Origin of the sequence: Oryzibacter oryziterrae, from assembly GCF_021864535.1 — a bacterium.
Taxonomy (GTDB): domain Bacteria; phylum Pseudomonadota; class Alphaproteobacteria; order Rhizobiales; family Pleomorphomonadaceae; genus Pleomorphomonas; species Pleomorphomonas oryziterrae.
In genome coordinates, this window is the sequence record NZ_JAKJIC010000005.1 from 56,996 (window position 1) to 172,338 (window position 115,343).

General features: G+C 65.7%; 89 protein-coding genes and 1 tRNA gene (2 of these 90 running past the window's edge). 64 read left to right on the forward strand and 26 right to left on the reverse strand.

Annotated features, from left to right (window positions below; genetic code table 11):
* Window positions 1-1,163 carry the 5' portion of a primosomal protein N' gene (locus L2I41_RS07220; protein ID WP_237152856.1) on the reverse strand. The gene continues 1,078 nt to the left of window position 1, outside the view, so 1,163 of the gene's 2,241 nt are visible here — the first part of the coding sequence; it begins with the start codon at window positions 1,161-1,163; its stop codon lies beyond the left edge, outside the window.
* A gap of 116 nt (window positions 1,164-1,279) precedes the next feature.
* Here L2I41_RS07220 and pdxY point away from each other — a divergent pair, with 116 nt between their 5' ends.
* The 3 genes from pdxY (at window position 1,280) to L2I41_RS07235 (ending at window position 4,067) form a co-directional block, all read left to right on the forward strand.
* Window positions 1,280-2,140, forward strand: coding sequence for a pyridoxal kinase (gene pdxY, locus L2I41_RS07225; protein ID WP_237152857.1), 861 nt, complete (start codon window positions 1,280-1,282; stop codon window positions 2,138-2,140).
* 43 nt (window positions 2,141-2,183) lie between these two features.
* Entirely contained in the window at window positions 2,184-2,528 is a 345-nt protein-coding gene (locus L2I41_RS07230; RefSeq protein WP_237152858.1) for a hypothetical protein, read from the forward strand.
* Window positions 2,529-2,591: 63 nt separating this feature from the next.
* Window positions 2,592-4,067: a multicopper oxidase family protein gene (locus L2I41_RS07235; protein ID WP_237152859.1), complete on the forward strand. Its 1,476-nt coding sequence runs from the start codon at window positions 2,592-2,594 to the stop codon at window positions 4,065-4,067.
* Window positions 4,068-4,107: 40 nt separating this feature from the next.
* Here the strand turns inward: L2I41_RS07235 and L2I41_RS07240 are convergent, their stop codons facing one another.
* From L2I41_RS07240 to L2I41_RS07265, 6 genes are all read right to left on the reverse strand, one after another.
* Entirely contained in the window at window positions 4,108-5,484 is a 1,377-nt protein-coding gene (locus tag L2I41_RS07240) for an FGGY-family carbohydrate kinase (protein WP_237152860.1), read from the reverse strand.
* Window positions 5,485-5,499: 15 nt separating this feature from the next.
* Window positions 5,500-6,504: an ABC transporter permease gene (locus L2I41_RS07245; RefSeq protein WP_237152861.1), complete on the reverse strand. Its 1,005-nt coding sequence runs from the start codon at window positions 6,502-6,504 to the stop codon at window positions 5,500-5,502.
* A complete protein-coding gene (locus L2I41_RS07250; RefSeq protein ID WP_237152862.1) occupies window positions 6,501-7,490 on the reverse strand; it encodes an ABC transporter permease in 990 nt (329 codons plus the stop codon). The genes L2I41_RS07245 and L2I41_RS07250 overlap by 4 nt, the downstream gene beginning before the upstream one ends.
* Window positions 7,487-9,028, reverse strand: a complete 1,542-nt coding sequence (locus tag L2I41_RS07255) for a sugar ABC transporter ATP-binding protein (protein ID WP_237152863.1) — start codon at window positions 9,026-9,028, stop codon at window positions 7,487-7,489. The genes L2I41_RS07250 and L2I41_RS07255 overlap by 4 nt, the downstream gene beginning before the upstream one ends.
* A 168-nt stretch (window positions 9,029-9,196) precedes the next feature.
* The gene (gene rhaS, locus L2I41_RS07260) at window positions 9,197-10,192 is read right to left on the reverse strand and encodes a rhamnose ABC transporter substrate-binding protein (RefSeq protein ID WP_237152864.1); all 996 of its coding nucleotides are present in this window, start codon (window positions 10,190-10,192) and stop codon (window positions 9,197-9,199) included.
* Between the two features lie 66 nt (window positions 10,193-10,258).
* A complete protein-coding gene (locus tag L2I41_RS07265; RefSeq protein ID WP_237152865.1) occupies window positions 10,259-11,071 on the reverse strand; it encodes a DeoR/GlpR family DNA-binding transcription regulator in 813 nt (270 codons plus the stop codon).
* 232 nt (window positions 11,072-11,303) lie between these two features.
* On the opposite strand from L2I41_RS07265, the gene L2I41_RS07270 reads away from it, so the two are divergent.
* The 11 genes from L2I41_RS07270 (at window position 11,304) to L2I41_RS07320 (ending at window position 27,704) form a co-directional block, all read left to right on the forward strand.
* Window positions 11,304-13,406 (forward strand): bifunctional rhamnulose-1-phosphate aldolase/short-chain dehydrogenase, encoded by a 2,103-nt coding sequence (locus L2I41_RS07270; protein WP_237152866.1) that lies wholly within the window; start codon window positions 11,304-11,306, stop codon window positions 13,404-13,406.
* Window positions 13,407-13,529: 123 nt separating this feature from the next.
* Complete coding sequence (locus L2I41_RS07275; RefSeq protein ID WP_237152867.1) at window positions 13,530-14,798, forward strand: L-rhamnose isomerase; 1,269 nt, start codon at window positions 13,530-13,532, stop codon at window positions 14,796-14,798.
* A gap of 3 nt (window positions 14,799-14,801) precedes the next feature.
* Window positions 14,802-15,653 (forward strand): rhamnulose-1-phosphate aldolase, encoded by an 852-nt coding sequence (gene rhaD, locus L2I41_RS07280; protein WP_237152868.1) that lies wholly within the window; start codon window positions 14,802-14,804, stop codon window positions 15,651-15,653.
* A gap of 2 nt (window positions 15,654-15,655) precedes the next feature.
* Window positions 15,656-15,970: an L-rhamnose mutarotase gene (gene rhaM, locus L2I41_RS07285; protein WP_237152870.1), complete on the forward strand. Its 315-nt coding sequence runs from the start codon at window positions 15,656-15,658 to the stop codon at window positions 15,968-15,970.
* A gap of 210 nt (window positions 15,971-16,180) precedes the next feature.
* Complete coding sequence (locus L2I41_RS07290; protein ID WP_237152871.1) at window positions 16,181-16,867, forward strand: carbonic anhydrase; 687 nt, start codon at window positions 16,181-16,183, stop codon at window positions 16,865-16,867.
* A 215-nt stretch (window positions 16,868-17,082) separates the two neighbouring features.
* On the forward strand, window positions 17,083-18,195 hold the full coding sequence (gene leuB / locus L2I41_RS07295; protein WP_237152872.1) for a 3-isopropylmalate dehydrogenase: 1,113 nt from the start codon (window positions 17,083-17,085) through the stop codon (window positions 18,193-18,195).
* 548 nt (window positions 18,196-18,743) lie between these two features.
* Window positions 18,744-20,153, forward strand: a complete 1,410-nt coding sequence (leuC, locus tag L2I41_RS07300; RefSeq protein ID WP_237152873.1) for a 3-isopropylmalate dehydratase large subunit — start codon at window positions 18,744-18,746, stop codon at window positions 20,151-20,153.
* Window positions 20,154-20,274: 121 nt separating this feature from the next.
* Entirely contained in the window at window positions 20,275-20,754 is a 480-nt protein-coding gene (locus tag L2I41_RS07305; protein ID WP_237152874.1) for a GNAT family N-acetyltransferase, read from the forward strand.
* A gap of 108 nt (window positions 20,755-20,862) precedes the next feature.
* On the forward strand, window positions 20,863-24,177 hold the full coding sequence (locus tag L2I41_RS07310) for a transglutaminase family protein (protein WP_237152875.1): 3,315 nt from the start codon (window positions 20,863-20,865) through the stop codon (window positions 24,175-24,177).
* A 78-nt stretch (window positions 24,178-24,255) separates the two neighbouring features.
* Window positions 24,256-26,775, forward strand: a complete 2,520-nt coding sequence (locus L2I41_RS07315) for a circularly permuted type 2 ATP-grasp protein (protein ID WP_237152876.1) — start codon at window positions 24,256-24,258, stop codon at window positions 26,773-26,775.
* Window positions 26,772-27,704 carry a transglutaminase family protein gene (locus L2I41_RS07320; RefSeq protein ID WP_237152877.1) on the forward strand — a complete coding sequence of 311 codons (933 nt, stop codon included), beginning with the start codon at window positions 26,772-26,774 and terminating at the stop codon, window positions 27,702-27,704. Before L2I41_RS07315 ends, L2I41_RS07320 begins: the two co-directional genes overlap by 4 nt.
* On the opposite strand, the gene L2I41_RS07325 is transcribed toward L2I41_RS07320, so the two are convergent.
* On the reverse strand, window positions 27,682-28,698 hold the full coding sequence (locus tag L2I41_RS07325) for an NAD(P)H-dependent glycerol-3-phosphate dehydrogenase (RefSeq protein WP_237152878.1): 1,017 nt from the start codon (window positions 28,696-28,698) through the stop codon (window positions 27,682-27,684). The two genes, L2I41_RS07320 and L2I41_RS07325, sit on opposite strands and share 23 nt — an antisense overlap.
* Window positions 28,695-29,777: a tRNA (adenosine(37)-N6)-threonylcarbamoyltransferase complex transferase subunit TsaD gene (gene tsaD / locus L2I41_RS07330; RefSeq protein WP_237152879.1), complete on the reverse strand. Its 1,083-nt coding sequence runs from the start codon at window positions 29,775-29,777 to the stop codon at window positions 28,695-28,697. The genes L2I41_RS07325 and tsaD overlap by 4 nt, the downstream gene beginning before the upstream one ends.
* A 170-nt stretch (window positions 29,778-29,947) precedes the next feature.
* Here tsaD and hemC point away from each other — a divergent pair, with 170 nt between their 5' ends.
* The 11 genes from hemC (at window position 29,948) to gtfA (ending at window position 43,753) form a co-directional block, all read left to right on the forward strand.
* A complete protein-coding gene (hemC, locus tag L2I41_RS07335; protein ID WP_237152880.1) occupies window positions 29,948-30,868 on the forward strand; it encodes a hydroxymethylbilane synthase in 921 nt (306 codons plus the stop codon).
* Between the two features lie 6 nt (window positions 30,869-30,874).
* Window positions 30,875-31,600, forward strand: a complete 726-nt coding sequence (locus tag L2I41_RS07340; RefSeq protein WP_237152881.1) for a uroporphyrinogen-III synthase — start codon at window positions 30,875-30,877, stop codon at window positions 31,598-31,600.
* Window positions 31,601-31,657: 57 nt separating this feature from the next.
* Window positions 31,658-33,139, forward strand: a complete 1,482-nt coding sequence (locus L2I41_RS07345; RefSeq protein ID WP_237152882.1) for a hypothetical protein — start codon at window positions 31,658-31,660, stop codon at window positions 33,137-33,139.
* A 49-nt stretch (window positions 33,140-33,188) separates the two neighbouring features.
* The gene (locus tag L2I41_RS07350) at window positions 33,189-34,778 is read left to right on the forward strand and encodes a heme biosynthesis protein HemY (RefSeq protein ID WP_237152883.1); all 1,590 of its coding nucleotides are present in this window, start codon (window positions 33,189-33,191) and stop codon (window positions 34,776-34,778) included.
* 113 nt (window positions 34,779-34,891) lie between these two features.
* Window positions 34,892-34,967: transfer RNA gene (locus L2I41_RS07355), tRNA-Thr, on the forward strand.
* Window positions 34,968-35,990: 1,023 nt separating this feature from the next.
* Window positions 35,991-37,019 carry a LacI family DNA-binding transcriptional regulator gene (locus tag L2I41_RS07360; protein ID WP_237152884.1) on the forward strand — a complete coding sequence of 343 codons (1,029 nt, stop codon included), beginning with the start codon at window positions 35,991-35,993 and terminating at the stop codon, window positions 37,017-37,019.
* A gap of 89 nt (window positions 37,020-37,108) precedes the next feature.
* Window positions 37,109-38,434, forward strand: a complete 1,326-nt coding sequence (locus L2I41_RS07365; protein WP_237152885.1) for an ABC transporter substrate-binding protein — start codon at window positions 37,109-37,111, stop codon at window positions 38,432-38,434.
* A gap of 121 nt (window positions 38,435-38,555) precedes the next feature.
* Window positions 38,556-39,674: a carbohydrate ABC transporter permease gene (locus tag L2I41_RS07370; protein WP_237152886.1), complete on the forward strand. Its 1,119-nt coding sequence runs from the start codon at window positions 38,556-38,558 to the stop codon at window positions 39,672-39,674.
* Window positions 39,674-40,768, forward strand: a complete 1,095-nt coding sequence (locus L2I41_RS07375) for a carbohydrate ABC transporter permease (RefSeq protein ID WP_237152887.1) — start codon at window positions 39,674-39,676, stop codon at window positions 40,766-40,768. Before L2I41_RS07370 ends, L2I41_RS07375 begins: the two co-directional genes overlap by 1 nt.
* Before the next feature lie 88 nt (window positions 40,769-40,856).
* Window positions 40,857-41,954 carry an ABC transporter ATP-binding protein gene (locus L2I41_RS07380; RefSeq protein WP_237152888.1) on the forward strand — a complete coding sequence of 366 codons (1,098 nt, stop codon included), beginning with the start codon at window positions 40,857-40,859 and terminating at the stop codon, window positions 41,952-41,954.
* 332 nt (window positions 41,955-42,286) lie between these two features.
* Entirely contained in the window at window positions 42,287-43,753 is a 1,467-nt protein-coding gene (gtfA, locus tag L2I41_RS07385) for a sucrose phosphorylase (protein ID WP_237152889.1), read from the forward strand.
* 117 nt (window positions 43,754-43,870) lie between these two features.
* Here the strand turns inward: gtfA and L2I41_RS07390 are convergent, their stop codons facing one another.
* The 3 genes from L2I41_RS07390 to acnA form a co-directional block, all read right to left on the reverse strand.
* The gene (locus L2I41_RS07390; protein ID WP_237152890.1) at window positions 43,871-44,641 is read right to left on the reverse strand and encodes an enoyl-CoA hydratase; all 771 of its coding nucleotides are present in this window, start codon (window positions 44,639-44,641) and stop codon (window positions 43,871-43,873) included.
* A 324-nt stretch (window positions 44,642-44,965) separates the two neighbouring features.
* A complete protein-coding gene (locus L2I41_RS07395; protein ID WP_237153006.1) occupies window positions 44,966-45,415 on the reverse strand; it encodes a GlcG/HbpS family heme-binding protein in 450 nt (149 codons plus the stop codon).
* Between the two features lie 504 nt (window positions 45,416-45,919).
* The gene (acnA, locus tag L2I41_RS07400) at window positions 45,920-48,616 is read right to left on the reverse strand and encodes an aconitate hydratase AcnA (RefSeq protein ID WP_237152891.1); all 2,697 of its coding nucleotides are present in this window, start codon (window positions 48,614-48,616) and stop codon (window positions 45,920-45,922) included.
* Between the two features lie 349 nt (window positions 48,617-48,965).
* Between acnA and ccmA the strand changes: the two genes are divergently transcribed.
* Window positions 48,966-49,652, forward strand: a complete 687-nt coding sequence (gene ccmA / locus L2I41_RS07405; protein ID WP_237152892.1) for a heme ABC exporter ATP-binding protein CcmA — start codon at window positions 48,966-48,968, stop codon at window positions 49,650-49,652.
* On the forward strand, window positions 49,646-50,314 hold the full coding sequence (gene ccmB / locus L2I41_RS07410) for a heme exporter protein CcmB (protein ID WP_237152893.1): 669 nt from the start codon (window positions 49,646-49,648) through the stop codon (window positions 50,312-50,314). The genes ccmA and ccmB overlap by 7 nt, the downstream gene beginning before the upstream one ends.
* An 81-nt stretch (window positions 50,315-50,395) precedes the next feature.
* Here the strand turns inward: ccmB and L2I41_RS07415 are convergent, their stop codons facing one another.
* On the reverse strand, window positions 50,396-52,285 hold the full coding sequence (locus L2I41_RS07415) for a methyl-accepting chemotaxis protein (RefSeq protein ID WP_237152894.1): 1,890 nt from the start codon (window positions 52,283-52,285) through the stop codon (window positions 50,396-50,398).
* A gap of 564 nt (window positions 52,286-52,849) precedes the next feature.
* Between L2I41_RS07415 and L2I41_RS07420 the strand changes: the two genes are divergently transcribed.
* The gene (locus L2I41_RS07420; protein WP_237152895.1) at window positions 52,850-54,178 is read left to right on the forward strand and encodes an ammonium transporter; all 1,329 of its coding nucleotides are present in this window, start codon (window positions 52,850-52,852) and stop codon (window positions 54,176-54,178) included.
* Window positions 54,179-54,354: 176 nt separating this feature from the next.
* Window positions 54,355-55,353: a LacI family DNA-binding transcriptional regulator gene (locus L2I41_RS07425; RefSeq protein WP_237153007.1), complete on the forward strand. Its 999-nt coding sequence runs from the start codon at window positions 54,355-54,357 to the stop codon at window positions 55,351-55,353.
* Between the two features lie 180 nt (window positions 55,354-55,533).
* On the opposite strand, the gene L2I41_RS07430 is transcribed toward L2I41_RS07425, so the two are convergent.
* Together L2I41_RS07430 and L2I41_RS07435 are read right to left on the reverse strand one after the other, a co-directional pair.
* Entirely contained in the window at window positions 55,534-56,568 is a 1,035-nt protein-coding gene (locus tag L2I41_RS07430) for an L-idonate 5-dehydrogenase (RefSeq protein WP_237152896.1), read from the reverse strand.
* Window positions 56,569-56,576: 8 nt separating this feature from the next.
* Window positions 56,577-57,527, reverse strand: a complete 951-nt coding sequence (locus tag L2I41_RS07435; protein WP_237152897.1) for a 2-hydroxyacid dehydrogenase — start codon at window positions 57,525-57,527, stop codon at window positions 56,577-56,579.
* A 390-nt stretch (window positions 57,528-57,917) separates the two neighbouring features.
* Here L2I41_RS07435 and L2I41_RS07440 point away from each other — a divergent pair, with 390 nt between their 5' ends.
* The 10 genes from L2I41_RS07440 to L2I41_RS07485 all read left to right on the forward strand — a co-directional run bounded on the left by L2I41_RS07440 (window position 57,918) and on the right by L2I41_RS07485 (window position 69,255).
* Window positions 57,918-58,679 (forward strand): SDR family oxidoreductase, encoded by a 762-nt coding sequence (locus tag L2I41_RS07440; protein ID WP_237152899.1) that lies wholly within the window; start codon window positions 57,918-57,920, stop codon window positions 58,677-58,679.
* A gap of 22 nt (window positions 58,680-58,701) precedes the next feature.
* Entirely contained in the window at window positions 58,702-59,178 is a 477-nt protein-coding gene (locus tag L2I41_RS07445; RefSeq protein WP_237152900.1) for a gluconokinase, read from the forward strand.
* A 31-nt stretch (window positions 59,179-59,209) separates the two neighbouring features.
* A complete protein-coding gene (locus L2I41_RS07450) occupies window positions 59,210-60,103 on the forward strand; it encodes an NAD(P)-dependent oxidoreductase (protein ID WP_237152901.1) in 894 nt (297 codons plus the stop codon).
* A 131-nt stretch (window positions 60,104-60,234) separates the two neighbouring features.
* A complete protein-coding gene (locus tag L2I41_RS07455) occupies window positions 60,235-61,746 on the forward strand; it encodes a sugar ABC transporter ATP-binding protein (protein WP_237152902.1) in 1,512 nt (503 codons plus the stop codon).
* Between the two features lie 50 nt (window positions 61,747-61,796).
* On the forward strand, window positions 61,797-62,852 hold the full coding sequence (locus L2I41_RS07460; RefSeq protein WP_237152903.1) for an ABC transporter permease: 1,056 nt from the start codon (window positions 61,797-61,799) through the stop codon (window positions 62,850-62,852).
* 90 nt (window positions 62,853-62,942) lie between these two features.
* The gene (locus tag L2I41_RS07465) at window positions 62,943-64,001 is read left to right on the forward strand and encodes an ABC transporter substrate-binding protein (RefSeq protein ID WP_390633982.1); all 1,059 of its coding nucleotides are present in this window, start codon (window positions 62,943-62,945) and stop codon (window positions 63,999-64,001) included.
* A 171-nt stretch (window positions 64,002-64,172) separates the two neighbouring features.
* Complete coding sequence (locus L2I41_RS07470; protein WP_237152905.1) at window positions 64,173-64,511, forward strand: hypothetical protein; 339 nt, start codon at window positions 64,173-64,175, stop codon at window positions 64,509-64,511.
* Between the two features lie 42 nt (window positions 64,512-64,553).
* Window positions 64,554-65,462 carry an SMP-30/gluconolactonase/LRE family protein gene (locus L2I41_RS07475; protein WP_237152906.1) on the forward strand — a complete coding sequence of 303 codons (909 nt, stop codon included), beginning with the start codon at window positions 64,554-64,556 and terminating at the stop codon, window positions 65,460-65,462.
* Between the two features lie 151 nt (window positions 65,463-65,613).
* Complete coding sequence (locus tag L2I41_RS07480) at window positions 65,614-66,624, forward strand: LacI family DNA-binding transcriptional regulator (protein ID WP_237152907.1); 1,011 nt, start codon at window positions 65,614-65,616, stop codon at window positions 66,622-66,624.
* Window positions 66,625-66,771: 147 nt separating this feature from the next.
* Entirely contained in the window at window positions 66,772-69,255 is a 2,484-nt protein-coding gene (locus tag L2I41_RS07485) for a beta-mannosidase (protein WP_237152908.1), read from the forward strand.
* Window positions 69,256-69,492: 237 nt separating this feature from the next.
* Here the strand turns inward: L2I41_RS07485 and L2I41_RS07490 are convergent, their stop codons facing one another.
* Window positions 69,493-69,792: a hypothetical protein gene (locus tag L2I41_RS07490; RefSeq protein ID WP_237152909.1), complete on the reverse strand. Its 300-nt coding sequence runs from the start codon at window positions 69,790-69,792 to the stop codon at window positions 69,493-69,495.
* On the opposite strand from L2I41_RS07490, the gene L2I41_RS07495 reads away from it, so the two are divergent.
* From L2I41_RS07495 to L2I41_RS07545, 11 genes are all read left to right on the forward strand, one after another.
* Window positions 69,791-70,684, forward strand: a complete 894-nt coding sequence (locus L2I41_RS07495) for an XdhC family protein (RefSeq protein WP_237152910.1) — start codon at window positions 69,791-69,793, stop codon at window positions 70,682-70,684. The genes L2I41_RS07490 and L2I41_RS07495 overlap by 2 nt on opposite strands.
* A gap of 54 nt (window positions 70,685-70,738) precedes the next feature.
* Window positions 70,739-73,498, forward strand: coding sequence for a molybdopterin-dependent aldehyde oxidoreductase (locus tag L2I41_RS07500; protein ID WP_237152911.1), 2,760 nt, complete (start codon window positions 70,739-70,741; stop codon window positions 73,496-73,498).
* 207 nt (window positions 73,499-73,705) lie between these two features.
* Window positions 73,706-76,060: a pyridine nucleotide-disulfide oxidoreductase/dicluster-binding protein gene (locus L2I41_RS07505; protein WP_237152912.1), complete on the forward strand. Its 2,355-nt coding sequence runs from the start codon at window positions 73,706-73,708 to the stop codon at window positions 76,058-76,060.
* Entirely contained in the window at window positions 76,057-76,275 is a 219-nt protein-coding gene (locus L2I41_RS07510) for a DVU_1557 family redox protein (protein ID WP_237152913.1), read from the forward strand. Before L2I41_RS07505 ends, L2I41_RS07510 begins: the two co-directional genes overlap by 4 nt.
* Window positions 76,275-76,988 (forward strand): DVU_1556 family methyltransferase, encoded by a 714-nt coding sequence (gene trsM, locus L2I41_RS07515; protein WP_237152914.1) that lies wholly within the window; start codon window positions 76,275-76,277, stop codon window positions 76,986-76,988. Before L2I41_RS07510 ends, trsM begins: the two co-directional genes overlap by 1 nt.
* 5 nt (window positions 76,989-76,993) lie before the next feature.
* Window positions 76,994-77,443, forward strand: a complete 450-nt coding sequence (locus L2I41_RS07520) for a DVU_1555 family C-GCAxxG-C-C protein (protein WP_237152915.1) — start codon at window positions 76,994-76,996, stop codon at window positions 77,441-77,443.
* Window positions 77,444-77,470: 27 nt separating this feature from the next.
* Window positions 77,471-78,631: a DVU_1551 family NTP transferase gene (locus L2I41_RS07525; protein ID WP_237152916.1), complete on the forward strand. Its 1,161-nt coding sequence runs from the start codon at window positions 77,471-77,473 to the stop codon at window positions 78,629-78,631.
* Window positions 78,628-79,977 (forward strand): radical SAM (seleno)protein TrsS, encoded by a 1,350-nt coding sequence (gene trsS, locus L2I41_RS07530; protein WP_237152917.1) that lies wholly within the window; start codon window positions 78,628-78,630, stop codon window positions 79,975-79,977. The genes L2I41_RS07525 and trsS overlap by 4 nt, the downstream gene beginning before the upstream one ends.
* 282 nt (window positions 79,978-80,259) lie before the next feature.
* Window positions 80,260-80,568: a type II toxin-antitoxin system MqsR family toxin gene (locus tag L2I41_RS07535; protein WP_237152918.1), complete on the forward strand. Its 309-nt coding sequence runs from the start codon at window positions 80,260-80,262 to the stop codon at window positions 80,566-80,568.
* Window positions 80,569-80,571: 3 nt separating this feature from the next.
* A complete protein-coding gene (locus L2I41_RS07540; protein ID WP_237152919.1) occupies window positions 80,572-80,979 on the forward strand; it encodes a type II toxin-antitoxin system MqsA family antitoxin in 408 nt (135 codons plus the stop codon).
* A gap of 4 nt (window positions 80,980-80,983) precedes the next feature.
* Window positions 80,984-82,264 (forward strand): DVU_1553 family AMP-dependent CoA ligase, encoded by a 1,281-nt coding sequence (locus tag L2I41_RS07545; RefSeq protein WP_237152920.1) that lies wholly within the window; start codon window positions 80,984-80,986, stop codon window positions 82,262-82,264.
* Between the two features lie 38 nt (window positions 82,265-82,302).
* On the opposite strand, the gene L2I41_RS07550 is transcribed toward L2I41_RS07545, so the two are convergent.
* Together L2I41_RS07550 and L2I41_RS07555 are read right to left on the reverse strand one after the other, a co-directional pair.
* Complete coding sequence (locus tag L2I41_RS07550) at window positions 82,303-83,973, reverse strand: putative bifunctional diguanylate cyclase/phosphodiesterase (protein WP_237152921.1); 1,671 nt, start codon at window positions 83,971-83,973, stop codon at window positions 82,303-82,305.
* A gap of 179 nt (window positions 83,974-84,152) precedes the next feature.
* Window positions 84,153-87,251, reverse strand: coding sequence for an alpha-mannosidase (locus L2I41_RS07555; protein WP_237152922.1), 3,099 nt, complete (start codon window positions 87,249-87,251; stop codon window positions 84,153-84,155).
* Window positions 87,252-87,691: 440 nt separating this feature from the next.
* Here L2I41_RS07555 and L2I41_RS07560 point away from each other — a divergent pair, with 440 nt between their 5' ends.
* The 4 genes from L2I41_RS07560 (at window position 87,692) to L2I41_RS07575 (ending at window position 91,817) form a co-directional block, all read left to right on the forward strand.
* A complete protein-coding gene (locus tag L2I41_RS07560) occupies window positions 87,692-88,855 on the forward strand; it encodes a substrate-binding domain-containing protein (protein ID WP_237152923.1) in 1,164 nt (387 codons plus the stop codon).
* Between the two features lie 197 nt (window positions 88,856-89,052).
* On the forward strand, window positions 89,053-89,931 hold the full coding sequence (locus L2I41_RS07565; RefSeq protein ID WP_237152924.1) for an ABC transporter permease: 879 nt from the start codon (window positions 89,053-89,055) through the stop codon (window positions 89,929-89,931).
* On the forward strand, window positions 89,928-90,734 hold the full coding sequence (locus L2I41_RS07570) for an ABC transporter permease (RefSeq protein ID WP_237152925.1): 807 nt from the start codon (window positions 89,928-89,930) through the stop codon (window positions 90,732-90,734). Before L2I41_RS07565 ends, L2I41_RS07570 begins: the two co-directional genes overlap by 4 nt.
* Window positions 90,735-90,785: 51 nt before the next feature.
* Window positions 90,786-91,817 carry an ABC transporter ATP-binding protein gene (locus L2I41_RS07575; RefSeq protein ID WP_237152926.1) on the forward strand — a complete coding sequence of 344 codons (1,032 nt, stop codon included), beginning with the start codon at window positions 90,786-90,788 and terminating at the stop codon, window positions 91,815-91,817.
* Window positions 91,818-92,086: 269 nt separating this feature from the next.
* On the opposite strand, the gene L2I41_RS07580 is transcribed toward L2I41_RS07575, so the two are convergent.
* Together L2I41_RS07580 and L2I41_RS07585 are read right to left on the reverse strand one after the other, a co-directional pair.
* Window positions 92,087-93,340 (reverse strand): ROK family protein, encoded by a 1,254-nt coding sequence (locus L2I41_RS07580; protein ID WP_237152927.1) that lies wholly within the window; start codon window positions 93,338-93,340, stop codon window positions 92,087-92,089.
* Between the two features lie 139 nt (window positions 93,341-93,479).
* Window positions 93,480-94,346, reverse strand: coding sequence for a sugar phosphate isomerase/epimerase family protein (locus tag L2I41_RS07585; protein ID WP_237152928.1), 867 nt, complete (start codon window positions 94,344-94,346; stop codon window positions 93,480-93,482).
* Window positions 94,347-94,690: 344 nt separating this feature from the next.
* Between L2I41_RS07585 and L2I41_RS07590 the strand changes: the two genes are divergently transcribed.
* Window positions 94,691-95,770: a Gfo/Idh/MocA family protein gene (locus L2I41_RS07590; RefSeq protein WP_237152929.1), complete on the forward strand. Its 1,080-nt coding sequence runs from the start codon at window positions 94,691-94,693 to the stop codon at window positions 95,768-95,770.
* Between the two features lie 91 nt (window positions 95,771-95,861).
* Here L2I41_RS07590 and L2I41_RS07595 read toward each other — a convergent pair whose 3' ends face one another.
* Entirely contained in the window at window positions 95,862-98,300 is a 2,439-nt protein-coding gene (locus tag L2I41_RS07595; RefSeq protein WP_237152930.1) for an autotransporter domain-containing protein, read from the reverse strand.
* Here L2I41_RS07595 and L2I41_RS07600 point away from each other — a divergent pair.
* Complete coding sequence (locus tag L2I41_RS07600; RefSeq protein ID WP_237152931.1) at window positions 98,289-98,501, forward strand: hypothetical protein; 213 nt, start codon at window positions 98,289-98,291, stop codon at window positions 98,499-98,501. The two genes, L2I41_RS07595 and L2I41_RS07600, sit on opposite strands and share 12 nt — an antisense overlap.
* A gap of 271 nt (window positions 98,502-98,772) precedes the next feature.
* On the forward strand, window positions 98,773-99,783 hold the full coding sequence (gene hydE, locus L2I41_RS07605; protein WP_237152932.1) for a [FeFe] hydrogenase H-cluster radical SAM maturase HydE: 1,011 nt from the start codon (window positions 98,773-98,775) through the stop codon (window positions 99,781-99,783).
* 132 nt (window positions 99,784-99,915) lie between these two features.
* Here hydE and hydF read toward each other — a convergent pair whose 3' ends face one another.
* The 5 genes from hydF to L2I41_RS07630 all read right to left on the reverse strand — a co-directional run bounded on the left by hydF (window position 99,916) and on the right by L2I41_RS07630 (window position 105,593).
* Complete coding sequence (gene hydF / locus L2I41_RS07610; protein WP_255720134.1) at window positions 99,916-101,148, reverse strand: [FeFe] hydrogenase H-cluster maturation GTPase HydF; 1,233 nt, start codon at window positions 101,146-101,148, stop codon at window positions 99,916-99,918.
* A 2-nt stretch (window positions 101,149-101,150) separates the two neighbouring features.
* The gene (locus L2I41_RS07615; RefSeq protein ID WP_237152933.1) at window positions 101,151-102,557 is read right to left on the reverse strand and encodes an aspartate ammonia-lyase; all 1,407 of its coding nucleotides are present in this window, start codon (window positions 102,555-102,557) and stop codon (window positions 101,151-101,153) included.
* Window positions 102,544-103,941 (reverse strand): [FeFe] hydrogenase H-cluster radical SAM maturase HydG, encoded by a 1,398-nt coding sequence (hydG, locus tag L2I41_RS07620; RefSeq protein WP_237152934.1) that lies wholly within the window; start codon window positions 103,939-103,941, stop codon window positions 102,544-102,546. Before hydG ends, L2I41_RS07615 begins: the two co-directional genes overlap by 14 nt.
* Window positions 103,942-104,646: 705 nt before the next feature.
* Window positions 104,647-105,105 carry a tellurite resistance TerB family protein gene (locus tag L2I41_RS07625; RefSeq protein WP_237152935.1) on the reverse strand — a complete coding sequence of 153 codons (459 nt, stop codon included), beginning with the start codon at window positions 105,103-105,105 and terminating at the stop codon, window positions 104,647-104,649.
* A gap of 203 nt (window positions 105,106-105,308) precedes the next feature.
* Window positions 105,309-105,593: a PepSY domain-containing protein gene (locus L2I41_RS07630; RefSeq protein WP_237152936.1), complete on the reverse strand. Its 285-nt coding sequence runs from the start codon at window positions 105,591-105,593 to the stop codon at window positions 105,309-105,311.
* A 238-nt stretch (window positions 105,594-105,831) separates the two neighbouring features.
* On the opposite strand from L2I41_RS07630, the gene L2I41_RS07635 reads away from it, so the two are divergent.
* From L2I41_RS07635 to leuS, 7 genes are all read left to right on the forward strand, one after another.
* Window positions 105,832-106,503 carry a response regulator transcription factor gene (locus tag L2I41_RS07635; RefSeq protein WP_237152937.1) on the forward strand — a complete coding sequence of 224 codons (672 nt, stop codon included), beginning with the start codon at window positions 105,832-105,834 and terminating at the stop codon, window positions 106,501-106,503.
* The gene (locus tag L2I41_RS07640) at window positions 106,500-107,882 is read left to right on the forward strand and encodes a sensor histidine kinase (protein WP_237152938.1); all 1,383 of its coding nucleotides are present in this window, start codon (window positions 106,500-106,502) and stop codon (window positions 107,880-107,882) included. Before L2I41_RS07635 ends, L2I41_RS07640 begins: the two co-directional genes overlap by 4 nt.
* A 118-nt stretch (window positions 107,883-108,000) precedes the next feature.
* Entirely contained in the window at window positions 108,001-108,471 is a 471-nt protein-coding gene (locus L2I41_RS07645; RefSeq protein ID WP_237152939.1) for a DUF2271 domain-containing protein, read from the forward strand.
* A 45-nt stretch (window positions 108,472-108,516) separates the two neighbouring features.
* Entirely contained in the window at window positions 108,517-110,733 is a 2,217-nt protein-coding gene (locus L2I41_RS07650; RefSeq protein ID WP_237152940.1) for a PepSY domain-containing protein, read from the forward strand.
* A gap of 1 nt (window position 110,734) precedes the next feature.
* Entirely contained in the window at window positions 110,735-111,655 is a 921-nt protein-coding gene (locus tag L2I41_RS07655; RefSeq protein WP_237152941.1) for an FAD:protein FMN transferase, read from the forward strand.
* Window positions 111,656-111,778: 123 nt separating this feature from the next.
* The gene (locus tag L2I41_RS07660; RefSeq protein ID WP_237152942.1) at window positions 111,779-113,311 is read left to right on the forward strand and encodes a sulfatase-like hydrolase/transferase; all 1,533 of its coding nucleotides are present in this window, start codon (window positions 111,779-111,781) and stop codon (window positions 113,309-113,311) included.
* Between the two features lie 141 nt (window positions 113,312-113,452).
* On the forward strand, window positions 113,453-115,343 hold the 5' portion of the coding sequence (gene leuS / locus L2I41_RS07665) for a leucine--tRNA ligase (protein ID WP_237152943.1). Its footprint extends 728 nt past the window's final position; 1,891 of the gene's 2,619 nt are visible here — the first part of the coding sequence; the start codon lies at window positions 113,453-113,455; its stop codon lies off the right edge, out of view.

Sequence of the window (115,343 nt, forward strand, 5' to 3'; positions counted from 1 at the left end):
TAGCGGCCGCGCTCCACATTGACCCGGCTTTCCAGCGACGGCGTCGCCGACGCGAGGATCACCGGGATCTTCTCGAGATGCCCGCGCACCACCGCCATGTCGCGCGCATGGTAATTAGCCCATTCTTCCTGCTTGTAGGCGCCGTCATGTTCCTCGTCGACCACGATCAGCCCGAGATCGCGGAACGGCAGGAACAGCGCCGAGCGTGCCCCCACCACCACGCGCGCTTCGCCGGTTGCCACCGCCCGCCAGGCCCGCGCCCGCATGCGCGGCGACACATCGGAATGCCATTCGGCGGGCAAAGCCCCGAAGCGCTCGGAGAAGCGTTCGAGAAAGGCCTTGGTCAGCGCGATCTCGGGGACGAGGATCAGCGCCTGCCGTCCGACCCGCAGGCAGTCGGCAACCGCCTCCAGATACACTTCCGTCTTGCCCGAGCCGGTGACGCCATCGATCAGCGTTACTCCGCCTTCAGGCGCCACCTCGCGAATGCGCGCCACCGCCGCCGCCTGTTCGTCCGTGAGCGGCAGGGGATTGAAGCCCGGCTCCGGCGGGCGGAACGGCCGGCCCGGCGGCAGGTCCACTTCCGCAAGCGTCCCGCTCTCCACTAGACCTTCCACCACCGACGCGCTGACACCCGCAGCGTTGGCAAGACCCGAGCGCGTCCAGGCCATGGCCCCATTGTCTTCAAGCAGTGCCAGCACCCGCCGCCGGGCATCGGTCAGGCGCTCGGGCGCCGGCCCCTGCCGCACCAGCCCGCGCAAGGGCGGTTCCGGCTCCAGCGCTTCAGGCGCGCGGATGGCCATGCGCATCACCATGCCACGCGGTGTCAATGTGTAGCGCGCCACCCAGTCGATGAAGTCCAGTTCCGCCCTGGGCAGCGGCGGCACATCGAAGGCCACCTCGATCGGCCGGAGACGGTTGGACGACGAGGAGAGCTGCGGCGCTTCCCCCGTGACCACGCCCACCACCTTGCGCGGCCCGAGCGGCACCTGCACGATGCTGCCCGGCTGCACCTGCATCCCCCTGGGCACCCGATAGGAATAGCTTTCATCCAGCGCGACCGGCGTGACCACCTGCACGACATCGCCCCCGACAAGCGGCTCGGCGCCTTCGGGTGTTGGGAAGAGATCGGAGACGGAGGAGATCGACTTGGGGCTGCGCATGGACCGATTCGCGATGACAAGGCTCAACTATACAGTATAAGGAAGCCCGCTGAGGCAATGGCAGGCCGATGAATCGGGACGCCCGTCCGGCAAAGCTGCTAACCCCGGAAAGCGCCATGGCCCTGCCCGCCGTCATCGTCGTCTCCTCCTTCGTCGCCCGCGGCTCGGTCGGTGCCCGCGCCGCCTTCGCGCTGGAGCGTCTCGGTCACCGGGTGTGGACGCTGCCGACAGTCCTTCTCCCCTGGCATCCCGGCCACGGCCGTGCCCATCGCCACAACATCCCCGACGACCATTTCGCCGATCTTGCCGGCGACCTCGCCGGTGCCAGGTGGCTGAAGGAAGTCGGCGCCATCATGACCGGCTATTTCGCCTCCCCCGCCCAGGTCGAGGCCGCCGCCCGTCTGGTCGCCGCCGTCAAGGCCGCCAATCCCGCCGCGCTGCACCTGTGCGATCCCGTGCTCGGCGACAACGGCAGTCTCTATGTGCCCGAGCCCGTCGCGATCGCCCAGCGCGATACGCTGCTGCCCATTGCCGACCTCGCAACGCCCAACCGTTTCGAACTCGGCTGGCTGACCGGCCGCACCGTCGAGGACATGACGTCGCTCATCGAGGCCGCGCGGGTGCTCGGCCCGGCCGAAGTCGTCGTCACCTCCGCCCCGGCGGTGATGCGCGGCAAGATCGCCACCGCCCTTGTCAACGCGCGCGACACCCTGGTGGCGGAAAATCTTCTGGTCACAGGTGCCACCTCTGGCAGCGGTGATCTGTTTGCCGCCCTGTTCGTCGCCCGCAAGCTCGCGGGCGCTACGGCGGAAGCCGCCCTCGCGTCGGCCGCCGCCACCACGTTCGAGATCATCGCCCGCACCGCCAAGGCCGGCGGCGACGAACTCGATCTTGCCGCCGAACAGTTGGCCATCGTCAATCCCGTCGCATCCGTCGATATCAGGCGTTTTGCCGCCGCAAGGGCAAGGCCCGCCTGATCCCGCCTTGCTGATGCCGTGATCTGGAGCTAGCATCTCCATCATGACGCGCTGGCTTGCGACCTTCTTTCTCGCTCTTGCCATGGCACTGACGCCGATCACGGCCTCCGTGGCCATGACGCATGATATGGCCGCACAGTCGGCGGTCGCCACCAAGGCAGCACTCAGCGTCCTCCACCACAAGGCCTCGGCCCCCTGCCACGGCAAGGCGGACAAGGTCGGCCATGATCACGCCACCGCCTGCTGCCCGGTCTGCACCGCCTGGCCCTCCTTCGCCCTCTCCTATCCCGAGCGGTCCACCGCCGGGGGATCCTTGCTGCAGTCTCGGCCCGGCCTCGCCCTCTCCGGCTTGACCGTAGCGCCACCCGACGACCCGCCGCGCGTCTGATTTTCCGTCCCTTGCATCGCCTCCCCACACCGGGAGCAAGCACACTCTCAACGGAAGATCATCATGAACCGCAGACATTTCCTGCTCGCCGCCGCGAGCAGCCTCGCCCTGCCGGCGCTGTCGCGCCCGGCCTTTGCCACCGCACGCAAGCTCACCGTCGCCTCGCGAACCCTCGACATCAACGGCAAGGCCGCCACCGTCTATGGCCTCACGGACGACGCCGGCCGTCCCGGCCTCACGCTCGCCCCCGGCGAACGCTTTGCCGTCGACCTCGCCAATCGCCTCGACGAGCCCACCATCGTCCACTGGCACGGCCTCACCCCGCCCTGGCCGCAGGATGGCGTGCCGGATAATCCCCTGCCGGCCCTCGCGCCTAGCGAAACCAGATCCTACGACTTTGCCGTCAGCCACCCCGGCACCTTCTGGATGCACGCCCACACGCTGCAGGAGCAGAACCTCCTGGCCGCACCGCTGATCGTCCATTCCGCCGAGGACCTGACCGCTGACCGGCAGGAGGTCGTTGTCCTGCTGCACGACTTCTCCTTCACGCCGGCAACCGAACTTCTCGCCCGCCTGACCAAGGGCAGCGGCCAGTCCATGCACGGCATGGCGCATGGCCCCATGCAGATGGGCGGGATGAAAATGGACGGCATGGGAGGTATGGACATGGGCTCCCAGAGCATGGGGTCCATGAAAATGGGGTCCATGGATCACGGTGCCATGCAGCAGGCCATGCCCGGCGGCATGGACCTCAACGACATCAGCTATGACGCCTATCTCGCCAACGACAGGACGCTCGACGATCCCGAGGTGATCACGGTCGAAAAGGGCGGCCGCGTCCTCGTTCGCCTGATCAACGGCGCCACCGCCACCCAGTTCACCATCGACTGCGGCAGCCTTGCCGCCAGTCTCGTCGCCGTTGACGGCTATCCGGTCGAGCCGCTGTCCGGCGCCCGCTTCCCCGTCACCATGGGCCAGCGCCTCGATCTGTTGCTGGAGATACCCGCTACGGGCGGCGCCTTCCCGATCCTGGCCCTGCGCGAGGGCGGCGTGGAGCGAACCGGTGTCATCCTTGCCACTGCCGGCGCGCCTGTCGGCCGCCTGGCCGTCGCCGGAGAGGACGCGGGTCCCGTCCTCGATCTCTCCGTCGAGTCCCGGCTGATCGCGCGCACCCAGCCGCCACAGGCGCCGATCGCGGCACGCCATGACGTCACCCTCGCCGGCGACATGATGAGCTACACCTGGGCCATGCAGGGCGCCGAGGCCATCGTGCTCACCCAAGGCCATCGCGTCGCCGTCACCATGGCCAATCGCAGCATGATGGCGCATCCCATGCACTTGCACGGCCATCGCTTCCAGGTGATCGCCATCGACGGCAAGCCGATCAGTGGTGCAGTGCGCGACACGGTCCTTGTGCCGCCGGGCCGCAGCGTCACCATCGCCTTCGACGCCGACAACCCCGGCACCTGGCCGTTCCACTGCCACCATCTCTATCACATGGCCTCGGGCATGATGGTGCACCTGCCCTACGCAAGCTGAGGACAAGGCCCCGCCGATCTACCAAGATCGGCGGGAGCCCCTAAAGCCGTCTGTGCCAGTCCTCGGCATAGTCGTATAGCAGCGCAGGATCGAACTCCGGTTCGGGGGCTGCAACAGCCTCCAACTTGACGATCTGGTCCCTGGGGCGGGCCAGCATGGCCGCGCCGGTCGAGGTGCCCGTCGTCCCGAGCGCAATCTCCACCGGTCGTTCGGTCAGCACCACCAGCGCGGCTGCGAACAACCCGTTGCGCCCGAACGGCCCCTCGATCACCGTCGGACCGTCGGCGCCGGCCACCGCCAGACATTGCCGGGCCACCAGCGCCAGATAGAGATCCACCGCTGCAACGCGCTCGCCGGGCGTGAGCGCTGCAGGATCGATCGTCCAGCCGCCCTTGCGGGCGCCATAGGGGCCGGAACCCGGCGTCAGCGTCGGCAGCACCATGGCCTTCGAGCGCAACACGGATCTAATATCCTCTGTCGTCGGGGGTGCCTTCACCCCTTCCGTCAGGAGCTCGAACTCGCGCCCGCCCATGAACCGCGCCGAGGGAACGGCACGGCCGAAGGCGTCCACGTTGGACAGACCGTCGCAACCGGGATCAAGCCCGTCGAGCGTCCCGCCCACGGCAAAGGCGATCACCCAGGTCCCCGTCGACAGCACCGCAAAGGGCGCCGGGCGCATCAGCAGATGCGGCAGCAGCGAGGCATTGGAATCGTGAAGGCCGCAATGAACCGGCGTATCCCCGGGCAATCCCGTCGCCGCCGCCACTGCCGGCGTGATGGGTCCCAGCACGTCGAAGGCGGACCGGAGTTCGGGGAAGAGCCCCGTCCAGCCGAGACGCGCCACCATGGTCGACAGGCGCCCCTCGCGCGGCGCCCACAGATCCGTATGGCAGCCCAGCGACGTTGCCTCGGATGCCTTGCGGCCCGAGAGCCGATAGGCCCAGTATTGCGGATAGGGCAATACGTCGGTGACTGTGGCAAAGCTCTCCGGAAAGGTCCGCTGCTGCCAGAAGAGTTGCGCTCCCGCATTGAGCCCGCCGGGCAGGCGCGGCGCGAAACTCTCCGCAAAGGGCGGGCGCACGGACGCATATTCAGCGGCAAGGCCATCCGGCCCCAGGAACTCATAGTCGAGCACCGGCATCGCCAGGCGGTCGCCCGCCATCAATGCGAGCGACGCGCCATGCGTCGTCACCGAGATGGCATCGATCCGATGCTGACGGCCGGCTTCCGCCAGCGCCTCCAGAAAGAAGGCCCAGATGCCCTCGGTATCATAATGCGGATAGGGCGCCGCCTGGACGACCGCGTTGGGCCGTGCGCGGACGAACAGGTCCGCGCCGGCGTCGAGGTCATGCACCACCAGCTTGACGTTGGTCTTGCCCACATCGAGCACGGCAACCAGTCGCGGCCTGTCGCTCATGGCGCGCGCCTCCGGTCAGCCGCGCCGCCGCAGCGCGGCAAGGCGACGGAACACGATCGGTACGGCGATGACGCCGATCAGCATCAGGCCGATGAAGATCGACATGATCACGCCGGGCACGTTGAGCAGGCCAAGGCCGAAGGTGATCAGCCCCATCACGAAGGCAGCGATCACCACGCCGAGGATCGAGCCCGACCCGCCGTTGATGTTGATGCCGCCGAGCACCACCATGGTCACCGCCTCGAGTTCCCAGCCCTGCGCGATCGACGGCCGCGTCGATCCGAGGCGCGAGGTGAGCATCACCGCGGCAATGCCCGAGGCGACGCCCGTCATCAGGAACAGGATGAACTTCACCCGTTCCACATGGACGCCCGAGAAAGTGGCGGCCAGCGCGTTGTTGCCGATGGCGAACACCTGCCGGCCGAAGATGGTCCGGTGCAGCACGATGCCGCCGACGAGAGCCAGGATGAGAAAGGCGACGAACTCGAAGGAGAACACCCACCACACATAGCCCTGGCCGAACCAGGCGAAATCGGCGGGATAGCCCTTGTAGACCTGGTCGCCCAGGATGACATAGGCGAGCCCGCGGAAGAGGCTCATGCTGCCGATGGTCACCACGATCGACGGCAGGCGCAGGCGCGTCACCAGCACGGCGTTGAAGGCGCCGCAGCCAAGGCCGACGCCAAGGCCCACCAGCACCAGCGTCCCCGTGCCCGCCCCGGTCTGCGCCACCGCGCCCATCAGGGTCGACGCCAGCGCGATGATGCCGGCCACCGACAAGTCGATCTCGCCCGACACCACCAGAAAGGCCATGGCCACGGCGATGATCGCCTTCTCGGTGAAGTTGAAGGTGGCGTCAGAGAGGTTCCAGGGATCGAGGAAATAGGGGGACGCCAGCGAGTTGGCGATGAAGATCGCCACCGCCACCAGAACCAGCAGCAGTTCCCAGCTGCGCAAGGCGGCCGACAGCGGACTGTCCAGGCGATCGGGAATATGCCGGGCGCTCGTGATCTCGCTCATAGCACGATCTCCTTGCGGCGCAGGATGTTGCGCCCCACCGAGCGTTCGGCCCGGGCGTTGATGGTCACCGCCGCGATGATCACGGCACCGGAGATCGCCATCTGCCAGAAGGGCGACACGCCGATCACCGGCAGCGCATTCATGATCAGGCCGAGGAACAGCGCCCCGAGCACCGTGCCGGCCACCGATCCGATGCCACCGGCAATGGAGACACCGCCGATGACGCAGGCGGCGATCACGTTGAGCTCGAAGCCGCCGGCCACGTCCACATAGGCCACCGCATAGCGCGACACCCACAGATAGCCCGATAGCCCCGCCAGCATGCCGGAGAGACAGAAGGCGTAAAACCGTGTCCGCCCCACGTCGATGCCGGTATAGACGGCCGCCACCGCATTGCCGCCGGTGGCAAAGAAGGCCCGCCCGATCGGCGTGCGATCGAACAGCAGCACGCTGAGGCCGATCGCCAGGATGGCGAGCCAGGAGAGCACAGGCAGCCCCGCCACCACCGCGCGCGGCAGTTCGAGGAAGGCCGGCGACATCTCGTGGGCATTCACCCAGGCACCGCCCGATTCCACGAAGGCAAGGCCGCGATAGATGGTCAGCGTGCCCAGCGTCACCACGATGGGCGGCATGTTGAGCCGCCAGACCATCAGCCCGTTGATGGCTCCAAGCGCCAGCCCCATCGTCAGGGCGAGCCCCATCAGCACCAGGATCGACAGGTCGGGAAAGGCGTGGTTCAGCATCGCCACGGTCATGCCGGTGAAGGCGAGATTGGCCGCCACCGACAGGTCGATCGACTTGGTGAGGATCACCGCCATCTGACCGAGGGCGAGGATGATCAGGATGGACGTGTCGTGGAACACGTTGGCGAGCGAGGCCGGCGTCGCAAATTCGGGAAAGCGCGCCGTCACGCCGATCAGCAGCGCCAGCATGGCGCAGAGCAGCAGCGTCTCGCGCCGCGCCAGAAGGGTTCGGATGAGGCTCATTGTCTGCCCTCGCTGTTGCCCGTTGCGGCGCGCACCAGGATTTCCGGCGTCAGTCCCTGCCGATCGAACAGGCCGGCCATGCGCCCTTCCCGCATCACCAGAACCCGGTCGCTCATGCCAAGGACCTCGGGGATTTCACTGGAAACCATGATGACGGCCAGCCCTTCGGCGGCAAGCTCGCTCATGAAGGCGTGCACCGCCGCCTTGGAACCGATGTCGATGCCCTTGGTCGGCTCGTCGAGGATGATGACCTTGGGCCGCGTCGCCAGCCACTTGCCGATCACCACCTTCTGCTGATTGCCGCCCGAAAGCGTGCCCACCGGCTGGCTGAGGGAGGCCGCGCGCAGGTCGAGCCGCTCGGCATAGGTGCGGGCAAGCGCAAACTCCTCGGCCATGCGCAGGAAGTTGCGCCGGCTGGTTTGCCGGAGCGACGGCAGCGACATGTTGGAGACGATCGGCATGGCGGTGATCGCCCCATGCCGCCCGCGCTCTTCCGGCACATAGACGATGCCGGCGCCGATGGCGTCCGACGGCGAACGGGTGACCAGCGGCTGCCCGTCGAGCAACACCTCGCCCGATCCCGGCCGGCTCACACCGAAGAGCGCCTGGCAGACTTCCGACCGACCGGCGCCGACGAGGCCATAGAGCCCGAGGATCTCGCCGCGCCGCAGGTCGAAGGAAATGTCGTCATATTCGGTGGGATGGCTGAGCTTGCGCACCGAGAAGACGGTGTCGCCGATCTTGGGCTCGCCCTTGGGGAACACATGCGCCACGTCGCGGCCGACCATCATCTTGACGAGGTCATGCTGATCGACGTCGGCGAGCAGACCAGCCCCCACCTGCCGACCATCACGGAACACGGCATAATACTCGGCGATGCGCCAGACTTCCTCGAACTTGTGGCTGATGAACAGGATGGCCTTGCCGGCCGCTTTCAACCGCGCGACGATGCGGAACAGATCTTCCACTTCCTTGTAGGACAAGGCCGCCGTCGGCTCGTCCATGATCACGATCCGCGCGTCCACCGACAGGGCACGGGCGATCGCCACCAGATGCCGCTGGGCGATGGACAGATCCTTGAGCCGCACCCGCGTCGAGATGGGCGCGTCGATGCCGTGCAGGATGGCGGCCGCGCGCGCATGCATGGCGGCCCAGTCGACGAACCCCAGGCGCGTCCGCGGCGCGTGGCCAAGGAAGATGTTCTCGGCCACCGTCAGCTCGTCGAACAGCACGGTTTCCTGGTGGATGGCCGTCACACCCGCCGCCTGCGCCGCGTCCGCCGTGGCAAAGCGCACCGGCTTGCCGTCGACGCGGATCTCGCCGCTGTCGGGCTGGTAGATGCCGGTCAGGCACTTCACCAGCGTCGACTTGCCGGCGCCGTTTTCACCGATGAGCGCCGTCACATGGCCAGCCCGGAGACTGAGCGCCACGTCCGACAGCGCCTTCACGCCGGGAAAGGACTTGGATATGCCGACCATCTCGAGGAGCGGCTGCGCCTCGGCGGTGTGGACCGACTGGGTGGGGGACATTGCATTCATGAGGGGGTACTCGAACGCCTGCGGGCGTGAGACGTCGGCAAGCGTCTGGATGGCTTGCAGAGGACCGTCTCTCCAGCACACCGGCTTCAAGCAGCGGTGCGCTGGAGAGACGTCTTGCGGAATGTCCGGACCCGGCTGCCCGGGTCCGGTTGTCAGTGCGGCAAGACCTCAGAAGATCTTGGCGAATTCCTCGACGTTCTTGGCGTCGTAGACGAAGGGATCGGCCATGGCGCCCGAGCTGGTGTCGTCGAGCTTGACCTTGCCCATGCGGCCCATCGGGATCTCGGCGCCGGGCTTGGCTTCCGCCTTGCCGGTGGCGAGCTCATAGGCGATCGTCGTGGCGGCATAGCCCAGGTCGATCGGGTTCCAGATGGCGAAGGACTTGGAAGAACCGGCCTTCACATGGCCGGCCATCTCGGAGGGCAGGCCGAGACCGGTGACGTTGATCTGGCCGGTCTTGCCGGCGTCTTCCACCGCCTGTGCGGCAGCGACGATGCCGACCGAGGTCGGGGCGATCACGGCCTTGAGGTCGGGATACTTGGCGATCAGGCCCTGCATCTCGCGGTAGGACTTGTCGGCGAGGTCGTCGCCATAGACGGTGTCCACCAGCTTGACGCCCGGATACTTGGGCAGAACCTTCTTCATCTCCTCGATCCAGGTATTCTGGTTCGTGGCGGTGGAGGCGGCCGAGAGAATGGCCACGTCGCCCTTGCCGTCCGGCAGATTGTCGGCGGCCATCTTCACGCACATGTTGCCGATCAGCTCGTTGGACGAGGGATTGAGGTGCATCAGGCGGCCTTCCGGCGCCACGCCCGAATCCCAGGAAATGACGGTGATGCCGCGTTCCATGGCCTTCTTGAGGGCCGGAACCAGCGCGTCCTTGTCATTGGCGGAGATGGCGATGGCATTGACCTTCTGGGCGATCAGCGAATTGATCACCTCGATCTGGCCTTCGGCCGTGGTGTTGGTCGGACCGGTGTAGATCACTTCCACGTCGCCCAGTTCCTTGGCGGCTTCCTGAGCCCCCTTGTTGGCGGCGTCGAAGAAGCCGATGCCGAGCGCCTTCACCACGAGGGCGATCTTGACGGTTTCGGCGCTGGCAGGCCCGGCCAGCATGGCCAGGGCGACGGCAGTCGTTGCGGCAAGCTTCTTGAACAAGGTCATTGGTCTATCCTCCCGTTATGCATGACCCCCGACGACGACCGCCCGCGCTCCTCCTCGAGCGCTTTGTCAGGCAACCGTCGCGGATTGCTGCTCCGCATCGCCCGCCTCGACCGAGGCGACGATGAGGGTGACGCCGGCGCTCTCCACGAGGCGCCGTGCCTCGTCGTCGATGCCGTCGTCGGTAATGATGGTCGCCGCCCGGTCGAGCGGGCACAGGATGTTGCTCGACCGGCTGCGGAACTTCGAACTGTCCACCAGCAGGATCATCTCGTCGGCCTGCTTCATCAGGCGCTGTTCCGACTGGATGATCAGCGAATCCGATTCCATGATCCCGAGTGCCGAAACGCCGCGCGCGCCGAGAAAGAAGCGCTTGGCATAGAAATGCGGCGTACCGTCATTCTCGAAGGGCGACAGGATGATGTTCTGTTCGCGATAGATGGCGCCTGCCGGCACCACCACCGTGCATTTGGAATGCTTCACCAGATGCTCGGCGATCGGGAACGAGTTGGTCAGCACCTGCAGCTTGAGCCCGCTCAGGAAATGCACCATCGGAAAGGTGGTGGTGCCACCGTTGATGATGATCGCCTCGCCGTCATGACACAGCTTTACCGCCTCACGCGCAATTGCGCGTTTCTGAGCGGTGTTGATCGCTTCGTCCACCCGGAACGACCGCGCCGCCAGCGTTCCCACCTGCATGGGATGCAGCGCTTCGGCCCCGCCGCGCACCTTCCTGAGCTTGCCTTGCAGTGCCAGCGCCGAAATGTCGCGACGAATGGTCGCTTCCGACGCCTCCGTCAGCTCGGCGATGTCCTGCACGGTCAGCACCGGCCGCTCCTGAACGGCGCTCAAGATGATCCGGTGACGCTCACGTTCGTGCATGGTTGCTCCTCTTGCCCATATCAAAACGGTTTAGATTCGGATTGTCAATCACAAACGATCATGATTTTTCATATTGCGATGCAACATGATCGATTATGATTATTCCTGTTGACAGGCTGACGCTCCCTGCGCGATATCAGAAACGACTGGGACGCGGCAGTCGGTGACGGGAAACCCGTCGCGGGGACCATACAGAAACGGCCGCGAGCCGCAATTGACCTGGGAGGGGAGAATGACTGCTGGCGCCATCACCGGGCTTCTGGAAAACCGATGGGACGAGGCCTATGCCGCCACGCTCGACGAACCTGGCCGTCTGCTTTATCGCTCAAATCTGCTCGGCTCCGACAAGCGGATCACCAATTACGGCGGCGGCAACACCTCCGCCAAGGTGACCCACAAGGACCCGCTGACCGGTGAGGACGTGACCGTTCTCTGGGTCAAGGGCTCGGGCGGCGACGTCGGCTCCATGAAGCTCGACGGTTTCTCCACCCTCTATCTCGACAAGCTCGAGCGGCTGAAAACCATCTATCGTGGCCCCGACCACGAGGACGAGATGGTCGGCTACCTGCCGCATTGCACCTTCAATCTCAACCCGCGCGCCGCCTCCATCGACACGCCGCTGCACGCCTATGTGCCGCGCAAGCACGTGGACCACATGCACCCGGACGCGGTGATCGCCATCGCCGCCACCGCCACGTCCAAGGCCTTGACCGCGGAGATCTATGGCGACGAAATCGGTTGGCTGCCCTGGCGTCGCCCCGGCTTCGAGCTGGGCCTGATGCTGTCGCAATTCGCCCATGACAACCCGAACGCCAAGGGCTGCGTGCTTGAAAGCCACGGCCTGTTCACCTGGGCCGACAGTGCGCGCGACTGCTACGAGACGACGCTCGCCATCATCAACAAGGCCATCGCCTATTTCGCCGAACAGGGAGCCGGCAAGGTCGCCTTCGGCGGTGCCGTCACGCCGACGCTCGCCCCCGACGCCCGCCGCGCCGTTGCCGTTCGCCTGATGCCGGAAATCCGCGCCCTGATCGGCGGCGACGAACGCAAGGCCGGCCATTTCGACGACAGCGCCGCCGTGCTGGAATTCGTCGGCTCGGCCAATCTGCGCCCGCTCGCGGCTCTCGGCACGTCCTGTCCCGACCATTTCCTGCGCACCAAGATCTGCCCGCTGGTGCTCGATTTCGATCCGGCCGGGGACAATCTCGACGCCGTCATCGCCGCCCTGCCCGAGGCGGTCGCGACCTATCGCGCCGGCTATGCCGCCTATTACGAGCGCTGCAAGCACGCCAACTCGCCTGCCATGCGTGACGCCAACGCCGTGATCTATCTGGTCCCCGGCGTCGGCATGATCTCCTTTGCCCGCGACAAGGCCACCGCGCGCATCGCCTCCGAGTTCTACGTCAACGCCATCAACGTCATGCGCGGCGCTTCCACCGTCGGCACCTACGTCGGCCTGCCCGAGCAGGAAGCCTTCGACATCGAATACTGGCTGCTCGAAGAGGCCAAGCTGCAGCGTATGCCCAAGCCGAAAGCACTGGCCGGCCGCATCGCGCTGATCACCGGCGGCGGCGGCGGCATCGGCAAGGCCTCGGCCATCCGCATGCTGATGGAAGGCGCGGCCGTCGTGCTCGCCGACATCGATCCCGCCGCCCTCGACGCCGCTGCAAGGGAGCTCGGCGGCAAGTTCGGCGCCGATCAGGTCCGCACCGTGGCCATGGACGTCACCTCGGAGGCCTCCGTCATCAAGGGCTTCGCCGACGCCACCGTCGAATATGGCGGGCTGGACATTCTCGTTTCCAATGCCGGCATCGCCTCCTCCGCCCCGGTCGACCAGACCGAGCTGTCCATGTGGGACCGCAACATGGACATCCTCGCCAAGGGCTACTTCCTGGTCAGCCGCGAGGGCTTCCGCCTGATGAAGCGCCAGCGCCTCGGCGGCTCCATCGTCTTCGTCGCCTCCAAGAACGGTCTTGCCGCCTCGGCAGGCGCCGCCGCCTATTGCACCGCCAAGGCTGCAGAGATCCATCTGTGCCGCTGCCTGGCGCTCGAAGGCGCCGATTTCGGCATCCGCGCCAACACCGTCAATCCCGACGCCGTGCTGCGCGGCTCGCGCATCTGGTCGGGCGAATGGCGCGAGCAGCGCGCCGCCGCCTCCAACCTGACGCCGGATTCGCTCGAGGAGCACTATCGCAAGCGCTCCATGCTGAAGCTGTCGGTCTTCCCCGAAGACGTCGCCGAGGCCATCTACTTCCTCGCCTCGGACCTTGCCGCCAAGTCGACCGGCAATATCATCAACGTCGATGCCGGCAATCAGGTGAGTTTCACGCGCTGAGCCGACGCCAGAGCGCGCCCGCTTCGACACCGTGCCGCCCCGTCACTCCCCTGACGGGGCGGCACCAAACAACAAGACAAGCCGCCAGGCCCTCGCCAGGGAGATGACGGCGGAGGAAAGCCGATGGAGACCAAGGGATCGACCCTCAAGGCCTATGAACTGGCCAGGGAGTATTTTGCCGCCACCGGCGTCGACGTCGACGCCGTCCTCGACAAGCTCGACGCCGTGCCCATTTCCATGCACTGCTGGCAGGGCGACGACGTCCGCGGCTTTGAAAACCCCGATCAGGAGCTGACCGGCGGTATCCAGGTCTCCGGCAACTATCCCGGCCGCGCCCGCAATGCCGGCGAGCTGCGCGCCGATCTCGATCTGGCCATGTCGCTGATCCCCGGCGCCAAGCGGCTCAACCTGCATGCCCTCTATCTGGAAGCCGACAAGCCGGTCGGCCGCGATGCCATCGAGCCGCGCCATTTCCAGAACTGGGTCGACTGGGCCAAGGCCAAGGGCATCGGCCTCGACTTCAACCCGTCCTGCTTCAGCCATCCCCTCAGCGCCGACGGCCGCACCCTCAGCCATCCCGACAAGGCGATCCGCCAGTTCTGGATCGACCATTGCAAGGCGAGCCGCCGCGTCTCCGAGCATTTCGGCAAATCGCTCGGCACGCCGTCGGTGATGAACATCTGGATCCCCGACGGCTCCAAGGATTTCCCCTTCGACCGCTTCGGCCCCCGCGCGCTGCTGCGCGACGCCCTCGACGCGGTGATCGCCGAGCCCATCTCTCAGGACTTCCACTTCGACGCCGTCGAAGGCAAGCTGTTCGGCATCGGTGCGGAAGCCTATACGGTCGGCTCCAACGAGTTCTACCTCGCCTATGCCGCCACGCGCAAAGTCATGCTCTGCCTCGACGCCGGTCACTTCCATCCGACCGAGGAGGTGGCCGACAAGCTGTCCGCCGCCCTCTCCATGATCGACCGCGTGCTCTTGCACGTCTCCCGCCCCATGCGCTGGGACAGCGATCACGTCGTCCTGCTCGACGACCCCACCCAGAACATCGCCAACGAACTGGTCCGCGGCGGCGTGCTGCCGCGCGTCGCCATCGGCCTCGATTTCTTCGACGCCTCCATTAACCGCATCGCCGCCTGGGTGGTGGGCACGCGCAACATGCGCAAGGCCCTGCTGCGCGCCATGCTGGAACCGGCCACCGCCTTGAAGGACGCCGAAGCCAAGGGGGACGGTGCCCTGCGCATGGCCCTGTTCGAGGAGCACAAGTCGAGCCCCTGGACGGCCGTCTGGGCGCAGTATTGCGAGAGCCGCAACACGCCTGCCGGCATGGGCTGGATGGACACTGTGAAGACTTACGAGCGCACCGTCCTCGCACAGCGTGAGGGCTGAACCATGGCAAGCGACATGCAATCGGCCTGGTTCGTTGACGCCATGGTCAAGGCCACCACGGACTGCTGGGAAAAGGGCTGGGACGAGCGCAACGGCGGCAACGTCTCCCTGCGCCTGCTCGACAGCGACATCGCGCCCTATGCCCCCTCCGTGCTGCGCCAGATCCCGCTGGCCGATCCGATCCCCGAACTGGCCGGACAGGTCTATATCGTCACCGGCACCGGCAAGTTCTTCCGCAACGTCCAGCTCGACCCGCGCAACACCCTCGGCGTCATCAGGCTGACCCACGACGGCGCGGCGCTCGACGTGCTCTGGGGCTTTGCAGACGGCGGCGGCCCCACCTCCGAGCTGCCCGCCCATCTCAAGTCGCATCTCGCCCGCCAGGCCCTGACCGGCGGCCGCGATCGGGTGATCATGCATTGCCATGCCACCAACCTGATCGCGCTGACCTATGTCCTCGAGCTCACCGACGCCAATGTGACGCGCGCGCTCTGGGAAGGCTCCACCGAATGCCTGGTCGTCTTCCCCGACGGCGTCGGCACCATGCCCTGGATGGTGCCGGGCACCGAAATCATCGGCGAGGCCACCGCCCGCTCGCTCGGCCGCCGCGCCCTGGTGCTCTGGCCCTTCCACGGCGTCTTCGGTGCGGGACCGACGCTCGACGATGCCTTCGGTCTGATCGACACCGCCGAAAAGGCCGCCGAGATCCTGGTCAAGGTGCTCTCCATGGGCGGTCCCCGCCAGACCATCACCACGTCAGACCTCACGGCCCTGGCCGCCCGCTTCAAGGTGGTGCCGCAGCCCGAAGCCATGGCGCTCACCGGCTGGCGTCTCGCCTCGCGTGGAGGAGAATGATCATGATCCGCAAGGCCTTCGTCATGTGGGTCAATCCCGAAGCCCATGCCGAATACAAGCGCCGCCACGACGAGATCTGGCCCGACCTTGCCGCGGCGCTGAAGGCCCATGGCGCCCACAACTACGGCATCTGGCTCGACGCCGATACCAGCATGCTCTTCGCCTCCGTCGAGATCGAGTCCGAAGAGCGCTGGAACGCCATCGCGAGCACCGAAGTCTGCCAGCGCTGGTGGGCCTACATGGCCGACATCATGCCCTCCAACCCGGACAACAGCCCAAAGTCCAGGGAGCTGCGCGACGTCTTCTTCCTCGGCTGAGGGGCCTGTGCCTCAAACCGGCGTGCGCCGGGGAGCGGCGTCTGGGTAAATCAAACCGGGCGCGCGCTTGTCGTCCCGCCCTTGAGCCTCATATGCGCAGAGAATATATTTGGTCCTGACAAAGACTCCGAATTGCCCGGTCGGCGGCAAGGCTGTAGAGGTCTTGCCGCCGACCTGTGCAGGGCCGGCTTTTGAAAGGGACCGCCGAACATGTCCGATCCGACGATCCGCCCGCCGCTTCCCGCCAGCTTTCCCAGCCGCCTCAATGACGGCTACCTGTCCTTCCGCGCGGGGCGCTATCCGACCGAGAACGACCGCTACAAGCGTCTCGGGGAAGAAGGCCAGAAGCCCCAGATCATGATCATCGGCTGCTGCGACAGCCGCGTATCGCCCGAAGTGATCTTCGACGCCGGCCCCGGCGAGATCTTCGTGGTGCGCAACGTGGCCAATCTCGTGCCGCCCTTCCATCCCGACGGCGAGTTTCATGGCACCTCCGCCGCGCTGGAATTTGCCGTGGTCGCCCTCAAGGTCAAGCATATCGTGGTGATGGGTCATGGCCGCTGCGGCGGTATCCGCGCCGCCATCGACGGCACCGACGAGCCGCTGACCCAGAGCGACTTCATCGGCCGCTGGATGAGCATCCTCTCCGGTACCGCCGACGAGGTCCGCTGCGACCATTCCGTGGCGCCCGGCCTGCGCTACAAGACCTTGGAACACGAGGGCATCAAGGCGTCCTTGCGCAACCTGATGACCTTCCCCTGCATCCAGACCCGCGTCGCCAAGGGATCGCTGCGCCTGCACGGAGCCTGGTTCGACGTCTCCGAAGGTGAGCTGCACATCCTCGACCCGGACAGCGGCAGCTTCGCCGTCATCGAAAGTCCTGACGCAGCGAACTGATCCGGCCGCTTTCGGCCTTGCGTGGAACCGCCGGTCTCGCTAGTGGTCTGCATCATTGAAAATGACATGAGCAGACCACCAGCAAATATCTGGTGCGACTGTATCGTCACTGATTTTGATCCTCAAGGTCGGTGACGCGCCGCACTGGAGCATTCGCCCGAAAAGACCGGCATTCCGGCCTTGCCCCTGCCATTGCAAGCCGAGGACTGAAGACGATGACTGAGACCAAGCTTTTCCTTCTGCCGGGTGACGGTATCGGCCCCGAGATCATGGCCGAGGTCGAGGCCATCATCGCCTTCCTCAACGCCAAGGGCCTGACCAACTTCGTCACCGATCGCGGCCTCGTGGGTGGCTGCGCCTATGACGCCCATGGCGCCGCCATCTCCGAAGCCGACATGCAGAAGGCGCTCGCCGCCGATGCCGTGCTGTTCGGCGCCGTCGGCGGTCCCAAGTGGGACAGCGTTCCCTACGAGGTGCGCCCGGAAGCCGGTCTCCTGCGCCTGCGCAAGGACCTCGGCCTGTTCGCCAACCTCAGGCCCGCCATCTGCTATCCGGCGCTCGCCGACGCCTCCTCGCTCAAGGCCGATCTGGTCGAAGGCCTCGATATCCTGATCGTGCGCGAGCTGACCGGCGGCGTCTATTTCGGTGAGCCCAAGGAAATCGTCACGCTGGAAAACGGCCAGAAGCGCGCCGTCGATACCCAGCTCTACACCACTTCCGAGATCGAGCGCATCGCTCGCGTCGCCTTCGACCTCGCCCGCACCCGCAACTCGCGCGTCGCCTCCGCCGAGAAGCGCAACGTCATGAAGTCGGGCGTGCTCTGGAACCAGGTGGTCACCCGCATTGGCAAGGACGAGTTCGCCGACGTCAAGCTCGAGCATGTGCTCGCCGACAACTGCGCCATGCAGCTCGTGCGCCGTCCCAAGCAGTATGACGTCATCGTCACCGACAACCTGTTCGGCGACATCCTCTCCGACGTGGCCGCCATGCTGACCGGCTCGCTCGGCATGCTGCCGTCCGCCTCGCTCGGCGCCCCCGATGCCGCCACCGGCAAGCGCAAGGCGCTCTACGAGCCCGTGCACGGTTCGGCCCCGGACATCGCCGGCACGGGCGCTGCCAACCCGATCGCCATGATCGCCTCCTTCGGCATGGCCCTGCGCTACTCCTTCGGCCTCGTGGACCTCGCCACCAAGCTCGATCAGGCCATTGCCGGCGTGCTCGGCAAGGGCCTGCGCACCAAGGACATCGCCAAGGCGGGCGAAGCCACCATCACCACCAAGGAAATGGGCGCCGCCATTCTGGCCGAGTTCAAGACGCTGGTCGGCTGATCCCGCCCCGTTCACAGACAGGTCACGCCATTGTTAACCGCCCCGGCCTTGTTTCAAGACCGGGGCGGTTCAATATGAAGGTCATGACGCCGCCGCCTTTTCGATCGGCACTGCCCCCCCGTCTAGCCGACTGCGGTGGAGCGTCTCCCGGCCCCCCTGCCGGGCTTGCGCTGAACCCATAGCGCCGCGCCCGACCGTTCCCCCGACGGTCGGGCGCCTTCGTTTGTAGGCTGAAGCCGTGCCATTCGGGCGGCCTCTTGCCGCTTTGCCCGAGGCCTCCCATCTTTCGGCCCATCCGCCGCCCACAACACAGATTGTGAAACCCCGGAAATTTCAGTATAGAACGCGCCATGCTGAAGAGAGCCGCCCATCCGCGCCACATGACCACGAGCGAATTCACGCCGGTGCATGATCACGCGCGCCTGCCCTGGCGGTTTCTGGCGCGACAGACCGGCGACGGCCGACTCTGACGGCCCAATCCGTCCGCTCCCATTTTCTCGACGATCAGCCCCCGATCGGGGTCACCGCCTTCAGGAAAGTCACATCAGATGACCGCCAAGCTCCGCACTCTCTATGACAAGATCTTCGACGACCACGTGGTCGACACTCAGGCCGACGGCACCTCGCTGCTCTACATCGACCGTCATCTTGTCCACGAAGTGACCAGCCCGCAGGCCTTCGAGGGTCTGCGCAACACCGGTCGCAAGGTCCGCGCGCCGCAGAAGACGCTCGCCGTGGTCGACCACAACGTGCCCACCACCGACCGCAGCAAGCCGATCGAAGATCCGGAATCGCGCGACCAGGTGAGCCAGCTGGCCATCAACGCCGCCGAGTTCAACGTCGAATATTACAACGAGCATGACAAGCGTCAGGGCGTCGTCCACGTGGTCGGCCCCGAGCAGGGCTTCACCCTGCCCGGCATGACCATCGTCTGCGGCGACAGCCACACTTCGACGCACGGCGCCTTCGGTGCGCTGGCCCATGGCATCGGCACCTCGGAAGTCGAGCATGTGCTGGCGACCCAGACCCTGATCCAGCGCCGCGCCAAGAACATGCTGGTGCGCGTCGACGGTCAGCTCTCCGACGGCGTCACCGCCAAGGACATCGTGCTTGCCATCATCGGCGAGATCGGTACCGCCGGCGGCACCGGCTATGTCATCGAATATGCAGGCGAAGCCATCCGCTCGCTGTCGATGGAAGGCCGCATGACCGTCTGCAACATGTCGATCGAAGGCGGTGCCCGCGCCGGCCTGATTGCGCCGGACGAGAAGACCTTCGAATACATCAAGGGCAAGCCCAAGGCTCCCAAGGGCGAACAGCTCGAAGCCGCGCTCGCCTACTGGAAGACGCTGTTCACTGACGAAGGCGCGCATTTCGACAAGGTCGTGGTGCTCGACGCCGCCAAGCTGGTTCCCACCGTCACCTGGGGCTCTTCGCCCGAGGACGTGGTGCCGGTGACCGGCGTTGTCCCGAACCCCGACGACATCGCCGACGAGACCAAGCGGACTTCCAAGTGGCGCGCCCTCGACTACATGGGCCTCAAGCCGGGCACCAAGATGACCGACGTCACCGTCGATCGCGTCTTCATCGGCTCCTGCACCAACGGTCGCATCGAGGACCTGCGCGCCGCTGCTGCCGTCGCCAAGGGCAAGAAGGTGGCCGCCACCGTCAACGCCATGGTCGTGCCGGGCTCGGGTCTGGTCAAGGAGCAGGCCGAAGCCGAAGGTCTCGACAAGATCTTCATCGAGGCCGGCTTCGAATGGCGCGAGCCGGGCTGCTCTATGTGCCTGGCCATGAACCCCGACAAGCTGAAGCCGGGTGAGCGCTGCGCGTCCACTTCGAACCGCAACTTCGAGGGCCGTCAGGGCTACATGGGTCGCACCCATCTCGTCTCGCCGGCCATGGCTGCGGCCGCCGCGATTGCGGGAAACTTCGTAGATGTTCGCACGTGGAAGTGACATTCAAGTCACCATCGCTCCATAACAATTAGTCCAAGGGCCGGGGATTCCCCGGCCTTTGTCTTGCCCGAACGGCTTCCATCGTGCATAGCGCAAGGGATAGCATTGCGGGGAAGATGCCATGACGATCACCATTGCTGCCCTCACCCAGAAAGACGCCCACAAGCTCGCGCCTCTGATCGCAGCCTATGCCCAGGCCATGAAGCGCGGCGCCCCGCGCCGGCCTGATGAATATTATGCCGAACTGCTGACCGAGGATAAGGCCGCCGAAGTTCTGGGCGCCTTCTTCGACGACGAACTCGTTGGTTTCGCCGTGTTCTTCGACCTGCCGGACACCATGTCCGGTCACCGCGTCGGTCACCTCGAGGACATCTACGTCCTCCCCAACTACCGCAATCGCGGCATCGGTCGGAAGTTCGTCGAGACCCTCAAGATCGAGGGGCAGAGCCGCGGCTGGGATCGCCTGCGCTGGGTCGTGCCGCGTCCGGTCGACGCCGCCGCCACGGGCCTGCCCACCGATTCCGCGCTTTACGACGAGATCGCCACGCTCTCGACCAGCAAGCTCTACGACATCGTCATCGATCCGCTGTCGGTAGCGTGATCGCATCAGCTTAAAACTTAGGCAGGCAAAGCCCAAGAGCCGGGCTTTGCCTGACAGCCCTTCTGTCATTACACTGCGCCACTTCAATTTACGCCGCAGGGAGACAGAATGGCCGTCCTGACGAAGCTGACCCACGTAACGCGCTATGTCTACGACCGGCCCGTCGTCCTCACCCCTCAGGTCATCCGGCTGCGTCCCGCGCCGCACAGCCGCACCGCCGTTCCCGCCTATTCGCTGAAGGTCACGCCGGAGCCGCACTTCGTCAACTGGCAGCAGGATCCGCACGGCAACTGGCTGGCCCGCTTCGTCTTTCCCGAACCGGCCACCGAATTCTCCGTCACGGTCGATCTTCTTGCCGAGATGGCGGTGATCAATCCCTTCGATTTCTTCATCGAAGACTATGCCGAGCATTTCCCCTTCACCTACAAGCCCGAGCTTGCCAAGGAGCTCGCGCCCTATCTCGAATGCGAGGGCGAGGGCGACCTGTTCGAGACCTATCTGGCCGCCATCCCGCGCGACAAGATGCAGACGACCAACTTCGTCGTCGCCGTCAATCAGGCGCTGCAGCAGCACATTTCCTACGAGATCCGCCTGGAACCGGGCGTGCAGACGCCCGAGGAGACGCTGGCCCGCAGGTCCGGTTCCTGCCGCGACACCGGCTGGCTGCTGGTCCAGCTGCTGCGCCGCCTCGGTCTCGCCGCCCGCTTCGTCTCCGGCTATCTCATCCAGCTCCGCCCCGACGTCAAATCGCTCGACGGCCCGTCCGGCACTGAGGTCGACTTCACCGACCTGCACGCCTGGTGCGAGGTCTATATCCCCGGCGCCGGCTGGATCGGCCTCGACCCCACCTCGGGCCTACTCACCGGCGAGGGCCACATTCCGCTGGCCGCCACGCCGCATTACGCCTCGGCCGCCCCCATCGTCGGCGCCTTCTCGGGGTCGCCCGAAACCAAGACCGAATTTGCCTTCGACATGCAGATTGCCCGTATCGACGAGCGGCCGCGCGTCACCTGGCCCTATTCGGATGAAGCCTGGCAGCGCCTGCTCGACCTCGGCGACAAGGTCGATGCCGATCTTGCCGCCGGTGACGTACGGCTCACCATGGGCGGCGAGCCCACCTTCGTCTCCATCGACGACTACCAGTCCGACGAATGGAACACCGCCGCCGTCGGCCCCACCAAGCGCGGCCTCGCCGACAGCCTGATCCGCAAGCTGTCCGACCGCTTCGCGCCCGGCGGCTTCCTGCATTACGGCCAGGGCAAGTGGTATCCCGGCGAGAGCCTGCCGCGCTGGACCTTCTCACTCTACTGGCGCAAGGACGGCAAGCCAATCTGGCGCAATCTCGATCTGGTCGCCCGCGAAAGCGCGCGGACGCCCGCCACCGCCGACAGTGCCGGCGATCTCCTGCGCGGCGTCGCCAAGCGTCTGGCCATTCCCGGCGACTTCGCAGTCCCCGCCTTTGAAGATCCGGCCCACTGGATCATGAAGGAAGCCGGCCTGCCGGAGAACGTCACCACCGAAGACAGCAAGCTCGAGAGCGCCGAGGAGCGGACGCGCATCGCCAAGGTGTTCAGCCACGGCCTCGGCACGCCCACCGGCTTCGTGCTGCCGATCCAGCGCTGGCAGACCAAGGCCGGCGTCGGCTGGGTGTCGGAACTGTGGCACTTCCGCCGCGGGCGTCTCTATCTCGTCCCCGGTGACTCGCCGGTTGGCTATCGCCTGCCGCTGAGTGCCCTGCCCTGGGTGCCGCCGTCGGCCTATCCCTTCCACGTGGATCGCGACACCTTCATGCAGCTGCAGGAGCTGCCGGATCCGGAGCACCTCAACAACGTCTACCAGCGCTCGCATGAAGTCTCGCCCGACGATCCGCGCGTCCAGCAGTGGATGACCGGGTCCGGTGCCGTGCGCACCGCCATGAGCGTCGAGCCGCGTGACGGGCGCCTGTGCGTCTTCATGCCGCCGGTCACCGGCATCGAGGACTATCTCGAACTTCTCGCCGCCATCGAGAACACCGCCGAAGAACTCGGCCTGCCCATTCACATCGAAGGCTACGCACCGCCCTTTGATCCACGCATCAACGTCATCCGCGTCGCCCCCGATCCCGGCGTCATCGAGGTGAACATCCATCCGGCCGCCAGCTGGAAGCAGTGTGTGGAGATCACCACCGGTGTCTACGAGGAGGCCCGCCTCACCCGGCTCGGCACCGACAAGTTCATGATCGACGGCCGCCACACCGGCACGGGCGGCGGCAACCACGTGGTGGTCGGCGGCTCCACGCCGGCCGACAGCCCCTTCCTGCGCCGGCCGGATCTGCTCAAGAGCCTCGTGCTCTACTGGCAGCGCCATCCGTCACTGAGCTACCTCTTCTCCGGCCTGTTCATCGGCCCCACCAGCCAGGCACCGCGCATCGACGAAGCCCGCCATGACGCGCTCTACGAGCTTGAGATCGCGCTGGCCCAGATCCCGCATCCGCAGTCCGGCTGGTTGCCGCCGCTGCCCTGGCTGACCGACCGCCTGTTCCGCAATCTCCTGACCGACGTCACCGGCAACACCCATCGCTCGGAGATCTGCATCGACAAGCTCTTCTCCCCCGACGGCCCCACCGGCCGCCTCGGGCTAGTGGAGTTCCGCTCCTTCGAGATGCCGCCGGACGCGCGCATGTCGCTCGCCCAGCAATTGCTGCTGCGCGCGCTGATCGCCTGGTTCTGGAAGGAGCCGCAAACCGGCGAGTTCGCCCGTCATGGCACCGATCTGCACGATCGCTTCATGCTCGAGCATTTCGTCTGGAAGGATTTCCTCGACGTGCTCGGCGACCTCACCCGCGCCGGCTATCCCATGGATCCGCTCTGGTACGACGCCCAGCGCGAGTTCCGCTTCCCCTATTTCGGCACCGTGGAGCGTCAGGGCGTGGCGCTCGAGATCCGCGGTGCGCTGGAACCCTGGCATGTCACCGGCGAAGAGGGCGCCGCAGGCGGCACCGTGCGCTACGTCGACAGCTCCGTCGAGCGCCTGCAGGCCAAGGTGCGCGGCTTCGATCCCGCCCGCCATATCCTCGCCTGCAACGGCCGGCATGTGCCCACCCTCTCCACCGGGACCAACGGCACCTATGTGGGCGGCGTCCGCTTCAAGGCCTGGCAGCCGGCCAGCGGCATCCACCCGGTCATTCCGGTCAACGCGCCGCTCACCTTCGAGATCATCGACCGGTGGTCGCAACGCTCCCTTGGCGGCTGCGTCTATCACGTCGCCCATCCCGGCGGCCGCAACTACGACACCTATCCGGTCAACTCCTACGAGGCCGAAGCGCGCCGCCTCACCCGCTTCCAGGATTTCGGCCACTCGGTCGGCGTCGCCCATGTTCCTCAGGAAGAACGCCCCGGCGCCTTCCCGGCAACACTCGATCTGCGCCGTCCAGCGCGGATTTGAGCTTTTCCGCCGTGCAAAGCCCGGGCAAGTGCGTACAAACCGCTTGCCCAACGCTTCGCGACCGGAAATATTTGACCAATGAGTCAGACGCAGAAGCAGAACTCCGGCGCGACCGAGCCGCGGCCGGGCAAAACCGGCTGGGTGAAGTCGGTCCTTGCCTCCTATGCGCCCCTGCCCGGCGCATGGGACGAGATGATGCAGCCCGACGGCGGCATCCGCGCGCCCTGGGATCGCTTCCTCGGCCTCGTCGCCTCGCAGACCAAGGCGCAGCTCTCCGAGGCCTTTTCCTCGGCCGAGCAGCACCTGCGCGATTCCGGCGTCTTCTTCCGCGCCTATGACGATCCGGCCGGCGGCGAACGCCCCTGGCCGCTCGCCCCGCTGCCGCTGCTCATTGCCCCCACCGAATGGGAGGCGCTGAAGACCGGTGTCATCCAGCGCGCGCGCCTCGCCGAAGCCGTCCTGTCCGACGTCTATGGCGAGGGGCGTCTCATCCGCGACGGCGTAATGCCCGCCGCCGTCGTCGCCGGCAGTCCGAATTTCCTCCGCCCCCTCGTCGGCATCAAGCCCAAGGGTGGCCGCCACCTGCGCTTCTATGCCGTGGATATCGGCCGCGGCCCGGACGGTCGCTGGTGGGTGCTGTCCGATCGCGCCCAGGCCCCCTCGGGCGCCGGCTATGCACTCGAAAACCGCATCGCCATTTCCCGCGCCCTGCCCGACATGACGCGCAACCTGAATGTCGACCGGCTCGCCTCCTTTTTCCAGGCCTTCCGCGACGAACTCTCAGCGCTCAATGCCGGCGCCGAAGCGCGCGTCGGCCTGCTGACCCCCGGCCCGCTCAACGAAACCTATTTCGAACACGCCTATCTCGCGCGCTATCTCGGTTTCCTGCTCGTCGAGGGCGCCGACCTCACGGTGCGCGACAATGCCGTCTACGTGCGCACCGTCTCCGGCCTGAAGCGTGTCGACGTGCTCTGGCGCCGCCTCGACGGCGACTTCACCGACCCGCTCGAACTGAAGAACACGTCCCAGATCGGCGTGCCCGGGCTCGTCCAGGCCATCCGCCGGCAGGAAGTCTCCGTCACCAATGCGCTCGGCTCCGGCGTCATCGAATCGCGCGCACTGATGGGCTTCTTCCCCGCGCTCGCCAAGCACATCCTCGGCGAGGACCTGCTCCTGCCCAACCTCGCCACCTGGTGGTGCGGTCAGGAGACCGAGCGCAACGCCGTGCTGGCGGGCTTTGACAAGATGGCCATCGCCTCCGCCTTCGAGGGACGGCTCGCCGGTTTCAAGACCGACAGCATGGTCGGCGCGGCCATGTCGCCGGAAACGCGCGCCGCCGTCACCGCCCAGATCCGCGCCCGCGGCATGGACGTGGTCGGCCAGGAGGACGTGCGCCTGTCCACCATGCCGGTCTGGGACGGCGAGAAGCTGATCCCGCGCCCCTTCGTGCTGCGTCTCTTCGTTGCCGCCACCGGCGACGGCGACTGGACCGTGATGCCCGGCGGCTTCTGCCGCATCTCCGGCAGCGAGGACCCGCGCTTCGTGTCGCTGCAGGCGGGTGCCCGCACTTCCGATGTCTGGGTGCTGTCCGAAGGCACGGTCACCGAGACCTCGCTGCTGCCCCAGCCCGATCGCGTGCCGATCCGCCGCACCACCGGCACGCTGCCGAGCCGCTCGGCCGACAATCTCTTCTGGCTCGCCCGCTATCTCGAGCGCTCCGAGGCCAGCCTGCGCCTCGTCCGCGCTCTTCTGGCGCGCCTCATCGAGGCCGGCGCCGACAATGACAACCCGCTGGTGCACCATCTGGTCGCCCATCTGAAGTTCATCGACGCCCTCGACGCCGGGTTCGAAGGCACGCCGGTAGCCGCGGCACTCGCCACCCTGTCGCAGGTCGGCCCCACCTCGGGCATGCCCTTCCTCACCAGTGCCGCCCGCAGTGCCAGCTCCGCCATCCGCGATCGCCTGGCACCCGACGCCTTCCAGTCGGTGATGGAAATCGCCCAGCTCTTCTCCGAACTGAAGCTGCGCCGCCTGAGCCCGGCCCAGGCGCTCGACGAAGTCAACAACGGCCTGCGCCGCATCTCCGCCTTCGCCGGGCTTGCCTCGGAGAACATGAACCGCGCCATGGGCTGGCGCTTTCTCGATCTCGGTCGCCGCATCGAACGCGCCATGACCACCACGCGCTTCGTCCGCCAGTTCGCCTATGACGATCCGAGCCCGGACGCGCTGGATCTGGCGCTGGAACTGGGCGACAGCCAGATCACCTATCGCTGGCGCTACGCCATGCGCGCCGCCGCCAATCCGGTGCGTGACTTGCTGGTGCTCGACCCGGCCAATCCCCGCTCGGTCGCCTTCCAGGTGGAGCGCATCGTCGAGCATCTGGAGACCCTGCCGGCCACCACCGTCGACGGCCGGCCCGTCGATCTGTTGCGCCACGCCCGCAAGCTGAATTCCAAGTTGGCCAACCAGCCGGTCGAAGGCCTGACCTCCGGCGGCATCGACAAGATTTCCGTCAAGCTGGCCCGCCTCTCCAACGGTATCGCCGAGCGCTTCTTCACCCAGCGGCCGACCGCCTATCTACCGGAAGAATTCGAATGATCTACGAGGTTCGCCAGCAGACGCTCTATCGCTATGGCGCGCCGGTGCCCTTCTCGCGCCAGGTTGCCCATCAGCTCCCGATCAGCCGGGCCGGCCAGATCGTGCTGGACGCCGATCTCGACATCTCCCCCGAGCCCGCCGAGCGCTTCGACCTCAGCGACTTCTTCGGCAACAGGATCACCCATTTCGCCTTCGATCGCGGCCATGACCATCTGACCGTGACCCTGACCGCCCGGGTCGAGGTGCTGCCGGCGCAATCCCTGCTCGAACGGCTGACCCTGCCCTGGGAGGCCGTGCGCGCCGCCGCCGTCGCCAGCACCGACCTTGGCCCGGACTCGCCGGCGCACATGCTGTTCGCCTCACCGAGCGTCGATCTCTCGGCCCCCATCACCGCCTATGCCGCCCTGAGCCTTGCGCCGGGCCGCACCATGCTCGACGCCGCCGTCGACCTCATGAAGCGCATCAAGGCCGATTTCCGCTATGTCCCCGGCGCCACCGACGCCCGCACCCGCCCGTCCGAGGCCTTTGCTGCCCGCAAGGGCGTGTGCCAGGATTTCGCCCATGTGATGATCGCCGGCCTGCGCGGCCAGTCGCTGCCCGCCCGCTATGTCAGCGGCTATCTGCGCACAGAACCGCCCAAGGGCCAGCCGCGTCTGGAAGGCGCCGACGCCACCCACGCCTGGGTCGAGGTCTGGTGCGGCCCGGAGGCTGGCTGGATCGGCTTCGACCCCACCAACGGCATCCTCGCCGGCGAGGATCACGTGGTGCTGGCCGTCGGCCGCGACTATTCCGACGTGTCGCCGCTGGAAGGCGTCATCGTCGCCTATGGCGATCACAGTCTCGAAGTGAAGGTCGACGTCATTCCGCACGGGCGGCGGCCGTCCGAGGACGTCGCCTCGCTCCCTGTTACGACGCGTCCTCGCGCTTGAGCGGTCGCGACATCAGCCGTTCGATCGCGCCGTTCACATCAATCCGCCCGGACAGCACATCGGCCACCGCCGACATGATCGGCACCTCGATGCCGAAGGAGCGCGCGCGCGTCACGGCAATCTCCGCCGTGGCCGCCCCTTCCGCCAGTTTGCCGAAGCTCGCAGGATCGACGCCCTGCCCGATCGACATGCCGAAGGCATAGTTGCGCGATTGGCCCGACCCGCAGGTCAGCATCAGGTCGCCAAGGCCGGAGAGCCCCATCAGCGTCTCCGACTTGGCCCCGAAAGCCGCCGCCAGCCGCCGCATTTCCACAAAGCCGCGCGTGATCACCGCCGCCTGCGCCGAGGCGCCGAGCCCCCGACCGATCACCACGCCGGCCGCGATTGCCAGCACATTCTTGATCGCCCCACCCAACTGCACGCCCACCATGTCGGACGCCGCATAGGGGCGAAATCCCGGACCGGCCAGCAGATAGGCGAGCACCTCGGCAAGCGCGATGTCGTCCGCCGCGATCGTCACCGCGGTGGGGAGCCCCCGCGCCAGATCCTCGGCAAATCCCGGTCCCGACAGCACCGCCACCGGACCGCTCTGGAAGCCGTAGGAGATCACCTCGGTCAGCAGGAAACCGCTCTCCCGCTCGATCCCCTTTGCGCAAGTCACCACCACCGTGCCGGGCCTCAGCACGTCGGCAATGTCGGCCACCGCCGCCCGCGTCGCCTGCGCCGGCACGGCCAGGAGCAGCACGTCGGCGGCTCTCAGCGCCGCCACATCGGTCGAGGCCAGCACCGTGTCCGGAAACTGCGCCATCGGCAGCACCGGCGAGCGCCGCGTCCGGTTGATCGCCTCGATCACCTCGCCATTGCGCCCCACCAGCAGCACCCGATGGCCGGCGCGCGCCGAGGTCAGCGCAAGGGCCGATCCCCAGGCCCCGGCCCCCAGCACCCCGATCACGGCCGGACGATCGTCCATCCCCTGGCTCTGGTCCTGCGTCATGCCTTGGCCCCCAGTCGTCCCTTGCCGATCAACGGTTCGGCCGCACTGTCGAGTGGCCAGCGCGGGCGGGCCGCCACGTCGAGCCCGTCGCGGAAGCCGAGTGCGAAGCGCTCGGCCCCGGTCCAGGCGATCATCGCGCCATTGTCGGTGCAGAGCTTGCCCGGCGGCACCACCAGCCGCCCGCCATGCGCCGTCAACACCGCTTCGAGGCGGGCCCGGATCGCCTTGTTGGCAGCGACACCGCCGGCCACCACCAGCGTCGGCGAACCGCCGGTTTCCGCCGAAAATGGCCCGAGCGCCACGCCGACCCGGTCGGCCACCACGTCGGCCACCGCCACCTGGAAGGCCGCACAGAGATCGGCCACGTCCTGTTGCGACATGGGGGCCGCCGCCGTCGCCTCGAGGCGCACGGCGGTCTTGAGGCCGGAGAAGGAGAAATTCGGTTCCTTGCGCCCCAGGAGAGGCCGCGGCAGGGTGAAGCGCTCGGCATTGCCGAGGGCGGCCATGCGCTCCACTTCGGGACCGCCGGGATAGCCGAGCTGCAAGAGTTTCGCCGTCTTGTCGAAGGCCTCGCCCAGCGCGTCGTCGATGGTCGTGCCGATGCGCCTGTATTGCCCGACGCCATCGACCCGCAGGATCTGGCTATGTCCGCCGGACACCAGCAGCAGCAGGTAGGGAAACGCGACGCTGTCGGTAAGCCGCGCCGTCAGCGCGTGCCCTTCCAGGTGATTGACGGCGATCAGCGGCTTGCCTGCGCCCAGGGCCAACGCCTTGGCCGTCATCAGCCCCACCAGAACGCCGCCGATCAGACCGGGGCCCGCCGTCGCGGCGATGGCGTCGATCTCGGCCAGCGTCACACCGGCGTCCTCAAGGGCGGCACGCACCACGCCGTCCATCACATCCACATGCGCCCGCGCCGCGATCTCCGGCACCACGCCGCCGAAGGCCGCATGTTCCTCGATCTGCGACAGCACCACGTTGGAGAGAATGCGCCCGCGCCCGTCGGCAGAGCGCGCCACCACCGCCGCGGCCGTCTCGTCGCAGCTGCTTTCCAATCCGAGGATCAGCGTCTCGCCCATCAGCATCCAACCAAAGTTCGCCAGCCAAACAACGCCTTCCGCCCGCGTCGGGGTTTTCTTGCGCGCCGGCCCGTCGTATAGGAGCGCCAGAGAGTTCAAGGTCCGCTGCAGAAATAGGGGCGATCCATCGCCGGCTCCTGCGGCAGGCTGTATCATCGAGGTCTGGCCCGGTGCAACCCAAACCCATCCGTATCGGTACGCGCGGCAGCCCGCTGGCGCTGGCCCAGGCCCACGAAGTCCGTCAGAAGCTCCTGGATGCCCTCGGCGCCGACGCACCGGACATCGAGATCGTCGTGCTCAGCACCGCCGGCGACCGCATCCAGGATCGGGCGCTGGCCGAGGTCGGCGGCAAGGGCCTTTTCACCGAGGAAATCGAAGCCGGGCTCCTCGACGGCTCGCTCGACCTCGCCGTGCACTCCTCCAAGGACATGCCGACCGTGCTGCCCGAAGGGCTGGTGCTCGATCATTTCCTGCCGCGCGAAGACGTGCGCGACGCCTTCATCTCGCTGAAATACCCCACGCTTGACGCCCTGCCGGCGGGCGCCGTGGTCGGCACCGCCTCGCTGAGGCGCCAGGCCATGGTGCGGCGCCTGCGCCCCGACCTTGAGGTCGTCACCTATCGCGGCAACGTGCAGACCCGCCTGCGCAAACTGTCCGAAGGCGTGGTCGATGCCACCCTGCTGGCCATGGCCGGCCTCAATCGCCTCGGCATGGCCCATGTCGCCACCGCCATCCTCGACCCCGAGACCTTTCCGCCCGCCGTCGGTCAGGGCGCCATCGGCATCGAGACCCGCGCGGGCGACCGCCGCATCGCCGAGCTTCTCGATCGCATCCACCACCCCGCCACCGGCCTGGCGCTTGCCACCGAACGCGCCTTCCTGCGCACTCTCGATGGTTCCTGCCGCACGCCGATCGCCGGCCATGCCACCATCTCCGGTGCGTCCATCCATCTGCGCGGCCTCATTCTGACGCCCGACGGCGTCACCGCGCATTCAGGAGAGGCCACCGGCACCGATCCGGAAGCCCTCGGCATCGCGCTGGGCGAACGGCTCAAGGCGCTCGGCGGTCCCGATTTCTTCCGGGGACACTGACCGATCATGCGGCTCCTCGTCCTGCGTCCCGAGCCGCAAGCCAGCGCCCTTGTGGCAACCCTCGCCGCCCATGGCATCGACGCGCTTGCCGATCCCATGCTGGACATCATCCCCGAGCCCGATCTGGTGAGGGCGATCGCCGCCCATCCCCGGCCCGACGCCCTCGCCTTCACTTCCGCCAACGCGTTGCGCGCCCTGCCTGGCGGCGCGCTGCCGGCCGCCTGGCTCGCCATCCCCGCCTTCTGCGTCGGGGAGGCCACGGCGCGTGCCGCCCGGGCCGCCGGCTTTGCCGATGTTCGCGCGTCGGCCGGCACCGCTGCCGACCTCGCCTTGAGCCTGCGCGCTTCGGGCCTCGGCCACGTCCTGCATCTGGTTGGTCGCGACCAGACCGGCGACCTCGCCGCCGGCCTTTGCGAGGCCGGACTTTCGGCGCAGTCGCTGATCGTCTACCGGGCCGAAATGCGCGACGACCTCGCCCCGGCCACCTGGGCTGGCCTTCAAATGCGCACATTTGCCGGTCTCATTGTTGCCTCTCAGCGCAGTGCGCAAGGATTTTTCAAGATTCTTCAGTCCAAGGATCGTCTCGACCTCCTGAACGATCTGGTGTTGATTGCCATTTCGGAGGCCGCCGCAGCGCCGCTGACGGACCGGTGCCATCGCACGGTGATCGCCACTGAGCCCAATGGCGATGCCTTGTTGCGGGCAGCGGTTGCGCTCGGCAGCGACAGTTGAAATAGTTGGTGGGACAAGCGGCGACAGGCCGGGAGCGAGCGGGAAGGAAATCGAGACATGCAGTCCGACAGCGATCGCAAGACCGACGAGACGCCCGAAGGGGCCCGCCGCCGCAAATCCAAGCCCCCGATCATCGATCTCACGGCCACCGAAGTGACCCCACCGCCCTCTGTGGAGGCGCCGGCCCAACCCGACGCACCGGTCGCCGCGGATACCCCGCCCGCCGAATCGGCCGAGGCCACCACTCCGTCACCGGTCGAACCGACCGAGCAAACCGCAGGAGCTGACACGGCGCCGTCGATGGAAGCCGCCGCCGGCCCCGATGGCACAGCCGCGCCAGACCAGGCCGATCCGCCGGCGCAAGACGCGGCGCCCACCGATGCTCCAATCGAAGGCCCGGTCCTGACCGACCCGTTGCCAAAGGCCGACCCCAAGCCCGCGACGTCCGATTCGCAGCCGGGCAGCGGATTTGCCGCCGCCCTTGTGGGCGCCCTCCTGGGTGGCGCCATCGCCCTTGGCGGGGCCTACGGCCTGATCGCGTCCGATCTTCTCACCCTGCCGAACCCGCAGCCGCCGCAGACCCAGGCGAGCGCCATCGACCTGACGCCGATCCAGGCCGAACTCGACAAGCTCGCAGGCCGCCTCGACGCCCTCAACGGCAGCGGTGCGGCGTCCCCGCTCGACCAGCGCGTGGCCAGCCTCGAAGAAGCCCTGAAGGCCGCGCCCGTCGGCCCCGGCAGCGATGTTGCCGCCCTGCGCAAGGCCGTCGACGATCTCACAGCCCGCGTCAGCAGCACGCAGGCCGGCGCCCCCGACGTCAAACCCGAGCTCGACGCGATCAAGACCGATCTCGCCGCGCTGAAGGCCGCTCCGCCCGCCGTGGCGCCCGAGCGGGTTGCAGCCCTCGAAGGCCGGCTCGCGTCCCTCTCCGACAAGCTCGACGCTGCCGCCGCGGCGAGCACCGCCCTGGCCGAGCGCGTCAGCACCATCGAGGCGCGCCTTGCGGCGGGACCGAAGGGCGGGGAGATCGCCGCCCTCTCGCTTGCCGTCACCAGCCTCTCATCCAAGATCGCCAGCGGCGCGTCCTTCGAGCCCGAGTTTGCCCTGGTCGCCGCCGCCGTGCCCGACCTGCCCGATCTCGACAGCCTGAAGCCGCTCGCCGCCATCGGCGTCCCAACCCAGGACCAGCTGCTCGCCAGCCTGCCCAAGGAAGCCATGGCCGCCGCCCGCCCTGTTGATGCCGGCAACGGCGTCATCGAAGGGCTGATGTCCAGCGCCAAGTCCCTGGTCAACTATCGCGAGACCGGCTCGGGCACCACCGATCCCCTGTCGCAGTCCATCGAAGCCATCGTGACGGCCCTCAAGGCCGGCGACTATCCGGCTGCCGCCGCGGCGGCCGACCAGTTGCCCGCCTGGGCCAAGCCTGCGGCGGCCGAGTGGCGCCAGAGCCTCGACGCCCGCGTCGCCGCCGATCGCACGGTCGCCGCCCTCACGGCGCGCGTGCTCAAGCGCCTCCAGTCGCCGGCGGAGGGCCAATGACCCGCACCCTCTTCATTTCGCGCCCGCCCATGACGGAAAGGACCGGCCCATGATCCGGATACTCATTTCAGTCGCGGTCCTGTTTGCCGCCGTCTTCGCCTTCGATCGCCTGGGTGCGGTCCCCGTCTCGGTCACCGTCGCCTGGCCCACCGGCACGGCCGCGCCGCCGCTGCGCGTCATCGTCGTCGGCGCGCTCGTCTTCGCCGCCCTTTCGGTGATCGGCTGGCGCCTCGTCAGCCTGGTCTGGCGCTCGCCGCAGAACCTGCGCGGCTTCTTTGCCGGCCGCCGCCGCGACCGCGGCTACCGCGCCCTGTCGCGCGGCATGATCGCCGTCGGCTCGGGCGATTTCCGTCTCGCCCAGCGCGAGGCGGTCGAAGCGGGCCGCTATCTCGACCGTGAACCGCTCGTCATGCTGCTCGACGCCCAGGCGGCCCAGCTCGAAGGCCGCAGCGACAGCGCCCGTTCCGCCTTCAACCGCATGCTGGCCGATCCGGGCACGCGCCTGCTCGGGCTGCGCGGCCTCTTCATCGAAGCCACCCGCGCCGGTGAGCTGGAAGCGGCCCGCCAATATGCCGCCGAAGCCCACAAGCTCAGCCCCGGCATTCCCTGGGCCGGCACGGCGATGATGGAATATCTCTCCGCCGACCGCGACTGGGCCGGCGCGCTGGCTGTTCTCGACACCTCGGCGGCCAGCCGCCTGGTGGGCAAGGCCGAAACGCGCCGCCTGCGCGCGGTACTGCTCACCGCCCGCGCCCTCGAGGCCGAGGACGGCGAGCCCGACAAGGCCCGCAGCTTCGCCCTCGAAGCCCATCGCATCGCCCCAGACTTCGTGCCGGCCACCGTTGTCGCCGCCCGCTGCCTCACCCGCCAGCTGGATGCGCGCAAGGCGGCCAAGGTCATCGAGACCACCTGGAAGCTCGCCCCGCATCCCGAGCTCGCCGAGGTCTACCTGCACGTCCGCACCGGTGATTCGGCCATCGACCGGCTGAAGCGCGCCCGCATGCTCTCTGCGGCCAAGCCCCACCATGTGGAAGGTGCGCTCGCCATCGCCCGCGCCGCCCTCGACGCCCGCGAGTTCACCGTCGCCCGCGACGAACTGTCCAAGGCGCTGCGTCAGGCGCCCACCCAGCGCGTCTGCCTGATGATGGCCGAGCTCGAGGAGACGGAAAGCGGCGATCCCGGCCGCGTGCGCGAATGGCTCGGTCGGGCCGTCCGCGCCCCGCGCGACGAAGCCTGGACCGCCGACGGCGTGGTGCTGGACAGCTGGCAGCCGTCCTCTCCGGTCACCGGTCGCCTCGACGCGGTGGAATGGAAGGTGCCGGTCGCCAGCGACAGCGGCGTCACCGAACTCGATGGCTCCGATCTGGCCGAGCTTGCCGTGCGCAAGGTCGCCCCGCCGGCGCCCCCTTCGGACACGCCCCCGCCAGATGACACCGCCATTGTCATCGACGCCGCGCCCGTCGACACCCCGGCCTCTGGCGGGACCGCCGCAGCCGCCACCCAGGCGGCAACGCAGCCGGCTGCCAGCACGGGCAACGACACCGACCGGGACTTTCCCCGCAAGCCGCCCGACGATCCCGGCCCGGCCAACGGCCGCGGTTTGACCCGCAGCCTGACCCCAGATCCGGCCTTCCATTGACGGCTTTCATTTTTCTCGGACGCGGCGCTTGAAATTCGGCGAGGATGCCGGTATCAACGCCGCGTTCGCACAGACCGCCGCGCGCCAAGGCTTCGGTTCGGTTTGCGCTAGATGCCGCAGTAGCTCAGCTGGTAGAGCACGTCATTCGTAATGATGGGGTCGGGGGTTCGAGTCCCTTCTGCGGCACCACTTTTCCAAAGATGATATCGAGTTTCAGAGGCCAGGCTTTGCCGGCCTTGTCCGCGTTTCGACGCGCGCATGACGCCTGCGGCCGATGACGCGAGCTGGACACTGGGGCAACCGGCGCAAAGAGTGCACACGCTCGAAAGCAAGGATCACGGCGAGCCGAACGGCAGTTCGTGCATGACGCCCCTGATGCCGTGATCTCGGCCGGCACGATCGGCGCCCGGCACAAGGCGGAACGCCACCGTCTGGCAGACGAGAGCATTGCGGCACTGGCCAGAGAAGCCCGAAGCCTTCCGAAGACGACCGGCCAGCCTCCGCGCCGGAAGCCCTGAGCGCCAGATTGGACTGCGCCTGTCCTCTATAGAGCTGTCACCATCAGATAAAGCCCGGTCGCCCACCCTTGCGATCACGGCCTTCGCCCCGAGTGGCTGTCTCGTTAATTCATGCAAATATTATTATTCACAATCGCTCGCAAATATTTCAAATCGCTTTGATTTTTGCCGCAGCGCCAGGGGTCCATTCAAACGTTTCGCGCGCCTGGCGCCATGATTGTCCAAGCGAAGCACAATCACGCATCCGGATATTTTCCGCAGTTCTCTGGGTATTTTTTACGGACGCTGCCTGCAAGCTTGGCTTGACTCCTCGGCAAAGTTGGGTCAATCATCCTTTCAAAGCGCTTAGAATTTCAAGATCTGCGCCATCGTTGAAGCTAATTTCAACGTCTGGCGAGGACAGGGAATCGCCAGAGCCGACTTCGGGGGGAGTTCGACAGATGCGGGAAGGGCCACGCCCTGATCAGTCGTACGGCATTGTCCGGCCACAGGGCGAAGCTGAGCCGCTTCCGGCGATGCGTTCTGGCACCACGCCACGCCCAAAGGCCATTGTCCGGACAGCGTGGGCCGCTCGCCAGGCGCGCAGATACGACGGCAAGGCCCCCATCAGCGGCCACCTAAGCATTCGCCACAGGCGCGCCCCTCTTGCACCCATGCCGACATGATGATACATCGTGGAACCGCTTCCACGCTCATGGCAGTCCCCTTCATGCGCCCGACCATCAAGGACATCGCGGAAAAGACTGGCGTCGGTCTCGGCACCGTATCCCGGGTGCTGAACGACAGCCCGCGCGTGTCCAAGGGAACCCGGGACAAGGTCCTGTCAGCCATTGCCGAACTGAATTACGTGCCGAGCCCTGCCGCTCGCGGCCTGTCGCTGGGCAAGACGCTGACGCTTGCGGTCATCGTGCCCTTCTTCACCCGTTCGGCCTTCGTCGAGCGCCTGCACGGTGTCGAGAACACCACCGCCGACAGCAAATACGACCTCGTCATCTACAACGTCGAATCGGCAGAGAAGCGCGACCGCTATTTCCGCACCGTGCCCGACCGCCGCCGCGTCGACGGGATGATCATCATCTCCCTGTCGCCGTCCGAGGCCGACCGTCGGCATCTTGGCAAGTCCGGCGTGCCCACCGTCTTTCTTGATGTGAACGGCGCGCCCTCGCTGGGCTTCGATCGCATCCTCATCGACGATGTCGAAGGCGGACGCCTCGCCACCGAGCATCTGATCTCGCTCGGCCACACCCATATCGGCTTCCTGGGCGACGTGCCGCAGGAAGGCTTCAACCACACCTCCAGCAGCGACCGCCATGCCGGCTATTGCCGCGCGCTCACCGCGGCCGGCCTGCCCATCGTCGAGGCCTATCGCACCGACGGCGTCTTCGGTCGCCACATTGCACGCGAACTGTCGAGCCGCATGCTGTCGCAGCCCGATCGTCCGACGGCCATTTTTGCCTCCAACGACACCCAGGCCATGGGCGTCCTGGAAGCGGCCCGCGACCTTGGCCTGCGCGTGCCCGAGGATCTCTCCGTCGTCGGCTATGACGACATCGAAATGGCCGAGTATCTCGGCCTCACCACCGTTCACCAACCGCTTTTCGAATCCGGCAAGCTCAGCGTCGACACCCTGCTCCAGCGGATCGAGGACCCGTCAAGGCAGCCCGTCACCTCCACGCTTGCCGTCGAGCTCATCGTGCGCAGGACAACCGCTCCGCCACGCTGACGGCGTCGCCGCTTCCCTCGGGAGGGGAGGCGTCAAACCGGCGCTTGTGCGCCAAATGTTGAAGAAACCCAGGAATGGGGGAGGATGAGATGAAAATGACTTCGCTGAAAGCTTGCCTTTTGGCTTCGGCTGTCGCCACCTTCGGCGTCGTCGGCGCTGCCTATGCCGCCGACAACGTGCCGGCCGAACTCTCCGACGCGCTCGCCGGCAAGCTCAAGGGCACCAAGATCACCGCCTTCGGCCCCTTCACGGCCGGCGATGAAGTTCGTTTCAACGACACGATGAAGGCCTTCGAGGAAGCCACCGGCATCGACATCCAGTATGAAGGCTCCAAGCAGTTCGAGGCGACCATTGCCACGCGCTCCGACGCCGGCAACCCGCCCGACATCGCCGACTTCCCGCAGCCCGGCCTGCTCGCCAACTTCGCCAAGGCCGGCAAGCTGGTCGATCTCAGCGCCAGCAAGGACTATTTCCTGCAGCAGTATATCCCGAGCTGGGTCGACATGGCCACAAAGGCCGGCAAGGACGGCAAGCCCGGCATCTACGGCGTGTGGGAACGCGTGAACGTCAAGAGCCTGGTGTGGTATCCCAAGAAGGCCTTCGACGACGCCGGCTACAAGGTCCCCACCACCTGGGACGAACTGCAGAAGCTGCAGGACCAGATCGTCTCCGACGGTGACACCCCCTGGTGCGTCGGCATCGAATCGGGCGCTGCCACCGGCTGGCCCGCCACCGACTGGCTCGAAGAGATGATGCTGCGCACCACCTCGCTCGAGAATTACGACGCCTGGACCGAAGGCAAGCTGCCCTTCGCCTCGCCGGAAGTGAAGAAGGCCGCCGAGACCTTCGGCAAGATCTGGCTTGACGACAAGAACGTCTACGGCGGCCGCAAGGGCATCGTGTCCACCAGCTTCGGCGACGCGCCCGGCCCGATGTTCGCCGAGCCGCCCAAGTGCTGGCTGCACAAGCAGGGCAACTTCATCGCCGCCTTCTTCCCGGAAAAGGCCAAGGCCGGCGTTGATTACTCCTTCTTCTACCTGCCGGGCATCGACCCCGCCTATGGCAAGCCGGTAGAAGTGGGTGGCGACATCTGGGGCGCCTTCAACGACCGTCCGGAAGTGCGCGCGCTCATGCAGTATTTCGCCAAGGCCGAGCATCTGAAGTCCTGGCTGGCCGTCGGTGGCGCCATCGCGCCGCAGAAGGACGTCGACCTCAAGTGGTACGTCAATGACGTCGACCGCGGCGTGGCCGAGGTTCTGGGCGGCGCCACCTCCGTCCGCTTCGACGGTTCGGACCTGATGCCGGGTGAAGTCGGCGCCGGCTCGTTCTGGAAGGAAATGACCGCCTGGATCTCCGGTACCGAGGATCTGGACACGGCCCTCAAGAACATCGACGCGTCCTGGCCGAAGAAGTAACCTCTGACGCCCAAGGAGTCCCCGCCTTCAGGGGCGGGGACTTCCAACAATCAAGATGATCGACACATCACCTTAGCGCGGTCGGACCACAGATCTGGCGCCGGGCTCCGGGGGGAATGAAATGAGTGACCGCACGACTGACGCGGACGCCCTGTCCGCCGAACTGGCGCGCTCTCGCCGACGGCGAAACCGCGCCCTCCTGACCTTGATCGGCGGCATCCTTGCGGCCGTGGCCCTGTTCGAAGGCTTCTTCCTGCTGCGCGACAGCCAGGCGCCCAAGCTGGTGACTGCGCTCTTCGCCATGGTCTGGGGTGGCGGCGGCATGGCCATTCTCTATCTGGTCGCCAACCAGCTGGCCGAATTCGCCCCCTCCGAATGGCAGAAGCGGCTGATCCCCATCGTCTTCGTCGCCCCCGCGATCGCCTTTGTGGTCTATTTCCTGGCGCTGCCCGCGGTGCGTACCTTCATCGCCAGCCTCTACGACCGCGATGGCACCAACTTCGTCGGTCTTGCCAATTACATCACGGTGTTCACCGAGCCCTTCATGCTCGTGACCTTCCGCAACAACGTGCTCTGGATCGTCTTCGGCGCCACCTTCACCATCATTTCAGGCCTCCTGGTCGCGACGCTGGCCGATCGCAGCCGCTTCGAAAGCCTCGCCAAGGCCATCATCTTCATGCCCATGGCGATCTCGCTGGTCGGCGCCGGCGTCATCTGGAAGTTCATCTACGCCGTGCGCGACCCCTCGGACGTGCAGATCGGCCTGCTCAACGCCATCGTCGTTGCCTTCGGCGGCGAGCCGCAGGCCTGGATCGCCCAGTTGCAGCCGTGGAACAACCTGTTCCTGATCGTCATCGTCATCTGGATGCAGACCGGCTACGCCATGGTGCTGTTCTCCGCCGCCATCAAGGCCGTGCCCTCGGACATCCTCGAGGCCGCCCGCGTCGACGGTGCCGGTGAATTCCGCATCTTCTTCTCGATCCTGATCCCCTCGATCATGGGCACCATCGTCACCGTCAGCGCCACCGTCATCATCTTCACGCTGAAGATCTTCGACGTGGTCCTCGTGATGACCGGCGGCCAGTATGGCACCGACGTGATCGCCACCCAGTTCTACAACCAGTATTTCACCAACCGGAACTTCGGCCTCGGCTCGGCGATCGCCATCGTCCTGCTGATCACCGTCATTCCGGTGATGGTCTACAACCTTCGCCAGTTCAACAAGAGGGAGACCCTGTGATGGCCATGTCCAAGGGCAATCCCTTCCCCCGCGCCTTCGTCAACGGCACGCTCGCGGTCATCTGCCTGATCTGGCTGATCCCGACGCTCGGCCTGTTCGTCTCCTCCTTCCGCCCGCGCGACGAGATCATGTCCTCGGGCTGGTGGACGGTGCTGCCGCACAAGCAATGGGTCACCGTCTCGGAAATGAAGCCGGACGCCACCATCGACCGCAATGCGCCGATGACCTTCGAGGGCGCCACCGCCACCTTCGAGCAGTTCCGCCAGGGCGTCGAAACCGCCGACGGCAAGCGCGTCGTCTGGATCGGCAACAAGCGCGCCGGCACCGTTCAGGTGCAGCAGCAGGAATGGAGCGGCTTGCCCTCCGTCACGCTGCAGAACTATCACGACGTGCTCGCCGGCAAGGACGTGACCATCCAGAGCGATACCGGCGAGGAGGCCGTCCGCAAGGGCGAGGACATGTCCGACGCCTTCATCAACTCGATCGCCGTCACCCTGCCTGCCGTGATCATCCCCATCCTGATGGCCGCCTTCGCCGCCTATGGCTTTGCCTGGATGCGCTTCCCCGGCCGCAAGCTGGTGTTCGCGCTGATGGTGGCGCTCCTGGTGGTGCCGCTGCAGATCGCCCTGGTGCCCGTGCTCACCGACTATGTGCACCTGCGCCTCAACGGCACCTATCTGTCGGTCTGGCTGGCGCACACCGGCTTCGGCCTGCCGCTCGCGGTCTTCCTGCTCTACAACTACATCTCCAGCCTGCCGCGCGAGATCATGGAAGCGGCCATCGTCGACGGTGCCTCGCATTTCAAGATCTTCTGGCGTCTGGTGCTGCCGCTGTCGACGCCGGCGCTCGCCTCCTTTGCCATCTTCCAGTTCCTGTGGGTCTGGAACGATTATCTGGTGGCGCTGATCTTCATCGGCAACGTGCCGGGCGTGCAGGTCCTGACCATGCGTCTCGCCGACATGGTGGGCTCGCGCGGCTCCGACTGGCACCTGCTCACCGCCGGCGGCTTCGTGTCGATGATCCTGCCGCTCGTCATCTTCTTCTCGCTCCAGCGCTATTTCGTCCGCGGCCTCACGGCCGGCTCGGTGAAGTAAGCCGGAACACCATCAACACCCCGGGTGCGCGGTCCCCAGGACACTTGGCGCGGGACCCGCCCGGACAGACTTCAAGGGGAGTTCACCCATGGCAAGCCTCATCATGCGCGACGTGCGCAAGAGCTTCGGTCAGGTGCATATCATCAAGGGCGTCGATCTCGACATCCGCCACGGCGAGTTTGTCGTCTTCGTCGGACCTTCCGGCTGCGGCAAGTCCACGCTGCTCAGGATGATCGCCGGCCTCGAGGAGATCACCTCGGGCGAGATGCTGATCGACGACAAGGTCTGCAACGACATCGCCCCCAAGGACCGCGGCATCGCCATGGTGTTCCAGTCCTATGCGCTCTATCCGCACAAGTCCGTCTACGCCAACATGGCCTTCGCGCTGGAAATCGCCGGCTTCTCCAAGGCCGAGATCGCCGACAAGGTGCAGAAGGCCGCCAAGATCCTGCATATCGAGCACCTGCTCGACCGCAAGCCCGGCCAGCTCTCCGGCGGCCAGCGCCAGCGTGTCGCCATCGGCCGCGCCATCGTGCGCGAACCGAAGATCTTCCTGTTCGACGAACCGCTGTCCAACCTCGACGCCGCCCTGCGCGTCTCCACCCGCGCCGAGATCGCCAAGCTGCACGAGGATCTCGGCTCCACCATGATCTACGTGACCCATGATCAGGTCGAGGCCATGACGCTGGCTGACCGGATCGTCGTGCTCGAAGCCGGCTTCGTCCGTCAGGTCGGTGCGCCGCTCGAACTCTACCACCGGCCGCAGAACCTCTTCGTGGCCGGCTTCATCGGTTCGCCCAAGATGAACTTCATGACGGTTCAGGCCAAGGTGATCGCCACCGGCGGCATCACCATCGAATCTGCCGACGTGCCGGCCATCACCATCCCGGTCGATTCCACCGGTGCCGTGGCCGGCGCCGAAGTCACCCTCGGCATCCGGCCCGAGCACATCCATCTCGACGACAGCACCGGCGTGCCCGTCACCGTCGATTTCGTCGAACGCCTCGGCCATCAGACCATCATCCAGGCCAAGCGCAGTTCCGACGACACCACGCTGATCGCCGTGCTCGACGGCGACGTGCCCGTCAAGGCCGGCCAGACCACCCGCTTTGCCTTCGCCGCCAGCGACTGCCATCTGTTCAACGGCGAGGGCAATGCCTTCATGCGCCCGCCCATGGCCATCTGACACCCCAGGCCCTTGAACAAGGCCTGGTGCATCGACCCGATCGGATGGTGCGGCCCGCAAGGGCCAGCCCGGTTGGACAAGTCGCGGCACAAACAAGAAAATCGAGTGCACGGATTACCGTTCAAGGTGAATCCTCTGGCGGAATCAGTGCACCAGGGTTTGCACTTTCGAATGTCGCATGCGTTCGATAGAGATGCGTCATTCGACACAAGAGATCCTCCGGAGGCCATCCTCCGGAGCGCGCGTTGCCCGCTCGGCGCGCCCATCCGCACGCCTCCCCTGGCGGCAAGCCGACTTTGGGCTGCCCCCTGCCAAGACTGAAGACGGACACCATGAAGAACCAGGTCCAGCTCATCACCTATGTCGATCGCCTGACCGCCGGCGGCTTCGCCGATCTCAAGGCCCTCGTCGATGGTCCGCTCGAGGGCGTGGTCGGCGGTGTGCATCCCCTGCCCTTCTTCGATCCCATCGACGGTGCCGACGCCGGCTTTGACCCCGTCGATCACACGCTGGTCGACCCGCGCCTCGGCACCTGGGCCGACGTCAAGGCGCTGTCGACATCCGTCGAGATCATGGCCGACATGATCGTCAACCACGTCTCGGCGGACAGCCCGGCCTTCAAGGACTATCTGGCGAAGGGCGAGGCCTCGGACTTTGCCGACATGTTCATGAGCTTCGGCAAGGTCTTCCCGCAGGGCGCCACCGAGGCCGACCTCAACGCCATCTACCGGCCGCGACCGGGCTTTCCCTTCACCAAGATGAGCTTCGGCGATGGCGTCAAGCGCCTGATCTGGACCACCTTCACGCCCAAGCAGATTGACATCGATGTCTTCTCTCAGAAGGGCACTGCCTATCTCGACGCCATCCTCGATCGCTTCGCAAGCTCGGGCGTCACCGCCATTCGTCTCGACGCCGCCGGCTATGCCATCAAGAAGCCCGGCACCAGCTGCTTCATGATCCCTGAGACCTATGCCTTCCTCGGCGAACTTGCCACCAAGGCCAAGGCCAAGGGCATGGAAGTGCTCGTCGAGATCCACAGCTACTATCGCGACCAGATCGAGATCGCCAAGCGCGTCGATCGCGTCTACGATTTCGCCCTGCCGCCGCTGGTGCTGCACGCCTTGTTCACCGGTGAGGCCGGCCCGCTTGCCGCCTGGCTGAAGATATCGCCGCGCAACGCCATCACCGTGCTCGATACCCATGACGGCATCGGCGTCATCGACGTCGGCGCCGCCACCGACGGACGCCCCGGCCTCCTGGAGCCTGCCGCCCTCGACGCCCTCGTCGAGACCATGCACGCGCGCACCGGCGGCGAGAGCCGTCAGGCCACCGGCGCGGCCGCCTCCAACCTCGACCTCTACCAGGTCAACTCGACCTATTACGACGCCCTCGGCAAGCGCGACGACGAATATCTGATCGCCCGTGCCCTGCAGTTCTTCGCGCCGGGCATCCCGCAGGTCTATTACGTCGGTCTCCTCGGCGGCGTGAACGACATGGACCTGCTCGCCCGCACCCATGTGGGCCGCGACATCAACCGCCACTATTACACGCCCGACGAAGTCGCCGCTTCGCTCGCCACGCCCATGGTCAAGGCCCTCTGCGACCTCGCCCGCTTCCGCAACACCCACCCGGCCTTCGCCGGCGCCTTCACCCTCGGCGAGCCAGCCCCGCACAGCCTCACCCTCACCTGGACCGCCGGCCCCGCCCGCGCCACGCTGGAGGTGGACTTCAAGGCCATGCAGGCCCGCATCCGCCATACCGATGGCGGCGCGGAGCAGGTGATCGAGGTGAAGTGCTGAGTTCCATCAAGGAATTAGCAGCGGAACCAATCGGCGCCCTCTCCCCCCTTGCGGGGGAGAGTTGGAGAGAGGGGTAAGTCGGCCTCCCCCCTCGAAGCCGAGAATTGCCACGCCCCCTCACCGCCCCTTGAACGCCGGCGGCCGCCGTTCCACGAAGGCCGCCATGCCTTCCTTCTGGTCTTCGGTGGCAAACAATGCATGGAAGGCGCGGCGTTCGGCCCGCAGGCCTTCCGTCAGGCCGATCTCCAGCGCCCGGTCGACCGCTTCCTTGGCCGCCAGCACCGCCGGCTTGCCGTAGGAGGCGATGGTCCTGGCCGTCGCCAGCGCCTCGTCGACGAGCTTGTCGAGCGGCAGGATGCGCGCCACAAGCCCCGCCCGCTCGGCCTCAGCCGCGTCCATCATCCGTCCCGTCAGGATCAGGTCCATGGCCTTGGAACGGCCGACGAGCCGGGTCAGCCGCTGCGTGCCGCCCATGCCCGGCATGATGCCGAGCTTGATTTCCGGCTGGCCGAACTGGGCATTCTCCGCCGCCAGAACGATGTCGCACATCATCGCCACCTCGCAGCCGCCACCGAGCGCATAGCCGGCCACTGCCGCGATCTTCGGAGTGCGCAGGTTGGCGAAGGCCGTCCAGGCCGACAGATAGTCGGTCGCCGCCACCTCGGCGTAGTTCTTGTCCTGCATCTCCTTGATGTCGGCGCCGGCGGCAAAGACCTTGTCCGATCCGGTGATGACGAAGCACCCCACCTCGGGATCGGCATCGAGCGGCGCCAGTTCCGCCACCAGTTCGGCCAGCACCTGCGAATTCAGCGCATTCAGCGCCTTGGGGCGATTGAGACGGACAAGCACCACGCGGTCATGGCGTTCGATCAGCAGCGTTTCGGGCATCGGAACTCTCGGATTGGGGGATAGGCCCCGACTATGGAGAGCCCGCCTGCCCAAATCAATCCGCCTTTGCGAGGGGCCCGAATGCAAGAAGGGCTGCCCTTCCGGACAGCCCTTCCATTGCCTGCCGCACGAGGCGGAGAAAAATCGCTTGGCTTCAACGCGTCCCGAAGGTGTGCGTCCGGCCAACGATGTCCAGCCCTCGCGGATCATGACAATGAGACACTGGATCACCTCCTTCCGAAATGTTGACGACAAGGGAAGGATAGCGGGATTTCTCGGTCGTGCAATGGCTATTATTTCATCCAGCCCAGAATTTCAGCTGCCTCATTGCAAACCGGCAACACCCGCCGCTGCCACAGCCATGTCATCCTCAACCGAGGAACCCGACACGCCGACGGCACCGATCACCACGCCCGATTTGTCGACGAGCAGGTCGCCACCACCGAAGCTGACCAGCCCGTTGTTGGTTTCTTCAATTCCGTAGAGCGGTTTGCCTGGCTGGGCGAGCTCACCGAGTGTCTTGGTCGGCATGTTGAACAGGCGAGCTGTCCGGGCCTTCTTGATCGAGATGTCGATACTGCCGAGAAAGGCGCCGTCCATGCGAATGAACGCCTTGAGATTGCCGCCGGCATCCACCACGGCAATATCCATCAACGTACCCTGCTCGATCGCCTTGGCGCGCGCGGCAGCAACGACCTTGTTGGCTTGCTCGAGGGTAATGTCGCCGGGCAGGGCCAGCTTGGTAGCATCAGCCGCCCATGCCGAACCTGCCATCACAAGACCGACGGCGAAAGACAAAAGCACTTTTCCAAACATCTGCATGGCCTTCCAGTTAACAAGCCTTCCCCCCAACGAAAGCCAGACATGATCTTGCAAGACAATCGGATCTGAAATCTGATCGATCACAACAACTTCGAGTATATGTGATTTGAATACTCGAAATTGGCTCCGACGCCCTGCAAGGAAAAGATCTATTCCTATTTTCGGATAAGACAATGATCAAAATAGTGCTTAGGTATTTGACGTATCGGCATAATTCATAAGTCGTTCTACTGTATTCTTGCGTGCTTGTTTTCCGGCGAGCAACGTTCTTCATGGGCCTGGACCAGCCGCCTGAATCTGGAGCGATCTCCCTTCGATCCGACGTTTTCGCCAGACGGACAAGCGCTCCAGGCCCCGCTCCATACTCGGAGGTCTGGCCGAACGGGATCGCCAAAAAGCCGAAGGCCGCCGGGTCACCCCGACGGCCTTCGTCATTTAAGCAGCCTGGCAAGCCGATCAGCCGGCCAGCGAACGCAGCACGTAGTGCAGGATGCCGCCGTTCTTGTAATAGTCGAGCTCGTCCAGCGTATCGATGCGGCAGAGCAGCGGCACCTTGACGGTCGAGCCGTCGGCCTTGGTGATCACCGCTTCCAGCGTCTGGCGCGGCTTCACGTCGGTGATGCCGGCGATCGACACCGTCTCGTCACCCTTGAGGCCGAGCGTCTGCCAGCTGGTGCCTTCGGCGAAGGTCAGCGGGACGATGCCCATGCCCACGAGGTTCGAGCGATGGATGCGCTCGAAGCTCTGCGCGATCACGGCCTTGACGCCGAGCAGGTTGGTGCCCTTGGCCGCCCAGTCGCGCGACGAGCCGTTGCCGTATTCCACGCCGGCGAAGACCACCAGCGGCACGCCCTCGTCCTTGTAACGCATGGCGGCGTCGTAGATATACAGCTTCTCGCCGGTGGGGTGATGGATGGTCCAGCCGCCCTCGACGGTGTTGCCGTCGGCATCCTTGACCATGTTGTTCTTGATGCGGATGTTGGCAAACGTGCCGCGCATCATCACTTCATGGTTGCCGCGGCGGGTGCCGAACTGGTTGAAGTCCTGCGGACGCACCTGATGGCTGGTCAGATACTGGCCGGCCGGGCTGGCGAGCTTGATGGAACCGGCCGGCGAGATGTGGTCGGTGGTGATCTTGTCGCCGAACAGGCCGAGGATGCGGGCACCGACGATGTCGGTGACCGGCTTCGGCGTCATGGTGATGCCGTCGAAATAGGGCGGGTTCTGCACATAGGTCGACGCCATGTTCCAGCCGTAGGTCTGGCCCGTGCCGGCCTCGACGCCGCGCCAGCGCTCGTCGCCCTTGAACACGTCGGCGTATTTTTCCTTGAACATCTCGGGGCTGATGAAGGCCTTCACCGCCTCGGCGACCTCTTCATTGGTCGGCCAGATGTCCTTGAGATAGACCGGTTGGCCGTCCGAACCCGTGCCGAGCGGCTGGGTCGCCAGATCGATCTGCACCGAACCGGCCAGCGCATAGGCCACCACCAGCGGCGGCGAGGCCAGGTAGTTGGCCTGCACGTCGGGGCTCACGCGGCCTTCGAAGTTGCGGTTGCCCGACAGCACGGCGGCGGCGACCACACCATTGTCGTTGATCGACTTGGAGATCTCCGCCGGCAGCGGACCGGAGTTGCCGATGCAGGTGGTGCAGCCGAAGCCGACCAGGTTGAAGCCGAGCTTGTCGAGATCGGCCTGCAGGCCCGACTTGGACAGATACTCGGCCACCACCTGGCTTCCGGGCGCCAGCGAGGTCTTCACCCACGGCTTGGCGGAAAGGCCCTTGGCCAGCGCCTTGCGGGCGACGAGGCCGGCGCCGATCAGCACGCTCGGGTTGGAGGTGTTGGTGCAGGAGGTGATGGCGGCGATCACCACGTCGCCATGGCCGATGTCGAAGCCCTTGCCGTCAACGGCATAGCGCTTGGAAAGATCGGCGGCCTTCTTGTACTCGGTCTCCATGGCGGCGGTGAAGCCGGCCTTGGCGTCGGTCAGCGACACGCGGCCCTCGGGGCGCTTCGGGCCGGCGAGCGAGGGCACCACGGTGGACAGATCGAGTTCCAGCACGTCGGTGAACACCGGGTCGGCCGTCTCGACGGTGCGATACATGCCCTGCGCCTTGGCATAGGCATCGACCAGCGCGATGCGATCGTCGCTGCGGCCGGAGAACTTGAGATAGTTGACCGTCTCGGCGTCCACGGGGAAGAAGCCGCAGGTGGCGCCATATTCGGGACCCATGTTGGCGATGGTCGAACGGTCGGCTAGCGACAGCGACTCAAGACCCGGGCCGAAATACTCGACGAACTTGCCGACCACGCCCTTCTTGCGCAGCATCTGGGTGACGGTCAGCACCACGTCGGTGGCGGTCACGCCTTCCTTGGCCTTGCCGGTCAGCTTGAAGCCGACCACTTCCGGGATCAGCATGGACACCGGCTGGCCGAGCATGGCGGCTTCGGCCTCGATGCCGCCCACGCCCCAGCCGAGCACGGCGAGACCGTTGACCATGGTGGTGTGGCTGTCGGTGCCGACGCAGGTGTCCGGATAGGCCACCGTCACGCCGTCCTCGTCACGGGTCCAGACGGTCTGGGCCAGATATTCCACGTTGACCTGATGGCAGATGCCGGTACCCGGCGGCACCACGCGGAAATTGTCGAAGGCGTTCTGGCCCCACTTGAGGAAGTTGTAGCGCTCGACATTCTGCTCGTACTCGCGCGCCACATTCTGGGCCAGCGAGGAGGACGAGCCGAAATAGTCCACGACCACCGAATGGTCGATGACGAGATCGACGGGAACCAGCGGGTTGATCTTCTCGGGGTCGCCACCCAGCGTCACCATGGCGTCGCGCATGGCGGCGAGGTCGACCACGGCGGGAACGCCGGTGAAGTCCTGCATCAGCACGCGGGCCGGACGATAGGCGATTTCCTTGTCCAGCTTGCCCTTGTTGTCGAGCCAGGCGGCCATGGCGCGGATGTCGTCGGCGGTCACGGAGCGACCGTCTTCAAAGCGCAGCAGGTTCTCGAGGATCACCTTGAGCGAGAAGGGCAGGCGCGACACGCCGGCAAGGCCGTTCGCTTCGGCGACCTTCAGGTCATAGTAGACATAGGTCTTCGAGCCGACCTTGAGTTCCTTTTTGCATTTGAAGCTGTCGAGCGACGCCATGGGCAACAATCCCTCCGGGTTGGAATGGCCGGCATCGAGATGTGTCAGCTCGAGAGCCGTCGCGGCGTCCGCCGCATGCCATCAGGCAAATGGTTTACGTTTACGTAAAGGGTACTTTCCGCAACCGTGATCTGTCGGCGCCTTATAGTGAATTTCCCTGCCTCTGCCTAGAAGGATCGACCAATTTATGATGCGCTGCACGGTGATTTTTTGCCAGACCTCTCCTTGTTCGATTGCGAGCGCCGTTGCGAATGGCTAGGACCGTATCAACAGCCGGGAACCGCAGCGGTCGAGCCGCCCGGGGCATCAATGTCGCAAGACGATCCGGCGGGCTTTCACGGGGCGCATTTTGGCAGACGAGCACATCCAGACATCAGCTTCTGCGCCGCCGCTCACCGGCTTGCGGCTTGAGGTGTCCGGCCTCACGGTCGACCGTGGCGGCCGCCGGGTGCTCGAGAACATCAGCTTCGCCCTCGAACCCGGCCAGGCCCTGCTGCTCACCGGACCCAATGGCGTCGGCAAGTCGACCCTGATTCGCAGCCTGATCGGCGCCGTTCACCGCAGCGAGGGGACCGTCACGCTGGCCGGCCCCGGCATCGAGGAGCCCGACGACGTCGCCCGCCACTGCCACTATCTCGGCCATCGCGACGCCATCAAGACCGCCCTCTCGGTGCGCGAGAACCTTGCCTTCTGGCAGGATTTCCTCGGCAGGGGCCACGGCACGAGCGTCGCCGAAGCCCTGGCCGCCGTCGATCTTGCCGATCTCGCCGACCTGCCGGCCGCCTATCTCTCCGCCGGCCAGCGTCGCCGCCTCGCCATCGCCCGGCTCGTTGCCGTGGGCAAGCCGATCTGGCTGCTGGACGAGCCCACCGCCGCCCTCGATCGGCAATCCGAAGCCCGTCTCGTCGCCTTGATCGCCGAGCACGTGGCACGCGGCGGCTCCATGCTGGCGGCAACCCATCTCGCCATCAACCTGCCGACGGCCCGCAGCCTGCGCTTGAGCCCGGTCGACCATCATCTGGAGGCCGAATGGTGAGTTGGCGCGCACTCTTCATCCGCGAAATGCGTCTGGCCGTTCGCGTGGGCGGCGGCGCCCTCATGGGCGTCCTGTTCTTCCTGATCGTGGTGACGGTCTTCCCCTTCGCCATCGGTCCCGACCTCAACCTGCTCTCGCGCATCGGCCCGGCCATCCTGTGGATCGGCGCGCTGCTGTCGACCCTGCTCGGCCTCGACCGCCTGTTCGAAGCCGACAAGGAAGACGGCGCCCTCGATCTCCTGGTGGCCAGCGGTCACCCGCTCGAACTCGTTGTCGTCATCAAGACCCTGGCCCACTGGACCACCACCGGCCTGCCGCTAGTACTGGCCGCGCCCTTCTTCTCGCTCTTCCTCGCCATGACGCCGGCGAGCATCGGTGCCACCATGCTGACGCTGCTGGTCGGCACCCCCGCCCTCACCTTCCTGGGCGTCATCGGCTCCGGCCTGACCGTGTCGCTGCGCCGCGGCGGCCTGCTGGTGCCGATCCTGATCCTGCCCTTTGCCGTCCCGGTCCTGATCTTCGGCGTCTCGGCCTCCAATGCCGTTGCCTTCGACCCGGCCGCCTTCCGCACGCCCTTCCTGCTGCTGGCCGCCGTCTCGCTGGTCGCCGCCGTCATCTCCCCCATCGCCACCGCCGCCGCCCTACGCAATGGCCTCGACTGAGCCCTAGGCCTGAAAAGCCAAGGGGGACCGGCCTTGCGACCGATCCCCCTTGTCGTTGTCTGCGCGTATTGATCTCGGCGCTTACGCGGCGCGAATCGTCTGCAGGAAGCCCTTGAGTTCGTCCTGCAGGCGACGGGCCTGATCGGACAGAGCCTCCGAGGCCGCCAGCACCTCGCGAGCCGCGGTCGACGAACGGTCCGCCGCCGAGTTGACCTCGGCGATATTGGCCGTCACCGCTCCCGTGCCGCCGGCGGCACGCTGCACCGAGTCGGCGATTTCCTGCGTCGCCGTACCCTGGTCGCGCACCGAGCCCGACACGGCATTCGAGACTTCCGAGATCCGGCCGATGGTCGCGGTGATGCGCATGATCGCGTCCGACGATTCGGCCGTCGACGACTGGATGGCAGAGATCTGCGCCCCGATTTCGTTGGTCGCCTTGGCCGTCTGGTCGGCGAGCTGTTTGACCTCGGCGGCCACCACCGCAAAGCCCTTGCCTGCTTCGCCGGCACGCGCCGCTTCGATCGTGGCATTGAGGGCGAGAAGGTTGGTCTGGCCGGCGATGTTGTTGATGAGATCCACCACGTTGCCGATCTTCTTGGCCGCTTCAGAGAGAGCCGCCACCTTGGACGCGGTGTCCGAGGCATCGACCACCGCCGTCGCGGCAATCTCGGTGGATTCCGTCACCTGACGCCCGATCTCGGTGATCGAGGACGCCAGCTCTTCCGCCGCAGCAGCAACGGTTCCGACGCTTGCCGACGCTTCCTCGGAGGCTTCCGCCACCACGGTCGCCTTATGCGACACATCCGCAGACGAGCGCGTCATCACCTGGGCGGCCCCGTTGAGCTGGGTCGCCGACGACGCGAGCGCGGCTGCGATACCGCCAACAGACTGCTCGAACAGATCCGCCAGTTGCTGCAGCTCCGCCCGGCGGCTGGCCGCCTGGCTCGCCGCATCGGCTTCACGCGCCGCACGGCCCGCCTCGGCTTCGGCCAGGCTGGTCTTGAACACTTCCAGCGTGTCGGCCATCACGCCCACTTCGTCACGGCGCCCGACACCGGGAACCTTGATCAGGAAGTCGCCCTCGGACACACGGCGCATGGTCGCGGCGATGGCGACAACCGGCTTGGAGATCGACCGGCCGATCAGCATGGACAGCACGATGGCCGCAAAGATCGACACACCGGCCACCACCAGAAGCACGAGGCGGATGCGGGCGGCGAGCGACATGGTGCTGGTGCTGATGGCATCAGACTCTTCGGTGGCCTGAGCCCGGATCTTCGACAGCGACGCGGCGATCGTGTCGTTGGCCTGCTTCATGTCATTGGCGACCAGCCCGTTGAGCTGCGCCGAAATCGCGGCGGCTTCCTGATAGGCGGCCTGATAGGCGGCCACAGACTTCAGCACCTTGCCGATCTGCGAGGACTCCTGGCCTTCGCCAACCGCCTTGGTGATCAGGTTCAGGCGCTGCACAAAGCCATTGAACCCGGCGTCCGCTGCCTTGAGTTCGGCATCCCCGCCACCGGCCATCAGCTTCAGCACAGCGAAGCGGCCGGCATTGAACTGTTCCGTACCCTTGGTGATGATCGGCAGGAGATCGGCGCGATTGAGCGTCATGATCTTGCCGGCGAGGAAGCCCGCGTCGTTCTTGAGCTTGTCGCCGACCGGCTCGACGGTCCCGGCGATCAGCTTGACCTGCTTCATCCGAAGGTCAGCCACCTGCTGCCAGACCGCACGATAGGCCTCGAAACGCGTGGACGCCTCGGCGATCATCGGACCATGATCGGCATCCTGGATTTCGGTCTTGGCAACGGCGATCGCCTTCGCCACACCATCGATCGCCACATTGGCATCGGCCAGCGTCGCGTCGGTGCCTGCATAGACGAAGGCCGCGATCTTTCGGGTTAAATCGATGTAGGCGTAATCCACGTCGCGGGTAATATCGACTTCCCGCGTCCGCTGCCGGGTCTCCATGAAGGACTGTCCCGCCGATTGCAGCGAAAAATAGGATATCCCGGCGACAAGAACGAGAAGAGAAATCACCAACCCGAAAGCTGTGAAAATCTTCGATCCGATGGACAAATTATTGAAGGTTCGAATCATGGTTCTGCGCTCTTCCCCTCTTCGCCCTGGCTACGCAACAACAAAACTTGCAGAGCAAAGCTTTACCTTCGATGTCAGCAGGCGGACATCCTTGAGGTAATCGAGCGTAGATTATCGCTGTTAAATTTTCACTAAGTCGCCCTTCGTGCTGGCAGATGCTGCGGATTTGCCGAGATGGGCAGGGGCAGCAAGGGCTTCAGCACAGGGCCCGATGAAATAGTGAGCACTCAGCCGGGTTTTTGATCAACGATGCGCCCATTTCGGCGCCAGACCTTGCAAGAATTGCAGCATTCGCTTCAACAAGCGACAACCCCGGTCACAATTTCCGGCACAGCCCTCGGTCGAGCAAAAAATGGGCGACTGATGAGATCAATGGCACATCACTTGCGTAGATTTTGCCCAACTTGCGCAATGAATGCCCCCTTGAGGTCACCGATGACATTCCCGATTGCCACCTTCAGGCCATTGACCTGCATTTCCGCCAGTGGCCTCCTGCTTGTGGCCAGCCTGAGCCCCGCCTGGGCTCAGACCTCCACGATCAACGCCGCCGACACCGGCTTCGTCTTCATGGCCACCGCCCTCGTGCTGATGATGACGCTGCCCGGCCTCGCACTCTTCTACTCAGGCATGGTGCGCGAGAAGAACATCCTCGCCACCATGGCGCAAAGCGCCGCCGCCACGGCCATCGTCTCGTTGCTCTGGTTCGCCGCCGCCTACTCCCTGTCCTTCACCGGCACGGGTGACTTTCTGGGCGCGTCCGATCGCATCGGCCTCGCCGGCATGGGCATCGACAGCGTCAACCCGTTGGCGCCCACCATCCCCGAAGTGCTGTTCATGGCCTATCAGATGACCTTCGCCGTCATCACCGTCGCCCTCGTCGGCGGCGCGGTGGCCGACCGCATGAGCTTCTCCGCCTTCGTCGTCTTTGGCGTCATCTGGCTGTTTCTGGTCTACGTGCCGAGTGCCCACATGGTCTGGGGCGGCGGCTGGCTGGCCAGGATGGGCGTGATCGATTTTGCCGGTGGCACCGTCGTTCACATCAACGCCGGCGTCGGCGGCCTGGTCGCCGCGCTGGTGATCGGCCCGCGTCTCGGCTTCGGCAAGGAGAACATGGCGCCGTCAAATCTGTCGCTCGCCGTTGTCGGAACGGGCCTGCTCTGGGTCGGCTGGTTCGGCTTCAACGGCGGCTCGGCGCTCGCCATCGGCCCGCGCGCCGTCTATGCCGTGCTTTCGACCCATCTCGCCGCCTGCGCCGGTGCCGTGGTCTGGAGCCTCATCGAATATCTCGAGCGCGGCAAGCCGTCCGTTCTCGGCATCATCTCCGGCGCCGTCGCCGGCCTTGGCACCATCACCCCCGCCTCGGGCTTCGTCGAACCCTGGCATGGCGTGGTGATCGGCGCCGTCGCCGGCGCGGTCTGCTACCTCGCCTGTACCCGCATCAAGACCCGCTTCGGCTATGACGACAGCCTCGACGTCTTCGGCGTGCACGGCGTCGGCGGCATTCTCGGTACGCTGGCCGCCGGTGTCTTTGCCAGCGCCGGTGTCAGCGCCTCCGCCGGTGGCCCCGGCATCTCCGGCCTGATCGAGGGCAACGGGCACCAACTGGCCGTCCAGTTCATCGGTGTCGGCGTCACCATCGCCTGGGCGGCCGTCGGCACCTGGGTGGCGTTGAAGCTCACCGGTCTGCTCACCTCGCTGCGGGTCTCCGCCGCCTCCGAACGCGAGGGCCTTGATCTCGCCCTGCACGGCGAAGCCATCAAGTGATCCCGGCTGATGCACCCCGGAAACGGTTGAAAAGCCGGCACAAGATCGCAAGAGGCTGGACAAACTCGGGCTCACCGTTATCGTTCACATGTGCAGTGCCGGCCTGAGCCGGCCTGCTCCTCCCGTTGACGAGATCAGGTACCATGTCTGCCCCGCCGCCCCGCAGCACCCCGACCATGGCCGATGTGGCCAAGCGGGCCGGCGTGTCCACCATGACAGTCTCGCGCGCCCTGCGCGACGGCGGCATGGTCTCCGGCGATACCCGCGCCCGCATCCTCGCCGCCATCGAGGAACTGGGCTACGTCCTCGATCAGACCGCCGGCACCCTGTCGTCCAAGCGCTCCGGCTTCATGGCGGCCATCGTCCCCTCGCTCAACAACTCCAATTTCGCCGACACCGCCCGCGGCATCACCGAGGCCATCGAGGAATCGGGCCTGCAGATGCTGCTCGGCTACACCGACTATCAGGTGGAGAAGGAAGAGAAACTCATCGAGGCCATGCTGCGCCGCCGCCCCGAAGGGCTGGTGCTCACCGGCGGCCGTCACACCCCGCGCGCCCGCAAGCTGCTGGAAGCCGCCGGCATTCCCGTGGTCGAGACCTGGGACATCCCGCCCGACCCCATCGGCCACGCCGTCGGCTTCTCCAACGCCGCCGCCTGCCGCGCCCTGGTCCATCGCCTCTACGAACGCGGCTATCGCAACATCGGCTTCGTCGGCGGTACCTCCAACCGCGACACCCGCGGCGCCGACCGGCGCCTGGGCTATTCGGAGGCGGTGGAGGAGCTCGGCCTGCCGCGCGGCCGCATCATCTCCTTCGGCAAGCCGCCCATCTCCATGGAACAGGGCGGCGAGGCCATCGTGCACATGGTCACGCAATGGCCTGACGTCGACGCCGTCGTCTGCGTCTCCGACTTGTCCGCCTTCGGCGCCATCGCCGAATGTCACCGCCGGGGCTGGGCTGTCCCCGGCCGCATCGCCGTCGCCGGCTTCGGCGATTTCGAGGTCGCCCGCTGCGCCTTCCCGCGCATCACCACCGTGGCCGTCGACAGCCTCGAGATCGGCCGTCAGGCCGGCGAACTCATCCTGCGCGCCATCGAAGGCGCCCGCGCCGGCCGCTCCATGCCGGCGGAGACCATGATCATCCCCTTCAAGGTGATCGAGCGCGAGAGCACCTGAGTTCAAGCCCATATACCCGGATTCCCTGGAAGTCCGGGTATGCCGTTCGGCGAAAAACAAGCGCGAACGCGCCTTTTTCGCCGAGAGTTTTTCGCTGGACCGGAGGAACACGGGCATAAAAAAGCGCCGGCCAGGAGGAGTGGCCGGCGCAAGAAGCGTCCATCGTCCCCGCTCGCTCCGTCAGGCGAAGTCGAGCTGCACCTTCATCTGGCTCTTGCGGTCGTTGGCCGCGTTGAAGGCACTTAGGGCATCTGCCACGGGAAAAGTCTGCGTGATCAACGGGGAGAGGTCGATCCGCCCGGTGGAGATGAGGTGGACAGCCAGCTTGAACTCCGCATAGAAGCGGAAGGAACCGATCACCTGCAGTTCCTTGGTCACCACGAGATTTTGCGGCAGGGACACGTCGCCGCCGAGGCCGAGCTGCACCACCGTGCCGCGCGGCCTGAGGGCCTCCAGACCGGCGCGCAAGGCCCGCTCGTTGCCCGAACATTCGAACATCACGTCGACAGTACCCTTGCCCGCCGCCAGCGCCGCAAGATCGGCCCCATTGGCCGCCACGTCGATGGTGCGATCGGCGCCCAGCTTGCGCGCGATCACCAGCGGCTCGGGCACCACGTCGGTGGCGATCACTTCCGCCGCGCCGTGGTAATGCGCAGCCGCCACCACCAGGGCCCCGATCGGGCCGCAGCCGGACACCAGCACGCGCTTGCCCAGCAGCGATCCGGCCCGGCTCACCGCATGCAGCGCCACCGAAAAGGGCTCCGACAGTGCCAGCAGGCCCGGCGCCACCGGCGCTTCCGCCGGCGCAATCTGCACCGCCTCGCAGATCAGCACGTCCCGGAAGGCGCCCTGAATATGCGGCACGCGCATGGCCGAACCATAGAAGCGCATGTCGGAACAATGGTTTGGCAGGCCTTCGAGGCAATACTGGCAGTGGCCGCAGGCAATGCCCGGATTGACCGCCACCAGCGCGCCAAGGGAGAGGCCGCTCACTCCGGCGCCCAGCGCCGTGATCACGCCGGACACCTCATGGCCGAGGATCATCGGTTCCTTGAGGCGTATGGTGCCGAAACCGCCATGGTTGAAATAATGCATGTCCGAGCCGCAGATGCCGCCGGTGCTGACGCGCACGGCCACCTGGCCAGGCCCCGGACCGCCAACGTCCCGCTCCTCGATCCGGAGATCCTTTTCCTTGTGGATGACAACGCTACGCATGGGTGACCTCAGACGACGGGAGTGAGAAGCGGTTTGCCGGCAAAGTGGGCGGCCAGGTTATCGCGCACCAGCTGGCCCATGGCCTTGCGCGTCTCCACCGTGCCGGAGGCGTGGTGCGGCTGCAGCACCACAGTGTCGAGGCCCATGAAGCGGGGATCGATGCGCGGTTCGTTCCAGAACACGTCGAGCCCGGCGCCGGCGATCGTGCGCCCTTCGAGCGCTTCGAGCAGCGCCGTCTCGTCCATGGTCGACCCGCGGGAGACGTTGACCACATAGCCCTCCGGTCCCAGGGCACCGAGCACTTCGGCATTGATCATCTTGTGCGTCGACGGGCCGCCAGCCAGCGTCACCACGAGAATGTCGCACCAGGCGGCAAGCTCGGTCGCATCCTGGAAGAAACGGTGCGGACTGTCGGCACGCGCTGCCACGTCGAAATAGCCGATCTCCACGTCAAAGCCCGAAAAGCGCTTGGCCACCGTCGTGCCGATGCGGCCGAAGCCGACGATGCCGATCTTCTTGCCATAGACGCGCGTCACTAGACCCATGTTGGCGCTGGCCCAGGCGCCGGAGCGCACATAGGCATCCGCCGCCGGAATCCTGCGCGCAATCGCCAGCGTCAGGCCGACGGCGATATCGGCCACGTCGCCGGTCAGCACGTCGGGCGTGTTGGTGACGCGAATGCCTCGCGCCTTCGCCGCCGCCAGATCCACCGCGTCGGTGCCGACGCCATAAATCGAGATCACCTCGAGCTTCGGCAGCTTGCCGATCAGGTCGGCATTGGCACCGAGTTCGCCGCGCGTGGCAATGCCGCGAATGTCCTGGGCATGCGCCTGGATGAAGGCCTCGCGATCGGTCGCTTCCCACACCTTGTGAAGCTGATAGGCGCGCTCCAGCGGTTCGAGGTCCCAGGCTGGATAGGGGCCCATCATCAGGACATGGGGACGAGCGTCGGACGACATGGATAACCTCCCAATTTCAATTGTTATCGATATCATAGCCCCGCTTCGCTTGATCCGCAATCCTCTTGACCGCATTTCCCTTGCCCGGACCGCCGGCCGCGTTCACTGCCCGAACGAGCCCCGGTTCACTCGAAAAGACCGTCAACCCAGCCTCAAACAGCAATCCAGGCACCACAGGACAGACTTTGCGAGGACGCAGCAGCCTCCCCGCAGCCCGACGCGCCCTTCGCAGGGAGCCAAATCCGCAAAATCATGATATCGATAACATTCCGACTTGACGCCGCCGGACCAACTGTTGAAGATGGCCGGCAAACAGGACGGTCATTCGGCTTGCAGGGCCGCAACACCGTCCACTGGGAGGACGGAGCGAAGTCTCCGGAAACGGACACCATGAAGATCTTCGACCTGAGCGGCCGCATTGCGCTCATCACCGGTTCCTCCAAGGGCATCGGCCTTGCCGTGGCGCGCGGTCTCGCCGAAGCCGGTGCCACCGTGGTGCTGAACGGCCGCGACCGCAGCGCCCTCGAAGCCGCCGGCGCCACGCTGAAGGCGGCCGGGCACACGGTCCACCTCTCGTCCTTCGACGTCACCGACATGGCAGCCGTCCAGGCCGGCGTCGCCGCCATCGAGGCCGACGTGGGGCCCATTGAAATCCTGATCAACAACGCCGGCATGCAGTTCCGCACGCCGCTCGCCGACTATCCGGTCGAGCGCTGGCACCAGCTTTTTGCCACCAACGTCAACTCGGTCTTCTTCGTCGGCCAGACGGTGGCCCGCCACATGATCGCCCGCGGCCATGGCAAGATCATCAACGTCTGCTCGGTGCAGAGCGAGCTGGCCCGGCCGGGCATCGCCCCCTATACCGCCACCAAGGGCGCGGTGAAGAATCTCACCAAGGGCATGGCCACCGACTGGGCTAAATTCGGCCTTCAGATCAACGGCCTGGCGCCAGGCTACTTCAAGACGGAACTCAACGCCGCCCTCGTCGCCGACAAGGATTTCTCCGCCTGGCTGGAGAAGCGGACGCCCGCCGGCCGCTGGGGCGATGTGGACGAACTGATCGGTGCGGCCATCTTCCTCGCCTCCGACGCTTCCAGCTTCATCAACGGACACATTCTCTATGTCGATGGCGGCATCACCTCCTCGCTCTGACGCACCGAGGCGCATCGTCGTCATGGGCGTCTCCGGCTGCGGCAAGTCCACGGTCGGCGCGGCGCTTGCCGACAGCCTGGGGCTCGTCTTCACCGACGGCGACCGGCTGCATCCCGAGGCCAACATCGCCAAGATGAGCCGCGGCGAAGCGCTCACCGACGGCGACCGCTGGCCCTGGCTCACCGCGGTCGGCGAAACGCTGGCCGGGCCTGAGGGCGGCGTCATCGCCTGTTCGGCCTTGCGGCGCGCCTATCGCGACCTGATCCGCCGCACCGCCGGCGGGCCTGTGCACTTCTTGCTCCTCGACGGCACGCCCGAGGAAATGACCCGCCGCCTCGGCAATCGCCCCGGCCATTTCATGCCGGCCAGCCTCGTCGCCAGCCAGTTCGCCACGCTCGAACGCCCCACCGGCGACGAGCCCGACGTGCTCGCCGTCGACGCCACGCGCCCGATCGCCGACCTCGTGGCCACCGCCACCGCCTTTGTCGCCCGTTCCTGACCGCTCCCTCACAGCCCCCGAGGCCTCCGCCATGACCGCATCGAACAAGCCTTCCGTCTCCGTCGTCGGCGTCGGCATCATGGGCAGCGCCATCGCCACCCGTCTGATCGAGGTCGGCCACGCGGTCACCGTCTTCGACCTCGACGCCGCCAAGGTCGCCGCGCTGGTCGCGAAGGGCGCCACTGCCGCAGAAAGCGCCGCAGCCGCCGCGCGCGCCTCCCGGTTCGTCATCACCAGTCTCAACTCGGCTGCGATCCTGCGCGCCGCCCTCTTCGGCCCAGCCGGCCTTGCCGAGGGCGCGGCAGCCGACAAGCTCCTCATCGACATGTCCTCGGTGGATCCCGTGGCCACACGCAGCCTCGCTGCCGAACTCCGCGACAGGACCGGCATGGCCATGGTGGACGCTCCCCTTTCCGGCGGTGCCCCGCGTGCCCTTGAAGGCAAGCTCACCGTCATGGCCGGCGGCGAGGAGGCGGACGTGTTGCGCGCCCGCGCCGTCATGGACAGTCTCTGCGCCAACTATACCCACATGGGCCCGTCCGGTGCCGGCCAGACCACCAAGCTCGTCAATCAGGTGCTCTGCGCCCTCGGCTTCCAGGCGGTCGCCGAAGCCGTTCGCCTGGCTGAAGCCGGCGGTGTCGACGCCTCCCGCGTCGCCGCGGCGCTTGCCGGCGGGCGGGCCGACAGCCGGATTCTCCAGGAGTTCGGCCCCAAGATGGCTGCCCGCGACTTCAGCCCCACCGGCCGCATCGACAACATGCTGAAGGATCTCGAGGCCGTTCAGGCCTTCGCCGGCGGCGCGCGCCTGCCGCTGCCGCTCACCGGCGCGGTCACCGACCTGCACCGGCTCTATGTCGCCGCCGGCATCGGCGCCGCCGACACGGCGGAAATGATGCGCTACTTCGACGGATTTCAGGAAAACTGAGGCCTCAGCATCGCCACGGACCTTGACAAACTCCTGAATGTTATCGATAACACAAGCAAGACAGCGCCAGCGGGTTGATCGGAGAGGACCGATCGCCGCTCAGGAAAAGCGCCGGAGGATTGGGGGGCATCATGACGGCAGGGAACTCCCTCCGCTTTGAGAATGTGGTGAAGACCTTCGGCGGCACCCAGGCGCTCAAGGGCGTCAGCTTCTCCGTCGGTCGTGGCGAGATCGTCGCCCTGCTCGGTGAAAACGGCGCCGGCAAATCCACCCTCATCAAGGTACTCGGCGGCATCCACAAGGCCGACGGCGGCCGCGTCGCCATCGGCGACCAGCCCTATCGCCACCGCCCCGGACAGGGCGGCGACCGCCAGCCCGTTGCCTTCATCCACCAGGATCTCGGCCTCATCGAATGGATGACGGTGGCCGAAAATGTCGGCATGGCACACGGCTTCCCGCGCCACCCGCTGTTCGGCGCCCTCGGGCTGATCGACTGGCACGGTGCCGAACTTGCCGCCGCTCATGCGCTGGAAAAGCTGGGCGTCGACATCGACCCCACCGCCCGCGTGCAGTCGTTGAGCCGCACCGAAAAATCGCTGGTCGCCATCGCCCGTGCGCTTGCGGTCAACTCCGACTTCCTGGTGCTCGACGAGCCCACCGCCTCGCTGCCCGCCGACGAAGTGGAACGCCTGTTCGGCGCCCTGCGCCGGCTGAAGGCCCAGGGCGTCGGCATGATCTACGTCTCCCATCGCCTCGACGAGATCTTCCACATCGCCGATCGCGTCGTCGTGCTGCGCGACGGCCAGATGGTCGGCGAGCGCGCCATTGCCGCCACCGACCCCGACGAACTCGTCCGCCTGATCGTCGGCAAGTCCAAGCTCGACAGTTTCGAAAAGCCCGAGGCCACCGCCGGCCGACCGCGCGTCATGGTGCGCGATCTGATCACCCCGCGCGCCGGTCCCGTCGATTTCGACATCCGCGAGGGCGAACTGCTCGGCCTTGTCGGCCTGCGCGGCGCCGGCCAGGAAGAAGTGGGGCGCGCGCTTTTCGGTGCCATGCCGCACAAGGGCGCGGTCACCATCGACGGCATCACGCCCGATCTCTCTTCGCCCACGGCCGCTCTCAACTCCGGAGTCGGCCTCGTCGCCCGCGACCGCACCGAAGAGTCCATCGCCGCCTCGCTCAGCATTCGCGAGAACACCTTCCTCAACCCGGGCGCCATTGGCCGGGGCCTCTTCTCGCTGCTGTCGCCGGCGCGCGAGGCCGATCTTGCGGTCGCCCTCGGCGCCGAGGTCGGCCTGCGCCCCAACGATCCGCATCTGGCCATCGAGGGCCTGTCGGGCGGCAATCAGCAGAAGGTGATCGTCGGTCGCTGGCTCGCCACCGGGCGCAAGCTCTTGGTGGCTGAAGATCCCACCGCCGGCGTCGACGTCGGCGCCAAGGCCGAGATCTATCGCCTGATCGCCGCCGCCGTCGCCCGCGGCCTCGCTGTCGTGGTCGTGTCCACCGATTTCGAGGAAATCGCCCATATCTGCAATCGCGCGCTGATCTTCAACCGCGGTCGCATCATCGCGGAACTCTCGGGTGAGGCGCTGACCACTGAAGCGGTGATCTCGGCTGCCTCGGCCTCCGAAGCGGCCTGATCGCCCTCCGCGGAACGGCAAAAAACTTAAGAAAAGCATGGGAGTATATCATGAGCGGGGTCGAATCGAATGCTCTGGAGCCCACGCGGGCCGAGCTCAAGGGGGCGACACTGACCGTGAAAGTCCAGCGCCTCCTGCCGGTCTACGGCCTGCCGATCATCACCTTCGTGCTGATCGTGCTGTTCTCGGTGCTGCTGCCGCGCACCTTCCCGACGCTGCTCAACTTGCGCTCGATCATCGCCGACAAGTCGGTCATCGCGCTGTTGTCGCTGGCCGCCATGATCCCCATGGCCTCCGGCAAGATCGACCTCACCGTCGGCTATGGCATCGTGCTGTGGCACATTCTCGCCATCAGCCTGCAGACCCTGTTCGGCCTGCCCTGGCCGGTCGCCGTGCTGATCGTGCTGGCCCTCGGTGCCATCGTCGGCCTGCTCAACGGCCTCCTCGTTGAGGTCGCCAAGATCGACAGCTTCATCGCCACGCTCGGCACCGGCACCATCCTCTACGCGCTCGCGCTCTGGCACACCGGCGGCCGCCAGGTGGTGGCGCCGCTGCCCGAGGGCTTCCTTGCCCTCAACGGCACCATGGTCTTCGGCCTGCCCATCACCGGCTATTATGTGCTGGCGCTGGCGCTCGTGCTGTGGATCGTGCTCGAATACCTGCCGGTCGGCCGCTACCTCTACGCCATCGGCGCCAACCCCAAGGCCGCCGCGCTCAACGGCATCCCCGTGCAGCGCTTCACCATGGCCGCCTTCGTCACTTCCGGCTTCCTGACCGCGCTCACCGGTGTGCTGCTCGCCTCCAAGCTGCGCATCGGCCAGGCGTCGGTCGGTCTTGAATATCTGCTGCCCGCCCTCGTCGGCGCCTTCCTGGGCTCCACCACCATCAAGCCGGGCCGCGTCAACGTCTGGGGCACCATCGTCGGCGTCGCCGTGCTCGCGGTGGGCATCGCCGGCATCCAGCAGTTCGGTGGCTCCTTCTGGGTCGAACCCCTTTTCAACGGCGTCACGCTGCTGGTGGCCATCGGCATCGCCGGCTACGCCCAGAGAAAACGCGGTGCGGCGGGGCGCGTTCCCGTCGGTGCCGCCACGAAATCCGGGAAATGAAGGTCCCGGCAAAGGAACAGGCAAACAAAGCTTAGGGAGAGAGAAATGATGTTGAGGACCATTGTTGCCGCCGGTGCGCTCGCCGGATCGATGCTGGCCGGTCTCACCGCCGCCCATGCCGACCCCATGGCCGACGCCAAGGCCTTCGTCGACAAATACGCCACCAAGGTCGAGGCCTGGGATGGCCCGACCACCGGCCCCAAGGCCCCCTCGGGCAAGACCATCGTCGTGCTCGCCTCGGACATGAAGAACGGCGGCGTGCTCGGCGTCTCCAAGGGCATCGAGGAAGCGGCCGCCACCATCGGCTGGACCGTGCGCACCATCGACGGAGCCGGCTCCATCTCCGGCCGCACCGCCGCCTTCGGCCAGGCGCTCGCCCTCAATCCCGACGGCCTCGTCATCGCCGGCTTTGACGCCGTCGAGCAGGCCCCGGGCATGGAGCAGGCCAAGGCCGCCGGCATTCCCATGGTGTCCTGGCACGCCGCTCCCGTGGTCGGTCCGGTGCCTGAAGCCGGCGTCTTCGCCAATGTCACCACCGATCCCATGGCCGTGTCGTCGGCCGCCGCCAACTGGGCCTTCGTCGACGCCAAGGGCAAGCCGGGCGTGATCATCTTCACCGACTCGACCTACGAGATTGCCATCGCCAAGGCCAAGAAGATGAAGGAGACCATCGAGGCCCTCGGTGGCACCGTGCTCGAATGGGTCGACACCCCCATCGCCGAAACCTCGACGCGCATGCCGCAGCTCACCACCTCGCTGCTGCAGAAGTATGGCGCGTCCTGGACCCACAGCCTCGCCATCAACGACCTCTACTATGACTTCATGGGTCCCTCGCTTGCCGCCGCCGGCATCGAAGGCACCGGCGCGCCGGTGAATGTCGCCGCCGGTGACGGCTCGGAAAGCGCCTACCAGCGCATCCGCTCGGGCCAGTATCAGGCCGTGACGGTCGCCGAGCCGCTGAACCTGCAGGGCTGGCAGCTGGTCGACGAACTCAACCGCGCCATGGCCGGTGAAAAGTGGTCGGGCTACGTCTCGCCGCTGCATGTGGTCACCAAGGACAATGTCGAGTTCGACGGCGGCCCGGCCAACAGCTTCGACCCCGGCAACGGCTACCGCGACGCCTACAAGGCCATCTGGGGCGCCAAGTAATCCCCGCCATTGGAACGCCGCTCCGTGCGGCGCGGCGTTCCCCTGCCGATCGCACGAGGGCGTCCGCTCGGATGGATCCCCTCTGAACTGGCCGGCGGTTCCGATCGCCGGCCTTTTGTCTGCCTGCCGGGCCGCTCTGCCCGAACCCGTTTCCCTTTGGAAAGTCCAACCATGTTCATCCGCTGCGCCTTCTTCCGCGGCCGGGCCAAGCCCGGTTTCGAGGATCAGTTCACCGCCTATGTGCGCAACAAGCTCGTCCCGCTCTGGACCCGCTTTCCCGGCGCCGAGGAAGTCCGCGTCTGGCGCCAGGAGGAAAGCGACACCAACGACCCGCATTTCGAGATGGTGCTGCAGGTCCGCTATCCCTCCAAGCAGGCCATCGAGGCCGCGCTGGCTTCGGACGTCCGTTACGAGAGCCGCGAAGTGACCAAGGGCTTGCTCGAGATGTTCGAAGGCAACATATTCCACACCGTCTTCCGGGCGGACGACTACGCGCTGCCCACGGACTGACACCATCGCGGACCGCAAGACAGACCGACCGGAGACGCCCCCGTGAGCGACTATGAAATCCTCGACCCGCGCTTCTCGGCGCTCATCATCAGCCACGCCAAGCTCGAAAGGCTGTGGACCGGGGCGCGTTGGGCCGAGGGGCCGGTCTATGTCCCCGCCGCCAAGTCGCTGCTCTGGTCGGACATCCCCAACGACCGCGTCCTCAGATATGACGAGACCGACGGCTCAGTGTCGGTCCTCGAGGCCTCCTGCGGCTATCACAATGGCCACACGCTGGACGGTCAGGGGCGCGTCGTCGCCTGCGAGCACGGCAACCGCCGCATCGCGCGCCTCGAGTTCGACGGCCGCTGGACCGGTCTGGTCGACCGTTTCGAGGGCAAGCGGCTCAACTCGCCCAATGATGTCGTGGTGAAGTCGGACGGAACCATCTGGTTCTCCGACCCCACCTACGGCATCGACAGCTCCTATGAGGGCCACGCCGCCACGAGCGAGATCGGCGCGTCCAACGTCTATCGCTTCGATCCGGCCACCGGCGAGATCACCGCCGTCGTCACCGACCTGATCAAGCCCAACGGCCTCGCCTTTTCCGTCGACGAGAGCCATCTCTATGTCGCCGACACCGGCGCCACCCACGTTTCCGGCCACCCGCGTGCCATCAAGGTCTACGACGTCAGCGCCGACGGGGGCAGTGTGAGCGGCGGCACCACCTTCGCCGTCTCCGACGCCGGCTTTTTCGACGGCTTCCGCGTAGACCGGCTCGGCAATGTCTGGACCTCCTCGGCCGATTCGGTCCGCGCCTACGCCCCCGATGGCACGCTCCTTGGCAAGATCCTGGTCCCCGAACTGGTCTCCAACCTCACCTTCGGCGGCCCCAAGCGCAACCGCCTCTACATCACCGCCCAGACGTCGCTCTATGCAGTCTACCTGAACGCCCACCCCGCCGGCTGGTGACTGACCTCTGGTCAGCCCAAAGTCGAAATCACCGCGCGAGATTTTCATTGACGAGGGCCGTTGAGGCTGCAAGCGTCGCACGCGCTTTTCAGCCAGACGGCCTGAAGGGCCCGCTCAAGGGAAGGCCTCGGACACGAGGCGGAGACAAGACGTGACTGAACTGCCCCAACGGGCCAATCTCAAGACCTTGGCGCGTCATCTTGGCCTCTCCGTGACGACCGTCAGCCGGGCCTTGCACAACGGACCTGAAGTCCGCAAGGAGACCGTCGAGCGCGTCCAGAAGGCCGCGCTCGAGCTCGGCTACGTCCGCGATCTCGGCGGCGTCAAGCTCCGCACCGGCCAGTCCTTCACCATTTCCCTGATGATGCGCACCATGGGCGATGGCGAATTCGGCAGCGCCGGGCTCCTGTCCCTGCTCGCGGGCATTTACGAGGTCGCCTCCCAGTCCGGCTATTCCGTGCAGGCCATTCCCGTCAACAGCAACGACAACATCCAGGACAAGCTGCGGAACCTCGTCGAGGGGCGCCAGACCGACGGCATCATTTTCGACCACACCTCGCCGGACGATCGCCGGGTCGATTATCTCATGCGCGTCGGCTTCCCGTTCGTCAGCTTTGGCCGCACATCCGACAATGTTTCGCATCCCTATTTCGACGTCGACTGCTGCGACTCGGCCTATCGCGGTGCCAAGGCTTTGCTGGAACAGGGCTATCGCCGCATTTTCCACGTGACCGCCCTCAACGTCTTCAGCTTCGGCCTTCACCGGTCCATCGGGTTCCAGCGCGCCCTGTCCGAAGCCGGCATCAGTTATACGCCTGAACTTGTTGCGGAAATCGAGCTGGTCTCCTCCGCAGCCCGGCGCGCCACAGACCGCCTGCTCGACCGCAACATCATGCCCGACGCCTTCCTCTGCGCCAATGACGCCGCCTTGATGGGTGTCTTCGCCAGCCTGAAGAGCCATGGCCTCAACCCGATGGACTTCGGCCTGTGCTGCTCGAGCGGCACGCCGCTCGGTGAAATCTTCCCCGTGACCCCGATCGCCTTGCACTACCCGCTGCGTCAGTCCGGACGCCGTCTCGCCGATCTCCTGATCCGGCGCATAGCCGGCGAACCTGCGGAGCAATTGCAGGAAATCGGCATTTCGGAACTGGTTCTGCCCTGAGCCTTGCCCTCCCGGCGCAGGCGTCGAGGCGCCCGCATTTTGGCTCGCTCTCGCGCATTGCCCTCTGCAGGCCGACCAGCTATTCTCACCGCGCTACTATTTTGCCGCCGCTCAGGAGGATGAGCGCGGCCAAACCATGAGACCCCCATGACAGACACCGGCATCGGGCCGTCTGCAATTGATCTTGCAGGCACGTGGACCCTGAAATCTCTCGATGAATCGATTTTATCGCCGTTGCCGCTCCCCGGCGATGCCTTGAGCGCCCTGCGCGACGCCGGCCGAATCCCCGACCCTTATGTCGGTGAAAACGAGCTGCAGGTGCGCTGGGTGGCCGAGAAGGACTGGCGCGCCCTGCGCAGTTTCTCGCTCACGGAGGCCGAAGCGGCCCTGCCCTGGACCTTCGCCGTCGATGCGCTCGACACCGTTGCCGACGTCTTCATCAACGGGGCCAAGGTGCTGAGCGCCGACACCATGTTTCGCGCGCACCGCGCGCCGGCCGGCACGCTCAAGGCCGGTGAGAACACCGTCGAGATCCTGTTCCGCTCCAACGTGGTCGAAGCCGCCCGCCGCAACGGCGAGCAGCCCTTCCCCGTGCCCTATGTCACCCAGAACCTGCCCATCCCCTATGGCAACCTGATCCGCAAGGTGCAGTGCCACGGCGGCTGGGACTGGAACCTCGCCGTCATGCCCTTCGGCGTCTATGGTGCCATCGGCCTCGAGCGGGCCGACCTGCCGTCCATCGCCTATCTGCAGCACCGCCAGGCCTTTGCCGCCGACGGTTCGGTCACCGTCACCTTCGAAATCCGCATCGAAGCGCCCGCAGCGGCCGAGGAGACCGTGAGCCTTCGCCTGGGGTCGGTCAGCACCAGCCAGGCCGTCCGCCTCGTGCCGGGTACCAATGTGGTCAGTCTCGCGGTCTCCGTCGACAAGCCGGACCTGTGGTGGCCGGCCGGCTCCGGGGCGCAGACGCTTTACGATGTGGAAGCCCGCGTCGGATCGATCGTCCGCCGGCAGCGCATTGGCCTGCGCGCCCTTGAGGTCAACACCCGCCGCGACGCCATCGGCGTGCCGCTGACGGTGCGCATCAACGGCCGCGACATCTTCTGCCGCGGCGCCAACTGGATCCCCGGCGACGCCCTGCCGTCGGCCATCACGCCCGAAAACGTGCGCCCGCTGCTGGAAGACGCCGTCGCCGTCGGCATGAACATGCTCCGCGTCTGGGGCGGCGGCCAGTATGAGACCGACTGGTTCTACGACCTGTGCGACGAGCTGGGCATTCTCATCTGGCAGGACATGATGTTCTCCTGCTCGCTCTACCCGGCCGACGACGCCTTCCTCACCGAGGTGGACCGCGAGATCGAGCACCAGGTTCGCCGCATTGCCCACCATGCCTCGCTGGCCCTGTGGTGCGGTGACAACGAGGTGATCGGCGCCCTGACCTGGTTCGAGGAATCGCGCAAGAACCGCGACCGCTATCTCGTCGCCTACGACAGGCTCAATCGCACCATCGACACCGCCGTGCGCCGCGCCGATCCCGATCGCCTGTTCTGGCCCTCCTCCCCCTCCAAGGGGCCGCTCGACTTCGGCGACGGCTGGAAGGCGGAAGGCTCCGGCGACATGCACATGTGGGACGTCTGGCACGCCGGCAAGAGCTTCGACGCCTATCGCGACGTCCGCCCGCGCTTTGCCTCCGAGTTCGGCTTCCAGTCCTTCACCTCGCTGCCGACCATGTCCAGGTATATCGCCGAGGAAGACTTCGACATCTCTTCGCCGGCCATGGAGCTGCACCAGAAGAACGCCGGCGGCAACGCTCGCATCGTCGAGACCATCTCGCGCTATTTCCGCTTCCCGAAGAATTTCGAGAACGTGGTCTACCTGAGCCAGGTCCAGCAGGGTTTGGCCATGCGCACCGGCATCGATTTCTGGCGTTCCATCAAGCCCGAATGCATGGGCACGCTCTACTGGCAGCTCAACGACACCTATCCGGTCGCCAGCTGGTCCTCGATCGAATACGGTGGCCGCTGGAAGCTGATGCACAACATGGCCCGGCATTTCTTCGCCCCGGTCAACGTCATCGCCATCCCCTCCAAGGATGGGGCCACGGTCGAGATCCTCGCCGTCAACGACACGCCCGACACCGTCGCCATCTCCGGCTCGGTCGCCTGGATGGGCCTCGACGGCTGGATGGACCCGATCGGCTCGCTGGACGCCGATATCCCCACCGACCGTGCCGTGTCCCTGCGGGTGTTTCCCACCGGCACCCTGCGCGATCGAGTCCTCGTCTGGACCTGGACCGATGCGGCCGGCACCCACACCGAGCACCTTTCCATCGCCCCCTACAAGGCCCTGAAGCTCAACGATCCCGCCCTCAAGGTCGAGGCGAGCAAGACCGCTCCCGGTGTCTGGACCTTCACGCTCTCGGCCGAAGCGCCGGCTTTCTACACCGCTCTGGAGACGCGCCCCTATGGCGTCTTCTCCGACAACGCGGTGCTGGTGCTGCCGGGCAAGCCCGTGACGATCACCTGGACCTCGCGCACGGGTGACGTCGACCCGCTGGACAGCCTCGTCGTCCGCGATCTGTGGTCGAGCTACCGCCCCTCGAAGATCGTCGTCAGCCGCACGGGCGCCTGAGTCCCGTCAGGCCCTGTCAAGGAACCTGCAAGGACGGCCGAACCGACCTCGTCGATTCGGCCGTTTTGCTTGGGCAAGACAGAGTACCGGCGCTTCCCGCCGCGCGCGCCTGCCTGTGCCGACCAAAGTCGATAAGCACTTGCACCAACTTGATGCGCCAAGGATCGCGTCGGAGCGCCCAAGCTATGCGCGACAGCATATGATCTTTTCAAAGCACTATACTATTTATTGCCCGTACTATTTCTTTACATGTCGAAATAAGCAACAAACATATTGAACCAAAGCCAGACTGTCGCATTTTGCATCACTTGAAATCCAAAGTAATTTGTCACGGATAATACGAATATCCGGACCGGATGCTTTTCCAATATTATGAGCGCCAGACAACGAGAACAGCAGTCGGCGTTCACGGAAGGCTCCTGACGACAATCTGGCATGCAGCACCGAAATCGCCCTGGGGCGATCGGATCGATGCAGGCCATCCGCCTCCCAAACGCCGCTCGCCGCCGCCTCACCCGAGGCAAGGAGGAAGCGCATGGACGTCTACGAGGCTCTCATCGAAGAGCGCAAGGCCGGCCGCGCCTCGGCGCTGGCCACCATCGTCAACGTCGTCGGCTCCATCCCCGGTTCGGCCACTGCCAAGATGCTGGTGCGCGAAGACGGCTCCATCGTCGGCACCGTCGGCGGCGGTCCCGCCGAGGCCGAGGTGATGCTGCGAGCCCGCGAAGTCATCGAAAGCGGCAAACCGCAGATGATCTCCTTCAAGCTGCGCGAGAATCCCGACTTCGACATGGGCATGGTCTGCGGCGGCAGCCTCGACATCTACGTGGAGGCCATCGTGCCCAAGCCGGTCGTCTATGTCTTCGGCGGCGGCCATGTGGGCTATGTCACCGAACGCGCCGCCCGCCTCGCCGGTTTCGACGTCGTCGTCGCCGACGATCGCCAGGCCTTCGCCAACCGCGAGCGCTTCCCCGATGCGGTCGACGTCCTGTCCAGCTCCTTCGCCTCCATCATGGAGCGCCTCACCCCCAACAGCCGCGCGCTCATCTTCATCGCCTCGCGCTGCCACGAGCTCGACGCCGAGATCCTGAAATGGGCCGTGCACACGCCGGCCGGCTACATCGGCATGATCGGCTCCAAGCGCAAGGTCGTCACCGTCTTCAACACCCTCACCGCCGATGGCGTCGCGCCGGATCGTTTCGATCGCGTCCGCGCCCCCGTCGGCCTCGATATCGGCGCCGACACGCCCGAGGAGATCGCCTTCTCCGTCGTGTCGGAAATGATCGCTCACATCCGCCGGGCCGATGCCGCCCTGCCCCTCAGCCGCTCCATGCGGGCGCTGGCCGAACGATCCGCCGCCAAGATCCGCAGCACAACCCAGAAGGATGAGGAGCAGACACCCGCGTCCAGAAAACTCGAACTTGCTTGAAGGAAACGCCCCTGCGCCGGGAACCGTACCCGCCGCAATGGAGGAGACAGGAAAATGAAAAGAATCTGCCTGAATGTGAACGGCGTTGACCGTTGGGTGCTGGCCGACCAGGCCACCAACCTCGCCGAAGTTCTGCGTGAACAGATGCTGCTGACCGGCTGCAAGGTCTGCTGCGAGGACGGCCAGTGCGGGTCCTGCACGGTCATCGTCGACGGCAAGCCGATCCGCGCCTGCATCACCTCGCTCGAGAAGATCGGCCCGGCCGCCAAGATCACCACGATCGAAGGCCTCGGCACGCCCGACAACCTGCACCCGCTGCAGGTGGCCTGGATGGCCCATGGCGGCGCCCAGTGCGGCGTCTGCACCCCCGGCTTCATCATGTCGGCCAAGGTGCTGCTCGACACCAACAAGAACCCCACCCGCGAGCAGGTGCGCGCCTGGTTCCATCGCAACCGCAACCTCTGCCGCTGCACCGGTTATCAGCCGCTGGTCGACGCGGTGATGGATGCCGCCGCCGTCTTGCGCGGTGAGAAGAAGGTCGAGGACCTCCTGGCCAAGCCGAAGGACGACGGCTCGATCCTCGGCACCAAGTTCGCCCGTCCGTCGGGTGTCGCCAAGGTCACCGGCACCTGGGACTTCGGCGCCGACGTCGCGCTGCGCATGCCCGCCGGCACGCTCCGCCTCGCCCTCGTGCAGGCCAATGTCAGCCACGCCAACATCAAGGGCATCGACACCACCGAAGCCGAGAAGATGCCGGGCGTCGCCAAGGTCATGACCTGGAAGGACGTCAAGGGCCGCAACGCCATCACCGGCCTCATTACCTTCCCCACCAACAAGGGTGACGGCTGGGATCGTCCGATCCTGTGCAAGGAGAAGGTCTTCCAGTTCGGTGACGCCATCGCCATCGTCGCCGCCGACACCGTCGAACATGCCCGCGCCGCTGCCGAGAAGGTCAAGGTCGACCTCGAAGTGCTGCCCGCCTACATGTCCGGCTTCGCCGCCCTGGCTCCGGACGCCATGGAAATCCATCCGGGCGTGCCCAATGCCTATTACGAGCAGGGCGTGGTCAAGGGCGCCGATACCAAGCCCTTCTTCGCCAAGGCCAAGGCCTCGGTGGACATCACCACCTACTGCTCACGCCAGCCGCACCTGCATCTCGAACCCGACTGCGGCGTGGCCTTCATCGATGATGACGGCGTCGTCACCATCCAGTCCAAGTCCATCGGCATCCATCTGCATCATGCCATGATCTGCCCGGGCCTCGGCATCGAGCCCGAGAAGCTGCGCATCATCCAGAACCCGACGGGCGGCACCTTCGGCTACAAGTTCTCGCCGACGATGGAAGCCCTGCTCGGCGTGGCCGCCATGGCCACCGGCAAGCCGGTCTCCCTGGTCTATGACCAGTTCCAGAACATCACCTACACCGGCAAGCGTTCGCCCGGTAACGTCAACATCAAGCTGGCCTGCGACGACAACGGCAAGCTGACGGCGATGGAAACCGACTGGTGGATCGACCACGGCCCCTATTCGGAATTCGGTGACCTGCTCACCGTCCGTCAGGCCCAGTTCACCGGCGCCGGCTATCATCTGGACAACATCCGCGGTCGTGGCCGTACCGTCGCCACCAACCACGGCTGGGGCTCGGCCTTCCGCGCCTATGGCTCGCCGCAGGCCTTCCTCGCCTCCGAAACGGCCATGGACATCTTGGCCGAGAAGATGGGCGAAGACCCCTTCGAGTTCCGTTACAAGAACCTCTACAACGAGACCTCGACCACGCCGACCGGCCAGAAGCCGGATGTGCTGGTGATGAAGCAGCTCTATGACATGATCCGGCCGAAGTATTACGAGGCCAAGAAGCGTGTGGAAGAGTTCAACGCCAATCCGGCCAATGCCGGCAAGAAGCGTGGCGTCGGCGTGGCCCATGGCATCTACGGCTGCGGCCTCGACGGTCCGGACAGCTCCAACGCCCGGATCGAACTGACCAAGAACGGCGTCACCATCTGGCACGCCTGGGAAGATCACGGCCAGGGTTCCGACCTTGGTGCGCTGACCATGTCCCATGAAGTGCTGCGCAAGGCTGGCTTCAAGCCCGAGCAGTTCACGCTCATGGCCAACTCCACCGACTATCCGAACTCCGGTCCGTCGGGCGGCTCGCGCCAGAACGTCTTCTCCGGCAACGCCATCCGCGTCGGCTCGGAGATGCTGCTCAACGCCATGAAGAAGGCGGACGGCACCTATCGCACCTATGACGAGATGGTCGCCGACAAGATCCCGCTTTCCTACGACGGCAAGTGGGCGGCCTCCGCCTGCACCGACTGCTCGTCGGAAACCGGTCAGGGCAACCCGTTCCCGGTCTACATGTACGAAGTGTTCCTGCCGGAAGTGGAAGTCGATCTGGAAACCGGTGAAGCCAAGGTGGTGAAGTTCACCACGTCGGTCGACGTCGGCACGATCATCAACCGCGCCACCGTCGACGGCCAGATCTACGGCGGTCTTGCCCAGGGCATCGGTCTCGCCCTGACCGAGGACTTCGACGATCTGGAACTGCACACCAACCTGAAGGATTGCGGCATCCCCTATCCCAGGGACGTGCCGGACCAGATGGAGATCATGTACCTCGAAACCCCGCGCCCCGATGGTCCGTTCGGCGCAGCCGGTGTGGGCGAAGCACCGCTGACCGCCCCGCATCCGGCCATTCTGAACGCGGTCTACAACGCCACCGGCGTGCGCATCTTCCGCGTGCCGGCGCTCGCCGAAGTGATCAAGGCCGGCCTTGAAGCCCTCGAAGGCAAGAAGCAAGTCGAGCCCGCTTGATCCACAGCATGGCAGTTCATTCTGGCCCCCACCAGAATGAACTGTGATCCACGGGGGCCGGAGCTCTGCCCCGGCCCCCGTCGGCTTTCTGAAGCATTTCCATGCGACGCCACCGCAGCCTTGCGTCCGGAAATACGGAAAAACAAAGCTTTAGAGCATTTTAAGTGGACCGGTGTTCACCCCGAAATGCCCTGGGAGTTGGTCACCATGCAAGGTATGGACGGCGATCAGGTCAAGGCCTGGGAAGCCAGATGCATCGAGGAGCAGCTGCCCGCCTGCGCGGCCGCCTGTCCGTTGCACCTCGACGCCCGCGCCATGCTGGAAAAGGTCAAGGCCGGCGATCTCGTCGCGGCCTTCGCCATCTATGCCCGCGTCATTCCCTTTCCCGCCATCGTCAGCCACATCTGCGACCATCCTTGCGAAACCGCCTGCCGCCGGGCTGAAGCGGGCGGCGCCCTGCGCATCGGCGCCATCGAGCGGGCCATCGTCGAAGACGCCTATCCGACGCTCAAGCGCTCCGCCCAGCGCAACCGCAAGCCCAAGCGCATCGCCGTGATCGGCGGCGGTCTGGCCGGTCTCACCGCCGCCTATGACCTCGCCGTCAAGGGCCATGCCGTCACGGTCTACGAGGGCGACGCCCGCCCACTCGAACGGCTCTATCACGACTATGACGCCGCCGTGCTGCCCCCCTCGGCCATCGACGCCGACCTCGGCCAGCTCTCGGCCCTCGGCATCGACATCCGCTGCCGCGCGCGCGTCACCTCCGGCCGCGGCCCGCTCGGCCTCGACGACCTGATCGACGCCCATGACGCCGTGCTGCTGGCCCCCGGTCGCGGCCCGGTCCCCAACCTCGCCGGCTCGATCCGCCTCACCATCGACAATCGCGTCTACATGGACGCCGACAGCTGCGCCACCAGCCATCCCAAGGTCTTCGCGTCCCCGCTGCACAAGATGCCGCCCGGCGTCGAAGTCGGCCCCTATTCGCCCGTCGGCGCCATGTATGACGGCCGCAAGGCCGCACTCTCGGTCGATCGCTTCCTGCAGGGCGCCTCGCTCACCGCCAATCGTGTCGACGACGGCTCGGGCGACTCCTGCCTCTATGTCAACGTCGCCCGTCACGATCCGGTCGCCATCGTCGAGCCGTCCGCGCCCGATCAGGGCTACAGCCGCACCGAGGCCATCGCCGAGGCCGCGCGCTGCTTCCCCTGCGAATGCAAGGAATGCGTCCGCGCCTGCGAATTCCTCAAATCCTACGGCCTCTATCCCAAGCGCTACATCCGCGAGATCTACAACAACGACGGCATCATCATGGGCAATCGCAAGTCCAACAAGATGATCGACAGTTGTAGCATGTGCGGTCTGTGCGCCGACATCTGCCCCAATGATCTCTCCATGGGCGACGTGGTGCTGGAAGCCCGCCGCAGCATGGTCCGCCGCGGACACATGCCGCCGTCGCACCACGATTTCGCCCTGCGCGACATGGCCTTCGCCCGCTCCGACGAGGTGGCTTTCGCCCGTCCTGCGCCGGGGGCCACCACCAGCGCCTATCTGTTCTTCCCCGGCTGCCAGCTCACGGCGTCCTCGCCGCAGCACAGCGCCGAGATCTACGCCTATCTGCGCGAGCGCCTGCCCGGCGGTGTCGCCTTCGTCCAGGACTGCTGCGGCGCGCCCGCCCATTGGGCCGGCCGCGAGGAACTGCACGGCGAGGTCAACGCCGCCCTCACCGCCAGATGGGAGGCCCTCGGCCGCCCCGAGGTGATCACCGCCTGCGCCTCCTGCCTCAAGATGCTCGGCGCGTTCCAGCCGGAGATGACCGTCCGCTCGCTCTGGACCGTCATGGAAGAGAAGGGCTGGCCGACCGGCGCCGCGCCGCTGCCTTCCGGGGCCCTCGCCATCCACGATCCCTGCACCGGTCGCTACGCGAAGGACGTGCAGTCCGCCGTCCGCACCTTCGCCGGCCATCTTGGCGCCGAGGTGCGCGAACTCTCCGGCGCCGAGCGCACCACCTGCTGCGGCTTCGGCGGGCTCGCCCAGTTCGCCAACGCCGAGGTCACCGACAAGATCGTCGACCGGCGCATCACCGAAGACAGCGCCGACTATCTCACCTATTGCGCCATGTGCCGCGACAATTTCGCCCGTCGGGGAAAACGCGCGCTGCACATCCTCGACCTCGCCTTCCCGGCCGGGGCCGATCCCGCTGCCCGACCCGATCCGGGCTTCTCGCGCCGGCGCGACAACCGCCTCGCCTTCCGCGCCCGCATGCTCACCGACCTCTGGGGGGAGACCGTGACAGAACCTGCGCCCGATCTCGCGCTCACCATTGCCGACGACGTCCGTGCCGACATGGAGCGCAAGCTGATCCTCGTCGAGGACGTCGCCCGCACCGTCGCCGCCGCCGAAGCCGGCAGTCCCCGCTTCCGCAATGTTGCCAAGGGCGTCACCGTCGCCAGCCACCGCCACGGCAGCCTGACCACCTGGGTGGAATATACCGCCGCAGGCGACGGCTTCGTGGTGCATCGCGCCTGGTCGCATCGCATGCAGGTGGAGGCCAGGCCGTCATGAGCAACACCATCCCCGAAGGCGCCGGCAACCCGGCCGATCTCCTCTGCTTTGCCTGCGACGTGCCGCTCGAAATGGGCAAGGTTGAAGCCACCTATCTCGGCCAGAAATTCCCCGTCGACCTGCCGCGCTGCCCCAAATGCGGCTTCGTCTACGTCTCCGAGGATCTGGCGCTCGGCAAGATGCTGCGCGTCGAACAGGCGCTGGAGGACAAGTGATGTCGACACTCGCCGCCTCCGGCCTGTTCGGTCAGAGCCTGCCGCCCTGCGGCAATGACGAAGCCTTCCGTCCCGGCGGCGCCGCGCTCACCGACGATCTCCTGGACGCCGCGAACTTCCGCCCCGGCGATCTCGTGCTCGACGTCGGCTGCGGCCGTGGCGCCTCCGTCCGCCGCCTGCTGCGCCGCGCGCTGGTCGCCGTCGGCGCCGATCCAGATCCCGACGCCCTCGGCGCCGCCCGGCGCGACACCTTCGGCGCCGCCTTCCTGCTGGCTTCCGGCGACGCCCTGCCGCTCGCCTCCGGCACCGTCGACGGCGTCCTCGCCGAATGCGTGCTCTCCGTCATGGCCGATCGCCGCCGCGCGCTTGCCGAATGGTATCGCCTCCTGCGTCGCGGCGGCCGCCTGCTGCTCAGCGACGTCTACCGCCGCGCCGCCAACCCCGTGCAGGAGGTCGCCGGCTCCGACACCACGCCGCTCATCACCCGCGCGGCCCTCCTCGAGGACCTCACCGCCGCCGGCTTCCGCCTCGCCCATTTCGACGATCGCTCCGACGTCCTGAAGCCCTGGGTCGCCCGCTTCATCTTCGAATATGGCTCGCTCGAGCCCCTGTGGGGCGGCGCCTGCGGCCTGACCGCCGAGGCCGTCCGCGCCTCAACCCCCGGCTATTACGCGCTCATTGCCATCAAGCCCAACGAATGGGACGAGGAGTAACGCCCATGACCGACGATTCCTTCCGCATCGCAGAGCTGTTGCTGTCGGGCTACAAGTGCGGCCACGTCATGATGAAGCTGGCGCTCGAAGCCCAGGGCCGCGACGATCCCGACCTCGTCCGCGCCATGTCCGGCCTGTCGCTCGGCATGGGCCAGGGCTTCAACTGCGGCGTGCTCACCGCCGGCTGCTGCGTCATCGGCCTCTGCGCCGGCAAGGCCGACGACGAGGCACCCGAGGATCCGCGCCTCGCCGCCGCCATCGATGATTTCTCCGGCTGGTTCTCCACCATGACCCACCGCCATGGCGGCATCGACTGCGCCCATATCATGCGCTTCGAGCACGAGCGCCTGCGCGAGGTCTGCCCCGGTCTGATCTCCGAGAGCTGGACACGCCTCGTCGAAATCCTCGACAGCCACGGCATCGACATCGCCAATCCCGGCACCGAGGCTGCTTGAGCGTCCCAGCGACATTCGAGGTCGATCATGCCCGACAGACACGCCGAACCGGTCGCCGCCGTGGTGCTCGCCGCCGGCCTGTCCTCGCGCATGGGCGCCTTCAAGCCGCTGCTGCCGCTCGGTCCCGGCACGACGCTGGCCCATGTGGTCGGGAACCTGAAACAGGCCGGCGTCCGCGACATCGTCGTGGTCACCGGCCATAATGCCGAGGCCACCGAAGCCGAGGCGGCCCGGCTCGGCGTCCGCGCCGTGCGCAATCCCGCCTATGCCAGCGGCATGTTCTCCTCGATCAAATCCGGCATTGCCGCCCTCGCCCCCGATATCGCCGGCTGCCTGCTGGCGCCGGTCGACATCCCCCTCGTCCGCCCTTCGACGCTCGCCCGTGTCCTGAAAGCCGCTCGCCTCACCCGCGCCCCGATCGTCCACCCGGTCTTCGCCGGCAAGGCCGGCCATCCGCCCTTCATCGGCCGCGCGCTCTTTCCTGAAATCCTCGCCGGCACCGACCGGCTCTGCGACATCCTGAAGGCGCAGGATCACGCGGCGCAGGACGTCGCCGTCTTCGACCGCGCCTGCCTCGCCGACATGGACTATCCCGAGGACCACGCCCGCCTCGCCGCCTGGCTGCCGACCCGCGATCATCCCGACGACGGCGAATGCGAAGCCATGCTCGACGTCGCCTCGGTCGCCGCCGAAGTGCGGGCCCACTGCCGAGCCGTCGCCGACCTTGCCACTGCCATTGCCACCCGCCTCGCCGGTGCCGGCCTGCCCATCGATCCGTCGCTTGCCCGCGCCGGCGCCCTCGTCCACGACATCGCCAAGGGCCATCCGCACCACGCCGAACTCGGCGGCCGTCTGGTCCATGACTTCGGCTTTCCCGCCGTCGCCGCCGTCGTCACCACCCACATGGCCTATCGCTTCACCGGCACGCTCGACGAAGGCGCCATCGTCTATCTCGCCGACAAGCTCATGCGCGGCACCCGCCGCGTCTCGCTCGCCGACCGCTTCAGCCCCGCCTTCGACCGCTTTGCCGGCGATGCCGACGCCCTCGCCTCCGCCGAGCGTCGCCTGGCCGAAGCCGACGCCATCCGCCGCGCCGTCGAAGCCCATGGCCCGCTGCCCGATCTCGACGCCCCCGCCCTCCCCGGCGCACCGGCTCCCATCACCCTTGGCGCGAGCCTGTCGCCATGACCCAGTCGCCCGCCCGCCTCACGCTCGCCCGCACGCGTAGCGTCTGCCCCGTCTGCCTCGAACAGATCGAGGCCGAGCGCTTCCTGCGCGGCGACACCGTCTATCTCGGCAAGACCTGCCCCACCCATGGCCGTTTCGAGGTGCCTGTCTGGCGCGGCGCCGCCGCCTATCTCGCCTGGGGCCGACAGCAGGCGCCGCGCTCGGCTCCCACCGGCCGCCTCACCGCCGTCGACAAGGGCTGCCCGCATGATTGCGGCCTCTGTCCCGACCATCGCCAGCAGAGCTGCTGCGTGCTCATCGAAGTCACCTCGCGCTGCGACATCGCCTGCCCGGTCTGCTTTGCTTCCGCCGGCCGCCAGGGCACGGACGCCGACTTCGCCACCATCGAAGGCTGGCTCGACACGCTCAACACCGCCGGCGGCCGCGTGCACATCCAGCTGTCGGGCGGCGAACCCACGGTGCGTGATGACTTGGCCGACATCATCAGGCTCACCCGCTCCAAGGGCTTCGATTTCGTCCAGCTCAACAGCAACGGCATCCGCCTCGCCCGCGATCCGGCCTATGTCGCCGCCCTCGCCGCCGCCGGCCTCGACTGCGTCTTCCTGCAGTTCGACGGCGTCACCGACGCGGTTTACCAGCGCACCCGCGGCGCCCGCCTGATGGCGCTCAAGGAAAAGGCCATCGACGCCTGCGCCGCCGTCGGCATCGGCGTGGTGCTGGTGCCCACCCTGGTGCCTGGCGTCAACACCCAGGAGATCGGCGCCATCGTCGATTTCGCCGTCGCCCGCCTGCCCGCCGTGCGCGCCGTCCACTTCCAGCCCGTCAGCTATTTCGGCCGCTGCCTGAAGGCCCCCGAGGATGCCGACCGCGTCACGCTCCCCGAGGTGATGAGCGCGCTGGCCCGCCATTGCCCCGGCGTCTCGCTCGCCGATTTCCGACCGGGTTCGGCGGAAAACGCCTATTGCTCCTTCTCCGGCCGCTTCAGCGTCGACCGCGACAACCGCTTCCACGCCCTCGGCGGTCCCGTCTCCTGCTGCGGCGTCGCCCCCGAGCCCGACGCCGTCCGTCCGAGCCCCGCCGTCGACCGCGAACGCCGTTCTGTCGCCGGCCAGTGGAAACGCCCCGCCAGTCCCTGTGGTGACGGCCTGGACGCCTTCGACGCCTTCCTCGCCAGCCGCGAACGCACCCTCGGCCTCTCCGGCATGGCCTTCCAGGACGCCTGGACGCTGGACATCGACCGCCTGCGCCAATGCCACATCCACATCATGGCCCCCGACAACCGCGTCATCCCCTTCTGCGCCTATAACCTCACCAGCATGGACGGCAAGGCGCTCTATCGGCGATGACCCGCGCGCATCGGGCAGCTCCATGAGATTGTCGCAGTCCCGGAACCGAACATGGCTGGCGCGACGAGAGCCGGTGACTGTTTCCCCGAAGGGGCAACTGTCACCGTTCGCACGAACGGAAAACCAAGGTGTTTCCCGATCGGAACGGTCGAAACTGATCGAAGAGTTGGTGCTCTGAAAAGTTCAACTGGTCCTCGCACCCAAGCCAGATCCGCTGGTCTCGCGCTTGAAGAAGGCAAAAGGCGCTTCGCGAAATGACACCATTATGGTAGCATTGGCATCATGAACGACAAGCGGCGTCCTTCTTTCGAACTCGATGCGTTCAAGAAAGCGGCCAGCGATGGTCGAATGGCGATCACGCGCGTCGCCTTGCTGGGCGCCGCGGGGCTCGGCTTCGACATGAACGACATTCGCTCGGTGATCTCCAGCATGAAGCCAAGCCACTTCTACAAGTCGACGACGTCAAACTTCGATCACCGACTTTGGCAGGATGTCTATCATGTGCCGACGGCGGTCGGTCTCCTCTATCTGAAGTTTACCGATGACCGCCTGTCCGAGTTTCGCCTGTTGTCATTCACGGCAAAGGAGTGAGCGATGGATCACCCGATCTCCCCTGAAACCGGTCTTCCCATGACCTTCGGCATTCGCCCGCTCAAGCTCACCTTCGGCGACCACAGTCTCACTGTCGATATGCCCGGCTGGTACGGAGCCACTGACGAGGATGCCGTTTTCACCCAGGCAGGCCAGCAGGTCTATCATCGTGCCATGACCACCTTGAAGGCGCGAGCGGCGCGTCTGGTCGAACCCGTCGAGATCAGACGGATCCGTCGCAAGCTGAAACTCAGTCAGCGCGAGGCGTCGCGCCTCATCGGCGGCGGCCCCTCCGCCTTCCAGAAATACGAAGCTGGCGATGTGCTTGTCAGTCAGGCCATGAGCAACCTGCTTCGTCTGCTCGACCACGAACCGGAATTGCTGGGCCAACTCGTCCAGGCGGCGGAGTAGGGCCATGTCCCTCGACGCCTGGACCGCCGCCACGCTCAGCCTTTCGTCCCCTCTGAGCGCCGAAGCGCTGCAAGCCGCGCAGCTCCACCTCCTCAACGACACCATCGCCTTTGCCCGACAGGCGAGCCCCTTCTACCGGCGCCTCGCCTTGCCCGATGTCCCGCTCGCCCGGATCTCGGACCTCGCGCAGCTACCCTTCACCACGCCGGAGGACCTGACGCGCGCCGATCCGCCCCTCACCGCCGTCTCGCAGAGCCAGATCGCCCGCATCGTCACGCTGCCCACCTCCGGCACCACCGGTGCCCCCAAGCGCCTGCATTTCAGCGAAGCCGACGTGGACGCGATCATCGCCTATTTCGCCGCAGGCATGGGCCAGTTCACCCGCGCCGGCGACACGGTGGTGATCGCCTTTCCCGGCGAGCGGCCCGGCTCCATCGGCGACAATCTCGTGGCCGCCATGGCCCGTCTCGGCGCCCGCGCCGTCCTCGTGCCCTGGACCCTGCCACCGGAAGACCTCGGCCGGCTGATCGAGGCGGAGCGGGCCGACGTGGTGGCCGGTCCCCCCGTTCGCATGCTCGCCGCCGCCCGCTGCCACCGCCCCACGACCCATCGGGTCCGCGCCGCGCTCCTGAGCTCGGACCGCCTGCCGCCGCCACTGAAGCAAGCCCTTGAAGATATCTGGGGCGCCGAGGTCTTCGACCACTGGGGCATGACCGAGACCGGCCTTGGCGGCGCCGTCGAATGCTCCGTTCATGACGGCATGCACCTGAGAGCACCCGACATCCACGCCGAGATCGTCGATCCCCAGACCGGCGCACCCTGTCCGGACAACACGCCCGGCGAACTCGTGATCACCACGCTGCGTCGCCGCGGCCAACCGCTGATCCGCTACCGCACCGGCGACCGCGCCCGCCTCGACACCGCCCCTTGCGCCTGCGGATCGATCCTGCCCCGCCTCGTCGTCGAAGGTCGCCTCGATGCCGGCATCGACATGCCCTCCGGCCGCCTCACCTTGGCAACCCTCGACGACATCCTCTTCGCCGACGCAGCCGTCACCGACTTCACCGCCGATTGGAGCAAGGGCGCGCCGCCCGTGCTCGACATCTGCCTCGCCACCGCCTCGCTGCACCACGCAACGGACATCGTCCCGCGCTGCCGGCAGCGCCTGCAGGCCTCGCCATTGATCGGCCCCGAGCTTGCCACCGATCGCCTGCGCATCACAGTTCGCCTGAACGCCGAGCCCCTCTGCCAGCACAACGGCAAGAGGCGGCTGACGCAAGCTTGATCGGATCGGGTCGCCTCTGGACGACCGCTGTCGTCGGGTCATACGGAGCCGACGGCAGATCTGCCTTTCGGCGTCGAGGCATTCAAAAGGGAACTGACATCTTCGAGCGGACGGGAAAACAGGTAGCCCTGCCCCTTGCCGCATCCGCGTTCACGCATGGTCTCGAGCTGCATCTCGGTCTCGATGCCCTCGGCAATCACCGGAATGCCGAAGCTGCGCGACAGCCCCATGATGGCATCGACAATCTTGGCCGCCTCGCTGTCCTCGCCCAGGGACATCACGAAGCTCCGGTCGATCTTGAGCATGTCGAACTTGCACACCCGCAGATGATTCAAGCTCGAATGCCCCGTCCCGAAGTCATCTAGGATGATCTTGATGCCGGCAGTGCGGAACTGCTCGAAGGTCACCCGCGCCATTTCAATGTCCGCAACCAGCGCATTCTCGGTGATTTCGACCTCGAGACGACGGGGTGAAAACCCCTCCTTGGTCAGGATGTTCAGGATCTTGAGACCCAGGGCGGGATCCTTGAGCTGGACCGGAGAGAGATTGACCGACAGCGTCATGTGTTCCGGCCAGGTGACGGCCTGGCGCACGGCCTTGACCAGTATCACGCGACCGATTTCGTCGATCAGTCCTGCTTCTTCCGCCAAGGGGATGAAGCGATCGGGGGGAACGACACCGGCCTCAGGGTCGGTCCAGCGCGCCAGCGCCTCGAAGCCCACCACCTCACCGCTCTGGATATCCACCAAGGGCTGAAAGTAAGGAACGACAAGATCATCCTCGATGGCCTGGCGCAGGCGCATTTCCAGGCTGTTGCGCGCCCGCACGGCCTCGTCGAGCTCCACGTCGAAGAAGGAGATCCGGCTCCGCCCGGCGCACTTGGATTTGTAGAGCGCCACGTCGGCCTGCCGCAGCTTTTCCTCCACCGTTTCGCTGCCGCCCTCGACGAGCGAGACACCGATGCTGGTGCCGACAAAGGCGCGTCCCTGGCAAAAGGCAAAAGGCTCCGCGAAAGCCGCCAGAACAGTCTGGGCAATCGCCAGAGCCTGGTCGCGACTGGCCAGCGGCTCGGACAGGATGGCAAACTCGTCACCACCGAACCGGGCGCAGATTTCGATGCCGCCGATGGCCTTCAGGCGTGAGGCCACATCGACGAGGACCGTGTCGCCCGCGGCGTGACCATAGACATCGTTCACCGGCTTGAAGCCGTCGAGGTCAAGGAAAAGCAGGGCGCGAATGCCCGCCGGCCGCGCCACGCAATAGCGGCCAAGCCAGTCCTCGAACTGTCGCCGATTGGGCAGCCCGGTCAGCGCGTCGTGCAGCGCCAGCTGCAGCGCCGTGGCTTCCGCCAGAATACGCTCGTTCAGCGTGCGCCGCATGCGCAGAAGCTGGAGCGAGGTGAAGATGGCAAGAGCAAGACTGAGGAACAGGCCGAAGGTGATGATTTCATCGGCGCCGAAAGACGGCCAGGCCAGCAGGGCAAGACCGACGATGTTCTGCTCGATCGTCGGCGCTTCGCCGGGAGCGTGAACTGGCGCAAGGCTTTCCCGGCTTGCCATCTCCCCAGGGTGACCGCTCGCCCATTCATGCAGTCGTTCGTGCAGCCCAAGATTGCTGGCAACCACAAAGGCCAGCAGGCAAGCCGTGAAGATGATCACGGCCTCAAGCAGGATTCGGCGACGCACCGATTTTGCGGCTTGGAATGACATTCTTGCTTCACTTGCGTGATTTTGAATGTGCATCATCGCCAAGAGGCCTTAAATTTCCGCTTCCACGCGCCGGGCGGACTCTAAACCCAGATTATCATTCGATTTGCATAAGTAAACTTCCGCAGAAGAGCACCGGTCAGACGGTCGCCACCTTGGAAGTGGCGACCGTCCGGCCATACTCACCCGATATGCCAGCTCAGCATGCGGAAGGGCGTCACCAGCCCATCCTCACGACCGTCGGGCATTTCCAGGATGTCCACCGGCGTCGCGTCCTGGCCGGCGGGAACCGTCAGGGCAAAGCGGCCGCGCCGTCCCGCCCCTTCGCTCACGCGCAGCACGGCACCGTCGCCGTCTTCGGCCGGCTTGAGCGCGTTGAAGCGCGCGTCGAGCCCGTCCCAGGCGATCGGCCGGAACGGCAGGCCCGCGCCCGACGCCACGCCGACGAAGCGCAGGGGATCGTTGAGGAGATCGGCTTCCGCCTGCACCTCGGCCGACCACCAGCGCCCGTCATGCGGCAGCAGCGCGTAGGTGAAGCTATGCTCGCCCTCGTCGGCCAGCATGTCCGGATAGAGCGGGCCGCGGATGAGGCTCAGCGTCATCACGTTGCCCTTGGCCGAGAAGCCGTATTTGTCCGCCGACAGCAGCGCCGCGCCGAAATCGGTCTCGCTCATGGACACGAAGCGATGGCCGCAGGCCTCGAACTGCGCCTGCTGCCAGGTGGTGTTGTCATGCGTCGCCCTGACGGTAACGCCGATCGCCTGATCGAAGGCGGCGCTTTCGGCCAGCACGTTCACCGGGAAGGCGGCGCGCAGATAGGTGCGGCGGTCGTGCCAGCTGATGTCGGTCTTGATGTCGAGACGAGCCGAGTTCGACCACAGCCGGTAGCGCGTGACGATCCGGCTCGCCGAAAGGCTGCGCGTCACCGTGATCTCCGCCATATGCGGACCGGTGGCGGTCACCGCCAGGCTGTCGACGCTGTCGAGCTCATAGCCGCCGAGCGCGAAGCCCGGTTCGATGTCCCAGGCGTCGAAATTGCGCGGCAGATCATTGGGATAGACCATGATGCGGTTGGCCGCGCCATCCACCGTCTCGCGGGCCCTGCGCTTGTCATAGAGCGAGGCGATCCGGCCCTTGGCGTCGATCTCGACGCGGACGAGGTCGTTCTCCATGGCAAGACCGTCCACCGTGACGCGTGCCGTCGAGCCCGCCCCGGCAAAGCCGACGGAGAGCGGCGCCAGTGCCGCGTCGGACGCCGCCACATAGCCGCCCTCGATCGCCTGCGGCGCCAGAGCCGCCGGCAGGGGCTCGGGGCTCGTCACCTGCCAATGGGGCTTGGCCGAACCGGAGATGTTGGCCACCGCCAGACCCGTCACGCCCCCTTCGCCACCGAGCCGCGACGCCAGAGCCGCCAGCCGCTCGGCCGCCACCGCCTCGGCATGGGCGACCACGCCTTCGAGTTCCGGCACGGTCTGCTCATAGGCCTCGCGGATCGACGAGCCCGGCAGGATGTCGTGGAACTGGTTGCGCAGCGTCAGCCGCCAATCGGCGTCGAGATCTGCCGCCGCGACTTCGCTGCCGGCGAGCCGGTCGAGGACCGAGAGCGCCTCGGCCGCCACCAGCGCGTTCTCGGCGCGGCGGTTGAGCTGCTTGACGCGCGCCTGCGAGGTCAGCGTGGCGCGGTGATACTCAAGATACATTTCGCCCTGCCACACCGGCACGGCTGCGTCCTTGAGCCCCGCCTTGAGGCTATCGATATGATCCTGGATCGAGCCGTGCTCCACGGTCGGGATCGCCGGCATCTTGTTGAGCAGCGGCAGCGCCTCGATCTGGTCGGGGGCCGGACCGCCACCGCCGTCGCCCCAGCCATAGGTGGCGATCACCGTGTCGGTGAGATCCTTGGCCGCATGCTTGCCCCACACTTCCACCAGCGCCTCGGGCTGCATCAGCATGTTGTAGCCGTCATTGTCATAGGCGTCGAAGGTATGCACCAGCACGCGCGAGCCGTCATTGCCCTGCCAGTGGAACACATTCTCCGGCATGCGGTTGGTTTCCGACCAGCTCACCTTGATGGTGACCAGCGTATCGATGCCGGCCTGGCGCATGATCTGCGGCATGGCACCGGTGAAGCCGAAGGTATCGGGCAGCCAGGCCGTGCGGCAGGTCTCCCCGAAGCGCTTCATGAAGCCCTGCTGGCCCAGGAGGAACTGGCGGGCAAAGGCCTCCGCCGAGGGCATGTTGGTGTCGCATTCGACGAACATGCCGCCGATCGGCTCCCACTGTCCCCGCTCCACCGCCTTGTTGATGAGATCGAGGCAGCGCGGATCTTCCTCCTCGATATGGTCGTAATAGAGCGAGGACGACTGCACGAAGCGGAATTCGGGATAGGCCGCCATCAGCGACACCACCGAGTTGAAGGTGCGCGTGATCTTGCGCACGGTCTCCGGCTGCGGCCACAGCCACACATAGTCGATATGTGCATGGCCGGTCACCAGCACCTTGCCCTGCTTGGGATAGGCGGCGCGCAATTCGTCGAGCCCGGCGTCCAGCGCCGTCACCGCCGCCTGCACCGAGGCGATCGCCGCCGCGCCCAGCGGGGCCGGCGCGTCCGACGGTTCGAAGGAGCGTTCCCAGATGCCCTCGGCGAAGGGCAGCGAGGCGAGGCGAGGGCCGACGTCCACCGTGGCCGTCGGCAGGCGCAGCCTGGACACGGCGATCTCGCCCACCTCGGCCAGCGAGCGGGCCAGCGTCTCGTCCTTCGCCGACAGCGCCGTCTTGATCACCACCTCCAGCCGGCGGCGCAACGCACGAATCTCCGGGGAGAAATCGATCAGCGCCGCCGCAGTGAGCTGCGGCGCGCGGTTGGGATGGCCGAACAGCGAGCGGGCCGCCACTTCCGCCTCGATCACGAAGGCGCCCTGCGGCAGCGGCCGGAACTGGCGATGGCGCGGATTGGCACCGAAGCGGTCGAGGATCTCGCCGGTGGCGTCCTTCAGCGTCACCAGCGCCTCACCGCCGAAATCGAGCAGCAGTTCGCGCACGCAGCCCGCGAGCACCGCCTGCGGGTCCACCGGCTCCGAGCGAAAGGCGTGGATGCCGTGCCGATCCGCCCAGGGCTCGCCGAGCTTGATCCGCCGGCTGGCGCCGTCAGGCGTGCTTTCCGTCCAGTCCCGGATCGGCAGCTCGCGCTGGATCTCCCAGGCGGCAAGTTCCTGTGCCCACACATTGAGATGCTCGAGAATGTGGTGAAGGCGGCGCTGACGGTCTCGGAAGTCTTTCATGGCGGCTGTCCGGGCTGGGCACCTCCCGGGATGGGGACGGTGCGGGAACGGGTTTGGAACGTTTTAATGCGAGCCGATCGCAAAAGCAAACGGACTAAAATCCTCGTTATGAATTTAATCGCGCCCCAAGGGCCGCCCCGGCGTTCGCCCGCCCGCCGATTCCCCCCGCGTCGGGCAGGATGCACCGGATTTCCAACAGGAATTCCAGCACTTGTCACCCCGGACTCCCATCAATGCCGCACCGCACTGGACATCGTGCGAGTCTCAGGGGAACAATATGACGCATTCGGCCAAAAGTTACCGCTTGACACCCCCGATAAAATTCATGCTAAGAATTTAAGACGGGCAGCAAGAGGGAACTGCGCCCTTGGAAACGCCGACGAGGGGTGGCAACGTTCCACACCGACCCGGCGATCGGTTCACGCTCCGGGAGGTATTTGATGAACGTTTCTGATCTCAGCAGGCGCAATTTCCTGAAGACATCGTCCGCCCTCGGCCTCGGTGGCCTGATGGCCGGCACCTTCGTGCTCCGCGCCAATGCCGCGCCGGGCGTCATCGACGTCATCATCAACTCCGACACCAACATCCTCGACTTCTGGACCCAGGTGATCAAGCCCGGTTTCGAGGCCGCCAATGCCGGCGTCACGCTGAACCTCGTCTCCTCCGGCGGCGGCGCGGCCACCGATCTGCTGGCCGAGCGCGCCTTCGCCGCCCTGCAGACCAAGACCGACCCGCAGGTCGACTTCCTCGAAGCCTACGGCCCCTATCATCCGGCCGACGCCATCTCCGCGGGCCTGTGGACCGACTTCCCCAAGGCCGGCCTTGCCAATTACGCCAACATCAATCCGGTCACCGTTCGCAATGAATGGTCGCTGCCCTATCGCGGCAGCCAGGTGGTGATGTTCTACAACGGCGACAAGATCCCCAACCCGCCCAAGTCTTTCCCCGAGCTGATCGAGTGGATCAAGGCCAATCCGGGCGAGTTCGCCTATGCCCGCCCCGACAAGGGCGATTCGGGCGCCTGCTTCATCGAGCGCGCCCTGCAGGAAGTCACGGGCAAGAACCCCGACCTCTTCAAGGGCGACAATTACTCCGAGAGCTACGCCAAGCCCTTCTATGACAAGCTCTGGCCGCTGCTGAAAGACATCGCCCCCTCGCTCTACAAGGGCGGCGAATATACCGCCGGCAACACGCCGTCGATCCAGCTGCTGGCCTCCGGCGCCATCTCCATGACCATCGCCTGGTCGGACATGGCGCTCACCGCCATCAACGAGGGCGTCGTGCCCGAATCGACCCGCCTGGCCCAGCTCGGCGACCTTGCCTTCACCGGCGGCTTCTCCACCATCGTCATCCCCAAGAGCGCTGCCAACTACGCTCTGGCGGTCAAGCTGGCCGATTTCATCATCTCGCCGGAGATCCAGAACAAGATCGTGACCGGCCTCGGCGGCTTCCCGTCGCTGAAGTGGGACGCCATGGATCCGGCGCTGGCGGCCAAATATGCCGCCGCGGCCCCCACCTCCATCCCTGAATTTCCCGGCACCTGGGAACCGTCGCTGTTCGACGGCTGGTACCGGGAAGTCGCCGCCAATCTGGCCCGCGACTGATCTTTCCGCGCCGACCGCTCTCCTGTTGCGGCGCGACCTGCTTCACCGGGCCACCCTCATCCTCCAAAAAAAGGCCCGGTGAAGCTCTTTTCCTGCCGCGGCGACTGCGGTCGCCGCCCCCGGCAGACGGGCAAGGCCTTCGTCAAGGCGCGTTCCCCTTCCACGGACGGCGTTGACCTCAATCCCCCAGGCGATCCATGGCATCCGATCTCGCTCCGCCGCCCAAGACCTCCAAGAATCCGCTCGGTCTTCTGATGATCGCCGCACCGGTCGTGCTGATGGGGCTGTTTCTGCTCTATCCCGCGCTGCGCGTCGTCCTGCGCACTTTCGGCGCCGCCGACGGCTCGCCCGGCTTCTCGCTCGAGAACTATGCCCGCTTCTTCAACGACAGCTACAGCCTCAACAATCTCGGCATCACGCTCTGGACCACGGTGGTCACGCTGATCCTGCTGATCGTCGTCAACCTGCCGATCGCGCTCTATCTGCGCTTCCGAAAGGGCCGGTTGGCCACCTTCATCCAGGCGCTGGCCCTCTTCCCCATGTTCGTGCCCGGCGTGATCATCTGCTACGCGCTGATCCGCTACATCGGCCCCAATGGCCTGTTGCAGTCGCTCCTCGAACACGTGGGCATCACCGGCTACCAGACGCCGATCATGACGCCCTGGGGGCCGGTCATCGGCCTGCTCTGGGATGCCATGCCCTTCACGCTCCTGGTGCTGACGGCCGGTCTCGCCGGCATTTCCAATGCCGCCATCGAGGCCGCCCAGGATGTCGGTGCCTCGCGCCTCAGGATTCTCTGGTCCATCGTGCTGCCGCAGATCCGCGGCTCGCTGGTGGTCTGCACCTCGCTCAACTTCCTGAGCCTGTTCGGCTCGGTCTTGCAGCCCTACATGCTCGGCCCCACCAGCCCCGAGCTGATGGGCCCCTTCATGCTGCGCACCTTCTCCTCCGTGCGCGATCCGCTGCAGGCCGGCACCCAGGCCACGATCACCTTCCTGATCTGCTCCGTCGCCGGCCTTCTCTACATCCTGTCCATGGGCAACCGCCGCAAGGCCGAGAAGGAAACCGTGGCATGATCAGGCGCTTCGATCTCGCCGGCCTCGTCATCGCGGCCGCCCTCGTCTTCTTCATCCTGCTGCCGGTGCTGACCGTCTTCATCTGGGCCTTTGCCGAACAGTGGTTCTATCCCTCGCTGCTGCCGACAAAATGGGGCTTGCGCTTCTGGAGCAAGGTGCTCGAACGCCCCGATGTCTGGAGCGCCTTCTGGACGTCCATGAAGATCACCACCCTGGTGACGGGCCTGTCGGCGCTGATCTGCCTGCCGGCCGCCTATGCCTTCGCCCGCATGGAGTTCCCCGGTCGGCAAGCCTTCATGATGTCCTTCCTGATGGCCACCGCCTTCCCGCGCTTTGCCATCACCATCTCGCTCGCCGTGCTGTTCCTGGTGTTCAATCTGGTCGGCACCGTCACCGGCGTGGTCATCGTGCAGCTGCTCACCACGCTGCTCCTGATGATCTGGCTGCCCACCGCCGCCTTCCGGGGCGTCAGCCGCAACATGGAGGAAGCCGCCCGCGATGTGGGCGCCGGCCCCTTGCGGGTGTTCTGGTCGATCACCCTGCCGCAGGCCCTGCCCTCCATCGCCGCCGCCGTGCTGATGACCTTCGTCTGGACCTTCTATGAAACCGAAGGCGCCTGGCTGGTCGGCGCACCGCGCATCACCACCATGCCCATCCTGATGATGCAGATGATCAACAACCAGATGGTCGTGCAATACGGCGCGGTGCTCTCGGTTCTGCTTTGGGTTCCCTCGCTCGCCGCCTTGCTGCTCGCTCGCCGCGTACTCGGCTCAGACACTTTCGCCAAGGGCCTCGGAGCCTGACCTCAGCCGGCACCCCCTCGCCCGTTGAGCGTCCACTTTGGATCTTTTGAGATGGCCAGCCTAGACCTTCAGGACATTTCCAAGCGCTACTCGAACCTTGCCGCCGTCGACACCCTGTCGCTTTCCATCGCCGACGGCGAACTCGTCTGCCTGCTCGGTCCCTCGGGCTCGGGCAAGTCGACGCTGCTCCGGATGATCGGTGGCTTCGAAATCCCGAGTTCGGGCAAGATCCTGATCGACGGCGTCGATGTCGCCCCCGTGCCGCCCGACAAGCGCCCCACCGCCATGGTCTTCCAGAGCCATGCGCTGTGGACGCACATGAATGTCTGGGAGAACATCGCCTTCGGCCTCAAGCTGCGCAAGTTCTCGCGCGACGAGGTGGCCGCCAAGATCGCCCGCGTCATGGAACTGGTCGGTCTCACCGGCTATGAGAAGCGTCACCCCAGCCAGCTCTCCGGCGGCCAGCAGCAGCGCGTCGCCATCGCCCGCTCCATCGTGCTCGAACCCAAGATCCTCCTGCTCGACGAGCCCTTCGCCAGCCTCGACCAGCACCTGCGCGAACACCTGCGCGAGGAAGTGCGCCAGATCCAGCGCCAGCTCGGCATCACCACCATCTTCGTCACCCACGGCCAGGACGAGGCGCTGGCGCTCGCCGACCGCATCGTCGTCATGTCCAAGGGCAAGATCGAACAGGTCGGCACCCCCGACGAGATCTACGCCCGCCCGCAGACCGAATTCGTCGCCGGCTTCATCGGCGTCATGAATCTGGTATCCGCCACCGTCTCGGGGGGAAGCTTGGCCTTTGCCGGCGAGGCCCTGTCCGCCCCGGTGGCCGATGGCCTTGCTACGCTCGCCATTCGTCCCGAGGACTGGAAGGTCGGCGAGGGAGCCGGCCTCAAGGCCACGGTCACCCGCACCGTCAATCTCGGCGCCTATGTGCTCGCCGACGTCGCCCTCCCCGATGGAACCACCGTCAAGGTCCATCTCGACAAGGCGCGCGCCGTCCGCGAAGGCGATCCGATCGAGATCGGCATCGGCCCCTTCGCGCTCTATCGCGACAACATGGTGATCCATCGAAGCTGAGACGATCGTGGGGCGATCGACAGGACAGTCGCCCCCATCCGGCCGCACTCGCCGCGTCCGCTCGGCGATCATCGCCCGCGCTTCCATACACGTGCGGACCGATTTTTGGTGCTGTTGCGCCCGTCTCTGCCGGGGCGACCTAACCGCGACATTCGCGCCGTGCTCATCGAGCGCCTAGGCGACGAATGCGCGACATCTCCGCTCCCCTCAGCCAGGGCGACATAACCGTGACATTCCCGCCGCGCTCATCGGGCGCTCGGGCGACGAAATCACGACATCTCCGCCGGCCCCACGCCATCGATCGGGCGCACGTCCTGCGGGATCTGCCGCACGTAGAGATGGCGGAAGTTCGGGTTGGTATTGACAAAGATTGGCAGCATGGCTGCGCCGGTCACCGCCGCATCCTTGATCAGCGCCGCCGCCGTCAGGCGCGGCTGCTGCCGATCGCGCCGCGCCGCCGGCGTCGCCCTGAGCGGATAGGCATGCTCCACCAGCAGCTCCACCACCGGCCGCGGCAGCAGGCCGCCAGCCACCACGAACTCCGGATCGAACAGCACTTCGATGATGGCGGTGATATCCCGCAGGGCGGCGGCGGCCGCATCCATCCATTGCATCAGCCGATGGTCGCGCAGCTTCAGCAGCCGTTCGGCCTCCGCCATTGCCGTCGCGTCATCGGCGGCGCCCACTGCCTGGCGCAGGCCGCCAATCGACAGGATATCCCGGGTTTCCCGCTCCGGCCAGGCGGGCGATCCATCGATGCCGAACACCGGCAGCAGGCCGACCTCGCCGGAATTGCCGCGCGCGCCCTTGAAGGGCATGCCGTCGACGATCAGGCCCGCACCCGTGCCATTGCCGATGTAGATATAGCAGAAATCAGCCGCCGGATCGTCATGCCGGTGGAAGCGCTCGCCGATAGCCGCCGCCGTCGCGTCATTTTCCGTATAGACGGCCAGCCCGGTCAGCTGCTGCAGCCGCTCGGCCACCGACACATCGCGCCAGTCGTCCCAATCGGGCAGGCTGAAGTCGAAATCATAGGCACTACTGCCAAATGTCGGCAGCACCACGCCGACGCCCCACACCTTCTCCCGACCGATCCCCAGTTCACCGAGGATATCCCCGATCGATATGGCGATAAATGACAGGGCATCACCCGCATTGCGTGTATCGACTTGCAAGTCCCGCCGAGTCACCTCGCTGCGCTTCAAATCGCAGACCTTGACCAGCACCTGCCCGCGATCCAGATGGATCCCGATCGAGAACCCCGCGGCAGCATTGGCGTCCAGATAGATCTGCGGCTGACCACGCAGGCCGCTCGACCGCCCGGCCTCGATGATAAGCCCTTGATCCAGAAGCTCTCTTGTGATCGAGGAAATGGTCTGCGGCTTGAGGCGCACCAGCCCCGAGATCTCCACGCGGCTGATCGGCCCGCGCTGGAAGATGGTTTCGAACACCAGACGGCGATTGAAGATGCGCGCATCCTCGATACGGCTGCCATCGATCTGGCTGCTGACGTCGGTGTTCATCGTCTCTTGCGTTTCATCTTTGGATCTTGCTGCCGGCATCAACGGCTATGGCGGAGCGTCATTTGACGCCAATCTTCCTGCAAATTCAAGCTGTTTGGCAAGGGTGCCACCAAGGCGCGGCACCCTCGCCCCGTCCCTCTCAGAGCCCGAGCCTGCGCAGAACCTCGCGGTTATGCTTGGCAATCGGGAAGGGCTTTTCCGGCGGGCAGGGATACATGTCCTGCTCCACAACCACATAGCCGTCATAGCCACTCGCCCTGAGGAAGTCGGTGACTTCAGCGAAATCCACCACGCCCTTGTCCAGCTCGCACATGACGCCCATCTGGAATCCCTGAACGAAATCAATCTTCTCGTCCGCGATCTTCTTGCGCATCGCGCCATCGAGATTCTTGAAATGGTAATAGGGAATGCGGCTGGCATAGCGCTTCATGAAGGCCACCGGGTCATAGCCGGAATAGGCATGATGGCCGAAATCGAAGCATAGGCCCACCAGCTTCTCGTCGGTTTCCTCCAGAAGCCGGATGATCTCCGGCTCGGTCTCGACGCCCGTGCCCACATGCGGATGAAACACGAAGCCGAGCCCATATTCCTCGACCGTCAGCTTGGCCGCCGCCCGCGTCGCCTCGACAAGGCGGCTCCACTCGGCTCCAGCCAATTCGCGTCCCTTTCCAAGGGGATAGAGGTCGGAGTCGTCCATCAGCAGGATCCAGCCGCCGCCCGTCGCCTTGAGAAGCTCCGCCGTCTGGCGCACCCGCGGCAACAGCGTCGACAGACCGTCAGCCGTGCTGAGCGGATGCACGATCCCCGTGCCCGACACCGAGAGGCCACGGCTGCCGAGTTCGTCGAGAAGCTTGGCCGGGTCGGTGGGCAGATAGCCGTAAGGCCCCGTTTCGGTTGCGGAATATCCCGCGTCGCGCACCTCGTCGAGATACCTCTCCCAACTCACCTGCCGCGGATCGCTGGCATACCACACGCCCCAGGCGTCCGGTGCAGTCGCGATTTTCATCGTCCCGATCTCCTCGTTTTCAAGACGCAGCGCCCACCCTGATTCGACGGTGAGCGCCACGGTCAGTCGGATATTAAATCCACAAAACATAAATTAATAGACGCCGCGTCATTTTTCCAACAAGGCCGGATTTTCCGGACCATTCGACGCGGACAAGGCGATCCGAACAAGGATCGCACTTGTCTCGGCAAAAAAGCGCCCACATCTGGATTGAAAAAATCACTGACATGAATTTAAGTCAGTCGCGATAGGACAGCGTCGGATTCGGAAAGGCCTGCGGGCAGCGTCCCGCCCCACCCTTTCGCCGCACCGCTGTCGGACCATCTCTGAAGGAGGAGTATCCAATGGCCCTGTCACTCGGCCTCATCGGGCTCGGAGAAGTCGCCCAACTCATTCATTTGCCGATACTTTCTCGTCTCGGCGACCTGTTTGCGGTCGCAGCGGCCTATGATCCGTCACCGTCGGTCCTGGCCACGGTTGCCGATCGCTGGGACATTGCCCGTCGTCATCCCTCGGTCGAGGCCCTGCTCGCCGATCCCGGCATCGACGCGGTCATGGTACTGAGCCCCGACCAGCATCATGGCGAGCACGCCCGCGCCGCGCTTGCCGCCGGCAAGCATGTTTTCCTTGAGAAACCGGCCTGTCTGACCCGGGCCGACCTCGAAGCGCTCGCGGCCGTCCGCAGCGACAAGACGGTCATGGTCGGCTACATGCGCCGCTTCGCCCCTGCCTTCACCGCCGCCAAGGCCGCGATGCCGCCGCGCGAGGAGATCACCTATGTGCGGGTGCGCGACGTGATCTGCGAAGGCCCCTGGTTCTTCCGCCAGACCGACAGCGTCGTCACCCCGAAGGACGACATTTCCGCCGATCTCATCGCCACGAGCCGCGCCCTGCGCGCCTCCATGCTGGCGGAGGTCTGCGGCCCGGACGCCCCCGCTGATCTGCAGACCGCCTATCAGGTGCTGACCGGTCTTTCCTCGCACTCCCTCTCGGCCATGCGCGACATTCTGGGCGGCAGCCCAAAACGTGTGGTTGCAGCCGAGGTGAAGCTCGGTGGCATGCAGATCACGGCCCTCCTCGACTACGGCCATTTCAACGCCATCTACGAATGCATGATCGGCGACGTGGTCCGCTTCGAGGCCGGCATGGAGATCAACACCCGCAACCGTCGGATTTCCTTCGAATATCCGACGCCCTACATCCGCAACCTGCCCATGTGGACGGACCTGCAGGACTCGACCGAGACCGGCAACCGCCTGACCCGCCTCGGTCCCTTCCACCAGGATCCCTTCGACGTTGAAATGCGCGCCTTCCATGCCCTCGCCACCCAAGGGGCTACCAACCCGACACCGCCAGCCGATTCGCTCGCCGATCTCGACCTGTTCGGTGAAATCATTGCGGCGGCAAAGAGAAGCCGCGCCTGATCTTTCGCTGCGGACAGCCCCCTCGAGAAACAACGCCCGGCGATGTGATGTCGCCGGGCGTTGCCATTCATCTCCGTGCTGTCGCTGGCCGTCAGAACTGCTTGACCAGACTGAAGCGGATCTGCTGCTGGCTTACCCCATCGCCATCAGCCCGCAGCGTATAGTCAAGGCCGAGCGCGACATCATTGGTGAAGCGGACATCACCGCCAATGCCGACATTGAAGAAGTCAGCCTGACTGTCCGTGCCCGAAGCCGAAGTGCCACCGGAACCACCACCGGCATAGGTCACTTCCAGGGCGCTTGAGCCGGTAAAGTCATGACCATACTCAAGCCGCAGGCGCGGTTCTACCAATGCCCATTCGGTCTCAATGGCATAGGCCAGGCGTACGCCGACAAGGCCGGTAACCGTCGAGCGGGTCTGCCGGCCGAAGCTGAGTTCGTTGCCCGTGCTTCCGGATTCGTCGTAAGGGTCAAAGACCGAATAGGCGGCGGAAATCCGGCCATAGGGTGAGAAGGTCAAACCGCCATTCTCAAGCGTGTAGCCAGCCGTCAGGCTGCCGAAGACCTGGCGGCCATCACGCGTGCCCGACACCAGGCTGTCTGTCTTCAAGACATAGCGATCGGTGTCAAAGGACATCGTGCCAACCCCGGCAACACCGTCGACAAAGACATTGTCCACGGGGGTCCAGCTTCCGTAGACGAAGCCGAGTACGGCCTTGCCGTCAACCGATGTCCCCTGATCGCCGATATCAGTCTTGTCGCGCCCGAAACCGAGACCACCACCAATGACAAGATCGCTGTTGAGCCGGAAATCCAGACCGGCGCTCAGTCCAACCGAAATGAAGTCGGCAAGATCGCCATTCGCCTTGGTCGAGCCGAAGTTCACATTGCCTGCCGACCACACGGCCATCCGGCCGTTGGCGAGCGTCGAGCAGGAAGCACCGGGCTCATCTTTGCGCTTGCTGGCGACAGGACCGGTCTTGGCACCACCGCCAGTCCCGCCGGCCGACGCCGTGGCGCTACCGGCCGGCGCGGCATTGAGATCCGTCTGACCACCGCTCAGATTGGCGTCCAGGCTGTTGACGAGACAGTTGGCGCCATGCAGCCCCTCAAGGTGGCCATTGACATTATCCATCTGATCGAAGGCGAAGCGATCGGCGGTCACCCCTTGAGTATCTACGATCTCGTGGACTTCAGGGTCATCGAGCGGGTCGGGCTTCGGATCGATGATCAGGGAGTAGCTGCGGGTTACAGTGTGAGCACCAGAGTCCGTAGCGGTGACGGAGAAGGTGAAAGTCCCGGCCTCCCGCGGCGTGCCGGCGAGAATGCCGGTGTCGGCGGCAAGCACAAACCCGGCGGGCAGCCCGGATGCGCGCGCACGCTGCTCATAAGTGTAGGGTGCAGTGCCCCCCGAGGCGACAAAGGTTTCGCTATAAGGCGCTCCGACGACACCATGGGGCAATGACGCGGGGGTGAGCGTGAGCGTCACGGTCGTCACCGGCTGAACGGTGATCGACACGGTCGCGACATTAGATGTGCCGCCCGGACCGGTCGCAGTATAGGTGAAGCTGTCGGCGCCCGAGTAGTCCGCCGAAGGCGTATAGGACATGCCCGTGCCGGCAACACTGACGGAACCATGCGAGGGAGAGGTGGCCGCCGCCACAGACGTGTAGCCCCCGCTGATCGACAGAGCTACGGCGTTGCCACTGCTGTTTTCCTCAACCGTCATCGAAACGTCGGCAGCCACCGGCGGGGTCGAACTCACCGTAATCGACACAGTGGCGGCATTTGACGTTCCGCCCGGACCGGTCGCAGTATAGGTGAAGCTGTCAGGGCCCGAATAGTCCGCATCGGGGGTATAGGACATCGTCGTGCCGGCAACGCTGATCGAGCCATGCGACGGAGATGTGGCCGCCGCTACTGACGTATAGGATCCGCTGATCGACAGAGCTACGGCGTTGCCGCTGCTGTTTTCCTCGACCGACATCGAAACGTCGGAAGCTACTGGCGGGGCCGCACTCACGGTGATCGAGTAATCACGAGTCCCGGTGAAGGTACAACTGCCATGGCTGGTGCCGCTGAGCGCGGCTTCGATCGTGAAGGACGAAGTCCCCGCAGCGGTCGGTGTCCCGGAGATCTCGCCGGAGCCTGTATCGATGCCGAGCCCAGCCGGCAGGCTGCCGGCCGATACGGAGTAGGCCCAGGTGCCGGAGGTCGACGAACTTCCCGACACGGTCTGGCTGTAACCGGTCCCGACCACGCCGTCCGCAAGACTTGCCGGTGAGACGGTTACCGTCGGACCAGTCACGTTGATGGTGATCGTGCCTGTCGTCGAAATGGTTCCATCGGGACCTTCCGAAAAGAGCGTGTAGCTGATCGTGTCGGTGCCGACAAAACAGGAGTCCGGATTGTAATAATGATCGCCGTCATTGGCGTAGTGCCCGTGAGACGGGTCGCCGAAGCTATAGTCGATATAGCTGCCCGACGCGTGCGTCTCGATGGCCTGCTCGACGCTGAAATGGTCACCCATCGTCAAATTGATCGTGAAATCAGGCGCAACGGCATCGGCCGCCATGGCATAGCCCGCGGACATCAGGAAAATGATCCCGACATGCAGGGCGACCACAAGGCGTCGCAACTCGCGGCCACCCAAGAGGCGCCGGGCGCCACAAACCAAATCAGTCAAAAATCGGGTGCCAAGCCGAGCCATTTCCTACTCCAGACCACATGACGTGCCAGGCCGCACCGGGTCGGCGCTGGCGGGGGCAGGTCTTTGCAATAGGAAGTAACAAACGCGCCGGGCGGCAGACACACAGAACTGCTTGGGACGACTGTCAAAATTTGACGCTTTCTCGGCCGAGACCCGAATGGAAAAGACAACTTTTCACGCGGCATGTGATCCGCCGCAAAGCGGGCTGCCTCTTGTTCTTGTTATCTGGCTTCAAACGCATCGAGCTCAGGCTGTTCGGCCTGCACCGAGCCGCATCAGGAAGCCGCCAGTCATGTCCCTCTTCAACCGTCAGAGCGTCATCGAACTGCTTCAAAGTCCACGGGACGAACTCTTTGCCCGCGCCGACCTTGTGCGCGCCGATGTGATGGGGGACGCGGTCTACCTGCGCGGCATCGTCGAGTTCTCCAACATTTGCGCCAACGATTGCGTCTATTGCGGCATCCGCAAGTCCAACCGGAATCCCAAGCGCTATCGCATCGATTCCACCGAGATCATGGACGTCGCCCATCGCATGCAGGCGTCCGGCCAGACCACGATCGTATTGCAGTCGGGCGAGGTCGCCACACCCAAGGAAGACGAGCGGATCGCCACGATCGTCCGGCGGATCAAGGCCGAGACAAGCCTGGCGGTAACGCTGTCCTGCGGCAATCGCCCCCGCGACACCTATGCCTATTGGCGCGAAGCCGGCATGGACCGCTATCTGCTGCGCTTTGAGACATCCGATCCGGACCTCTTTGCCAGCCTGCATCCCGACTGCAGCCTTGAGGATCGCCTGCAATGCCTGCGCGACCTGCGTTCCGTCGGGGCACAAGTGGGTTCCGGCTTCATGATCGGCGTGCCCGGCGAAACGCTGGAGATCCTCGCCGACAACATCCTGCTGTGTCGCGACTTCGATCTCGACATGATCGGCATCGGTCCGTTCATCGCCCACCCGGATACGCCGCTGGCCGGCCAGCTCAATGCCTATGCCGATGACCCGGACATGTATTTTGCCGCCGTTGCGGCCCTCAGGATCGTCAACCCGGACGCCCATATCCCGGCCACCACCGCCTTCGATGCCATATGGCCGCACGCTGGCCGCGATCTGGTCCTGCAGCGCGGCGCCAATGTCTTCATGCCCAACGCAACGCCGGGCAAATACCGCAAGAGCTACATGCTCTACCCCGACAAGCCCTGCGTCGATGAGGAGGATCACCTCTGTGCCGGCTGCGCCTCCGCTCGCATCTGGTCGATCGGCCGCATGATCGGCACCGGGCCGGGTCACTCCATCAAGCACAGATAACAGTTTGAAAAAGCTCGGCTCCATCCACGACAGGAAATCCTGCAGTGGATGGAGCCGAGCTTTTCATTTCACGGGTATCCTTGCCGAACCGATGGCCGTGGTCACACCACGCCCCAGCGAAGCCGCGCGGGATTATCCCTGATTGGCGCGCTCATAGGCTTCACGGGCTGCCGGGAAACATTCGAGCGCCCTGTCCAGCACCCCCTGCACCCGCGAGATGGCCACGCCGTAATTGGTCATCGGCACCCCTTGCGCCTCAGCGCGGCGCTGACGCAACAGCAGCATCTTGCGGTTCACCGTGCAGCCCCCGCATTGAATAGTCAGGGCATAAGGCGAGAGATCATCAGGGAAATCGCGACCCGCAATCACGTCGAACTGCAGATCGCCGCCGGCATATTGGCGCAGCCAGCGCGGGATCTTCACCCGTCCGATGTCGTCGGCCATGGAATGGTGGCTACAGGCTTCGGCGATCAGTACCCGGTCGCCCGGCTTCAGCCGGTCGATGGCCGCCGCGCCGGCCGCAAGCTGCGGCAGGTCGCCCTTGAAGCGCGCCATCAGGATCGAGAAGGTGGTGAGCGGAACGTCCGGCGGCGTGTCGGCGGCCGCCTTCAGCACGATCTGCGAATCGCAGATCACCAGATCCGGCTTGCGGTCAAGCCGACGCAGCACATCGGCCAGTTCCCGCTCCTTGACCACAGTACAAGCGGCATCAGCATCGAGAATGTCGCGGATGGCCATCACCTGCGGCAGGATCAGCCGGCCCTTGGGTGCCGCGAGATCGATCGGCACCACCAGGATCACATGGCCGCCAGCCGGGATCAGGTCGGAAACGAGATGCGGCTCTTCGAAGCGATCATCGGGCGCGGCATCCAGGAGTGCGGCCAACAGCTTGGGCCGGTCGGCCGGGGTCTGCGCCGAGGCGGAAATCCAGGGAATGCGCGCTTCGTCGAGGTACGTGATGGCCTCTTGCGTCGGCACACCGAGATCTGCCTTGCCGAACACCACGAAGAAGGGTGTCGACCGCGCCTTCAGCGCCTCGATCAACTGCCTTTCGTCAGCACCAATCCCGGCCTGATCGGTCACGATGATGCCGAGATCGGTGTGCTCAAGCGCGGCAGCCGTCTTGGCCTTGCGCATTTCGCCGAGATCGCCCACGTCGTCGATACCAGCGGTGTCGATGAACATCACCGGTCCAAGCGGCGCAATCTCCATCGACTTCTCGACGGGATCGGTCGTGGTGCCTGCAACATCGGAGACGATTGACACCGACTGCCCCACCAGGGCGTTGACCAGCGACGACTTGCCGACATTGCGCCGACCGAAGACACCGATATGCAGGCGAAGTCCCTTGGGGGTGTTGAGCATGGCTATCCCCTGTGACCCAGTGAGGTCATGGCATTGGCTGAAAGAAGCTGTTCGAGCGCGTCCGGTTCGACGAGCCGGCGCTCGAGCACAAGTTCGACGATGCTGCGCCCCTCGGTCGCGGCCGTCTGGGCCAGCGCGGTCGAGGCTTCGTAGCCGAGGACCGGAAGGAGCGCGGTGACCACGGTGCGGCTCTCACGAACGCTGGCCCGACAGGCAGCTTCGTCCACCGACAGGCCTTCGACACAGCGCGTGCGGAACAGGAGGCAGGCCTGTGTCAGGATCGAGAGACTGTGCAGCAGGCTGTCGGCGAGCAGTGGCAAGAAGGCGTTGAGTTCCAGTTGGCCGTTCTGGGCGGCCAGCGTGATGATCTGGTCCTGCCCCATCACCTGCATGGCTGCCTGCCCCACGGCCTCGGCGATCACAGGATTGACCTTGCCGGGCATGATCGACGACCCCGCCTGCACCGCGGGAAGTCGGATCTCGCCAAAGCCCGCCTGCGGCCCGGACGACAGAAGGCGCAAGTCCGAGGAGATCTTAAACAGGTTGACCGCATGAGCCTTGAGAATGCCGGACACCTCGACAAAGGCATCGGCGTTTTGTGTGGCGTCCACCAGATTCTCGGCGCGGGCCAGTCCGAGCTTGGTGCGGGCGCGCAACGCATCCACCACGCGAAACACATAGTCGCGCGGGGCGGTGATCGCGGTGCCCACCGCGGTACCGCCAAGATTGACGACCCGCAGCCGTTCCTCGCATTTGAACACGCGCCAGCGATCGCGCGACAGCGCTTCCGCCCAGGCGGAGAACACCGCGCCATAGGCTATCGGGCAAGCGTCCTGCAACTCCGTGCGGGCGATCTTAACCACGCCCGCATAGACCCGCTCCTTCTCCTGAAAGGCAAGCTGCAGATCCGCAATGGCTTTTTCGAGCCGATGCAGCTGACGAATTGCCGCGACCTTCAACGCGGTCGGAAAGGTGTCATTGGTCGACTGGTTGAGGTTGACGTGATCATTGGGATGCACGTGACGATGCAATCCCCTCTGGCCGCCAAGGATTTCCTCGGCCCGATTGGCCAGAACCTCATTGACATTCATGTTGAGCGAGGTGCCGGCACCGCCCTGCAGGGCATCGACGACGACAGCATCGAACAGCGGGCCACCGCCGATCAACTCGTCGGCCGCTCCCAGGATCGCACCGGCAACCTCTGCCGATAGCAGGCCGAGGCGCCCGTTGGTTTGCGCCGCAGCCGCCTTCACGTCTGCCATCGCGATGATCAGCTCGCGATGACAGCGCCGGCCCGAGAGCGGAAAATTCTCCTGAGCGCGCAGCGTATGGATGCCCCACCAGGCATCGGCCGGAACCGCGCGCTCACCGATCAGATCGTGCTCGGTTCTGGTCTCACCTGAACACATCGCGCTTGCCCTCACGGACCTTGCGCATCATCGTTTCCGACCAGCGCCGCGGCTTGGCCTCCATGGCAGCGATCTCGGCCGTAATGGCCTTTTCGCCAGCCGAAATGGTGTCGTCCGAACCGTAGTCCATCATGTATTCCATGAAGGACGACAGGGCGTTGGGGCCGCACATCTCGCGGATCAGGCCGGGCTTGGCGAGATCCATGAAATCGGCGCCGGTGCGACCCATGCGATAGCAGGCCGTGCAGAAGGACGGCACATGGCCGCATTCGGCCACGTCGCGCACCACCTCGTCGAGGCTGCGATGATCGCCGCGGGTGAACTGCGCCGCCTGCTCCTCGGCCGGAGTCGCATAGCCGCCCGGATTGGTCCGGCTGCCACCCGAGATCTGCGACACGCCGAGCTCGAAGGTGGCGCGGCGCATTTCCGCGGTTTCGCGGGTCGACATGATGATGCCCGTATAGGGCACAGCCAGCCTCAGGATCGCGACGATCTTCTTGAAGTCGTCGTCCGACACCATGTGCGGCGGGTTGATCGACACATCCGACCCCACCGCCGGCTCCATGCGCGGCACCGAGATCGTATGGCAACCGACGCCGAACTTGTCCTCGAGATGACCGATATGCTGCATCAGCGCCAGCATCTCGAAGCGCCAGTCGGCAAGACCGAACAGTGGGCCGAGGCCCACGTCGTCGATGCCGGCTTCCATCGCCCGATCAATGGCGGTCGCGCGCCAGTCGAAGTCGGCCTTGGGGCCGTCGAGATGCATCTCCGCATAGGTCTTGCGATGATAGGTTTCCTGGAAAAGCTGATAGGTGCCGATCTGCGCCGCCTTCAGGTCGCGGAACTGATCGGTGCTGAGCGGCGCCACGTTCACATTCACGCGGCGGATCTCCCCCCGACCGCGCTTGACCGAATAGATGCGTTCGATGGCGTCGAGCAGATACTGGAACCCGGATTTGGGGAAGGCCTCGCCGCCGATCAGCAGCATCCGCTTGTGCCCCTGATCGATGAGCGCCGCCGTCTCGGACTCGATCTCGTCGAGCGACAGCGCCTTGCGATCGAGCTCCTTGTTGGAGCGACGGAAGGCGCAATAGACGCATTCATTGGTGCAGATGTTGGAGAAATAGAGCGGCGCAAACATCACGATGCGCGGCCCGTAGATCTCATTCTTGGCGTAACGCGCCGCGTCGAACATTTCCGCCACGAGGTCGGGATCGCGCACGGTGCAGAGCGTGGCAACATCGCGTTCCGACAACCCCTTCAACTCGCGGGCCTTGGCCAGGATCTCCCGCACCTTTGCGGCGTCGGTGTCGCCGGTCATGGCGAGAGCGGACGTGATGCGAGCTTCGTCCAGCCAATCGGCGCGTTGAGTATTGGTCACGATCCTTGTCCTTTGCCAAAGTCCCTCGCGACCACCGCAGACACCACGTTTGTGTCCGGCCTGCCCGAGGAAGAGCGGGAATGAAGCCGCTTAGGTCGGCTCCCGGACTGCGTCCGGCGCGGAAATCGCGCGCCTCTCTTGCAAGGCCGCTGCGCCGCCGGCAGCCGAGCAAGCCGGCTGCAAGTCCTTGGATACACCATGCACCTTTGCGGCAGGATCCGACTTGCGCGAGATCAACTTTGCGAGCCGATTGCAGGAGCACGCCGTGGCAATGCGACACCAGCGGCTGCAGATATGAGCAAAAAACTCAGAAAATCAGGGAAGAAGCCCGGCCCGCCGGGCCTTACGCGGAAAACACATCCGCATTCAACCGGATGAACCTGCCGATCGGCAGCTTGCGCGAGACGGGTGAACAGCCGACGCGGCTGCCCCACCCATGTTCATCAGAGACGACAAGACTCGGCCCCCTACGCAAAACCAGTTGGGGGCAGGTCCAGTATAGCGCCGGACGGCGCACGGCTACGCAAGAACTCATCGCCGACGCCCCTCAATTTGGGGGATTATGGTTGCGATTCCGTTTCCAAGGAAAAGAAAGATTTCTCCCATATCTTGTACGGGAGTCCGCCGCAGCTACTGAATATGGGATCAACTGCCGGAACAGCCGATTGACCCTCGCATTTTGCAAAGACTGCAGACGACGAGCGTCTAGCTGTCGCCACCGCCGGCAAACTTGGCGCGCAATGCCATGCGTTCGGCCTGCGGCACTTCCAGAAGGTCGGCGACGCGCCAGACCACATTGTCCTCGAACTCGTGGATCACACCGTCCGAAAAGGCGATCTCCCACATCAACTCGATCACATGAGCCCGGCCCGGCCCATCCAGCGACCGCTTGAGAACACTGGTAAAGCCGAAGAAATCGGCCTCTTCTTCAGCCCTGCGACGCGCTGTCTCGATCAGTTGATCCGCCTCTTCAGCCGTCATGTCGAAATTGCGCGACAGGGACTGGCGAAGAGCGCTCTTCTCATTGGGCAATACCCGTCCATCGACGGCAATCGTATGAATGAGCAGCGCCGCCGTCGCGACGCGTTCGTCGCTGAGATCCGGCTTGGCGCGGGCTCCGCGCAACTTCAGGTCTTCGAGAAGGGTCTTGAGAAGATCGAACATAGGCCCTCGTGCAAACGGGAACCGCGCCCCGTCCTGCCAAACTAGCAGAAGGCCCTACGGCTCCGGCGACGAAAGTGCACTGCTGCGGATTTTGCTGGCGAGGTGTGACAGCGCTGCTACGGCAGCCAGGGCACCAGTTCAGCCGCGTGACAGGTCATGCGACAATACTGGCCCTCACATCTTCAAGAGAGAGCCGTCCAGGCTCAATCGTCATAGTCGACGATCATGCGGATGATCTTCAGCGTCGCCGGATCGAACTTGCCGACAACTTTCTCCCCGCGCTCATTTTGCCCGTAGACCAGATAACAGCCATCGTCGGTCCGCACGCGCAGCACCTTCCAGCCGAGCGACTCGACCTGTGCGATCAGCGCATCGCGAGGCTGCCAATCGGACATGGGCACGTCGCAATGCCGCTCATGCTCGGCATGCGCCGGCGACGCCAACACCACAGCCGCCACCACGCTGCCAATCAGGAAAAGCCTGTTCACGCTCGCCTCCACCCAAAACTAACTCATACATACATTGTAACGGCTCCGCATAGAAGCCGAGGTCGTGTCGGGGCAACCCCACCTTGCTATTTCACGCCCCAGGAGCCAACACTGCCACAACGGCCTGACGACAAGCTGAACCGATTTGAGCTTCATTTTCAGCTGGCTGTCAGCAAATCGCTGGAATGGTCGTTCCTGGCCGGCACAGACTTGACCGGGACAAGGCAAGGGGAACGCGATGCGGGTGCTGCTGGTGGAGGACGATCCGACGCTCGGCATGGCCGTGCGTGACCAGATGGCCGCAGACGGACACACGGTGGATTGGGCCAAGCGGCTCGACGACGCCGACGCCTGCTGCGCCACCATTGCCTATGAACTGATCCTGCTCGACCTGATGCTGCCCGACGGGCGCGGTCTGGACTTTCTCAAGTCCTTGCGGACGTCAGGTGCCGTGACACCGGTCATCATCCTCACGGCCCGCGACCAGATATCCGACCGCATCGCCGGGCTCAATGCCGGCGCCGATGACTATCTGGTCAAGCCCTTCGACCTGTTTGAACTCTCCGCCCGCGTTGGCGCCGTGGCGCGCCGCTATACCGGCAATCCCAATCCGCGCCTCAAGCTCGGCGATTTCAGCGTCGACCTCGCCGGACGCAGCGTCGAGCGCGACGGCAAGGCCATCACCCTCACCGCGCGCGAATGGAGCCTGTTCGAAGCCTTTGCCCAGCGGCCGCGCGCCTTGATTTCCAAGGCGCAGCTCGAGGAACGGCTCTACTCCTTTGATGCCGAAGTCGAAAGCAACACCATCGAGGTCTACATCGGTCGCCTGCGCAAGAAGCTCGGTCATGACGCCATCGAGACCGTTCGCGGCATGGGCTACCGCTTCGGCCGTCAGGGTGAGGAAACATGAGACGCGCCGGCCCGCCCCGCAGCAGCTTGCAGCGCCGCCTCAGCCTCGGCCTCGTCGCCGGTGTCACACTGTTGTGGCTGGCCGCCACCGGCGCCGCCAGTTTCGTCGTTCGCCATGAGATCGACGAGGTCTTCGATGGCGCCCTGCAGTCGATTGCGCAGCGCGTCCTGCCACTTGCCTATGGCGAATGGCTGAACCGGGAGAACTCGCCTCTCGACGACACCCCGGTGCAGACCATCGCCTCGGCGACCGACGGCGACGAATACATCTCCTACGTGGTCCGGGACAGCAAGGGTGTCGTGCTCATGCAGTCGCGCGACAGCGTCGGCACGCCCTTCCCCGACAATCTCGCCCCGGGCTTCCACAATGGTCCGGGCTATCGCTATTTCACCGTCGGCGCCGTACGGGGCACACTGTTTGTCACCACGCTCGAGACCCCGGGACATCGGCAGTCGACGGTGTGGCGTGCCATTCGCTCCCTCATCTGGCCGCTTTTCGGCCTGATACCCTTGAGCCTGATCGGCGTCTGGGGCGTCACCCGCTTCACGCTGCGCCCTCTGATCGCCTTCCGCACCGAGATCGAAGCGCGCGGCGACGGCAATCTCAGCGCCGTCACCACCGCAGCGCTGCCCGCCGAGATCCGGCCGCTCGCGGTCGCCGTCAACCACCTGCTGCAGCGTCTGCGTCACACCTTGGAGGCCGAGCGCAGCTTCACTGCCAACAGTGCGCATGAACTGCGCACGCCCGTCGCCGCGGCTTTGGCCCAGACGCAGCGGCTGATCAGCGAACTCGACGAAGGGCCTGGTCGCGAGCGCGCCCGCGCCATCGCCTCAGCCCTCAAGCGCCTGGCACGCCTGTCGGAAAAGCTGATGCAGCTGGCCAAGGCGGAAGGCGGCAGCCTGATCGGCGAGCGGGCCGAAGATATGGTGGTGGTCCTGCGATATGTTCTGGAAGACAGCAATCGGGAGCATGACGCCGCCGACCGCTTGATCGTGACGCTGCCGCAATCGGGACGCGCGCTTTCGATCATCGACGCTGATGCCTTCGCCGTCCTGGCGCGCAACCTCGTCGAGAACGCGCTGAAACATGCGCCGATCGATTCGGAGGTACAGGTGACGCTTGGTGAAGACCTGGCCTTCGAGGTTTCCAACGAATGCCCGGCCATCGCCCCCGACGTCGTCGATCGGCTGCGCCGCCCGTTTGAGCGGGGGGTCACGGAGGCCAATGGCGCCGGCCTGGGCCTTGCAATTGCCGACGCTGTTGCGCGCGGCGCCGGCTCCGCGCTGGAAATCTTCTCCCCGCGCCCCGGCAAGTCCGACGGTTTTCTCGCCCGCGTGGTGCTGCCGCGCGACCGGAAATCCAGCCAGATGCAACCGTAACCGTTACAGATTTATACGAAGCTGACGGCAAGCTGAACGAAATTTCTGCGTTCCTTCAGGTCCTTGTCAGTTTGATGCGTCAAGGTCCGGGCATTCGATGACCACCCCGGAGTCCCTGATGAACCCCACCCCCATCGCGCTCGGCCTTGCCGCTGCCTTTGTCCTGCCCACAATCGCTGAAGCGCGCAGCGTCACGCTGACCACCACCATCAAGAGCTATTGGGGCAACAATGCCTACATGGCCATCTACGTCACCGACGCGCAGGGCAATCTCAAGTCGACCCTCGATCTCTCGGGCAGTCGCGGCAAGTATTTTCGCCACCTGCGCGACTGGACGCGTGCCCGAGCCCATGGTCCGACCGGCGTTGACGGCGTGACCGGAGCCAGCGTCGGTCCCGGCAAAACGCTGAAGGTGAAGGTCGACGTCGCCGATGCCCTGATCGACGCCGGCTACGAGATCCACATCGACACGGCCGCAGAAGACGGCAACGATTTCCCCTCCGACGTGGTGGTTCCGCTCACCAGCGCCAGCGCCGGCAAGGCCGTGTCGGGTGCTGGCTACGTCTCTGCGTTCCAGTTCGACATGTAATCCTAGCCCCTGAAGAACGTGACCGCCTCACGCCGGAGTTCCCTGATGTTGCGCGTATTGCATTCCGTTCCCGGCCTCGTTGTCGGCCTCATTCTTCTGGTGCTCTCCGTTTCCGGGGCCGTCCTTTCGGCAAATCCGGCCCTGGAGCGCGCCGGCATCTCCCTCTCTGCCCCGAGGGAGATGTCGGTCGCGGCCGTCGCGGAAGCCGCTCTTTCGCGCCATGACGAAATCGATCACATCGAACGCAAGCCGTCCGGACTGATCCTCGTCCACTACTTCGACGCCGGCGTGGCCGGCATTGAACAGGTCGATCCGGCAACCGGAGCGGTTCTCGGTCCCTATCAGCCCTCCACCACTGTCCAGTTCATCACCGATTTGCACCGGGCCCTGCTCCTCGGCGATAACGGCCGCATCGGGGCCGGCATCGGGGCCGGTGCCATGGTGATCCTGACGATCTCCGGCGCTTTCCTGCTCGCAGGCCGCCTCGGCGGCTGGCGGGCCATCCTGCGTCCGATCCGTGGCAGCCGCACGCAGCGACTGCACGGCGAACTGGCGCGTTTTGCCATCATCGGCCTGCTGCTGAGCGGCCTGACCGGCTGCTACATGACAGCTACGACCTTCGAGCTGGTCGACGATGGGAGCACGACCGAAGCCACAGCGCCCGAAGTTACCACCAGTGGGCCCGCCGCCCCGGTCGGTTCGCTCGCTGCCCTCAAGACCGTCGACATCAACGCCTTGCGCGAACTGGACTTCCCCTACGCCGGCGACCCCACCGACATCTACACGCTGATCACGGCCGACGGCACCAGCTATGTCGATGGCGCCAACGGCACCACGCTGAGCTTCGAACCCGCTCCGCTCGCCAAGCGCATCTATGAAACCATCTACATGCTGCACACCGGCGAAGGCCTCTGGCAGCTGGGCCTGGTGCTTGGCCTCTCCGCCGCCACCGTGCCGCTGCTCGCCTTCACGGGAACGCTGATCTGGTGGCGCCGCCGTGCTGCCCTGCCGCGGATTCGCCACAACGCCAAGCCCCAGGCCGCCGACACCGTCATTCTGGTCGGCAGCGAAGGCAACAGCACCTGGGGCTTTGCCGCCGCCTTGCACGCCGAACTGACGCGTCATGGCCTCAAGGTTCACACCGCCCCCATGAATGCCCTGGCCCGGGACTATGCCCGCGCCGAGCGCCTCCTCGTGCTGACCGCCACCTATGGCGACGGTGCAGCCCCCGCCTCAGCGAAGAACTTCCTGTCGCGCCTCACCCATTTCCGGGGACGCATGCCCGTGGCCGTTCTCGGCTTCGGCGACCGCAGCTTCACCCATTTCTGCCGCTTTGCAACGGAAGTGGAAGGAGCCCTTGCCGACAAAGGCATGCCCGCCCTCGTGAACTATTGCCAGGTTGACCGCAAGTCCTCGCAGGAGTTTGCCCGCTGGGGCCTCGAACTCGGCGCCGCCCTCGGTCTCGACCTGACGCTCGAACATGTCGCTGCCCTGCCCAAGACCCAGGCGCTCGAACTGATCGGCCGCCAGCTCTACGGCACCGACATCGGGGCGCCAACCGCCATCCTGCGTTTTGCCGTCCCCCGTCCCGCCCGCACCGACAGCCTGTGGAAGCTCGTCTTCGGTCGTCGCCTGCCGGTCTTCGAAGCCGGTGACCTGGTCGGCATTCTGCCGCCGGGCTCCACGGTGCCGCGCTTCTATTCGCTGGCCTCGTCCTCCAGCGACGGCGTCCTGGAAATCTGCGTTCGTCTGCAGCCGGGGGGCCTCTGCTCAAGCTATCTGCATGGCCTGCGCCGCGGCGACAGCATTGAAATGTTCATTCGCGACAATCCCACCTTCCGCCCGGTCACCGGTACCGCACCGCTGGTGCTGGTCGGTGCTGGCGCCGGCATCGGCCCGCTCGCAGGCTTCATCCGCCGCAACGATGCCGGTCGGCCGGTACACCTCTACTGGGGTGGTCGCGCGCCCCATTCGGACTTCCTCTACCGCGAAGAACTGGAAGACCATCTCGCCGGCAACCGCCTGACCTCGCTCAACACCGCCTTCTCGCGCATTCCCGGCGGCGGCTATGTGCAGGACCGGTTGATTGCCGACCAGCATGCCCTGCGCGATCTCATTGATCGCGGCGCGCAGATCCTTGTGTGCGGTGGGCGTGACATGGCCGCCGGCGTGTCGCAGGCAATCGAGGACGTTGTCGGACCGCTCGGCCTCGATCTTCAGATGCTGAAGGCACGCGGCCAGTATGTCGAGGACGTCTACTGACATGACCGACCTCAAGCGTTACATGCTGAACGGTCCGACCATGGGATCGCGTTTCAGCGCCGTGTTCTACGCCGCGCCCGATCTCGATACCGCTCCGCTTGGTCAGGCTCTCGCGGACGCTGCCGAGCGGGTCGAGCAGCAGATGTCGACCTTTCGCCCCAGCTCGGACCTCAACCGGATCAATCGCGCCGCGATCGGTGAATGGCTCGACATCCCAACTGAGCTGACGACGGTCCTCGCCCGCGCGCTGGAGATCGGCGAGCTCTCCGGCGGCGTCTTCAACATCGGTGTCGGCGACATCGTGACGGCCTGGGGCTTTGGTGCCGGTCGCGGCCAACGCGACCAAGCCAACCTGTCCAGCCGCGGAGACGTCGCCCTGCGACCTGTTGCAAGGACCCTGGAGCTGCGCGCCAGGGAAAGACAGGTGCGAAAGCTGGCCCCCTTGACGCTCGACCTTTCGGGCATCGCCAAGGGGTTTGGCGTCGACGAACTCGGGCGCGTGATGGACGCTTTCGGCCACGCATCCTGGCTGGTCGGCATCGACGGAGAAATGGCCGGCCGCGGCCTCAAGCCCGACGGCTCGCCCTGGGCTGTTGCCCATGAGCGTCCCGAACGCGGCATCCGCACGGCCATGGGGGTGCTGGAACTTTCCGATGCTGCCGTGGCCACATCCGGCAATTATCGGCATTTCATTGACGTGGACGGCAAGAGCCTCTCCCATACGGTCGACCCACGTAGCGGCCGCCTTCTGGAAGGCGGACTTGCCTCAGCCACCGTTCTCGCGCGCTCCTGCATGGATGCCGACGCCTGGGCCACCGTGTTGATGGTTTTAGGTGAGGCAGAAGGCTTGGCGCTGGCCGAAAGGCTCGGCATGAAGGCGATCCTGGTGTCGCCGGACCTGAATGTCGTCTCGACCCTGTAGAGGTGTTCGGGCCATGAGCTCCTCGTGACACGTTCGCGCCGGCGACCCATTGTTCTTTCGTCATATATCTGACATGGCCTCTTCAGAAGCTGCCGGCTGAAACCGAATGCCCTGAGGATGCCCATGTCGCCGCGTCAAAACCCCAACGTCCTGCTTGTCACGTTCGACCAATGGCGCGCCGACGCCGTCGGCCACCTGGGCGCCCCGGTTGTCCGCACGCCCACTGCCGATCGTCTGGCTGCGCGCGGCGTCAGCTTTGCCCGCCATTTCGTTCAGGCAACACCCTGCGGTCCGTCACGCGCCTGCCTCTGGACCGGGCTGCATCAGATGACCAACCGCGTGGTGCGCAACGGCGCCCCGCTTGATCAGCGCTTTGACAATCTGGCTGCAGCCATGCGGCGGATCGGCTACGAGCCGGCCCTGTTCGGTCACGCCGATCAGGTCCCCGAACCCTGGGAAACCGACCCGACCCGCCGCCGCCGCTGGCAGGGCGAACTCAACGGGTTCACCGAAGTGCTCGAACGCGCCGATGATCCGACCGGATGGCTCGACTGGTTGGCGGCGCGCGGCATTCCCAAGCCAAATGAACCCTGGCAGATCTTCCTGCCCAAGGGCGAAGCGCCGCCGCGCCCCGCCCCCCTCGAACCTCAGTTCAATCGCCATCAGACCGAATCCGCCTATATGGCCGACGCCTTCCTCGATTGGGCTGCTGGCGAACCGGCGGACCGCCCCTTCTTTGCCCACCTCTCCTTCTTCGCCCCGCATCCCCACTGGATCGTTCCCGACCCATTCCGGACCATGTATGATCCGGCCGATGGCCCGGCGTTCAAACGCGCCGCAACGGCTGCTGCCGATGCCGCCGTGCACCCGGTCGTCGCCAATCACATGCGCAAGACGCTCGGCAGCGATTTTGCCTGCGGCAGCGAGAGCATTCCGGCTTCTCGATGGTCCGAGGCCGACTTCCGCCAGGCTCGCGCCACCTACTGGGGCATGGTGACCGAGGTCGACGCCCAACTCGGCCGGCTTCTGGATGGCCTCGACGCGCTGGGACGCAGCGACACGTTGGTGATTCTGACCTCCGACCATGGCGAGCAGCTCGGCGACCGGCACACCCTCGGCAAGTTCGGCTTTTATGACGAGAGCTATCACGTGCCGCTGATCATCGCCGATCCGCGCCGCCCGGCCGGTCACGGCACCGTCGTCAAGGACTTCACCGCCACCATCGATCTTTTCCCCACGCTCCTCGATTGCCTCGGCGGCCAAGCGAAGCATCCGCTCGACGGGCGGACCCTGTTACCCTGGCTCAATGGCGAACGGCCGGCGGACGTGCGCGACGCGGTCTATTGGGAAGCCGACTACCGAGACGCCGCCGCCGCACTCGGCGGCCCCCTCGACATCCATCCCGATCACGCCAATCTCGCGGTTGCCCGCACACACCGCTACAAATACGTCGGCCATGCAGACCTGCCGCCCTTGCTGTTCGATCTCGAGACCGATCCGCAGGAGCTGCGCAATCTGGCGGACCACCCCGCCTATACCGCCGTTCGCCTCGCCATGGCCGAACGCCTTGCCGCCTGGCGCGCCCGTCATCTCGACCGACGCCTCACAGGGATCCTGATCAACGACCGTGCGATCATCGACGATCGTGCCCGCTGAGCCGCGGCCCCGGATTTTTGCCCCTGTTGTCGGCGAGGCCATTGACCACCCGCCCGGTTTCTGGTGATGGTCCTGACTTGAGATTTTGCCCGGCATATCGCATGCCGGACGCGATTTTGCCTTTCAACAGAAGACGAGACGATGGCGACCGAGAGATACAACGCGCGCGAAGCGGAAGCGCGCTGGCAGAAGGCTTGGACCGAGGCCAAGGTTTTCGAGACGAAGAACGACGATCCCCGTCCGAAATATTATGTCCTTGAGATGTTCCCCTATCCTTCGGGCCGCATCCACATCGGTCATGTGCGCAACTACACCATGGGCGACGTGGTCGCCCGCTACAAGCGCGCCAGGGGCTTCAACGTTCTGCACCCCATGGGATGGGACGCCTTCGGCATGCCGGCCGAAAATGCCGCCATGAAGGGTCACGTGCACCCCAAGTCCTGGACCTATGACAACATCGCCACCATGCGCGGTCAGCTCAAGAGCATGGGTCTGTCGCTGGACTGGAGCCGCGAGTTCGCCACCTGCGACGTTGAATATTACACCCAGCAGCAGAAGTTGTTCCTCGATTTCATGAAGGCTGGCCTTGTCAGCCGCAAGAAGTCCAAGGTCAACTGGGATCCCGTCGACATGACCGTGCTTGCCAACGAGCAGGTGATCGACGGTCGCGGTTGGCGCTCCGGCGCACTGGTGGAACAGCGCGAACTGGTCCAGTGGTTCCTCAAGATCTCCGACTTCTCCGAAGAGCTGCTGTCCGCAATCGACACGCTCGACCGCTGGCCCGAGAAGGTGCGCACCATGCAGCGCAACTGGATCGGCAAGTCGGAAGGCCTGCGCGTGCGCTTTGAGATCGACGGGCCGGCTGCAGGCGGTGATCCCACCATCGAAGTCTTTACGACGCGCCCGGACACCCTGTTCGGCATGAGCTTCCTGGCCATTTCCGCTGACCATCCGGTCGCCAGGGCCTTGGGCGAGGGTAATGCCGACGTCACCGCCTTCATTGACGATTGCCACCGCATCGGCACCTCGGCTGCTGCTCTCGAGACGGCGGAAAAGAAGGGCTACGACACCGGCCTCAAGGTTCGCCATCCCTTCAACGGCAAGAGCTATCCGGTCTACATCGCCAATTTCGTGCTGATGGACTATGGCACCGGCGCCATCTTCGGCTGCCCGGCCCATGACCAGCGCGATCTTGATTTCGCCCGCAAATACGATCTGACGGTGACCCCGGTCGTTTTGCCCGACGGTGAGGACGCCGGCAACTTCGTCGTGGGCAACGTGGCTTTCACCGAAGACGGCAAGCTCATCAACTCCGACTTCCTGAACGGACTCGGCGTCGACGAGGCCAAGAACAAGGTTGCGTCCATCCTGGAGACCCGCGACCTCCACGGCAAGCCGGCCGGTGCACGGCAGGTGAACTACCGTCTCCGCGACTGGGGCATTTCGCGCCAGCGCTATTGGGGTTGCCCGATTCCGGTCATCCATTGCGACAGCTGCGGCGTCGTGCCGGTGCCGACCAAGGACCTGCCGGTCAAGCTGCCTGATGACGTCGAGTTCGATCGTCCGGGCAATCCGCTCGACCGCCATCCGACCTTCTCCAAGTGCACCTGCCCCGAATGCGGCAAGCCGGCGCGCCGCGAAACCGACACCATGGACACCTTCGTGGATTCGTCCTGGTATTACAGCCGCTTCACGGAGCCGCGCGCCGGTACGCCGACGGTTCCTTCCGTGGTGAACTCCTGGCTGCCGGTCGACCAGTATATCGGCGGCATCGAGCATGCGATCCTGCATCTGCTCTATTCGCGCTTCTTCACCCGCGCCATGAAGGCCACCGGTCACGTGGACTTCGATGAGCCCTTCCGTGGCCTGTTCACGCAGGGCATGGTGGTGCACGAGACCTACCAGACCGCCGACGGCGAATGGGTTTCGCCCGGTGACGTGGATATCGTCACAGATGGCGGTACGCGCAAGGCACGCCTGCGTACCACCGGTGAGGACGTGACCATCGGCGCCATCGAGAAGATGTCCAAGT

What these genes read in the sequence shown, in the direction of transcription:
- pdxY (WP_237152857.1), top strand. Translation starts at nt 1,280, where the DNA reads ATGGCCCTGCCCGCCGTCATCGTCGTCTCCTCCTTCGTCGCCCGCGGC.
- L2I41_RS07230 (WP_237152858.1), top strand. Translation starts at nt 2,184, where the DNA reads ATGACGCGCTGGCTTGCGACCTTCTTTCTCGCTCTTGCCATGGCACTG.
- L2I41_RS07235 (WP_237152859.1), top strand. Translation starts at nt 2,592, where the DNA reads ATGAACCGCAGACATTTCCTGCTCGCCGCCGCGAGCAGCCTCGCCCTG.
- L2I41_RS07240 (WP_237152860.1), bottom strand. Translation starts at nt 5,484, where the DNA reads ATGAGCGACAGGCCGCGACTGGTTGCCGTGCTCGATGTGGGCAAGACC.
- L2I41_RS07245 (WP_237152861.1), bottom strand. Translation starts at nt 6,504, where the DNA reads ATGAGCGAGATCACGAGCGCCCGGCATATTCCCGATCGCCTGGACAGT.
- L2I41_RS07250 (WP_237152862.1), bottom strand. Translation starts at nt 7,490, where the DNA reads ATGAGCCTCATCCGAACCCTTCTGGCGCGGCGCGAGACGCTGCTGCTC.
- L2I41_RS07255 (WP_237152863.1), bottom strand. Translation starts at nt 9,028, where the DNA reads ATGAATGCAATGTCCCCCACCCAGTCGGTCCACACCGCCGAGGCGCAG.
- rhaS (WP_237152864.1), bottom strand. Translation starts at nt 10,192, where the DNA reads ATGACCTTGTTCAAGAAGCTTGCCGCAACGACTGCCGTCGCCCTGGCC.
- L2I41_RS07265 (WP_237152865.1), bottom strand. Translation starts at nt 11,071, where the DNA reads ATGCACGAACGTGAGCGTCACCGGATCATCTTGAGCGCCGTTCAGGAG.
- L2I41_RS07270 (WP_237152866.1), top strand. Translation starts at nt 11,304, where the DNA reads ATGACTGCTGGCGCCATCACCGGGCTTCTGGAAAACCGATGGGACGAG.
- L2I41_RS07275 (WP_237152867.1), top strand. Translation starts at nt 13,530, where the DNA reads ATGGAGACCAAGGGATCGACCCTCAAGGCCTATGAACTGGCCAGGGAG.
- rhaD (WP_237152868.1), top strand. Translation starts at nt 14,802, where the DNA reads ATGGCAAGCGACATGCAATCGGCCTGGTTCGTTGACGCCATGGTCAAG.
- rhaM (WP_237152870.1), top strand. Translation starts at nt 15,656, where the DNA reads ATGATCCGCAAGGCCTTCGTCATGTGGGTCAATCCCGAAGCCCATGCC.
- L2I41_RS07290 (WP_237152871.1), top strand. Translation starts at nt 16,181, where the DNA reads ATGTCCGATCCGACGATCCGCCCGCCGCTTCCCGCCAGCTTTCCCAGC.
- leuB (WP_237152872.1), top strand. Translation starts at nt 17,083, where the DNA reads ATGACTGAGACCAAGCTTTTCCTTCTGCCGGGTGACGGTATCGGCCCC.
- leuC (WP_237152873.1), top strand. Translation starts at nt 18,744, where the DNA reads ATGACCGCCAAGCTCCGCACTCTCTATGACAAGATCTTCGACGACCAC.
- L2I41_RS07305 (WP_237152874.1), top strand. Translation starts at nt 20,275, where the DNA reads ATGACGATCACCATTGCTGCCCTCACCCAGAAAGACGCCCACAAGCTC.
- L2I41_RS07310 (WP_237152875.1), top strand. Translation starts at nt 20,863, where the DNA reads ATGGCCGTCCTGACGAAGCTGACCCACGTAACGCGCTATGTCTACGAC.
- L2I41_RS07315 (WP_237152876.1), top strand. Translation starts at nt 24,256, where the DNA reads ATGAGTCAGACGCAGAAGCAGAACTCCGGCGCGACCGAGCCGCGGCCG.
- L2I41_RS07320 (WP_237152877.1), top strand. Translation starts at nt 26,772, where the DNA reads ATGATCTACGAGGTTCGCCAGCAGACGCTCTATCGCTATGGCGCGCCG.
- L2I41_RS07325 (WP_237152878.1), bottom strand. Translation starts at nt 28,698, where the DNA reads ATGACGCAGGACCAGAGCCAGGGGATGGACGATCGTCCGGCCGTGATC.
- tsaD (WP_237152879.1), bottom strand. Translation starts at nt 29,777, where the DNA reads ATGGGCGAGACGCTGATCCTCGGATTGGAAAGCAGCTGCGACGAGACG.
- L2I41_RS07340 (WP_237152881.1), top strand. Translation starts at nt 30,875, where the DNA reads ATGCGGCTCCTCGTCCTGCGTCCCGAGCCGCAAGCCAGCGCCCTTGTG.
- L2I41_RS07345 (WP_237152882.1), top strand. Translation starts at nt 31,658, where the DNA reads ATGCAGTCCGACAGCGATCGCAAGACCGACGAGACGCCCGAAGGGGCC.
- L2I41_RS07350 (WP_237152883.1), top strand. Translation starts at nt 33,189, where the DNA reads ATGATCCGGATACTCATTTCAGTCGCGGTCCTGTTTGCCGCCGTCTTC.
- L2I41_RS07360 (WP_237152884.1), top strand. Translation starts at nt 35,991, where the DNA reads ATGGCAGTCCCCTTCATGCGCCCGACCATCAAGGACATCGCGGAAAAG.
- L2I41_RS07365 (WP_237152885.1), top strand. Translation starts at nt 37,109, where the DNA reads ATGAAAATGACTTCGCTGAAAGCTTGCCTTTTGGCTTCGGCTGTCGCC.
- L2I41_RS07370 (WP_237152886.1), top strand. Translation starts at nt 38,556, where the DNA reads ATGAGTGACCGCACGACTGACGCGGACGCCCTGTCCGCCGAACTGGCG.
- L2I41_RS07375 (WP_237152887.1), top strand. Translation starts at nt 39,674, where the DNA reads ATGGCCATGTCCAAGGGCAATCCCTTCCCCCGCGCCTTCGTCAACGGC.
- L2I41_RS07380 (WP_237152888.1), top strand. Translation starts at nt 40,857, where the DNA reads ATGGCAAGCCTCATCATGCGCGACGTGCGCAAGAGCTTCGGTCAGGTG.
- gtfA (WP_237152889.1), top strand. Translation starts at nt 42,287, where the DNA reads ATGAAGAACCAGGTCCAGCTCATCACCTATGTCGATCGCCTGACCGCC.
- L2I41_RS07390 (WP_237152890.1), bottom strand. Translation starts at nt 44,641, where the DNA reads ATGCCCGAAACGCTGCTGATCGAACGCCATGACCGCGTGGTGCTTGTC.
- L2I41_RS07395 (WP_237153006.1), bottom strand. Translation starts at nt 45,415, where the DNA reads ATGGCAGGTTCGGCATGGGCGGCTGATGCTACCAAGCTGGCCCTGCCC.
- acnA (WP_237152891.1), bottom strand. Translation starts at nt 48,616, where the DNA reads ATGGCGTCGCTCGACAGCTTCAAATGCAAAAAGGAACTCAAGGTCGGC.
- ccmB (WP_237152893.1), top strand. Translation starts at nt 49,646, where the DNA reads ATGGTGAGTTGGCGCGCACTCTTCATCCGCGAAATGCGTCTGGCCGTT.
- L2I41_RS07415 (WP_237152894.1), bottom strand. Translation starts at nt 52,285, where the DNA reads ATGGAGACCCGGCAGCGGACGCGGGAAGTCGATATTACCCGCGACGTG.
- L2I41_RS07420 (WP_237152895.1), top strand. Translation starts at nt 52,850, where the DNA reads ATGACATTCCCGATTGCCACCTTCAGGCCATTGACCTGCATTTCCGCC.
- L2I41_RS07425 (WP_237153007.1), top strand. Translation starts at nt 54,355, where the DNA reads ATGGCCGATGTGGCCAAGCGGGCCGGCGTGTCCACCATGACAGTCTCG.
- L2I41_RS07430 (WP_237152896.1), bottom strand. Translation starts at nt 56,568, where the DNA reads ATGCGTAGCGTTGTCATCCACAAGGAAAAGGATCTCCGGATCGAGGAG.
- L2I41_RS07435 (WP_237152897.1), bottom strand. Translation starts at nt 57,527, where the DNA reads ATGTCGTCCGACGCTCGTCCCCATGTCCTGATGATGGGCCCCTATCCA.
- L2I41_RS07440 (WP_237152899.1), top strand. Translation starts at nt 57,918, where the DNA reads ATGAAGATCTTCGACCTGAGCGGCCGCATTGCGCTCATCACCGGTTCC.
- L2I41_RS07445 (WP_237152900.1), top strand. Translation starts at nt 58,702, where the DNA reads ATGGGCGTCTCCGGCTGCGGCAAGTCCACGGTCGGCGCGGCGCTTGCC.
- L2I41_RS07450 (WP_237152901.1), top strand. Translation starts at nt 59,210, where the DNA reads ATGACCGCATCGAACAAGCCTTCCGTCTCCGTCGTCGGCGTCGGCATC.
- L2I41_RS07455 (WP_237152902.1), top strand. Translation starts at nt 60,235, where the DNA reads ATGACGGCAGGGAACTCCCTCCGCTTTGAGAATGTGGTGAAGACCTTC.
- L2I41_RS07460 (WP_237152903.1), top strand. Translation starts at nt 61,797, where the DNA reads ATGAGCGGGGTCGAATCGAATGCTCTGGAGCCCACGCGGGCCGAGCTC.
- L2I41_RS07465 (WP_390633982.1), top strand. Translation starts at nt 62,943, where the DNA reads ATGCTGGCCGGTCTCACCGCCGCCCATGCCGACCCCATGGCCGACGCC.
- L2I41_RS07470 (WP_237152905.1), top strand. Translation starts at nt 64,173, where the DNA reads ATGTTCATCCGCTGCGCCTTCTTCCGCGGCCGGGCCAAGCCCGGTTTC.
- L2I41_RS07485 (WP_237152908.1), top strand. Translation starts at nt 66,772, where the DNA reads ATGACAGACACCGGCATCGGGCCGTCTGCAATTGATCTTGCAGGCACG.
- L2I41_RS07495 (WP_237152910.1), top strand. Translation starts at nt 69,791, where the DNA reads ATGGACGTCTACGAGGCTCTCATCGAAGAGCGCAAGGCCGGCCGCGCC.
- L2I41_RS07490 (WP_237152909.1), bottom strand. Translation starts at nt 69,792, where the DNA reads ATGCGCTTCCTCCTTGCCTCGGGTGAGGCGGCGGCGAGCGGCGTTTGG.
- L2I41_RS07500 (WP_237152911.1), top strand. Translation starts at nt 70,739, where the DNA reads ATGAAAAGAATCTGCCTGAATGTGAACGGCGTTGACCGTTGGGTGCTG.
- L2I41_RS07505 (WP_237152912.1), top strand. Translation starts at nt 73,706, where the DNA reads ATGCAAGGTATGGACGGCGATCAGGTCAAGGCCTGGGAAGCCAGATGC.
- L2I41_RS07510 (WP_237152913.1), top strand. Translation starts at nt 76,057, where the DNA reads ATGAGCAACACCATCCCCGAAGGCGCCGGCAACCCGGCCGATCTCCTC.
- trsM (WP_237152914.1), top strand. Translation starts at nt 76,275, where the DNA reads ATGTCGACACTCGCCGCCTCCGGCCTGTTCGGTCAGAGCCTGCCGCCC.
- L2I41_RS07520 (WP_237152915.1), top strand. Translation starts at nt 76,994, where the DNA reads ATGACCGACGATTCCTTCCGCATCGCAGAGCTGTTGCTGTCGGGCTAC.
- L2I41_RS07525 (WP_237152916.1), top strand. Translation starts at nt 77,471, where the DNA reads ATGCCCGACAGACACGCCGAACCGGTCGCCGCCGTGGTGCTCGCCGCC.
- trsS (WP_237152917.1), top strand. Translation starts at nt 78,628, where the DNA reads ATGACCCAGTCGCCCGCCCGCCTCACGCTCGCCCGCACGCGTAGCGTC.
- L2I41_RS07535 (WP_237152918.1), top strand. Translation starts at nt 80,260, where the DNA reads ATGAACGACAAGCGGCGTCCTTCTTTCGAACTCGATGCGTTCAAGAAA.
- L2I41_RS07540 (WP_237152919.1), top strand. Translation starts at nt 80,572, where the DNA reads ATGGATCACCCGATCTCCCCTGAAACCGGTCTTCCCATGACCTTCGGC.
- L2I41_RS07545 (WP_237152920.1), top strand. Translation starts at nt 80,984, where the DNA reads ATGTCCCTCGACGCCTGGACCGCCGCCACGCTCAGCCTTTCGTCCCCT.
- L2I41_RS07550 (WP_237152921.1), bottom strand. Translation starts at nt 83,973, where the DNA reads ATGTCATTCCAAGCCGCAAAATCGGTGCGTCGCCGAATCCTGCTTGAG.
- L2I41_RS07555 (WP_237152922.1), bottom strand. Translation starts at nt 87,251, where the DNA reads ATGAAAGACTTCCGAGACCGTCAGCGCCGCCTTCACCACATTCTCGAG.
- L2I41_RS07560 (WP_237152923.1), top strand. Translation starts at nt 87,692, where the DNA reads ATGAACGTTTCTGATCTCAGCAGGCGCAATTTCCTGAAGACATCGTCC.
- L2I41_RS07565 (WP_237152924.1), top strand. Translation starts at nt 89,053, where the DNA reads ATGGCATCCGATCTCGCTCCGCCGCCCAAGACCTCCAAGAATCCGCTC.
- L2I41_RS07570 (WP_237152925.1), top strand. Translation starts at nt 89,928, where the DNA reads ATGATCAGGCGCTTCGATCTCGCCGGCCTCGTCATCGCGGCCGCCCTC.
- L2I41_RS07575 (WP_237152926.1), top strand. Translation starts at nt 90,786, where the DNA reads ATGGCCAGCCTAGACCTTCAGGACATTTCCAAGCGCTACTCGAACCTT.
- L2I41_RS07580 (WP_237152927.1), bottom strand. Translation starts at nt 93,340, where the DNA reads ATGAACACCGACGTCAGCAGCCAGATCGATGGCAGCCGTATCGAGGAT.
- L2I41_RS07585 (WP_237152928.1), bottom strand. Translation starts at nt 94,346, where the DNA reads ATGAAAATCGCGACTGCACCGGACGCCTGGGGCGTGTGGTATGCCAGC.
- L2I41_RS07590 (WP_237152929.1), top strand. Translation starts at nt 94,691, where the DNA reads ATGGCCCTGTCACTCGGCCTCATCGGGCTCGGAGAAGTCGCCCAACTC.
- L2I41_RS07600 (WP_237152931.1), top strand. Translation starts at nt 98,289, where the DNA reads ATGGTCACCCATCGTCAAATTGATCGTGAAATCAGGCGCAACGGCATC.
- L2I41_RS07595 (WP_237152930.1), bottom strand. Translation starts at nt 98,300, where the DNA reads ATGGGTGACCATTTCAGCGTCGAGCAGGCCATCGAGACGCACGCGTCG.
- hydE (WP_237152932.1), top strand. Translation starts at nt 98,773, where the DNA reads ATGTCCCTCTTCAACCGTCAGAGCGTCATCGAACTGCTTCAAAGTCCA.
- hydF (WP_255720134.1), bottom strand. Translation starts at nt 101,148, where the DNA reads ATGCTCAACACCCCCAAGGGACTTCGCCTGCATATCGGTGTCTTCGGT.
- L2I41_RS07615 (WP_237152933.1), bottom strand. Translation starts at nt 102,557, where the DNA reads ATGTGTTCAGGTGAGACCAGAACCGAGCACGATCTGATCGGTGAGCGC.
- L2I41_RS07625 (WP_237152935.1), bottom strand. Translation starts at nt 105,105, where the DNA reads ATGTTCGATCTTCTCAAGACCCTTCTCGAAGACCTGAAGTTGCGCGGA.
- L2I41_RS07635 (WP_237152937.1), top strand. Translation starts at nt 105,832, where the DNA reads ATGCGGGTGCTGCTGGTGGAGGACGATCCGACGCTCGGCATGGCCGTG.
- L2I41_RS07640 (WP_237152938.1), top strand. Translation starts at nt 106,500, where the DNA reads ATGAGACGCGCCGGCCCGCCCCGCAGCAGCTTGCAGCGCCGCCTCAGC.
- L2I41_RS07645 (WP_237152939.1), top strand. Translation starts at nt 108,001, where the DNA reads ATGAACCCCACCCCCATCGCGCTCGGCCTTGCCGCTGCCTTTGTCCTG.
- L2I41_RS07650 (WP_237152940.1), top strand. Translation starts at nt 108,517, where the DNA reads ATGTTGCGCGTATTGCATTCCGTTCCCGGCCTCGTTGTCGGCCTCATT.
- L2I41_RS07655 (WP_237152941.1), top strand. Translation starts at nt 110,735, where the DNA reads ATGACCGACCTCAAGCGTTACATGCTGAACGGTCCGACCATGGGATCG.
- L2I41_RS07660 (WP_237152942.1), top strand. Translation starts at nt 111,779, where the DNA reads ATGTCGCCGCGTCAAAACCCCAACGTCCTGCTTGTCACGTTCGACCAA.